The sequence below is a fragment of the Chlorobaculum thiosulfatiphilum genome (genome assembly GCF_006265165.1).
GTDB classification, from domain to species: Bacteria; Bacteroidota; Chlorobiia; order Chlorobiales; family Chlorobiaceae; genus Chlorobaculum; species Chlorobaculum thiosulfatiphilum.
In genome coordinates this window covers 1-81,206 of sequence record NZ_VDCH01000009.1, presented here as the reverse complement: position 1 = coordinate 81,206, position 81,206 = coordinate 1, and the positions used below count along the sequence as shown (strand labels likewise).

General features: G+C 56.8%; 76 protein-coding genes and 2 tRNA genes. 33 read left to right on the top strand and 45 right to left on the bottom strand.

Going from position 1 to position 81,206, the window contains the following annotated elements; all coding sequences use genetic code 11:
- The first annotated feature begins 175 nt into the window (after positions 1 to 175).
- Positions 176 to 631, top strand: coding sequence for a hypothetical protein (locus FGF66_RS06100; RefSeq protein ID WP_139456780.1), 456 nt, complete (start codon positions 176 to 178; stop codon positions 629 to 631).
- 97 nt (positions 632 to 728) lie between these two features.
- On the opposite strand, the gene rodA is transcribed toward FGF66_RS06100, so the two are convergent.
- Positions 729 to 1,958, bottom strand: coding sequence for a rod shape-determining protein RodA (gene rodA / locus FGF66_RS06095; RefSeq protein ID WP_170181243.1), 1,230 nt, complete (start codon positions 1,956 to 1,958; stop codon positions 729 to 731).
- Positions 1,959 to 2,082: 124 nt separating this feature from the next.
- Between rodA and era the strand changes: the two genes are divergently transcribed.
- Entirely contained in the window at positions 2,083 to 3,000 is a 918-nt protein-coding gene (gene era, locus FGF66_RS06090) for a GTPase Era (protein ID WP_139456789.1), read from the top strand.
- 149 nt (positions 3,001 to 3,149) lie between these two features.
- On the opposite strand, the gene rpsA is transcribed toward era, so the two are convergent.
- Together rpsA and cmk are read right to left on the bottom strand one after the other, a co-directional pair.
- Positions 3,150 to 4,901 carry a 30S ribosomal protein S1 gene (rpsA, locus tag FGF66_RS06085; protein ID WP_139456779.1) on the bottom strand — a complete coding sequence of 584 codons (1,752 nt, stop codon included), beginning with the start codon at positions 4,899 to 4,901 and terminating at the stop codon, positions 3,150 to 3,152.
- Between the two features lie 129 nt (positions 4,902 to 5,030).
- A complete protein-coding gene (gene cmk / locus FGF66_RS06075) occupies positions 5,031 to 5,735 on the bottom strand; it encodes a (d)CMP kinase (protein ID WP_246046601.1) in 705 nt (234 codons plus the stop codon).
- A 101-nt stretch (positions 5,736 to 5,836) separates the two neighbouring features.
- Between cmk and ychF the strand changes: the two genes are divergently transcribed.
- The 4 genes from ychF to FGF66_RS06055 all read left to right on the top strand — a co-directional run bounded on the left by ychF (position 5,837) and on the right by FGF66_RS06055 (position 11,021).
- Positions 5,837 to 6,928, top strand: a complete 1,092-nt coding sequence (gene ychF, locus FGF66_RS06070) for a redox-regulated ATPase YchF (protein ID WP_139456777.1) — start codon at positions 5,837 to 5,839, stop codon at positions 6,926 to 6,928.
- 112 nt (positions 6,929 to 7,040) lie between these two features.
- Positions 7,041 to 7,859, top strand: coding sequence for a glutamate racemase (murI, locus tag FGF66_RS06065; protein WP_139456776.1), 819 nt, complete (start codon positions 7,041 to 7,043; stop codon positions 7,857 to 7,859).
- A gap of 173 nt (positions 7,860 to 8,032) precedes the next feature.
- Positions 8,033 to 9,031 carry a 4-hydroxy-3-methylbut-2-enyl diphosphate reductase gene (locus tag FGF66_RS06060; protein ID WP_139456775.1) on the top strand — a complete coding sequence of 333 codons (999 nt, stop codon included), beginning with the start codon at positions 8,033 to 8,035 and terminating at the stop codon, positions 9,029 to 9,031.
- A gap of 25 nt (positions 9,032 to 9,056) precedes the next feature.
- A complete protein-coding gene (locus FGF66_RS06055; RefSeq protein WP_139456774.1) occupies positions 9,057 to 11,021 on the top strand; it encodes an FAD-dependent oxidoreductase in 1,965 nt (654 codons plus the stop codon).
- A gap of 136 nt (positions 11,022 to 11,157) precedes the next feature.
- Here the strand turns inward: FGF66_RS06055 and FGF66_RS06050 are convergent, their stop codons facing one another.
- Together FGF66_RS06050 and lpxB are read right to left on the bottom strand one after the other, a co-directional pair.
- Positions 11,158 to 11,451 carry a hypothetical protein gene (locus FGF66_RS06050; RefSeq protein ID WP_139456773.1) on the bottom strand — a complete coding sequence of 98 codons (294 nt, stop codon included), beginning with the start codon at positions 11,449 to 11,451 and terminating at the stop codon, positions 11,158 to 11,160.
- A 10-nt stretch (positions 11,452 to 11,461) separates the two neighbouring features.
- A complete protein-coding gene (gene lpxB / locus FGF66_RS06045; RefSeq protein WP_139456772.1) occupies positions 11,462 to 12,628 on the bottom strand; it encodes a lipid-A-disaccharide synthase in 1,167 nt (388 codons plus the stop codon).
- 110 nt (positions 12,629 to 12,738) lie between these two features.
- Between lpxB and FGF66_RS06040 the strand changes: the two genes are divergently transcribed.
- The 5 genes from FGF66_RS06040 (at position 12,739) to FGF66_RS06020 (ending at position 16,891) form a co-directional block, all read left to right on the top strand.
- Positions 12,739 to 14,121 carry a phosphoglucomutase/phosphomannomutase family protein gene (locus tag FGF66_RS06040; protein ID WP_139456771.1) on the top strand — a complete coding sequence of 461 codons (1,383 nt, stop codon included), beginning with the start codon at positions 12,739 to 12,741 and terminating at the stop codon, positions 14,119 to 14,121.
- 274 nt (positions 14,122 to 14,395) lie between these two features.
- Complete coding sequence (locus FGF66_RS06035) at positions 14,396 to 14,953, top strand: RNA polymerase sigma factor (RefSeq protein ID WP_281279056.1); 558 nt, start codon at positions 14,396 to 14,398, stop codon at positions 14,951 to 14,953.
- Positions 14,954 to 15,019: 66 nt separating this feature from the next.
- Complete coding sequence (locus tag FGF66_RS06030; RefSeq protein ID WP_139456769.1) at positions 15,020 to 15,373, top strand: hypothetical protein; 354 nt, start codon at positions 15,020 to 15,022, stop codon at positions 15,371 to 15,373.
- A 96-nt stretch (positions 15,374 to 15,469) separates the two neighbouring features.
- Complete coding sequence (locus tag FGF66_RS06025) at positions 15,470 to 16,033, top strand: Spy/CpxP family protein refolding chaperone (protein WP_139456768.1); 564 nt, start codon at positions 15,470 to 15,472, stop codon at positions 16,031 to 16,033.
- Positions 16,034 to 16,048: 15 nt separating this feature from the next.
- Entirely contained in the window at positions 16,049 to 16,891 is an 843-nt protein-coding gene (locus FGF66_RS06020; RefSeq protein ID WP_139456767.1) for a DUF4405 domain-containing protein, read from the top strand.
- A gap of 42 nt (positions 16,892 to 16,933) precedes the next feature.
- On the opposite strand, the gene FGF66_RS06015 is transcribed toward FGF66_RS06020, so the two are convergent.
- The 3 genes from FGF66_RS06015 to FGF66_RS06005 are packed head-to-tail and all read right to left on the bottom strand — an operon-like array spanning position 16,934 to position 19,661.
- Positions 16,934 to 17,746: a nitrilase-related carbon-nitrogen hydrolase gene (locus FGF66_RS06015; protein ID WP_139456766.1), complete on the bottom strand. Its 813-nt coding sequence runs from the start codon at positions 17,744 to 17,746 to the stop codon at positions 16,934 to 16,936.
- Positions 17,743 to 19,287 carry a lipopolysaccharide biosynthesis protein gene (locus FGF66_RS06010; RefSeq protein ID WP_139456765.1) on the bottom strand — a complete coding sequence of 515 codons (1,545 nt, stop codon included), beginning with the start codon at positions 19,285 to 19,287 and terminating at the stop codon, positions 17,743 to 17,745. The genes FGF66_RS06015 and FGF66_RS06010 overlap by 4 nt, the downstream gene beginning before the upstream one ends.
- 26 nt (positions 19,288 to 19,313) lie before the next feature.
- Positions 19,314 to 19,661, bottom strand: a complete 348-nt coding sequence (locus FGF66_RS06005) for a hypothetical protein (protein WP_170181242.1) — start codon at positions 19,659 to 19,661, stop codon at positions 19,314 to 19,316.
- A 289-nt stretch (positions 19,662 to 19,950) separates the two neighbouring features.
- Here FGF66_RS06005 and FGF66_RS05995 point away from each other — a divergent pair, with 289 nt between their 5' ends.
- Positions 19,951 to 20,850: a KpsF/GutQ family sugar-phosphate isomerase gene (locus FGF66_RS05995; protein ID WP_139456787.1), complete on the top strand. Its 900-nt coding sequence runs from the start codon at positions 19,951 to 19,953 to the stop codon at positions 20,848 to 20,850.
- A 390-nt stretch (positions 20,851 to 21,240) separates the two neighbouring features.
- On the opposite strand, the gene FGF66_RS05985 is transcribed toward FGF66_RS05995, so the two are convergent.
- The 5 genes from FGF66_RS05985 to gatA all read right to left on the bottom strand — a co-directional run bounded on the left by FGF66_RS05985 (position 21,241) and on the right by gatA (position 25,523).
- A complete protein-coding gene (locus FGF66_RS05985; protein WP_139456764.1) occupies positions 21,241 to 22,167 on the bottom strand; it encodes a TIR domain-containing protein in 927 nt (308 codons plus the stop codon).
- A 247-nt stretch (positions 22,168 to 22,414) separates the two neighbouring features.
- Positions 22,415 to 22,666 (bottom strand): DUF2442 domain-containing protein, encoded by a 252-nt coding sequence (locus FGF66_RS05975; RefSeq protein ID WP_139456786.1) that lies wholly within the window; start codon positions 22,664 to 22,666, stop codon positions 22,415 to 22,417.
- 5 nt (positions 22,667 to 22,671) lie between these two features.
- Entirely contained in the window at positions 22,672 to 22,941 is a 270-nt protein-coding gene (locus tag FGF66_RS05970; protein WP_139456762.1) for a DUF4160 domain-containing protein, read from the bottom strand.
- Between the two features lie 197 nt (positions 22,942 to 23,138).
- Positions 23,139 to 24,041, bottom strand: coding sequence for a succinate--CoA ligase subunit alpha (gene sucD, locus FGF66_RS05965; RefSeq protein WP_139456761.1), 903 nt, complete (start codon positions 24,039 to 24,041; stop codon positions 23,139 to 23,141).
- Between the two features lie 36 nt (positions 24,042 to 24,077).
- Positions 24,078 to 25,523 (bottom strand): Asp-tRNA(Asn)/Glu-tRNA(Gln) amidotransferase subunit GatA, encoded by a 1,446-nt coding sequence (gene gatA, locus FGF66_RS05960; protein ID WP_139456760.1) that lies wholly within the window; start codon positions 25,521 to 25,523, stop codon positions 24,078 to 24,080.
- A 256-nt stretch (positions 25,524 to 25,779) separates the two neighbouring features.
- On the opposite strand from gatA, the gene FGF66_RS05955 reads away from it, so the two are divergent.
- Both FGF66_RS05955 and bamA read left to right on the top strand, forming a co-directional pair.
- Positions 25,780 to 26,571, top strand: coding sequence for an isoprenyl transferase (locus FGF66_RS05955; RefSeq protein ID WP_139456759.1), 792 nt, complete (start codon positions 25,780 to 25,782; stop codon positions 26,569 to 26,571).
- Between the two features lie 43 nt (positions 26,572 to 26,614).
- Positions 26,615 to 29,119, top strand: coding sequence for an outer membrane protein assembly factor BamA (gene bamA, locus FGF66_RS05950; RefSeq protein WP_139456758.1), 2,505 nt, complete (start codon positions 26,615 to 26,617; stop codon positions 29,117 to 29,119).
- A 99-nt stretch (positions 29,120 to 29,218) separates the two neighbouring features.
- Here the strand turns inward: bamA and FGF66_RS05945 are convergent, their stop codons facing one another.
- The 7 genes from FGF66_RS05945 to rpsT form a co-directional block, all read right to left on the bottom strand.
- Positions 29,219 to 29,836, bottom strand: a complete 618-nt coding sequence (locus FGF66_RS05945) for a bifunctional nuclease family protein (protein ID WP_139456757.1) — start codon at positions 29,834 to 29,836, stop codon at positions 29,219 to 29,221.
- Positions 29,837 to 30,029: 193 nt separating this feature from the next.
- Positions 30,030 to 30,111: transfer RNA gene (locus tag FGF66_RS05940), tRNA-Leu, on the bottom strand.
- Positions 30,112 to 30,149: 38 nt separating this feature from the next.
- A tRNA-Lys gene (locus FGF66_RS05935) sits at positions 30,150 to 30,222 on the bottom strand.
- Positions 30,223 to 30,511: 289 nt separating this feature from the next.
- A complete protein-coding gene (rho, locus tag FGF66_RS05930; RefSeq protein ID WP_139456756.1) occupies positions 30,512 to 31,801 on the bottom strand; it encodes a transcription termination factor Rho in 1,290 nt (429 codons plus the stop codon).
- A gap of 292 nt (positions 31,802 to 32,093) precedes the next feature.
- A complete protein-coding gene (locus FGF66_RS05925) occupies positions 32,094 to 33,401 on the bottom strand; it encodes a bifunctional folylpolyglutamate synthase/dihydrofolate synthase (RefSeq protein WP_170181241.1) in 1,308 nt (435 codons plus the stop codon).
- A gap of 7 nt (positions 33,402 to 33,408) precedes the next feature.
- Positions 33,409 to 34,014 (bottom strand): Holliday junction branch migration protein RuvA, encoded by a 606-nt coding sequence (ruvA, locus tag FGF66_RS05920; RefSeq protein ID WP_139456755.1) that lies wholly within the window; start codon positions 34,012 to 34,014, stop codon positions 33,409 to 33,411.
- Positions 34,015 to 34,140: 126 nt separating this feature from the next.
- Positions 34,141 to 34,419, bottom strand: a complete 279-nt coding sequence (gene rpsT / locus FGF66_RS05915; protein ID WP_139456754.1) for a 30S ribosomal protein S20 — start codon at positions 34,417 to 34,419, stop codon at positions 34,141 to 34,143.
- Between the two features lie 208 nt (positions 34,420 to 34,627).
- Here rpsT and glmM point away from each other — a divergent pair, with 208 nt between their 5' ends.
- Both glmM and FGF66_RS05905 read left to right on the top strand, forming a co-directional pair.
- Positions 34,628 to 36,055 carry a phosphoglucosamine mutase gene (gene glmM / locus FGF66_RS05910; protein ID WP_139456753.1) on the top strand — a complete coding sequence of 476 codons (1,428 nt, stop codon included), beginning with the start codon at positions 34,628 to 34,630 and terminating at the stop codon, positions 36,053 to 36,055.
- A 4-nt stretch (positions 36,056 to 36,059) separates the two neighbouring features.
- Positions 36,060 to 37,889 carry an ABC transporter ATP-binding protein gene (locus tag FGF66_RS05905; protein WP_139456752.1) on the top strand — a complete coding sequence of 610 codons (1,830 nt, stop codon included), beginning with the start codon at positions 36,060 to 36,062 and terminating at the stop codon, positions 37,887 to 37,889.
- A gap of 159 nt (positions 37,890 to 38,048) precedes the next feature.
- On the opposite strand, the gene FGF66_RS05900 is transcribed toward FGF66_RS05905, so the two are convergent.
- Positions 38,049 to 39,314 (bottom strand): ABC transporter permease, encoded by a 1,266-nt coding sequence (locus FGF66_RS05900; protein ID WP_139456751.1) that lies wholly within the window; start codon positions 39,312 to 39,314, stop codon positions 38,049 to 38,051.
- A 107-nt stretch (positions 39,315 to 39,421) separates the two neighbouring features.
- Between FGF66_RS05900 and fni the strand changes: the two genes are divergently transcribed.
- The 7 genes from fni to FGF66_RS05865 all read left to right on the top strand — a co-directional run bounded on the left by fni (position 39,422) and on the right by FGF66_RS05865 (position 45,151).
- Positions 39,422 to 40,495: a type 2 isopentenyl-diphosphate Delta-isomerase gene (gene fni, locus FGF66_RS05895; protein WP_139456750.1), complete on the top strand. Its 1,074-nt coding sequence runs from the start codon at positions 39,422 to 39,424 to the stop codon at positions 40,493 to 40,495.
- A gap of 11 nt (positions 40,496 to 40,506) precedes the next feature.
- Positions 40,507 to 41,505 carry a polyprenyl synthetase family protein gene (locus tag FGF66_RS05890; protein WP_139456749.1) on the top strand — a complete coding sequence of 333 codons (999 nt, stop codon included), beginning with the start codon at positions 40,507 to 40,509 and terminating at the stop codon, positions 41,503 to 41,505.
- Between the two features lie 58 nt (positions 41,506 to 41,563).
- Positions 41,564 to 42,712 carry a DNA-processing protein DprA gene (dprA, locus tag FGF66_RS05885; protein WP_139456748.1) on the top strand — a complete coding sequence of 383 codons (1,149 nt, stop codon included), beginning with the start codon at positions 41,564 to 41,566 and terminating at the stop codon, positions 42,710 to 42,712.
- Positions 42,713 to 42,922: 210 nt separating this feature from the next.
- Positions 42,923 to 43,402 carry an OmpH family outer membrane protein gene (locus tag FGF66_RS05880; protein ID WP_246046599.1) on the top strand — a complete coding sequence of 160 codons (480 nt, stop codon included), beginning with the start codon at positions 42,923 to 42,925 and terminating at the stop codon, positions 43,400 to 43,402.
- A gap of 18 nt (positions 43,403 to 43,420) precedes the next feature.
- On the top strand, positions 43,421 to 43,966 hold the full coding sequence (lptC, locus tag FGF66_RS05875) for an LPS export ABC transporter periplasmic protein LptC (RefSeq protein WP_281279055.1): 546 nt from the start codon (positions 43,421 to 43,423) through the stop codon (positions 43,964 to 43,966).
- Positions 43,967 to 43,987: 21 nt separating this feature from the next.
- Positions 43,988 to 44,374: an aspartate 1-decarboxylase gene (panD, locus tag FGF66_RS05870; protein ID WP_139456746.1), complete on the top strand. Its 387-nt coding sequence runs from the start codon at positions 43,988 to 43,990 to the stop codon at positions 44,372 to 44,374.
- A gap of 33 nt (positions 44,375 to 44,407) precedes the next feature.
- Positions 44,408 to 45,151, top strand: a complete 744-nt coding sequence (locus FGF66_RS05865; RefSeq protein ID WP_139456745.1) for a sugar phosphate nucleotidyltransferase — start codon at positions 44,408 to 44,410, stop codon at positions 45,149 to 45,151.
- 129 nt (positions 45,152 to 45,280) lie between these two features.
- Here the strand turns inward: FGF66_RS05865 and FGF66_RS05860 are convergent, their stop codons facing one another.
- The 18 genes from FGF66_RS05860 to FGF66_RS05770 all read right to left on the bottom strand — a co-directional run bounded on the left by FGF66_RS05860 (position 45,281) and on the right by FGF66_RS05770 (position 60,977).
- Entirely contained in the window at positions 45,281 to 46,453 is a 1,173-nt protein-coding gene (locus tag FGF66_RS05860) for a 6-phosphofructokinase (RefSeq protein ID WP_139456744.1), read from the bottom strand.
- Between the two features lie 51 nt (positions 46,454 to 46,504).
- Entirely contained in the window at positions 46,505 to 46,999 is a 495-nt protein-coding gene (locus FGF66_RS05855; RefSeq protein WP_139456783.1) for a VOC family protein, read from the bottom strand.
- Entirely contained in the window at positions 46,980 to 47,333 is a 354-nt protein-coding gene (locus FGF66_RS05850; protein WP_139456743.1) for a hypothetical protein, read from the bottom strand. The genes FGF66_RS05855 and FGF66_RS05850 overlap by 20 nt, the downstream gene beginning before the upstream one ends.
- Positions 47,334 to 47,345: 12 nt before the next feature.
- The gene (gmk, locus tag FGF66_RS05845) at positions 47,346 to 47,933 is read right to left on the bottom strand and encodes a guanylate kinase (protein ID WP_139456742.1); all 588 of its coding nucleotides are present in this window, start codon (positions 47,931 to 47,933) and stop codon (positions 47,346 to 47,348) included.
- Positions 47,934 to 47,937: 4 nt separating this feature from the next.
- On the bottom strand, positions 47,938 to 48,825 hold the full coding sequence (locus FGF66_RS05840) for a YicC/YloC family endoribonuclease (RefSeq protein WP_139456741.1): 888 nt from the start codon (positions 48,823 to 48,825) through the stop codon (positions 47,938 to 47,940).
- 72 nt (positions 48,826 to 48,897) lie between these two features.
- A complete protein-coding gene (gene rpsO / locus FGF66_RS05835; protein WP_069808597.1) occupies positions 48,898 to 49,167 on the bottom strand; it encodes a 30S ribosomal protein S15 in 270 nt (89 codons plus the stop codon).
- A 60-nt stretch (positions 49,168 to 49,227) separates the two neighbouring features.
- Entirely contained in the window at positions 49,228 to 50,193 is a 966-nt protein-coding gene (locus FGF66_RS05830; protein WP_139456740.1) for a bifunctional riboflavin kinase/FAD synthetase, read from the bottom strand.
- Positions 50,194 to 50,206: 13 nt separating this feature from the next.
- The gene (truB, locus tag FGF66_RS05825) at positions 50,207 to 50,932 is read right to left on the bottom strand and encodes a tRNA pseudouridine(55) synthase TruB (RefSeq protein WP_139456739.1); all 726 of its coding nucleotides are present in this window, start codon (positions 50,930 to 50,932) and stop codon (positions 50,207 to 50,209) included.
- A 27-nt stretch (positions 50,933 to 50,959) separates the two neighbouring features.
- Positions 50,960 to 51,322, bottom strand: a complete 363-nt coding sequence (gene rbfA, locus FGF66_RS05820; RefSeq protein WP_139456738.1) for a 30S ribosome-binding factor RbfA — start codon at positions 51,320 to 51,322, stop codon at positions 50,960 to 50,962.
- A gap of 18 nt (positions 51,323 to 51,340) precedes the next feature.
- Positions 51,341 to 54,172, bottom strand: coding sequence for a translation initiation factor IF-2 (gene infB / locus FGF66_RS05815; RefSeq protein ID WP_139456737.1), 2,832 nt, complete (start codon positions 54,170 to 54,172; stop codon positions 51,341 to 51,343).
- 85 nt (positions 54,173 to 54,257) lie between these two features.
- Complete coding sequence (gene nusA, locus FGF66_RS05810) at positions 54,258 to 55,859, bottom strand: transcription termination factor NusA (protein ID WP_139456736.1); 1,602 nt, start codon at positions 55,857 to 55,859, stop codon at positions 54,258 to 54,260.
- Positions 55,860 to 55,925: 66 nt separating this feature from the next.
- On the bottom strand, positions 55,926 to 56,444 hold the full coding sequence (locus FGF66_RS05805) for an LSm family protein (RefSeq protein ID WP_246046598.1): 519 nt from the start codon (positions 56,442 to 56,444) through the stop codon (positions 55,926 to 55,928).
- Positions 56,445 to 56,596: 152 nt separating this feature from the next.
- Complete coding sequence (locus FGF66_RS05800) at positions 56,597 to 56,803, bottom strand: hypothetical protein (protein ID WP_139456735.1); 207 nt, start codon at positions 56,801 to 56,803, stop codon at positions 56,597 to 56,599.
- 104 nt (positions 56,804 to 56,907) lie between these two features.
- Complete coding sequence (locus FGF66_RS05795) at positions 56,908 to 57,150, bottom strand: glutaredoxin family protein (protein ID WP_139456734.1); 243 nt, start codon at positions 57,148 to 57,150, stop codon at positions 56,908 to 56,910.
- Positions 57,147 to 58,439: a histidine--tRNA ligase gene (gene hisS, locus FGF66_RS05790; RefSeq protein WP_139456733.1), complete on the bottom strand. Its 1,293-nt coding sequence runs from the start codon at positions 58,437 to 58,439 to the stop codon at positions 57,147 to 57,149. Before hisS ends, FGF66_RS05795 begins: the two co-directional genes overlap by 4 nt.
- A gap of 21 nt (positions 58,440 to 58,460) precedes the next feature.
- Positions 58,461 to 58,931, bottom strand: a complete 471-nt coding sequence (locus FGF66_RS05785) for a PTS sugar transporter subunit IIA (RefSeq protein ID WP_139456732.1) — start codon at positions 58,929 to 58,931, stop codon at positions 58,461 to 58,463.
- 259 nt (positions 58,932 to 59,190) lie between these two features.
- The gene (locus FGF66_RS05775; protein WP_246046597.1) at positions 59,191 to 59,991 is read right to left on the bottom strand and encodes a phosphatidate cytidylyltransferase; all 801 of its coding nucleotides are present in this window, start codon (positions 59,989 to 59,991) and stop codon (positions 59,191 to 59,193) included.
- Positions 59,992 to 60,005: 14 nt separating this feature from the next.
- Positions 60,006 to 60,977: a CPBP family intramembrane glutamic endopeptidase gene (locus FGF66_RS05770; RefSeq protein WP_139456730.1), complete on the bottom strand. Its 972-nt coding sequence runs from the start codon at positions 60,975 to 60,977 to the stop codon at positions 60,006 to 60,008.
- Between the two features lie 242 nt (positions 60,978 to 61,219).
- On the opposite strand from FGF66_RS05770, the gene FGF66_RS05765 reads away from it, so the two are divergent.
- Complete coding sequence (locus FGF66_RS05765) at positions 61,220 to 62,272, top strand: NAD-dependent epimerase (protein WP_139456729.1); 1,053 nt, start codon at positions 61,220 to 61,222, stop codon at positions 62,270 to 62,272.
- A 116-nt stretch (positions 62,273 to 62,388) separates the two neighbouring features.
- Here FGF66_RS05765 and FGF66_RS05760 read toward each other — a convergent pair whose 3' ends face one another.
- Complete coding sequence (locus FGF66_RS05760; protein WP_170181240.1) at positions 62,389 to 63,825, bottom strand: glycosyltransferase family 87 protein; 1,437 nt, start codon at positions 63,823 to 63,825, stop codon at positions 62,389 to 62,391.
- Positions 63,826 to 63,909: 84 nt separating this feature from the next.
- Positions 63,910 to 65,664 (bottom strand): hypothetical protein, encoded by a 1,755-nt coding sequence (locus FGF66_RS05755; protein ID WP_139456727.1) that lies wholly within the window; start codon positions 65,662 to 65,664, stop codon positions 63,910 to 63,912.
- Positions 65,665 to 66,247: 583 nt separating this feature from the next.
- On the opposite strand from FGF66_RS05755, the gene FGF66_RS05750 reads away from it, so the two are divergent.
- Entirely contained in the window at positions 66,248 to 67,564 is a 1,317-nt protein-coding gene (locus FGF66_RS05750) for a glycosyltransferase 87 family protein (RefSeq protein WP_139456726.1), read from the top strand.
- Between the two features lie 46 nt (positions 67,565 to 67,610).
- On the opposite strand, the gene FGF66_RS05745 is transcribed toward FGF66_RS05750, so the two are convergent.
- The 3 genes from FGF66_RS05745 to FGF66_RS05735 all read right to left on the bottom strand — a co-directional run bounded on the left by FGF66_RS05745 (position 67,611) and on the right by FGF66_RS05735 (position 71,632).
- A complete protein-coding gene (locus FGF66_RS05745; protein WP_170181239.1) occupies positions 67,611 to 69,449 on the bottom strand; it encodes a hypothetical protein in 1,839 nt (612 codons plus the stop codon).
- 384 nt (positions 69,450 to 69,833) lie between these two features.
- Positions 69,834 to 70,199, bottom strand: a complete 366-nt coding sequence (locus FGF66_RS05740; protein WP_139456724.1) for a DMT family transporter — start codon at positions 70,197 to 70,199, stop codon at positions 69,834 to 69,836.
- Positions 70,196 to 71,632: a UbiA family prenyltransferase gene (locus FGF66_RS05735; protein WP_139456723.1), complete on the bottom strand. Its 1,437-nt coding sequence runs from the start codon at positions 71,630 to 71,632 to the stop codon at positions 70,196 to 70,198. The genes FGF66_RS05740 and FGF66_RS05735 overlap by 4 nt, the downstream gene beginning before the upstream one ends.
- Positions 71,633 to 72,288: 656 nt before the next feature.
- Between FGF66_RS05735 and FGF66_RS05730 the strand changes: the two genes are divergently transcribed.
- Genes FGF66_RS05730 through FGF66_RS05720 form a run of 3 tightly spaced genes read left to right on the top strand, consistent with a single transcriptional unit; the run spans position 72,289 to position 75,594 of the window.
- Positions 72,289 to 73,356: a glycosyltransferase gene (locus tag FGF66_RS05730; RefSeq protein ID WP_139456722.1), complete on the top strand. Its 1,068-nt coding sequence runs from the start codon at positions 72,289 to 72,291 to the stop codon at positions 73,354 to 73,356.
- A 46-nt stretch (positions 73,357 to 73,402) separates the two neighbouring features.
- Positions 73,403 to 74,485: a glycosyltransferase gene (locus tag FGF66_RS05725; protein ID WP_170181238.1), complete on the top strand. Its 1,083-nt coding sequence runs from the start codon at positions 73,403 to 73,405 to the stop codon at positions 74,483 to 74,485.
- On the top strand, positions 74,482 to 75,594 hold the full coding sequence (locus FGF66_RS05720) for a glycosyltransferase (protein WP_139456721.1): 1,113 nt from the start codon (positions 74,482 to 74,484) through the stop codon (positions 75,592 to 75,594). The genes FGF66_RS05725 and FGF66_RS05720 overlap by 4 nt, the downstream gene beginning before the upstream one ends.
- A 31-nt stretch (positions 75,595 to 75,625) precedes the next feature.
- On the opposite strand, the gene FGF66_RS05715 is transcribed toward FGF66_RS05720, so the two are convergent.
- Positions 75,626 to 76,384, bottom strand: coding sequence for a hypothetical protein (locus FGF66_RS05715; protein ID WP_246046596.1), 759 nt, complete (start codon positions 76,382 to 76,384; stop codon positions 75,626 to 75,628).
- A gap of 123 nt (positions 76,385 to 76,507) precedes the next feature.
- On the opposite strand from FGF66_RS05715, the gene FGF66_RS05710 reads away from it, so the two are divergent.
- From FGF66_RS05710 to FGF66_RS05690, 5 genes are all read left to right on the top strand, one after another.
- Positions 76,508 to 77,605 carry a glycosyltransferase family 9 protein gene (locus FGF66_RS05710; RefSeq protein WP_246046595.1) on the top strand — a complete coding sequence of 366 codons (1,098 nt, stop codon included), beginning with the start codon at positions 76,508 to 76,510 and terminating at the stop codon, positions 77,603 to 77,605.
- A 52-nt stretch (positions 77,606 to 77,657) separates the two neighbouring features.
- Positions 77,658 to 78,629: a glucosamine inositolphosphorylceramide transferase family protein gene (locus tag FGF66_RS05705; RefSeq protein WP_139456719.1), complete on the top strand. Its 972-nt coding sequence runs from the start codon at positions 77,658 to 77,660 to the stop codon at positions 78,627 to 78,629.
- Positions 78,626 to 79,801, top strand: coding sequence for a glycosyltransferase family 4 protein (locus tag FGF66_RS05700; protein ID WP_139456718.1), 1,176 nt, complete (start codon positions 78,626 to 78,628; stop codon positions 79,799 to 79,801). Before FGF66_RS05705 ends, FGF66_RS05700 begins: the two co-directional genes overlap by 4 nt.
- Entirely contained in the window at positions 79,802 to 80,815 is a 1,014-nt protein-coding gene (locus FGF66_RS05695) for a glycosyltransferase family 2 protein (protein ID WP_139456717.1), read from the top strand.
- Between the two features lie 142 nt (positions 80,816 to 80,957).
- A partial coding sequence (locus tag FGF66_RS05690; RefSeq protein WP_139456716.1) for a transposase family protein occupies positions 80,958 to 81,206 on the top strand: 249 nt, incomplete at its 3' end.

The following is an 81,206-nucleotide window of genomic DNA, read 5'->3' as shown; positions in this document are numbered from 1 at the left end:
GTTTGCAGGGCAATATCGCCTTGTTTCGATGTCGCTGGTCAGAAGAATATTTCAAATCGCTCTTTTTAGAGATGCCCTTTAATAAAAACAGATATTTTTTTTAATTGCACAATTGCATACAAACCTGTTATATTTCTTTTGTTTTTAAACCGCATCTATTACACACAAGCAAATCATGAACATTATGAGAAAAGAATCTGCACCGGACAAATTTGATCTGTACATTCTGAATGTCGATGAATTCAAAGCATTGAACCAGCAGAAAAATGAACTGAAGGAAAAAATTGCTGAACTGCAACTTCAGTTCGAAGAAAGCATTCGTCCTTATGAAACCGAGCTGAATACCATTATCAAAAAGCTGGAAAGCAATCTTTCCAGAATGGAAGGCAGCCCTGTGGCGAAACCGGCAACTGCAAAGTTCGGACGCGGAAAGCTCGGCATATCGATCAAAAACCTGCTTCAGGCCAATCCCGACAAGGCGTTCAAGCCTCGCGAAATTGCGGCCGCGCTTCAGACGAAAGGCACCGCTGTCAGCCTCTGGTTCAACAAGTATGGCAATCAGGATCCGGAAATTGAACGTATTCCCGTTGGCGAAGGCGGCAAACGATTCATCTATCAGATCAAAAAATGATCGAAGAAAAAACGAAATAAACCACATTGTTTTTTCGACAAAAAAGGCTGTTCAAAATGACAGCCTTTTTTTATTTATCATAATGATCTTTTTCGCCTCAATAACCGATATGTCTCCGGTTTTTCGAAAAATTCATCGCAAGGCCGACCATCATCATATTGGCGACCAGAGACGAACCGCCATATGAAATAAAAGGAAGCGGCACACCGATAACCGGCATGACGCCGATGGTCATGCCGATATTGATAACCACATGGGTCAGAAGCAACGAGACATACCCGGCAAGCAACAGCTCGACGAAACGGTTCTTGATGGCTCCAACCATCCAGATCAGCCGAAGCACAAGCGCCAGAAATAAAAGCAGCAGTAACGTCGAACCCCAAAACCCGAGTTCTTCGGCAACCACGCAGAAAATGAAGTCCGTCCACTGCGCAGGAATATAGCGAAGCTGAGTCTGGGTGCCCTGAAGAAATCCTTTGCCGAAAATTCCGCCCGAAGCAATGGCGATCCTGGCCTGAAGCGCATTGTAACCCGCGCCCTGCGGGTCGGAGGTGGGATCAAGAAATATCTGGATTCTCTTGATCTGGTGAGGTTTGAGAATCGAGGCCGTAAACTTCCAGGTCAGCAATCCGCTCAAAAAGCCTGCTCCGGTAACCAGCAACTGGTGGAAATAAAACTTTTTCCTGAGCAGGACAAACATGACCAGTGAAACAACGGCAATGATCGCAAGAATGGTAAAATTGAAAAATCCGGAAAGCATCAGCGCAACAGGAACCACCGCAAGCATGATATAGTACAGGTCGAAACCGGCGAGAACGATCATGGGAACGATAAATGACAGGCAGGTCAGGGTCGTGCCCATGTCGGGCTGAAGCATGATAAGCCCGGCAGGAACCAGCGCCAGAGCGAGCGCTTTGCCGAGATCCATCATGTTACCGATGTCGGTCTGGTCATCGGACAAAAACCTCGCCATCGCGATGATGGTAAACATTTTGGTCAGTTCGGAGGGCTGAAAGCTGAACATACCGAAGCGCACCCAGCTCGTGGCGCCAGCCACCTTCTTTCCGAAAACGAGCACCGCGATCAAGAGAATGATACCTGCCGCATACATGATGTAGGCATTATCCTTGATGAGACGATAATCCATGAAGTATATGATCGAGGCCGCAACGGCTCCGGTAACGGCCCAGGAGAGCTGCTTGTAAAAGAGGGAAACCGATTCGGTGGAACCATTGGTTGCGCTGTACACCGCCAGAAGCCCCATGACGATCAGGCCTGCCGTCGGCACAAGAAGCCATAAAAGATCGGATTTATTGTACTTTTCCATCACTTGTCCGTAAAGAGGAGACATATCGTGTTATCTTGCCGTAAAACCGTTTCATAAACCGCCGGAACAGGTTTTCAACATCTATTTTCCGGCCTCGAAATCATACAAAAAAATTATGACCGACGTGCAGCCATCGTCATTCTCATGCGGCCATGTTGCCTTCGTCGGCGCGCCGAACGCGGGCAAATCGACCCTGCTGAACCGCCTGCTGGATCACAAGCTATCGATTGTCACCCCAAAACCGCAAACGACACGCAAAAAAATTACCGGTATCTATCACGACGACCGGAGCCAGATCATCATTCTCGACACGCCCGGCATCATGGACCCGCAGCAATCGCTGCACGAGTCGATGCTCGAAATCACCCGGCGCTCGCTCCGGGAGTCGGATGTTATCGTGGCGCTCATCCCGTTCCAGAAGGGCGACGAACCCTTCGACCGGAAATTCGCCAGCGAACTGATCGAACAGTGGGTAAAGCCCGCCGGAAAACCTTTCGTCATAGCCCTGAACAAGGCAGACCTCGTGCCGGAAGAGACCGTCAAAGAGGTGCAAACAGAGATCATGAGCACATACAAGCCCGTGGCGACGCTCGCCCTGTCAGCCCTCACCGGCGGCAACATTCCGGAGCTGGTCGAGCTGCTCAGGCCGCTGCTCCCGCTCGACGAACCGCTCTGGCCGGACGACATCCTCAGCACCGAGCCGGAGCGCTTCTTTGTCGGCGAGATCATCCGCGAAAAAATCTTCCTGCAATACGGACGAGAAATTCCCTACTCGACCGAGGTGGTCATCGATGAATTCAAGGAGCAGCACGAAAACGACCCGAGCCGCAAAGAGCTGATCCGCTGCTCGGTCATCGTCGAGCGCAACAGCCAAAAGCAGATCATCGTCGGCCAGAAAGGCGCGGCCATCAAAAAACTCGGCCAGGCCGCCCGCAAGGAGATCGAAGAACTCCTCGACCGCCCGGTGTACCTCGAAATCTTCGTGAAGATCCGCCCCGACTGGCGCAAAAAAAAGAACCTCCTCAAAAGCTACGGCTACTGAACAAGAGTGAACTGGGTGAACAAAACCTCGGAAAAACATCTTCTTCCCCTGTCCACCAAGTCCACTCTCCCCTTTCCCCACCAAACGGAAAAACCCCTTCACGAAGGAAGGGGTCTTTCCGGCTTTGGCTGTAACAACCGGTAAAAAAATCAGCGGCCTTTCGGCTGTGGCTCCAACTCAGCGGTTGCAGCCTCGATCTCTTTCTTCTCGTTTGGGTGAGCCTGAAGATAAGCCTCGATCTCCTCTTTGCTCTTGTCCTTGAAATATTCAAGCGCCGAGAGAATGATGCGTTTGTTCTCCTTGTCGAACTCGATGACGCGGAGCGGCAGCTCGTCGCCGATCTTGAAGGAGGAGTGAATGTCCTTCACGCCGCCCTGCAACAGGTGCGACACCGGCACGAAGCCATCGACCTCGCCGGGGAGAATGACGATGACGCCCTTCTCGATGATCTGCGAAATAGCGCCAGTGCATTCTGCGCCGACGGCATACTTCTGCTCGAACTCACCCCACGGATCGTTGTTGATCTGCTTGTGGCCAAGCGCGATGCGACGTGCGTTGACGTCGAATTTCAGCACCTTGACTTCAAGTTCCTGGCCCTTCTTGACCAGCTCGCTGGGATGGCGAATCTTCTTGGTCCACGACAGGTCGGAGATGTGCACCAAGCCGTCAACGCCAGGCTCCAGCTCGACGAACACACCGAAATCGGTGATGTTGCTGACCGTGCCTTTGTGCAGCGAACTCTCGATGTACTTCTCGGAGAGGGCGATCCACGGATCTTCCGACACGCGCTTCATCGACAGCGACAACTTGGTGTGCTCCTTGTCGATGTTGAGAATGACGACCTCGACATCCTGATCCAGCGAAACGAACTGGCTCGGATGCTTGATGTGCTGCGTCCAGCTCATCTCGGAGATGTGAACGAGACCCTCGATGCCCTTCTCGATCTCGACGAATGCGCCGTAATCGGTGATTGAAACCACGCGGCCCGTCGCCTTGATACCGACCGGATATTTGATTTCGATATTTTCCCACGGATGAGGTTCGAGCTGCTTCATGCCGAGCGAAACGCGCTTGGTGTTCTCGTCGAAGCCGACGACCACGACCTTGATCGGCTGGTCGAGTTCGACCACCTCGGAAGGATGGTTGATTCTGCCCCAGGTGATGTCGGTGATGTGCACCAGACCGTCCAGACCGCCGAGATCGACGAAGATACCGAAGTCGGTGATGTTCTTGACCGTGCCTTCGAGAACCATGCCGACCTTGATGTTAGCGAGCATCTCCTCGCGCTTGGCCGCATACTCCTCTTCGAGGATGACCTTGTGGCTGACAACGATGTTCTGGGTGACCGGGTTGATCTTGACGACCCTGAAGTCCATAGTCCTGCCGACCAGAGCGTCGAAGTCGCGAACCGGCTTGACGTCGATCTGCGAACCGGGCAGGAAGGCCTCGACACCAGACAGGGAGACCGTCATGCCGCCCTTGACGCGGTTGATGATCTTGCCGTTGATGATGGTGTCGTTCTCGATTGAATCGTAAATCTTGTCCCAGATGCGAAGCACGTCGGCTTTCCTCTTGGAGAGGATGAGCTGACCCATCTTGTCTTCGATGTTCTCGAGATAGACCTCGACCTCGTCGCCAACCTTGATTTCGTCATCGTCACGGAACTCGAGAAGCGAAACGATACCTTCCGATTTGAAACCGACGTCGATGGTGACATCCTTGTTGGAGATCGAAACGATCTTTCCCTTCACGATCTCCTCTTCGGTGATCTCGGAGAGGGTGCTCGTGTAGAGCGACTCCATCTGTTCGATCTCGGAGGGTTCGTAGTGAGCGAAGATCTTGATTTTCTTTCTGCCCGGCACTTTCGGCTTCGGCGTTTCCAGCGTTTTTGTTTCTGACATTAATGTTTTCCTTCCTCTCTGATGATTTGCCGTCAACCGCGAGAGATTTCGGCTGCCGGTTTTTATGGTTATGAGTTATGACACGAAAGAACACTTTTCATACTGACGAAGGCAACGGGCCATCACCGACTACGACTGCCCCACAATTTTCATGACCAGATCATGGACGACATTGACCTGCTCGTCGATGCTCATGTTCGAGGTATCGAGCAAGACCGCGTCGGGATGACGTTTGAGCGGCGCGTGGGTGCGCTCTTCATCGTCGCGATCGCGCTGTTTGATCTCGGCTTCAAGCTCTTCGAGCGAAGGAACCGCCGCGCCGCCAGCCTTGAGCGAAAGCTCGACGTGACGCCGTTTGGCGCGTTCCGCCGGATCGGCGACGAGAAAAATTTTCAGCTCGGCATCGGGAAAAATCACGGTACCGATGTCGCGCCCGTCCATGACGATGCCACGCTTGCGGCCCATCTGTTGCTGAAGCTCGCGAAGCTTGTCCCTGACCAGCTTGAGTGAACTGATGAAACTGACCTCGCGGCTGACCTGGTTTTCCCGGATCGCCTCAGTTACATCCTCTCCGTCGAGAATCACCCGGTCGCCCTGGAAGCCGATGGTGATCGTCCGGAGCAGTCTGGAAATTCCGGATTCATCCTTGCGAAGATCGTCGAGCAAGCCTTCACGGAGCGCCTTGAGCGTGACGGAGCGGTACATGGCTCCGGTATCGATGTAAATATAACCCAGCTTGTCGGCGAGAATTCTCGCCGTGGTGCTCTTGCCGGATGCAGCCGGACCGTCTATGGCGACGATGATCGGTTTCTTTTCGATAGGACTCTTCTCCAAATGCATTTTGAATTAGCCTGTAATTGTAAAAAATTAATTTGCTTTTTCCAAACGGATTGATTACATGTTAAAACCGTTTTTTTCAACCAACATCTCTGCCCATGTCACTCCGCTGCGGCATTGTCGGTCTGCCCAATGTCGGCAAATCGACGCTGTTCAATGCCATCACGGCCAAGCAGGCCGAAGCCGCCAACTACCCGTTCTGCACCATCGAACCCAACGTCGGCACCGTGCTGGTGCCCGATCCGCGCCTCGGTGAGCTCGCCCGCGTCGTCAAGACCCCGGTGATCGTGCCGGCGGTGCTCGAAATCGTCGATATTGCCGGCCTGGTCAGGGGCGCAAGCAAGGGCGAGGGACTCGGCAACCAGTTCCTGTCGCACATCCGCGAGGTTGACGCGATCATCCACGTGGTGCGCTGCTTCGAAGACCCGAACATCATCCACGTCGAGGGCAGGATCGATCCGACGGACGACATCACGACCATCGAGACCGAGCTGATGCTGGCCGATCTGGACAGCATGGAGAAGCGCATCGACAAACTGCGCAAGGGCGCTCGCAAGGAGAAGGACCAGCAGGTGCTGGCCGATCTGGCCGAGAAGATCGTGAAGGGACTCGGCGAGGGCGTACCGGTGCGCAGCATTCTCGAAAACGACGAGGAGCGCGCCATCGCGAAACAGTTTTTCCTCATCACGGCAAAGCCGGTGCTCTTTGCCGCAAACGTCGCCGAGACCGACCTGCCCGGCGGTAACGAGCACACCGCGACGGTGGCGAAGATCGCGGCGGAGAGCGGATCGAAAATGCTCGTCATCAGCGCCAAGGCTGAAGCGGACATTGCCGAGCTGCCCGAAGAGGAGCGCCCGGACTTCCTCGAAAGCCTCGGACTCCAAATGTCGGGGCTCGACCGCCTGATCATGGCCGCCTACGACCTGCTCGGTCTGCACAACTACTTCACGGCGGGCGTCAAGGAGGTTCACGCCTGGACGATCCGCAAGGGCGCTGCCGCCCCGGAAGCCGCCGCGGCGATTCACTCCGATTTCGAGAAGGGGTTCATCCGCGCCGAAGTGATGGCATACGAAGACCTGATCACCCTCGGCTCGGAGCAGAAGGTCAAAGAGGCTGGCAAAATGCGCTCCGAAGGCAAGGAGTACATCGTCAAGGACGGCGACGTGATTACGTTCAGGTTCAATGTTTGAAATTTTGGGACGATTGGGACATTTGGGACTTGTGGGACACTTGGGACTAAAACCAATTCTTCACTTCCCAAAAGTCCCAATCGTCCCAAATGTCCCATAACGAAGCAAACCCATGCCGCAGCACAAGATTTCACCTGACAGCCCGATTGGCATTTTCGACTCGGGCATCGGCGGCCTGACGGTGGTCAAGGCCGTGCAGGCCGCGCTGCCTGCGGAGCGGCTGATCTACTTCGGCGACACGGCGCGCGTTCCCTACGGCACGAAGTCGCAGGTCACGATCCGCAAGTACGCCCGCGAGGACACCGAACTCTTGATGAAGCATCAGCCGAAGCTGATCATCGTAGCCTGCAACACCGTTTCGGCGCTCGCGCTCGACGTGGTCGAGCAGACGGCTGGCGGCGTTCCGGTCATCGGCGTGCTCAGGGCGGGCGCGGAGCTGGCCGCCGAGCGGACGAGGTCGGGCCGCATCGGCGTCATCGGCACCCAGGCCACCATCGGCTCGAACGCCTACTCCTGCGCCATCCGCGAGGAAAACGACGCACTCGAAGTGTTCCCGAAAGCCTGCCCGCTTTTCGTCCCGCTCGCCGAAGAGGGCTTCATCGACCACCCCGCAACCAGGCTCGTGGCCGAAGAGTACCTGTCGGCCTTCGCGGGCAAACAGATCGACACCCTCGTGCTCGGCTGCACCCACTACCCTATTCTCCGGAAGATCATCGAGAGCATCGCTGGGCCGGAGATCACCATCATCGACTCCGCCGAAGCGGTCGCCAGCAAGGCCGGAGAGCTGCTCGCAGCCCGCAACATCCTGAACCAGAGAGCCGAAAAAGCGCTGCCGCACCTCATGGTCAGCGACCTGCCGCAAAAATTCCGCGAACTCTACCGCCTCTTCATGGGCACCGAACTGCCCGACGTTGAGCTGGTGGGAGTGTAGGGGCAATCCCTTGCGGTTGCCCTGTGCCGAAATGCCGCGACGCTCCCCACCCCCTCTTCCATTATCCATTATCAACTCCTCCCCCACCCCATTGCCTTTCCCATTTTAATCGTATCTTTTCCGGCAAAATCTGAACCTTGAAGGCGACGGCCTTACCATTCCGGAGAAGTCCAGTGAAAATCAATCTTGACAGAACATCATCCGGCTTCTGCATCGGCGTGCAGGGCACGATTCACGTTGCCGAAGAGAAGCTTGCCCAGTCCGGCGAGCTGTACTGCCTCGGCGACGTGGTGCACAACGAGGTGGAGGTCAAGCGGCTCGAAGCGCTCGGCATGGAGACCATCGACATTCCGGCGTTCGAGAAGCTCCGGAACGCCGAGGTGCTGATCCGCGCCCACGGCGAACCGCCATCGACCTACCAGACCGCCCGACGCAACAACCTCGCGATCACCGACACCACCTGCCCCGTGGTGGCCAAATTGCAGAAGACCGCCAGGATGCTGCACCAGCTCGGCTACCAGGTGGTGATCTACGGCAAGAAAGTCCACCCGGAGGTGATCGGCATCAACGGCCAGTGCGACAACGAGGGGGTCGTCATCAAGCATCCCGACCTGTCCGATCCGGCGGAAACCGAGCCGCTCGACCTCAGCCGAAAAACCGCCCTGATCTCCCAGACCACGATGGACGTGCCGGGCTTTTACGAGCTGAAGAAGAACCTCGAAAAGCTCTTCGCCGAACACGGCCACCGCAACCCCGGCACGGAAAGCGGCGAGTGGATGGCCGTGCGCGACATCGACATCACCGCCGAAAAAACCGGCGCGCGCGCAATGCCGGAGCTGGTTTTCAAGGACACCATCTGCCGACAGGTATCGAGCCGCAACGGCAAGCTGCGCGACTTCGCTCTCTCGAACGACTGCATCGTCTTCGCGGCGGGGCGCAAAAGCTCGAACGGCCAGGTGCTCTACTCGATCTGCCGCGATGCCAATCCGAAGAGCTACTTCATCGAGGATGTGGATGAAATCCAGCCGGAATGGTTCGTCGGCGAGAACGGCAAACCGGTGGAAAGCGTCGGCATCTGCGGCGCGACCTCGACCCCTATGTGGCTGCTCGAAAAGGTGGCCAACCATATCGGCAAGACCTTCGGCGCTGACTCCGGCACCCCGGACGCATGAACGCAACCATGAAACGTTACCGACCATGAAACCCGTCAACCTTATCATCGATGGCCGCAGTGTGCAGGCGGCTCCGGGACAGACCATCCTCGAAGCGGCTCGCGAGAACGACATCCGCATCCCGACGCTCTGCTTCCATAAAGAGATCGAAGCGACCGGCTCGTGCTGGATATGCATCGTGGAGATCAAGGGCAAAAACCGTTTCATCCCCTCGTGCAGCACCAAGGTGAGCGAAGGCATGGTGGTCGAAACGAGCAATGCGGAGCTGGACTCGATGCGCCGCCAGAGCCTCGAACGGCTCCTCGCCCAGCACTGCGGCGACTGCCTCGCGCCGTGCGAACTCGCCTGCCCGGCAGGTTGCGACATTCCCGGATTCGTAGCCGCGATAGCGAAAGGCGACGACCGCGAAGCGATCGAGATCATCCGCCGCACTATTCCGCTGCCGGGCATTCTCGGTCGCGTCTGCCCCGCCCCGTGCGAGGAGACGTGCCGCCGCCACGGCGTTGACGAGCCGGTCTCGATCTGCGCCCTCAAGCGCTTCGCCGCTGACCAGGGGATGGCTGACGGATCGGAACTGCCGGAGCGCAAACCGGCTTCCGGCAAGCGCGTGGCTGTCGTCGGCGCAGGCCCGGCGGGCCTCACGGCGGCATGGTTCCTCCTGCTCGGCGGGCACGAGGTAACGATTCTGGATGCGAACGAAAAAGCAGGCGGCATGATGCGCTACGGCATTCCGAAGTTCCGCCTGCCGGAAGCGGTGATCGACGCCGATGTCGAGCCGCTCGTGAAGATGGGCGCGACCTTCCGCTTCTCGACCATGTTCGGCAAGGATGCGGACTTGGCGGAGTTGCAGCAGACGCACGACGCCGTGCTGCTCACCATCGGCGCGAGCCAGGCCTCGAAGCTCGGCATTCCAGGCGAGGAGCTTGACGGCGTACAGAGCGGCATCGGCTTCCTTGCCGACGTTGCGGACGGAACTGCCGCCGCGCCCGGCAGGTCGGTGATCGTCATCGGCGGAGGCAACACGGCCATCGACGCGGCGCGAACCGCCCTGCGGCTTGGCGCGGAATCGGTGACGATTCTCTACCGCCGTGGCCGTGAGGAGATGCCCGCCAACCGGCTCGAAATCGATGAGGCGGTCGCCGAGGGCGTCGAGCTTCGCCTGCTCGCCGCGCCGGTTGCGATTGAGAAAAATGCGGATGGCCTTGCCGTCACGGCAGTGAATATGCAGCTTGGCGAACCCGACGCGAGTGGCCGCCGCCGTCCGGTTCCCGTCGCAGGATCGGAGTTTGCGCTCCGGGCCGACACGGTCATTTCGGCCACCGGCCAACAGGTCGATCTCCCGGCTGAAGCTGCGGCGGGCGTGGGCGTCGAGCGCAACGGCACGATCACGGTTCAGGGCGGCTCGATGCTCACCGACGCTGTGGGCGTCTTCGCGGCGGGCGACTGCGTCAGCGGCCCCGATCTGGCCATCGAAGCTGTCCGGCAGGGGCGCGTTGCAGCCGAGGCTATCGACCGCTTCCTCGGCGGCGGCGATCCGGCGGCGACGGAAGCGAAGCGCTTCAACTCATCGTACGGAGCGCGTGACAAGGCCCCGCGCCAGTTCTACGACCGGGCCAAACCCGCGGCGCGAGTGGCCATGCCGGAGCTGGAGGCGGAGTCGAGACGCCGGAGCTTCGATGAGGCGGTGACTGGTTACGATGCCGAACAGGCGCGAGAGGAGGCCAAACGCTGCCTGCGGTGCCGCTGCCAGGCGGTTGACGATTGCCGCCTGCGCAATCTGGCCACGGCGTTCGGCGTGGCGACTCCGGCAGTCGAGGAGACCCACGAGTACTTCAGCATCGACAGGTCGGGCAACATCCGGTTCGAGCGGGAAAAGTGCGTCGATTGCGGCGTCTGCATCCGCACGATGGAATCGGTTTCGGCAGATGCAGCCACGATCCGGGAGGAGCTGATCGAGTACTGCCCAACGGGGGCGATCAGCGGACGGTGAGGGAAGCTTGAAACAGTTGCCTCGGACTTTAGTCCGGGGTTATGGATAAGACAAAATAAATCAGGGCTTTAGCCCAATTTCTTCTTTTGGGGAAATAATGGCGAGTTGCCCCCCCCCGTTCAAGAAGAAATCCTTTTCACTCCTCTTGCTGAGGGCGGTCGTCGTGGTTAAACAACCAGTCAACCGCCTTCATCACCCCTTCGCCTTTGTGGACAGCCTCCTTGACCGACTTGCTCGCCTTTTGCGCCTTTTCGGCGGGATCGCCGCCATGCCAACTCACCCAGGCGACGTAGAGAATGCCGAGCGCGAAAAGCACGAGAGCGAAACGCAGAATCCGCCGCGCGAACGACAGCACGATCATGAGTGAGACGATCACGGCGATGCCGAGCGCAATGGGATGGGCAGTCAGGTAATTGATAATCGTAGTCATGGTTTGCAGGTCATAGATATTCAAGCAGCACGGCGGCCACGTGGCGCGAGGGCGAATCGGAAGAGAGCCGCGCACACGCCTCCTGAAGCTCACGCCGCATGGACGACGAGACAGCGTCATCACAAAGAATTTCCAGCGCCTTCCGGCTGATGGCGTCAGCGTTGGCCTCGTGCTGGATCAGCTCCGGCACCGCCTGTTTTTCCGACAGCAATCCGCAGGCGACGATGTTGGCCAGCGCGATGTTGTGCAGCTTGACCAGCCGCTTGCCGATAAAATAGTTCAGCGGTGAGGTCTTGTAGAGCACCACCATCGGCACGGCGAAGCAGAGCGATTCGAGCGTCGCCGTGCCGGAGGTGACGAGCAGCAGGTCGCTGTACTGCATCAGTTCGTACGAAGAGCAGTCGAGCGTCTCGACGCCCGCCTCGCTAAGGTGGCGATCATAGAGCGACGGCGCGAGATGCGATGAGCGGCCAAGCAGGAACACGATGTCGACCTGCTCGCGGATGCGCTTTGCCGCGCCGAGCATTTCGGGAAAAATCTTTTCGATCTCCTGACGGCGGCTGCCCGGCAAGAGGCCGACGATGCGGGCGGCGGGATCGATGCCCATCCGCGCGAGGAACTCCGGCTTCGGCGCGAATTTCAGCTCCGCCAGCTCCTCGACCACCGGGTTGCCGACGAACTCGGCCTCGATACCGTGGCGGCGGTAAAAATCGACCTCGAAGTCGAAAATCACCAGCAACCGGTCAACGCAGGCGCGAATCTTTTCGACGCGCCGCTCCTTCCACGCCCACACCTGCGGCGAGATGTAGTAGATCACCGGAATGCCCTGCTTCTTCAGGAAAGCCGCGATGTGCAGGTTCATGCCGGGGTAATCGACCAGCAGCGCGGCATCGGGCTTTTCGCGTACGATGGCCGCCTTGAGGTCGCCGATCACCTTGCGCAGGAACGGCGCCTGCCTGAGCACCTCGACGAAGCCCATGATGCTCATCTGGTCGGTCGTGTAGAGCAGCTCCGCACCAAGCTCGACGAGCTTGCGCCCACCGACGCCGAACACTCTTGTGCCGGGAGCCTGTTCGAGCAGCGAGCGCACAGGCCCGGCGGCGTGCAGGTCGCCGGAGACCTCACCGGCCAGAACGAACAGCGTCTTGCGGCGCGTCGGCTGCTGAAATTGCATCATCGCACAGGAAAGCGTATTTTAGGAACCAGTTTTCTCACCGGCCAAAAAGTGGTGAACTCACATGGCAAAACACCAGAGAGTCAGAACAATTATATCAAATCCATAACAGAATGCAAGTCAAATTCGGAACCGACGGGTGGAGGGCAATTATAGCCAAAGAATACACTTACGACAATCTCAAACTGGCGGCGCTCGCTTCCGGGAAATATTTTCTTTCCCATCCGAACAGAGCCAACGGCATCTGCGTCGGCTACGACACCCGCTTCATGTCGAAGGAGTTCGCCCGCTTCACGGCGGAGGTGCTCTCCTCGATGGGCCTCAAGGTTTTCCTCTCCAACAGCTTCGTTTCGACGCCTGCGGTCTCGCTCTATACGAGAGAGCACAAACTCGCGGGCGGCGTGATGATCACCGCCTCGCACAATCCGCCGATCTACAACGGTTTCAAGGTCAAAGCCTCCTACGGCGGCCCGGCCCACCCGGAGGTGATCGACGAAATCGAGAGCTACCTGCCCGGCCTCGATCCCTCGACGCCGGTCGAAATCACCGAGAACCTGATCGTCATGAGCGATATAAAATCGGAATACGTGGCTTACCTCGTCTCGAAGCTCGATATGAAGCTCATCCGCGAGTCCGGACTGAAGATCGCCCACAACGCCATGTACGGCGCGGGTCAGGACATCGTCACCCGGCTGCTCGACGAGTCGATGGTCAACTGCTACCACTGCTCGGTCAATCCGGGATTCGACGGCATCAATCCGGAGCCGATTCCGCAATACATCGGTGACTTCGTGGAGTTTTTCAAGGAGGTCGAGACCGACGTGGCGATCATCAACGATGGCGACGCGGACCGTATCGGGATGCTCGACGAGAAGGGCGAGTTCGTTGATTCGCACAAGCTCTTCGCCATCATCCTGAAATATCTGGTCGAACAGAAAGGCCAGCGCGGCGAGGTGGCCAAAACCTTTGCGTTGACCGATGTTATCGACAGAATCTGCTTGAAGCACGAGCTGAAAATGCACCTGTTGCCGGTCGGCTTCAAATATGTGAGCCGCCTGATGACCACCAACGACATTCTCATCGGCGGCGAAGAGTCCGGCGGCATCGGCATCACCTCGTTCCTGCCCGAGCGGGATGGCGTCTATACCGGCCTGTTGATGCTTGAAATCATGGCCCGGCGGCAGAAAACGCTGACCGGCCTGGTCGAGGAGCTGTACGACGAGTATGGCTTTTTCAGCTATAACCGCCTCGACATGCGCGTGGCCGAATCGAAAAAACAGGCCATCATCGCTGCGGCTGCAGGAGGCAAGCTGACGAGCATCGCCGGATTCCCGGTGACGGGCTTCAGCGATCTCGACGGCTTCAAATACCATTTCGCGGGCGGATGGCTGCTCATCAGAGCCTCGGGCACCGAACCGGTGTTGCGCGTCTATTGCGAAGCCGACTCCACCGAAAAGGTGGAAAAAGTGCTCGCGTTCGCCTCGAAACTCGGTTGACGGGCGCAAGAAACCCGGCTGAATGTCGTCTGATAATGACATCTCGCCCGAAATCCGGCGATTCTGGCGAGATGGGAATCAACGGTCATCGGCACAGTCGGCAATACCGTAGAGTGCGAAGCGCTTCCGGTTGTATTGAAAAACAATCCGCCTGTATGTTACATATACAATTCCGGATCGTGAAAGCTGGCGACGGCGACAGGCCATTCTGGATGTCGCCGCTTCAGGCCGGATTCACCGGAAGTTATTTTCGATTTGCCTTAATAATTGTCCATTGCAGCCACAGGCCTTAACATCAACAGACCGCTCATTCAGCGAACTTGTCGCCGAACACCAGGATATGGTGGTCAACACCTGTTACCGGTTCGTCTTCAATCGCGAAGATGCCGAGGATCTCGCTCAGGAGGTGTTCATCGAAGTCTATCGCTCGCTCGACAAATTCCGCGAAGAGTCGAAACTCTCCACCTGGATATACCGGATCGCCGTCACCAAGTCGCTCGATCACCTGCGCAAGCTGAAACGCAAGAAACGGTTCAGCTCTCTGAAACGGGTCATCGGAATCGACGATCCGGCGGACTCGATTCCCGCGCCCGATATCGACAATCCCGCCGATGCGCTGGTCGGCAAGGAGCGCGTCGCCGTACTCCAAAACGCGCTCGACGCCCTGCCCGACAACCAGAAAACAGCCTTCCTCCTCAGCAAGCAGGACGGGTACAGCAACCAGGAGATCGCCGACATTCTCCAGACCACCATCCCGGCGGTCGAGTCGCTGATTCACCGGGCGAAAAAAAATCTGCAAGCGCGTCTTGAACGTCACTACCACTCTAACTGATCGCTCCTGATCGATACAAGATTTTCAAATTTTCGACGTCACATTTTATGAAACCGAAAAAAAACCATGAACAGATCTACTGAACAACGCAACGAAGAGGTCACCAAGACCCTCGGAATGCTTGACCAGATGCCCCGGGTGGAAGTGAATCACCTGTTCAGGGTACGGCTCATGCAACGTATCGATACGATGGAGATCGGGAAAACCTCCGGGGTGGCTGTGTTTGGCGGCGCGTTCAATCCCAGGCTCGCTTTCATGGCGCTCCTGCTGGTGTTGAATATCGCTTCGGCCCTCATGCTGTACATGCATCAGGCGCCGCAAACCACCGGCTCCGCGGGGGTCATTGCCGATTCGTTCAGTGAAGCTTACGGCGGACCGGCGCTCTCCTATTACGACGATCAGTCGGCTATCGACCGCTGACGTCGGCGCATGGAACTCTGGAGGGCGCAAAAGCCCGCTACGGTGGATCGCATTGTGCAGGCACTCTCTTGTAGTACAAAACTTTAATGATTACCGATGGATTTTCTCTCTTCCAAGCGCTTCGTCACGACAGCCCTGGTGCTCCTGGCCATCCTTAACATCACCTTCATGGGAATGCTCTGGTGGCAGAACTTTGTGAACAAAAGTTACCAGACGGTTGAAGTCACCCGATTCTACAGCAGTAGCGGCCCACGCAGAGGTAATGAACTGGAGCTGACCGATCAGCAGAAAGCGGCATTCCGGAGACTTCGGCAGGAGCATTTCCGCAAAACCATGCCGTCCGTGCAGAAGATCATCGAATTCAAAAAGGAGCTAATCTCGGAATCGGTCAAGCCGGAGCCCGACAAGGCAAAACTTTTAGCCATTGCCGACAGTATCGGCAAGCGCCAGGCATTGATCGAAAAGGATCTTGCCATCCATTTCCATGAACTTTCCGCGCTCTGCACTCCAGCCCAGCGCGATTCTCTGGAAAAGTTGCTCAACAATATCTACACCGTGCGGTATCAGAAAATGAACTCGTGGAGAGGCCAGCCTCACCGGGATTATCGTGATGGAGTTCGTAACGCTCCTTTTCCACCACCACCGCCTCCGGAAAACTGACAATCTTATACGAACATGTCTGTCAAGCAATCGTTCAAGTGGCGCGTCTTCATCAGCGCCGGACTGGCACTCGCCTTTCTCGTCATGTTCGTCTCCGGCATCGTGCTCTACATCTCTCCGCCGGGCAGGGTGGCGAACTGGACTGACTGGAATATCTTTGGCCTGACCAAAAAAGGGTGGCAGAACCAGCACGTCGTCTTTGGCTTCGCCTTCATCATCCTGTCGATTTTCCACCTGTTCGTCATCAACTGGAAAGCATTTTTTTCCTACATCAAGAGCAAAGCCTCGAAGGGCGTGAACAACCCTGCCGAGCTTGCCATTTCACTCGTACTTTTTGCCGTGCTGGCTGTCGGCACCTTCTGGCATTTGCCGCCATTCGAACAGATCATCGCGCTCGGCGACCAGCTCTCAGGCTCGTGGGAGGACAAAACCGGCGGTCCGCCCGTGCCTCATGCCGAAACCCTCTCCCTCGAAGAGCTTGGGAAAATGCCCCGGGTCAACGAACCGGGCAGTGAACTGCTCAAGAAGCTTCAGGCAGCAGGCATCAAAGCGAGCAGCACCCAACAGACACTGCTTGAAATCGCCGCTGAAAATGGCACGGAGGTACAGCGACTGTACGACATCATGGTTGAGGGCAAGCGCTCTGGCGGACTTGGTGAAGGTGGCGGATGGGGGAAGAAAACGCTCGAAGAGGCTGCAAGCGCCGCCGGAGTGGCTCCGCTCGCCCTGCAACAGGCGCTGAAACAGCAAGGCATCGAGGCATCGCCCGATGACCGGCTCTCCGATATTGCATCGAAAAACGGCATGGAAACTCCCGAACTGATACGAAGAATCAACGCCATGACGGAAAAGCGGTAAAGAAGAAGCTTCGTCCGTTCTGAAAGGTATCGATAAGCGATTTCAGCGTTTACGGCAAATCGCGCCGTATAGCTCCGGGCGACGATCGGCGAAGATGTCGTTGAATTCGTTGAAGCGCTTGTCGCGGCATGGCCGGGGATCGATCTCCGCCAGCAGCACCCGGTCGCCGTCCGCCCCGGCAAGCGCGACCGGCTCGCCATAAGAATCGTACACAGCCGAACACCCCTTGAACAGCAACGTCTCCCCGCATCTCGTTTCCGTGCCGCACCGGTTGGCCACGGCGACGTACACTTTGTTCTCGATGGCGCGTGCGGGCATCACCTTCCGCCACGCATCGGTGACGAGGTTGGACGGACAGGCGATCAGCTCCGCCCCGTCGAGCGCCAGCACACGGCTCACCTCCGGAAAGCGCCAGTCGTAGCAGAGCATGATGCCGATGGAGAGGTCGAGCCGCTCGTCGCGGATCACCGGAAAAGCGGTGTCGCCCGGCTCGAAGACGAAGCGCTCCTTGTAAAAAAGGTGCGCCTTGCGATAGATGAGCGGCTCCGGGACGCCGGGACGGAACACAAACACCGAATTGTAGAAAAGCCCGTCCGCCACTTCGGGCATACCGGCGACGATGATCGCCCGTTTCGCTTCGGCGAGACGCTGGAAAAAAACGCAAGCCACGCCGCCCGGTGCTTCGGCGAGCGGCGCAAGCACTTCGCGCGTCACGAAAAAATAGCCACTCGTGCACAGCTCCGGTAAAATGACGACCTCCGCCTCGACCGGATCGAGCAGCTTCTGGATCGCTTCGAGGTTCGCCTCGCGCTCGCCGAGCCGGGGCGTGAACTGAACGGTGGCGAGGCGGATCATCGGCTGCCGGAACCTCCCGCCGGGCGCAATTTCTTCCGCGCCATTCGCACGACAGCCGACGCCTCGTTGCGGAAAATGAGCGTGCCAAGCGCGAGATAGAGCAAAACGATGAGCAGCTTCACGACGATGGCGAAGAGACCGCTGATGCCGAATCCGGCGAGCCACAGGAGCAGGTCGTCATGCCACACCGCGAATGCCAGTCCAGCGCCAAGCAACAGCGCCAGGCGGCCCCAGTCGTAGCGGATCGGGTAGAAGCGCACCGAGTACCACCCCATGCAGAGACACATCACCGCCGTACCGCAGAGAATCGCCACCGCTGCGCCATCCATGCCGCCAAGCGGAATGAGAATCCAGCAGCCGATGGTCGTCACGGCGGCTCCGGCGAAAGTCACCACCGGCAGATATTTTGTCTTGCCGGTAATCAGAATACCTGCCGACAGGTTGGTTGAAATCATGTCGAACACGTAGCTGAAAAAGATCCACGGCAGAATCGACAGGCCCATCCAGTACTTCGGCGGCAACAGATAAAGCTTGCCGCCCCAGTGGTAGCGCACCAGATCGGGCACGAAAAAGGTGCAAGCCACAGCAAGCACGATCACGGCGATACCCGAAAGATTCATCACCTGCCGGAAGAGCGGCTTGGCTTCGGGATCGTCGGCATGTTGCAGGAAAAAGGGCTGCCAGGCGAAGCGGAAAATCTGGATGAACATCTGAAGCGCCACGCCAAACGCCGCCACCCGTCCGTAGATGCCGGTGATGTCCGACGCCTGGAAACCCGCGCCATACAGGCGCTCGATGTCGTGCTGCGGAATGCGGATGAGCAGGTTCCGGTCGATCAGGTGGATCAGCAATCCGGCGATGCCGGTCGGAACGTAGGGCAGTCCGATGCGCAGCAGCTCGCGGTAGAGATTTGGCGAAAAGACAGGCCTGAAGCTTTTCAGCACCGGCAGGATGAAGAGCAGACTCACCACCGAGCCAAGCGCCTCACCGATGAAGACGCCGGAGAGACCTGCGTGAAGTCCGAGAATGAGCACGAAGGTGCTGATGACGCCGCCGACCACGCCCATCACCTTGGCGAGCGCGAACGGAATCGCCTTGCGCTTCAGCCGAAGTTCGGCGAACGGCACGACGAGCAGCGTATCGAGAAAGAGAATCGCCGCAGCGTATTGTATGTAGATGCCCGAACCGGGCGCGAGGCCGATGGCGACGGCGAGCGCCGGAGCGAACAGCAGCATCAAAACGGAAAAAAGAATCGAGGTCAGAAAGAGGCTGATGAAGGCCGTCGAAAAATAGGGGCGTTCATCCTCGTTGCGCTTGATGGCGTCGGAGGCGACCTTCAGGTACGAGGTTTCAAGGCCATAGGAAAACATGACGTTCGCCAGGGCGATGTTGGCGTAAACCACCGCCTGAATGCCGTTGTCGAAGGTGGAGAGCTGGTTGGCGTAGAGCGGAACGAGAACGTAGTTCAGGCTGCGGGCCAGAATGGTGCTCGCGCCGTAGATAACCGTATCCTTCGCGAGAAGCTTGAGCTTGGAGAACATGCGCGGGTTGGCTGGAAGTCGCGCTGTCAGCTCTTGCCGGTCGCCGGGCCGGTCGAGCCGTTGGTTTTCGCTGCGTCCGCTTTCTGCTGCCGGACGGCGTCCATATCGAGCTGGAACTTGCCATCCTTCTGGATGACGGGAATCTTGGAGATCACCTCACGCAGATGCGCCTGCGCCTCGGCCTGCTGCTGCTTCATCTTTTCAAGCTCGTCGCCCGTCAGGCCGACCGGATTGTCCTTGTCGATCAGGCTATCCTTGAACGATTCGATCTCCATGTTCTGCTCCATCTTCATGTAATTGACAAACCTGGAGAGAAAATACACGAGCAGAAAAAAGACCGACAGCGCAAATCCGAGAATTAAAATCCAGCTCATAATCCGCAGGTTGTGGTTAGCGTGAACAGTTTCCGAGAACATTGCGGAGCCGCCGCCTCATCAATCGATTGCTCGCGACAAAGAGGCGCTTCCGGCCCGGAGTTTGAAAATATCATGAATTTTCCAGATTATAGCGCTGAATATCGGATTAAAAAATGAATATTTCCTGCTTTTGGCGGCGAACCCGATTGCCGCTGCCGAAACCATACCAGCGACGATGAAAGAACACGCAACCACCATGCGGGAGGGCAAGAGCATCCTTCTGCAGGAAGCCGACGCCATTCGCCTGATGAGCGAGCGGCTGGACGAAAACTTTTCCAGAGCGGTCGAACTGATGCTCGACTGCGCGGGCAAAATCATCATCTCCGGCATGGGCAAGTCGGGCATCATCGGCCAGAAGATTGCGGCGACATTGTCCTCGACCGGCACGACGGCGATTTTCCTCCATCCGGCGGAAGCGGCGCACGGCGATCTCGGCGTGGTTTCGGAGGGCGACACGGTCATCTGCCTCTCCAAAAGCGGCATGACCGAAGAGCTGAACTTCATCCTGCCGGCGCTCCGGGAGCGGAAGGCAACCATCATTGCCTTCACCGGCAACCCGCGCTCGTACCTGGCGATGAACGCCGACGTGGTGCTCGACACCGGCATCGATCAGGAGGCGTGCCCGTACGACCTCGCGCCGACCAGCTCGACCACGGCGATGCTCGCGATGGGCGACGCGCTAGCGATTTGCCTGATGAAAAAGAAAAACTTCACCGACCAAGAGTTCGCCCTCACCCACCCGAAAGGCTCACTCGGCAAGCAACTGACGATGCGCGTCGGCGACGTCATGGCCGCCGGAGAGGCGCTTCCCATCGTCAGCGAGGATTCGACCATCTCCGACCTCATCCTCGAAATGACCTCCAAACGCTACGGCGTCAGTGGCGTGGTCGATGCAGAGGGACGCTTGACCGGCATCTTCACCGACGGCGACTTGAGACGATTGGTGCAGACCGGCGAGTCATTCCTCGACAAGAAAGCCGCAGAGGTGATGACCCCCAACCCGAAAACCGTCTCAGCCGAAATGATGGCCAAAGCCTGCCTCGAACTCCTCGAAACCTGGCGAATCACCCAACTCATGGTGTGCGACAAAGAGAAGTGCCCCGTGGGTATTGTGCATATTCACGATCTCGTGACGCTGGGGTTGTAGAATATTTGGGGAAAGGACGAGAAGGACTAAAAGGGACAAAAAGGACATTTCATAGAAATCAAGTTTTTCAGCGATTTTCACCCTGCTGTCCCTGACGTCCTTGCTGTCCTTTTCAAAACTCACGCTTCTACCAACGAGCTTTTCTCATACAAAAACTCAGGATCGAAATCCAGCTCATTTGCCCACTGGATAGAATCAAAAGAGGTTCTTACCAAATTGAATAATGAAACATCTTTCAACTCCGAGTATTTGCCGACCTTCAAAAAAGGCTATACATCAAAGACACGATTCTCATCATTCTCAAATTTCAGAAGCAACTGATAATCATCAAGTGGCTTGATCTGTATAACCGATAAATACATAATTTTTATAATCGACTTAATCTATATACTAACCATTAGGCGTTCGACCAAGTATTGCATCAAATCGCTTTTTCAAAAGCTGTTTTAGCTCCGTTATATTTTTATACTCCGGTACATTATGAACTGATAAGTCAAAATGCAGACTAGTTCCTTCCTTTCGATAGAGAATAGGACGTTTTCCTAATGCATGAGCATAACCAATTTCATAATAGACATTTGGTCGTTCTCCTGTCAAATCTGCGATTAAAAACTCCGATTGCGCTATATTAGCAAGAACTAAATCTGTTATCTTATCTTCATGTTGAATATCATCTGCTCTTAATGCCTGTATACCATAATTACTACACACCTCCTTGATTGCATTACACACATCATCTAATTCATGATGGTTGTGATCCATCCACATAAGAATAAACGCTGAATTCGGATTATAGTGCGGCACTTCAACTGATTGTCTCGATTGAATTGGTATCGCATCTTCTGGTACAGACTCAATCAATGAAATGGCTGTATCCATTGCAACAACAGCATCATTTTTTGCATCTTCCAGTGAGGAATAAACTTCAATATCACTTTTTCGATTATCCGATGAGAAAAGTCCTTGCATTTCGCTAGCTCGTATAGTAATCATTGATGGCATACTTTCCGGGTATGGCCGTTTATACGACATTTTTTTTATACACGCTTCAACACGCCTAAGGAGATAATATAAATATGTCTGATCATAGAGAAGATGGGGCAATATTTGAGACTTTAACAAGTTAAACCATTTTCTGATACTTGTAATAAGTGAATCTACTTCTATTCTCTTTTCTGTAGGCAGATCATCAAATTGATCAGCCCTATTATCTTCATTTACTGGCCATGAGTCAAGAAAAGCCTCGATTTCTGCTTTTAAAGAAATACCTTGATCATGCAATGCCCTGAGATATGGTTTTAATTCGACTGAATCCATTGCTATTATATTTTTCTTTTAGAATAATGTCAGATTACCATGACGCTACTTCCTTTTTTAATCTCTCACTCGAAATCGTTTTTCCTTCCCTGACAGCACTTTCGCCCTTCTTGACTTTATCGATCACATACAACTTGTACATAATCTCATCCAAATCCACATTTTCCGGCAATGCGGATATTACTTTGATTGCTTGCTGCTTTAGACTTTCCATAATTTCATTCTTTTTTTAAACCGAAAAAACGCCTTAGGCACTTTGTCTCGCTGATTTTACAGAATCAAGATACAAAGTATCGGGACAAATATCCTGCTCGTTGGGCCATGCGACGGTTCCGGCGATGACTGTCACTTTTTTAAAATAATCGACGTTTTTCAATTCCCGGAAGACACCAAAATCAAGCAGGTGCGTGCAATCGTATAGTCCGACTTCGCCGTTACTGAACTCAAGATGAAGCTTGTATCCATCCAGCGGAGTCACTTTTTTCACTCTCGGATTCATAGCCATTACCTCAATGGATCAATTTTATATGGTTGTTCTCCTGATATCGCCAACTCCCAGTCTGCCACCAGTTCATCCTGATGCAACTCTATCCACGCCTGCAGAAGTTTCATCTTTGATTTCGGAATGGCTCCATCGAGAATTTCTCCATCAGGAATCGAAACAATAACCTCGTCGTCCTGATACCTTACATGAATATGCGGCACATGATGCTGCCGGTTATCCTGAAAATACAGGTAAACAATCAGACCATAAAACATCGAAATCGATGGCATTGAAGTACCTCCGGGTTAAGCGTTTACACTGCTGCCTTCGCCGTGCTTTTTCGGGTTCAAAAACCACCTCAATATAGATACTTCGTCAGCAAATCTCACAATTCTCTAAAAGCGGACAATCCCCCACAACGCAAAAAAGGCTGCCCCGGATCGACACCGGAGCAGCCTCTTGCTACGATAATTTGTCAGCCCGGCTCTCAGGCTCTGCCGAGGGCTTTGAGCATGGTGATGCCGAGGTCGGCGGGGTTTTCGACGACGTGGATGCCGGCGGCTTCCATCGCCTTGATCTTCTCGTCGGCGGTGCCTTTGCCGCCCGAAACGATCGCGCCGGCGTGGCCCATGCGGCGGCCGGGAGGGGCGGTGCGGCCTGCAATGAAGCCAACGACCGGTTTCTTGAAGTACTTTTTGATGTACTCGGCAGCCTCCTCTTCGGCGGTGCCTCCGATTTCGCCGATCATGACGAGACCCTCTGTTTCGTCATCCTTGGCGAACATTTTGACCGCGTCGAGGAAGCGGGTACCGATGATCGGGTCGCCGCCGATGCCAATGCAGGTGGACTGGCCAAGGCCAACCTCGGTGAGCTGGTGCACCGCTTCGTAAGTCAATGTGCCGCTGCGCGAAACGACGCCGATGGTGCCCTTCTTGTGGATGAATCCGGGCATGATGCCAACTTTGGCTTCGCCGGGAGTGATGACGCCGGGACAGTTCGGGCCGACCAGCACCGCGCCTTTCTCCTGCACGTAGCTGTAGGCTTTCATCATGTCGTTGACCGGAATGCCTTCGGTGATGCAGATGATCACCTTCAGCCCGGCGGCGGCAGCCTCCATGATGGCGTCGGCGGCGAATGGCGCGGGCACGAAGATCACCGTCGCGTTGGCTTCGGCCTTGTCAACGGCATCCTGCACGGTGTCGAACACCGGAACGGGGCGGCAGAATTGATCTTTTTCGTTGCCGTTATAGAGAATACCGCCCTTGCCGGGAGTGACGCCAGCGACGACGTTGGTGCCGTATTCGAGAATCTGCGAGGTGTGGAAGGTTCCCTCTCCGCCGGTGATTCCCTGCACGACCAGACGGGTATCTTTATTGACCAGTACGCTCATAATCCCATAATCTTTTGAGGTGATGAAAAAAAGCCGTCAGTTCGACGGGACTGTCTGACACAAGGTCTGGAGATGGCGGGCAATGCCGAGCATCTTGCCCTCCTCGAAAAAGTTGCAGATCAGGTGGACGCCAACCGGCAGGCCGAGGCTGTCGAAGCCGACCGGCACGCTGATTGCGGGCATTCCCACGATGCTGGCCGGAACGGTAAAGACGTCGGCCAGGTACATTTCGAGCGGATTGTCCATCTTGTCGCCGATGCCGAATGGCGGGAAGGGCGAGGTCGGCCCGAAGATCACATCGACCTTCTCGAAGGCTTCGCGATATTTGTCTTGGAACACCCGGCGCACCTGTTGCGCTTTTTTGTAGTAGGTGTCGTAGTAGCCCGCCGAGAGCACGTAGGTGCCGAGCATGATGCGGCGCTTGACCTCCGCGCCGAACCCTTCGGTGCGCGAGTTGACGTACATGCTCGAAAGGTCGGGCGAGTCGGGCGAGCGATAGCCGTAGCGCGCGCCGTCGAAGCGAGCGAGGTTCGAGGAGGCTTCGGCGGTGACGAGAATGTAATACGCCGCGATGGCGTAATCGCTCTCCGGCAGATCGATCTCGACCAGCTCCGCGCCCGCCTCTTCGAGCTTTTTCAGCCCCGCCTTGACCACTCCGGCCACGTCGGCGTTCAAGCTCTCCGGGAAAAATGCGCGTGGTACTCCGATGCGCAACCCCTCGATAGAAACGTGATCCATCGTCGTATCGTACTCCGGAACATCGTGGTGTGACGAGGTCGCGTCGTGTTCGTCCTTTCCGGCGATGACGCCGAGCACGAGCGCCGCGTCGTCGCAGTTGGCGGCCAGCAGGCCGATCTGGTCAAAGGAGGAGGCGAAGGCCACCAAGCCGTAACGCGAAATGCGGCCATAGGTTGGCTTGAGGCCGACGATGTTGCAGAAGCCTGCGGGCTGGCGAACCGAGCCGCCGGTGTCGGAGCCGAGCGCCACCATCGCGAGGTCGCCAGCCACCGCCGCCGCCGAACCACCGGAGCTGCCGCCGGGAACGCGGGTTTTGTCGTAGGGATTGGGTACCGGGCCAATGGCGGAGTTCTCGTTGGAACTGCCCATCGCGAACTCGTCCATGTTGGTGCGACCGACGAAGATGGCGTCTTCGGCCAGCATACGCTCGATCACCGTGGCGTCATAGACGCTTTCGTAACCAGCGAGAATCTTCGAGGCGCAGGAGAGCGGCGCACCCTTCATCGAGATATTGTCCTTGATGGCGATCGGCATGCCGAACAGCTTGCCGGGTTCTTCGCCGCGCTGAAGCTTGTTGTCAAGCTCGCGGGCGCGAGCCATAGCCTCGTCATGAAATACGGCGGTAAAAATATTGTCGTCGCGACTGGATTCGATGCGCTGTAAATAATCTGTAATCACCTGCTCGCAGGTTAGCTCACCTGAGAGCAGTCTGGACCTGAGGTCCTGGTAACCATGAAACTGCACGTTTATTCGGCTGGATTGATGAAATTGAAGATCGTTCCTCTGCATGTTGCGGCGGGACAACAACTCCTGCGGGTAGAGGGCGCTGCCGGCCGGAAGAGTCCTGGAGGCTCTGCCGCCATTAAGTTTGTATAATAATAAATAACTGTCTATAATTCAATCTCATGGAGATTGCATGCTTCGAAGACAGCAACCTGTCCCGACCGAAAGCCGCAAGTTCCGATGGACAGCATCAACTCTTGGATTTTTCTACTCTTACATGCCTCAGTGGTTCACATCGAAATCCGATCCTGAAGATACCCGAATACAGGAAACGCTGAAATCATCCTGTGTGCTGCCCCGGCACATCGGCATCATCATGGACGGAAACGGCCGGTGGGCGAAAATGAAAGGGAAATCGCGTGTCGCAGGCCATGTGGCCGGCGTCGAATCGGTAAGAGATGTCGTCGAAGCCGCCAAGCAGCTCGGCATCGCAAATCTTACCCTGTTCACCTTTTCCATCGAGAACTGGAGAAGACCCAAGCTCGAAATCTCTGCGCTGATGAGGCTGCTCATCAAGGTGCTCCGGAAAGAGACGGCCCAGTTGCGCGACAACAATGTCCGGCTGGAGGTCATCGGCGATTTGAGCCTGGTTGGCAAGGATGTGCGTCAAACTATCGAAGAGACCAGTGCGCAGACCAGGCACAACCATCAACTGGTGCTGACCATCGCCCTGAGCTACAGCGGCAAATGGGACATCACCCATGCTTGTCAGAGCATCGCGCGTCAGGTCAGGACGGGTACGCTCGATCCCGAAACCATCGACGAAAATCTGTTCGCATCATTTCTGTCAACCGCCTCGATGCCTGACCCTGACCTGATGATACGAACCAGCGGGGAGTCCCGCATCAGCAACTTCATGCTCTGGCAAAGCGCCTATTCCGAGATCATTTTCACCGATACCCTTTGGCCCGATTTCCGCCGCAACGAACTCTATGAAGCCATCCGGGAGTTTCAGAAACGCGAACGGCGGTTTGGCCAGACAAGCGAACAATTAAAGAGCAATGAATAGATTTATCAAGCCGAACTGAACCACAGAACCTATCAGCCATTTCATGAAAACGACACCATTTCCACCAGACAGGTTATCAGCACTCCTGATCGTTCTGGCACTGGTCAATTTCCCCTCGTCTGCCGCCTCGGCAAAAGCGAAAGCAGCGCCTCAGGCTCCCGCCAGCGCAGCGTCAGCAGTCATGCCGCAAACACGCACGCTCACCGTCCGGGAAATAACCTTCCGCGGACTTCAGACCGTCAAGGAGGCTGAACTGCTCAAGAGCTTGCCTGTCAAGGTCAACGACCGGATCACCGTCCCCGGTCAGGAGATTCCCGGTGTGCTTCAATACCTGTGGAATCTGCAATATTTCAGCAATATCCAGATTGAGCAGACCGATCTGGGCAGCGGCAGCATCAAGCTGACCTTTGTCGTCACCGAGTTTCCGCTTCTCGAAAGCGTCGAGTTCCAGGGCAATCACAAGTTTAAAACGAAGGAGCTGCTGAACACGGCCAATCTGAACGTCGGACGGCGCGTCAGCAGCCAGGAGCTTTTGAACGCCGAGAACAGGATCGAAAAGCAGTACGCAGCAAAGGGCTATCTGACGGCAGGCGCGGAGTACCGCCTCCAGAGTACCGGCGACAACAGGGTCAAAGCTGTCTTTACCATTCAGGAAGGCAACAAGGTCGTCATCGAAAAGATCAGGTTCCACGGCAATGCAGCCTTCAAGGAGGGCAAACTCCGTGGCGTTCTCAAGGAGACCACGCAGAACTCGTGGTGGCGGAAGATTTTCGGACAGCCGAAACTCGACAAGGACAAGTTCGAAGAGGACAAGAACCTGCTGGTTGAATTCTATCGCGACAACGGCTATCGCGACGCACACATCGTCAAGGACACGATCACCTACACCGACGACAAGAAGGGGCTTATCCTCGATATTTACGTCGAAGAGGGGCCGAAATATCATATCAGAAATATCAGTTGGAGTGGCAACAACAAGGATTTCGCGACCACCGATATCCTCAACGCCACCTTCGGCATCAAGAACGGCGATCTGTACAGCGCCAAAAAGATCAACGAGCGCCTGAACTTTTCGCAGGATCATTCCGACGTGAGTTCCCTGTACCTCGACCGGGGATACCTCTCGTTCAGGGCGCAGCTCGAAGAACAGGTGGTGCAGCCGAACCAGGTCGATCTGGTCATCACCCTCACCGAAGGCGATCCCTACGCGCTGAACATCATCAACATCAAGGGCAATACCAAAACGAAGGATCACGTCATCCGGCGCGAACTCTATACCGTTCCGGGAGACACCTTCAGCCGGAAGAATGTCGTCAGAAGCATCAGGGAACTCTCCATGCTCAACTATTTCGACCCCGAAACCCTGACGCCGGACATCCAGCCGAACCAGAAAAACGATACGGTCGATCTGACCTACAACGTCACCGAGCGGCAGACCGATACGTTCAATGCCGCCATCGGTTACAGCGGATCGAGCGGCGGCACCGGCTCTCTTGGCCTGACCTTCAACAATTTCTCGTTCGCGGACCTCTTCAACCCGTCGGCGTACCGTCCCCTTCCACACGGCGATGGACAGCGCCTTGCCGTGCAATGGCAGTTCGGCTCGAACAACTACCGGACACTTTCGCTGTCGGCCAGCGATCCGTGGGCATTCGGCACTCATACCTCTTTAGGATTCACTGCCTTCAAAACCAAACAGAGCTACGACCTGATCGACGACGGCGTGGATGAAACCACGAAAACGATCGACCAGTACGGCGCCAACATCACCATCGGGCGAAGACTCACCTGGCCCGACGACTACTTCGCCATCAGCTGGCGCCTGGGCTACCTGCATACCAAGGGCGGTTTCGTGAGCTTCCTCAATGAAACGGGCGTACCTGAAGAGGCCGAGGAGTTCTCGATCACCCAGACCATCAGCCGGAACAGCATCGACAACCCGATCTATCCGCGTCACGGAAGCAAGAACGTCTTCACCGCGCAGATAGCCGGAGGCGTTCTGCCGGGAACGATCAACTTCTATAAACTGATCGGCACGTCAAGCTGGTTTTTCCCGGTATCGCGCGACCTGATCGTCAACGTCTCGGCGCAGCAGGGATACCTTGATACCTTCAGCGAAGACGACTACATCCCCTACACGAACTACTTCTACATGGGTGGCAGCGGCATGTCCTCCCTGCCGACCGTCCCGCTCCGGGGCTATCCCGACCACAGCCTTGGTCAGCAGTTCGATGGAGAAACCGACCTGTACGGCGGCAAAATCTACTCGAAGTTCACGACCGAGCTTCGCTACCCGCTGACGCTCAGCCCTTCGGCGAGCATCTACGCCTTGGTTTTTGCCGAAGCGGGCAACCTCTGGGCAGACGCATCGAGCTTCGACCTGACCGATCTGAAAAAATCGGCCGGCATCGGCCTGCGGCTCTATCTGCCGATCATCGGCCAGATCGGCATCGACTACGGTTATGGCTTTGACGCCATTCCATCCGAACCGGACAAAGGAGCGCAGGGCTGGAACTTCACCTTCTCGTTCGGACAGCCCAACGACTGATCCGGCCTCATCGTCAAACGGAAAAAGCCATGACTGCATCGATTACAGTCATGGCTTTTTTTATTGAGCCTGATGGATTCTTGCCGGTCGAACTTCCGATCACTCCTGGCTTTCGCCGCTCTGTTTGAGACGGGAAAGCTCATCCCTGATTCGCGCCGCTTCCTCGTAATCTTCGCGATTGATCGCCTCTTCGAGCTTCCGGTTCAGCTCCGCCGCAAGCGGCTCTCTCTTGACGGGTTCCGCTTCACCCTGATCTTCGACAAGCTCTTCGGCGGAAGCCTGCGCCTCTTCCTCCTCCTCTTTCTGCCGCTCCTCGACAATGCCCGCCTCGTTCATGATCTCTTCCGACACGAAGATAGGCGCACTGAAGCGAACCGCTATGGCGATGGCGTCGCTCGGCCTCGCGTCGATCTCATGCACCACGCCGCCCATCTCGCAGATCACTTTCGCATAAAAGGTTTCGTTATGAAGCTCATCGATAAAAACTTCATTGACATGAAGATCGAAGGCATCGGCAATCTGTTTGAACAGGTCATGAGTGAACGGACGGGGCGGTTTTATGTTCTCAAGCTTGAGGGCAATGGCCTGAGCCTCGAAACCTCCGATAATGATTGGCAGCTTGCGCTTGCCTTCGACTTCATAGAGAATTAAAGCGTAGGCGCCGTTGGTATGAGGACTCGTTGATAGTCCGAGAATATCCACCTGAAGTTTGTGCATGATTCGGGAACATTTATCGTTTCAGCGGGAGCGGAGTGATCCCTTGAGCCTTTAACGGAAAAGTACTGTTAAACATTTCTTGATCAAAGAAGTATGCTGCGACCAGCCCTCTCTGAACGTGGTTCTGTACGCTTGAGACCCGGTTCCGCCACGACAACAAAAAAGCCGCTTGATGCGGCTTTTTTGTTCTATGTGCCCGAGAGGAGATTCGAACTCCTACACCTAACGGCGCCACCCCCTCAAGATGGTGTGTCTACCAATTTCACCACTCGGGCATTTCGTCTTGTCGTTCAGGAAACAACAGTGCTTCCAGTGAGAATAGAAGGACTCGAACCTTCGACCCACTGCTTAAAAGGCAGTTGCTCTACCGACTGAGCTATATTCTCAACCAAGCTCTTGGCTCAATAAAAGCCTACTTGTTCTGGTACCTCAAACGCTTCTTGTGCCTGTTCTTACGGCGCATCTTCTTGCGTTTGTGCACGGCCATTTTATGGCGTTTTCTTTTTTTTCCGCAGGGCATGAATGTTCAATCTTTCCTGTGTTTTAGAAGGCAGGTAATATAGGGCATCGGCTCTATTTCACCAAAAAAAAAATGCGGGTGAATAATTTTTCCCCGGTAGCTGCTTTTGATCCGACAAATCGGACTGATTCGTCCGTTTTGTCGGATCACGCGAATCAGGCGTTCATGTACTTGAAGAATTCCTTGTTGTCCTTGGTTTCGACGATCTTTTCGCGCATGAACTCCATGCACTCGATCGGGTTCTTGTCGCCGAGGTACTTCCTGAGCAGCCAGGTGCGCGACAGCTCCTCCTGAGTGAACAGCAGCTCCTCCTTGCGGGTTCCCGAGCGGAGAATGTCGATGGCCGGAAAGATTCTGCGCTCCGAAAGACGGCGATCGAGCAAAAGCTCCATGTTGCCTGTGCCCTTGAACTCTTCGAAAATGACGTCGTCCATGCGGGAGCCGGTTTCGACCAGCGCCGTGGCCATGATGGTCAGGCTGCCCCCCTCTTCAATGTTTCGGGCCGCGCCGAAAAAGCGCTTCGGCTTGGTCAGGGCGTTAGCGTCGATACCGCCGGAGAGAATCTTGCCGGAGTGCGGGATGATGGTGTTGTGAGCGCGGGCCAAGCGAGTGATGGAGTCGAGCAGGATCACCACGTCGTGGCCGACCTCGACCAGCCTCTTCGCTTTTTCGAGCACCATGTCGGCCACCTGCACGTGGCGCTCCGGATCCTCGTCGAAGGTCGAACTGACCACCTCCGCCTCCACGCTGCGAGCCATGTCGGTCACCTCCTCGGGGCGCTCGTCGATAAGCAGCACGATGAGATAGACCTCCGGGTGATTCTTGATGATAGCGTTGGCGATCATCTGCAACAGAATGGTTTTACCGGTCTTCGGCTGGGCGACGATCAGGCCGCGCTGGCCCTTGCCGATGGGGGTGAAAATATCCATGATGCGCCCGGAGTACTCGTTCTGGCGGGTTTCGAGCTTGAGGCGGGAATGAGGAAAAAGCGGCGTCAGATTCTCGAAGAAAGGACGCTCGCGGGTCACTTCCGGGTCCTTGCCATTGATGGTGTTGATCTTCAGCAAAGCGAAAAAGCGCTCACCCTCCTTCGGCGCCCTGACCTGACCCGAAACGGTGTCGCCGGTGCGCATGTTGAAACGCTTGATCTGCGAGGGTGAAACGTATATGTCGTCGGGGGAGGAGAGGTAATTGTAGTTCGATGAGCGCAGGAAACCGTACCCTTCAGGAATAACCTGCAATACACCGGTATTGACCATCACCTGTCCGCTTTCGGGATCAGGGTTTTTCAGGGACTGAGCCTCGATGATCTTGTAGATCAGCTCCTCCTTCCGAAAACCGGCGGTAATCACGCCAAGCTCTTTGGCTATGGCATTGAGTTCATAAACCTTTTTCTTCTGGAGTACATTGATGTCCAGGCCTTTGGATACCGAATTGTTCGACATTGTTGATTGGTCAACGCTTAATGGTTAAGTATGCAGTAAAAGAACTGCCTCATGCGTAATCACTGAGGAGAAACAACGGAGAATCATCGTCGATGGCCGCCGGATATGGTGAGCAACACCCTCGATCCTGTAGAAAGCGACATGAAAATGAGAAAAGAAGCCGTATGAGGTAAGATGGTATGTATTGAAACCGGTATTTACCAGGAGAAGCGCCAGCGGAAGGCTCCTGCCTTGGCTGGATAATCTCAGAGGTCAACACGAATATAAAATTTTTTATGTAAAAACAGATGAATCATATCGCTCCGGCGGATGCCCGGGCCGAACGGAACCGCTCCATCGCCGCCACCGCTCCTGCCAGATAGAACGAGCCGGTCACAAGAATCATATCCTCATGCTCGGCTCTCCCGTCGAGAAACTCAAGAGCCTCGGCGACCGTGCTGCGCGAGCTGACGTGCTGCGCTCCCGCCTCCGCGCACAACCGCTCCAGCTCCGCCGCCGGAAGGCTCCGCTCCGTCGGCAGCTCCACGGCGACGATTTCGTCGGCGACCGGGGCGATGTGATGGACGATACCGGCAGCATCCTTGTCGGCTGCGACGCCGATAATTACGTAGAGAAAACGGAAGCAGTTCCGAAGCTCCAGAATCGACTGCGCGGTTTTTTGCATCCCTTCCGGATTGTGGGAGACATCGAGCATCACCACAGGCTTGTCGGCAATGCGTTCGAGCCGCGCCCGGTAGCCGAAAGCGCCGAGCCGCGGAAGTCCCGTCTCGATATGCTCCCACGAAACGCCGAGCGAGCGCGCGGCCATGATGGCGAGGCAAACGTTCGGCGCATGGAACGAGCCGGTCAGCGCAGCCCGAATCTGCCGCGGCTCGCCGCCTTCGAGCGAGATGCGCAGTGCGAGCGCGCCCAGACAAACCTCCTCCACCGACCACTCTGCCTCGCGCTCGACCTGGTGCAGCTCCGCGCCTGCCGCTTCGACGGCCTCGCGGATCGGCGCGAACGCCTCGCCCGCTTCCGGCACGGCGGTGAACACGCGCGAGCCCGGCTTGATGATCGCGGCTTTCTCGGTGGCAATCTCGCGAAGGCTCCCGCCGAGCCACTCGGTGTGATCCATGCCGATGCTCGGGATGATCACGATGTCGGACTGCACGACATTGGTCGCGTCGAGCCGTCCTCCCATGCCGGTTTCGATCACCGCGGCATCGACTCCTTCGTCGGCGAAAAAGGCGAAAGCCATCGCCGTGGTCGCCTCGAAAAAGGTCGCGCCCGTCTCGATTACCGCCGGTTGCATCTTCCCGCAATAGTCGGCGACTTGCTGCTGGCTTATCTGCTGGCCGTCGATGCGAATCCGCTCCGTGAAATCGACCAGGTGCGGCGAGGTGAACAGGCCGGTTTTGCGGCCAGACGCTTTGAAAATCGAGGCCACGCACGAAGCGACCGTGCCCTTGCCGTTGGTTCCGGCGATATGCACGATTGTGCCGAGCTTTCGCTCCGGATGGCCGAGCGCGTCGAGCAGCGCCTCGATGCGTTCGAGGCCGGGTTTGATGCCGAAGCGGTGAAGGGGGAACAGGAAATCGATAGCTTGCTGGTAATCCACGGTCGCCTCAGGAGTTGTTGTGAATGGCAGTCAGCGCGGCCCTGACCAGCTCTTCGACCGACAGCGCAGGCGATGATTCCAGAACGCCGGAAACAGCTTTCTGAGCCGTCTGCCTCGGGAAACCGAGAGTCATGAGCGCCGCCAGGGCATCTTCGTTCAACTGGATGGCGTGAGGCTCGCCTGCCGTTTTGCCGCTCGCCGCTGGCTGGATTTTGAGAATCTTGTCCCGCAGTTCGAGGATGATGCGAGCCGCGGTTTTCTTGCCCACGCCGGTGATGCCGTAGAGCGTTTCCGGACGGTTCGCGACGATCGCCTCCTGGACTTCACCCACGCTGAGGCCCGAAAGCACGGCCATCGCGAGCTTCGGCCCCACGCCACTGATGGTGAGCAGCAGCCGGAAAAGCTGAAGTTCCTCCTCGTCGAGAAAACCGAAAAGCTGCTGAAGGTCCTCGCGGACATGGTGATGGGTAAAGAGACGAACCTGGCTCCCCTCCGAAGGAAGACGGCGGCTCGTTCCGGACGAGATGTGCAGCAGGTACCCGATGCCGGATACCTCGACAACCACCTCCTCGCGGGAAGCCGTTACCAGCTCACCTCTCAAAAATGCGAACATGATGAATGGGATGGACGATACCCGGCTTGCAGCCTTTTTGCGCCATCAAGGCGCCGGTTGCTGACCGGGTATGACTGAATATGAAGCATTGCCCGCTCGCGCGGTACGCTTGCGGAAGCCCGATGATCAGCCGACCGTCGGCGTGTAGTTGTTGAGCGCCTTCGTCAACTGGGCTTTCTTGCGCGACGCCTTGTTGGCGTGAATGTAACGCTTGACGCCAAGTCTGTCGAGCTTCTGCACGGCTGCGCGGTATGCCGCCTCGACTTCGCTCTTCTGGGCGTTGGCATCGATCAGCTTCTGCATGTTCTTCAAAACGCCCTTGAGTTCTTTTTTACGGGCACGGTTCCGTTCATTCCTGCGCGCTGCCTGTCTGAGTCTTTTTTCGGCTGATTTGTGTAGAGGCATAACCTTGTGCTGTTATAATATCTTGTTAAGAGTGTGCGGTATCCGCAACAAAAGGCATGTAATATACGAACCTGCCTCGAAAATTAAAAAATATCGACACAAATTATTGACGGAATCCGCCAGACTGGTGACCGGGCTTCGGCGGTTTTTTATGTATATTCCCGCAACAAAACGGTAACTCCTTCTCAATCCTCAACATTTCCTGCCAATGAGCTTGATGATCAGCGTCTCCGGCATCCGCGGCGTGGTCGGCAAGAGCCTCACCCCGGAAAACCTCACGGCATTCACGATGGCCTTCGCCACTTGGGTCAAGCGGCGAAAACAGGCGCTGAATCCCGGATCGCAGTCCAAACCGAAAATCGTCATCGGCAGGGACAGCCGACCGACCGGCGGCGTCATCACCGGGCTGGTCTCGAATACCCTCGCGCTCTGCGGCTGTGATGTGGTCGATGTCGGCATGACCACCACGCCGACCGTCGAGATCGCCACCGCCGGCGAAGGAGCCGACGGCGGGCTGATCGTCACCGCCTCGCACAATCCCGTCGAGTGGAACGCCCTGAAAATGCTCAACGAGAAAGGGGAGTTCATGAACGCCTCCGACGTCGAGGAGCTGCTCGCTATCGTAGAAAAAGGCTCGTTCGACTCCGCCCGATGGGACGAGATCGGCTCGCTGACGGCAAACGGATCGTGGGACGCGGTGCATATCGAGCGAATCCTGAAGCTCTCCTGCCTCGACCGCGACCTGATCAAAAGCATGAACTTCCGGGTACTGATCGACGCCGTCGAGGGGGCGGGATCGTTCATCGTGCCGGAGCTGTGCCGCAAGCTCGGCATCACGGAGATCAAAACGCTCGCCTGCGAAGGCACGGGCATCTTTCCGCGCAACCCGGAACCGGTCGAGCAGAACCTGCGCCAGACGATGGAGATTCTCGCCCGCGAGAGCTGCGACCTCGGCATCATCGTCGATCCCGACGCCGATCGACTCGCGCTGGTGTGCCAAGACGGCACGCTCTTCGGCGAAGAATACACGCTGGTCGCCTGCGCCGATTTCTACCTCAAGCACCACAAAGGGCCGGTGGTCAACAACCTTTCGAGCAGCCGCGCCCTGCGGGACATCGCCCGCAAGCACGAGGTCGAGTGCTTCAGCGCCAAAGTCGGCGAGGCCAACGTGACCGAGGTAATGAAGGAGAAGGGGGCGGCGATCGGCGGCGAGGGCAACGGCGGCGTCATTTTGCCGGAGCTGCACTACGGGCGCGACGCGCTTGCCGGAATCGCGCTCTTCATCCAGGCCTTCGCCGAATGGAAATCCGAGACGGGCGGTACGCTTTCGGGATTCCGCAAAACCTTCCCCGACTACTTCATGTCAAAGAAAAAGGTCGAGCTTGAAAAATTGACGAAAGAGGCGCTCGGCACGATTTTCGACACGGTGGCCGCAAACCATCCCGAAGCGGAGTGCAACCGGCTCGACGGTCTCAAGCTCGACTTCGCGGCGGGCTGGGCGCACCTTCGCCCCTCGAACACCGAGCCGATTGTCCGTATTTACACCGAAGCCTCGACGCAAGAGGAGGCCGACGCCCTTGCCGCGAGCTTCATCGAAGAGATCGCAACCGTGGCGGCCAGTTTGACCGAGGGCTGACGGCATGAGAATGGGAGCAGGCGCGGCATCAGGATTCCACACACAGCAGGACGAAACCCTTGGCAATCGTAAAAAGGGTTCGGTTGACCGCTACATCATCAAGCGGCTTCTCGGCTACATCAAGCCCTTCAAGGGGCTAGTCGCGGGCGCGGTGGCGCTGACCGCCTTCGGCGCCATTTTGACGCCGCTGCGCCCCTGGCTGACCCGCATCGCCATCGACGACCACATCGCCACGGGAGACCACAAGGGCCTCGCCGTCGTCAGTCTCCTCATGCTGCTCGTGATCGTGCTCGACGGCGTCAAGCAGTACGCCGCCACCTGGCTGACGCAGCTCATCGGCCAGAAAGCGGTCTATGCCATCCGCCTCGACATCTTCCGCCACTTGCAGCGCCTGCCGATCCGCTACTTCGACCGCAATCCGGTTGGCCGCATCATCACCCGCACCACCAACGACGTCGAGGCGCTCAACGAAATGCTCTCCAGCGGCCTCATCACCATCATCGGCGACGTCTTACAACTGCTCTTCATCGTAGCGATGATGCTGCTGACCGACTGGCGGCTGACGCTCGTCGTGCTGAGCATTTTGCCGGTCATGATCTACTCGACCATTTTTTTCAAGGACAGGGTGCGCCAGGCGTTCCTCGATGTCCGGACGCATCTGGCGAGGCTCAACTCCTTTTTTCAGGAGCACATCACCGGCATGAAGGTGGTGCAGCTCTTCTCGCGCGAGGAGGCCGAGTTCCGGAAACACTCCGCCATCAACGCCGACCACCGCGACGCCAACATCAAGACGGTGCATTATTTTTCGATCTACTTCCCCTTGATCGAGTTTCTCAGCTCGGCGGCGGCGGGTTTGGTGGTGTGGTTCAGCGCAACGCGGATCATGCAGGCCGATCTTTCGGTGGGCGTGGTGGTGTCGTTCGTGCAGTTCATCTGGCTCTTCTTCCGCCCGTTGCAGCACCTCTCCGACCGCTTCAACATCATGCAGACCGCCGTCACCAGCTCAGACCGCATCTTCCGCCTGCTCGAAGAGCCGCTCGATCCGGAGCCGTCAGAGAATGCCAGAACGATCACCGCGTTTCGGGATCGCATCGAATTCGACAAGGTGTGGTTCTCTTACGACGAAAATCACTGGGTGCTGCGCGACATTTCGCTGGAGATCAAGGCGGGAGAAACCGTGGCCATCGTCGGCGCAACCGGCAGCGGCAAAACCACGCTCATCAACATTCTTTCGCGGTTTTACCCCTACGCGAAGGGTTCGGTGACGATTGACGGTATCGAGCTGAGAGACATTCCCGGCCACGATTTGCGCAAGCTCGTGGGCGTGGTGATGCAAGATGTGGTGCTCTTCGCCGGTTCGATCCGCGAGAATCTCAGCTTCGGCGATCCCTCGATTTCGGACGAAACGATTCGCGAGGCGGCCAGTATCGTGGGCGCGAACCGCTTCATCGAAAAGCTGCCGGGCGGCTACGACTACCGCATCCGCGAAAACGGTTCGGGACTCTCGGCGGGCCAGAAGCAGCTCCTCGCCTTCGTGCGGGCGCTGCTCTACGACCCGGACATTCTCGTGCTCGACGAAGCCACCAGCTCGGTCGATACCGAAACCGAGTCGCTCATCGAACAGGCCACCGACCGGCTGATGAAGCACCGCACCTCGATCATCATCGCCCACCGGCTCTCGACGATCCAGCATGCCGACAAGATCGTGGTGCTGCACAAAGGCACCATCCGCGAAACCGGCACCCACCAGGAACTCCTCGCCCAGCGAGGGTTGTACTACAAGCTGTATTTATTGCAGCACCCGGAGCGCAGCAGGCTGGAAGAGGCGGGGTGAAGTATAGGATAGTTGGGACTTATGGGACTTTTGGGACGAGTGGGACTTTTGGGAGGAAGAGAAAAGTGGATCGTTTTTTCTTCTTAGTTCTTGTTGTCCCAATAGTCCCATAAGCCCCACTCGTCCCACAGCACCAAACTCCGCACCAACCCCAAAGCCTCAAAGATTGCTCTCCCGCAGCACCGTCACCGGCTCCAGGCGGGCGGCGCGGAGCGAGGGGATCGCGGCGGCGATGGTGCTGATGATGACCGTCACGACGATGACGAAGAAAAAGTACCAGGGGTTCCACGACATGCTGAAGCCGCTTTTGGTCAGCGGCCCCTGCGAGCTTTCGATCTGCAAGCTGGCCAGAAACCCGATTGAGCCGGTCGCCATGAGGCCTCCGGCGAGCGCGCCGCCGAGGCCGACCAGAAACCCCTCGAAAACGAACAGCCCCACCATCTGCGCCGACGAAAAGCCGAACGACTTCATGATGGCGATGTCGCGGCTCTTCTCGAAAACCGTCGTCACGAGGATATTTGCCACGCCGAAGCCCGACACCACGCCAACGAAACCCACGAGCGACAGCACGATGGAGCCGATCCGCTTGAAGAGCACCAACACGCTCTCATTCTCCTCCTGCCAAGTCATGCAACGGTAGCCGGTTATGCGCTCAAGCTCGTCGGCCAGCGGCGCGTCGTCGAGCGGGTCGGCAACCTTCAGCGAAATGCCGGTAACCTTGTTGGGCGGCAGCCCCTCGACAATCTGGCCGAGCTTGAGCGACGAAAGGATCGTGTTATCGACGGCGTTGATGCCGGTGAAAAAAATTCCGGCAACCTTGCCCTGGCGGCTGCGGCCGTCGGACGAAATGATGGTGATCTGGTCGTTCAGCTCCACGCCAAGATCGGTGGCGACGGAACGCCCGACCAAAAGGGCATCGGGAGTTTTCCGGAACAGCACCAGATCGCCGGAAACGAGGTTGCGCCCGATGTGGCTGATGCGCTCTTCGCGGTCGATCTCCACTCCCCTGAGCAGCACCGGCTGGTTGCGGTTCCCCTTGACCGCCATGATCTGCGACTCGACGAAGGGCGAGGCGGCGGTGATCTTGCCGGAAAAGGCGGGCGAGGAAACAATTTCGAGAATTCGCCCGTAGTTGCGCACCTCATCGGATTCATCCCTGCCGATATTGTCCGCCACGAAAGCCCTCTTCGAGCCGGCAGCGTCGAACAGATTGGTCGGCACCGGATCGATCTTCTCGCCCTTGATGCGGATGTGTGGCGCGGCGTCGATGATGGTTTCGGTGAAGGAATCGAGCAGCCCCCTGGTGAGCGAGATGGTGGTGATGAGCACCATCGTGCTGACCGACACGGCAAGCATGGTGGTGAGCGTCTGGCGCTTGCGGCCGAGAATGTGCCTGACGGCTATATCGAACAGGGTTCTGAACATAAGGCGCAAACCGGACAAGCCCGAAAAAAGTTATGGGATATTTGCCATAAGTTATACTTTACAGAGCACCTCTGAAAATCGTTCAAACCAGAAGCGGCCATCCGCCCATGCAAGAAGCAAGCGCAACCATAACCGCTGAACGCAAGCACAGCCACGTCGATATCTGCCTGAACCGCGAGGTCTGTTTCGACCTTCAGGATACCGGCCTCGGCGCGTGGAGGTTCGAGCACAACGCCGCGCCGGAGATCGATTCCAAAGAGATCGACCTCTCGACGGAGTTCCTCGGCAAGAAGATCGACCTGCCGATCATGATCTCTTCGATGACCGGCGGCTACGGTGACGCCCTCGCCCTGAACCGCACCCTGGCCGAAGCTGCCGAACGCTTCCGCATCCCGCTCGGCGTGGGCAGTATGCGCCAGGCGCTCGAAGGCTCGTCGCACCGCGAGAGCTTTTCGATTGTGCGCAAATCCGCGCCGACGGCGCCCATCTACGCCAACATCGGCGCGCCCGAAGTGGCCGCCGGACTGAGCCGCGAGCAACTCTCGATATTGATCGACCTCATCGAGGCCGACGCGCTGATCGTGCATCTCAACCCGGCGCAAGAGCTGTTCCAGCCTGAAGGCAGCACCGACTTCAAGGGATTTCTCGACAAGCTGAACGACATTACCGCCACCATCGACGTGCCGGTGATCGCCAAGGAGGTGGGCTGCGGCATCTCGGCGAGCGCCGCGCGGAAGCTCGCTGACGCGGGCGTCAAGGCCATTGACGTGGCCGGAGCGGGCGGCATAAGCTGGCAGAAGGTCGAAGAGTGCCGCTATCTCGACCGCTTCGGCAATGAGGAGCGCTTCAGCCCGTCGGCGCTGGGCGAGCTGCTGAACTGGGGCATCCCGACCGCCGAGTGTCTGACCGGCATCGCGGCGCTCAAGCAGCACAACCCACAGTACGCCGCGCTTGGCGTGATCTCGTCGGGCGGCATCCGCAACGGCCTTGACGTCGCCAAGTCGATCGCCCTCGGCGCAAACATCGCCGCCTCCGCGCGGCACATGCTCGTCGCGCTCCACGCCGGAACGCTCGACGAGACCATCCGCGCATGGTCCAGCGACCTCAAGGCGGCGATGTTCCTGACCGGATCGGCCAGTATCGAAGCACTGAAACGAGCAACTATCAATCACAAACCCTGAGCACCGGAGCCATGACTTTACAGATAACCCAGGAGCAGGTTGAATCCAAGTACCGTCAATACCACTCACGAATCAACGAAGCCCTTGCCCGATGCTTCCAGAAAGAGAGTCCCGCCACGCTCTACGGCCCGGCTCGCTACATCCTCGAAGGAAAGGGCAAGCGAATCCGTCCGTTCCTGACGCTGCTCGCCTCGGAAGCGGTCAGCGGCTCCTGCGACAACGCGCTTGGCGTCGCCCTCGGCGTCGAGGTGCTGCACAACTTCACCCTGATGCACGACGACATCATGGATGCCGCCGACCTGCGCCATGGCCGTCCGACCGTGCACAAGCAGTGGAATGTCAACTCCGCGATCCTGTCGGGCGACATGATGATCGCCTACGCCTACGAGCTGGCGCTTCAGGCGCTCACGGCGCGGCACGCCGAGATGATCCACATCTTCAACGACGCCAACATCACCATCTGCGAAGGTCAGGCGCTCGACATGGAGCTGGAACAGCGCACGGATGTCTCCATCGCCGACTACCTCGACATGATCTCCAAAAAAACGGGGCGGCTCATTTCGGCGGCGCTCGAAGCGGGCGGCGTGGCTGGCGACGGCACACCGGAGCAGATTGCGGCGCTGGTCACCTTCGGCGAGAAAATTGGACGCGCCTTCCAGATCCAGGACGACTACCTCGACATCATGGCCGGAGACGGCAAGTCGGGCAAGGTGCCGGGCGGAGACGTCATCAACGGCAAGAAAACATGGCTCCTGCTCCGCTCGCTCGAACTGGCCACAGGCAGCGACCGCGAGCTGTTGCAGTCGATCTTCGACAACAAGGGCACCTCGCCCGACAACGTGCCCGCCGTCAAGGCGATCTTCGAGCGCTGCGGTGTGCTTGACGAGACCAGGGCGAAGATCAACGAGGATACCGAAGCGGCCTTCGCTGCGCTCGACGCCCTTCCTCTGGAGGAGGGACGCGGCTACCTGCGAGGGTTCGCCAACATCCTCATGAAGCGCGATTTCTGAGACTTTCCGGGGGGAAACCCCTCCCCCCGCCTCTCTTCAACTCCCCTGCCCCCGAACTATGACAACGACCCCTGAGCAAAGCATTGCGCTTTTGCTGCTCATTATCTCGCAGCTTCCCGGCATCGGCCCCTCAAGGGCGCGCGCCCTTGTCAACCGTTTCGGCCCGACCCCGGCGCTGCTCGAAGCGGACATCGACGCGCTGCGCCAGATTCCCGGCATCGGCGAGACCATCGCCCGCGAAACCGCCGAGCGGCTCGCAAGCCCGGCGTGGCGACAGAAGGCGCGCGAGGCGGCGGAAGAGCAGCTCGCGCGGGCTGAACGGCTGGGTGCCGCGGTCGTAACGATCCTCGACCCCGCCTACCCGCCGCTCCTGAAGGAGATTTACGATCCGCCGCTCCTGTTCTTCGCGCGCGGCAATACCGAGGCGCTCTCGCTGCCCTCGCTCGCCGTCGTCGGCACCCGCAAGGCCACGGCCTACGGCAAGCAGGCCACCGAGTTCATCTGCCGCGAAATGGCGGGCAACGGCTACGCCATCTTCAGCGGCCTGGCCTACGGCATCGACATGATGGCGCACCGCGCGGCCGTGGAGAGCGATGGCGTCACCGTTGCCGTGCTCGGCTGCGGCATCGACCGCATCTACACCGACCCCGCCGGGCGGCTCTGGCCGAAGATACTCGAACGCGGCGCGATCATCTCTGAGGAGTGGATCGGCGTCAAGCCCGAACCGGGCAATTTTCCGCGCCGGAACCGCCTGATCTCCGGCCTGACGCAGGGCACACTGATCGTCGAATCGGACATCAAGGGCGGCTCGATGATCACCGCCGCCTGCGCCCTCGAACAGAACCGCGAAGTGTTCGCAGTGCCGGGCAGCATCTTTTCCGCCGCCTCGCGCGGCGCGAACTTCCTCATACAGCAAAACCAGGCCAGGCCGGTGCTCTGTGCCGAAGACATTCTCGCCGAACTCGATCCGGCGCGAAACCCCGCGATGAAACAGACGGGAGCGCCCGAGCCGCTTGCTCTCGACATCGAGGAGTCGTGCATCGTCGAAGCGCTCCAGGCGGGCGCGATGCACATCGACCTCATCGCCGAAAAGACCGGTATGAAGATCGACGCCCTTCTGGTGCATCTTTTCGAACTCGAACTGAAATGGATCGTCGAGCAGGAGCCCGGCCAGATATTCAGAAAACGCACACCGCGAAGAGCGTAAATCCCGCGCCGCACGGCCTCGACAGGGCGTATTTGCCTTATCCTGTTTTTCTTTGGCGCAATAGTATTTTCAAACCGGAATTGTTACTTTTCGAAGTATCGATTCGATGAAAAGCCAAAGAACCGTACGCTTTGTATCATGAAACACCTAAACACACCGATAATGACAGACTTCAAAGGAATGAAAAAAGCAGTATCAGGTTTTCTGTTCATGTCACTCACTCTTGGCATGACCCTCTCGGCCCCACAGGCTTTTGCCGCTGATAATACACAGAAAATCGGCGTGGTCGATTACGGCAGGATTTTCCAGATGATGCCGGAAACCAAAACCGCCGACCAGTCTCTTCAGACGATGAAAAACCAGAGCGGCGCGGAGCTCGCAAAACAGCAGAACGCGCTCCAGAGCGCCATCCAGGCGTACCAGAAGTCCGGCAAGCCAAACGCCACCAAAGAGAAAGAGCTTCGCGCCCAGCAGGAGAACCTGCAGAAAAGCGCCATGGAAAAACAGCGGCTGCTCTCCCAGAAGGAGCAGGAGCTGATTGCGCCAATCCGTCAGAAAATCGATGCCACCGTCGCTTCGGTCGCGCAGAAGGATGGTTACGGCATGATTTTCGACAAGAGCGCCCGCGTGTATGGCGATGCCCAGTCGGACATCACCTTCAAGGTGCTCGACCAGCTGAAAATCAAGTAACACTCTCCAGGAAGCCCCTTGCATTCTCGCCGGACAACCTTTTTATTTCTGGCAATAGTGTTCAGCGCCGTCGGCTGTAGCGCTCCCAAAAAGGAGTCTCACATGCCGGCGGCTGCCGTTTCGACAAAAGATATGCCTGCTCAGGAGAGCTGGAATGTCACACTCGTGGTGTCGGATAATGGCAGGACCAAAACGATTGTCAGCGCCCGCCATGCGTCTGAATACCGTCAGGGAGAGAAACAGGAAATCCGTCTCGATGGTGGACTCAACGTACAACTGTTCGACCGTGATGGCAGCGCAACCCTCATTACGGCAGGCAGGGGTATCGTGCATGACAATCACGATATCGAAGCGTTCGACAACGTCGTCATCCGTTCGGCTGACGGCACGGTCATGCGCACCGAACACATCTGGCGCACCAGTCACGACCGCATGATTCGCTCGGACAAATATGTCACGATTTCCGGCCCCTCCCGCACCATACGGGGTTATGGCTTCGAAAGCGACGAAGCCATGAAACACTACAGGATTTTCCATGCCAGCGGTGAAGCCTTATCCAAATAATTCGACTCTGTTTGCGCCGTTATGAAATTACACATGCTCAAATCCAAGATCCACAACGCCATCGTCACCAGTGGAGACCTTGAATATGAAGGAAGCATCACCATCGACAAGGAGCTGCTCGAAATGGCCGACATGATCGCCAACGAGAAGGTGCTGGTGGTCAACAACAACAACGGCGAGCGATTCGAGACCTACATCATCGAAGGTACGCGCGGTCTGCGCGAAATCCAGCTCAACGGCGCGGCGGCCCGCTGCGCGCTGCCTGGCGACGAAATCATCATCATGACCTTCGCCGAAATGGAGCCGGAGGAGGCGCGGAACTGGCAACCGATGATCGTCATCGTTGACCGGATGAACAATCCGAAACGCCGCCACCGGGTGGGCGCGGACAACGAATATCTTGGCTGAAATTTCTCGTAACCCCTTACTTAATAAAATGTTATGAGCCTTTCAATCGTCATCATGGCCGCCGGTAAAGGCACACGAATGAAATCGGATCTCCCGAAGGTGCTGCACGAAGCGAACGGCAAGCCGCTGGTGGCCTATGTCATCGAAAAATCGCGGGCGCTCGATCCCGGCAAGATCGTACTCATCGTCGGTCACCAGGCCGAACTGGTTCAGGCGGCAACCGCTGACTTTCCTGTCGATTACGCCTTGCAGGAGCCGCAACTTGGCACCGGTCACGCCGTCATGCAGTCGGAACCGCTTCTGAAGGATTTTGAGGGAGAGGTCGTCATCCTGTCGGGAGATGCGCCGCTCTTCACCGAGCGTACGCTCAGGGAGCTGATCGATTTCCATCGTTCGCGGCAGGCGGTCGCGACGGTGCTGACTGCCGAAATGGCCGATCCAACGGGATACGGCAGAATCATCAGAAACGGCGGAGGCGAAGAGGTATTGAAAATCGTCGAGCAGAAGGATGCCACGGAGGCGGAGAAAGCGGTAAGTGAAATCAATTCAGGCGTTTACGTCTTCAACGCCGCCGAGCTTTTTTCAGCTCTGCACAGCATCACCAACAAGAACGCCCAAGGCGAATACTACCTCACCGACGTGTTCGGCATCTGCTTTGGCAAAGGCAAAAAGGTGTGCGCCTTCAAGGTAGCCGACCCCAACGAAATCCGCGGCATCAACACCCCCGAACAGCTCCGCGAAGCTGAACAGTTGCTGCTGGGCGAGGAGTATTTGTGAGAAATGAACGAGGTGGACAATGTGGACTTGGTGGACAAATTCTTCTCCCACAAGTCCCATCGGTCCCATAAGTCCCACAGCACCCAACCCCCGCAGAATCCCCGATTTCCCAGGCCGCCGCGAAACTTGCTAATACAAAAACATCGGCTTGCCCATGACGCTTCTCATCTTCGGGCGGTAGCAGCGCGGGTCGTAGAGTTCGCTGATATCGACCTGTTTGGTGTTCGTTGAGACCTCCGAAAGCGGCAGGCAGGTGTAGATGCCCTGCTGAAGCGCCACCATGACGCCGAAGGCGCCTTCGGCAACAAGCTCCACGGCAAGCTGCGCGAAGTTGAAGCCCACCATCAGGTCGAGCGCGTCGGGAATACCCGACCGCATCAGATAGCCTAGCGGCTGGCAGATCACCTCCTGGCCGGTCAGCATCGAGATGGTTTCGCGGGTCAGTTGCCCGATTCCGGCAGGCTCGTGGCCATCCTCGTCGTAGCGCCGTCCGCAATATTCGATCATCTTGCTCCCGATCATCCGCGCGCCCTCGCTGATGGCGATCATGGCGTAGCGGCTCGGATTGGCCGCCTTGTCCTGAATCACGAACTCGGCAAGGGTTTCGGGATCGAAGGGCGCTTCCGGAATGAGCGCCCGGTCAACGCCGGCCAGATAGGCGCTGACCAGGCAGGTCTCGCCAGTGCTGCGCCCGAACAGCTCGACGATGGTGATGCGCTCGTGCGAGCCGGAGCTGGTGCGGAGCTGGTGGATGTACTGAACACTCCGGGTCACGGCCGTACCAAAACCGATGCAGTAGTCGGAGCCGTAAACATCGTTGTCCATCGTTTTCGGCACGCCGATCACCTTGACCCCCTTGCGGTAGAGATGCTCGGCGTAGCCGATCGTATCGTCCCCGCCGATGACGATGATGACATCAAGGCCAAGCGCATCGATGCTGCGAAGCACATGATCGGTCAGATCGAAGTTTCCGGAGTGATGCAGGCCCGAGCGCAGCAGGTGCGGCGAGTTGCGAAGAAATGCGGGAATCTCTTTCTTTTTGAGATTGCCGGGGTTGATCCGGCTGGTATGGAGCAAGGTGCCGCCGGTGCGGTCGATTCGCCGGACAAGCTCCGGATCGAGATCGGCGATGTGCTCGGCGCGGGAAGCCAGATCGTCGGGATCGAAGGCAAGCAAGCCGTTCCAGCCCCGGCGAATACCGGTCACCCGGTGCCCCTTTTCGGCGCTGATCGTCACGATGGTCTTGATGCACGCGTTGATGCCGGGGGCGTCACCGCCGCCGGTGAGGACACCGATATGCATGACTGTTATCCCGTCGAAGGGTTGTGGAACAAGGAAACGGCGATTCCCGGCTTACTTGCGTGAGCGCCTCGTCTTTTTTACCTCGCCGGTATCGGCAAGCTCACGGCGGGAGTCCGAGGCGATTTCGCTGGCCGTGCGGGTATCGATCCTCTCCGTCGGAGACTCCAGGCCCGTGGCTTTCATGGAGTAAAACTCGATCAGGTTGCCGTCCGGGTCCATCACGAAAAAGGCGCGTCCCTCGCGGCGATGCGCGGGACGTGTAACAAGATGTACGCCGCGATCGTCGAGATAGACGGCCGCCTCATCGACCTCGGCGTCCGAGGCCAGCCTGAAGCCGAAATGATCCACGCGAATATCCCTCGCATCGGCCGAACCCGGCGTTTCCGCCTTGACCAGCACGAGCATGTCTGAATTGATCCGCAGGTAGGAAATGTTCGCCCCGGCGCGATGATCGACCCGAAAACCGAGAATTCCGGCGTAGAACTCCTCAGCCAGCCGGACGTCATTGACCCGGAGCGTGATCTGGTTAATCCCCGTCAGATTCATCTTCATCCTCGCCCTCCGCTACTTTCGTTTCGGTACTCTTTTCGAGAACATAATCGTACTCATGATCAAAATACTGCTCCACCGCCTGCTGGGAGGGTTTTTCGCGACACTCGAACTCGACGCTGATGGCGATCTGTTCGGGAAACACCTTTTCCGATTCGGACTCCGAAGCGGGGTTCCGGATCATCTCCTTGTACGGCAGCAAGCGCTCTTCGAGTTCGGCCCGCTCCTCTTCGTGAATCTCCCTTGCTTTCTTCGAAATGGCTACAACGGTTTCGTAGAGATTTTCATGCGTACTTCTCAGCTTGTTCAAATCAACTGGTTTGACCGACATGGCAATAGTGCGTTATGATTGTGGAAGAAACTCGGCGATCCGCGTGGCGACCGCATCGACGGTGCGCCCGAGATCGTCGTTGACCACGACAAAATCAAATTCTCCGGCATGGGACAGCTCCATCTCCGCCCGTTCGAGCCGCGTTTTGAGCGCCTCGGCGCTCTCGCTCTGGCGCACCTGCAAGCGGCGGGCAAGCTCCTCCATGCTCGGGGGTTTGAGAAAAACGAGCAGCGCCCGTTCTCCGAAAATGCTTTTGAGGTTCAGCGCCCCTTTCACATCGAGATCGAAAAGCAGATTGCGGCCCGCCTCGATCGCCTCGGCGGTCTTGTCGAGCAGCGTTCCGTAGAAGTTACCGAAAAAGAATTCATGTTCGATGAAGCCGTTTTCAGCAATCTTTTTTTCGAACGCTTCCCGGCTCAGGAAGTGGTAATCGACGCCGTCGCGCTCGCCGTCGCGCATCTGGCGCGTCGTGGCCGAGACCGAAAATTCGAGCGATCCGAGACGCTCCATCACGAGTTTGGCGACCGTCGATTTTCCGGTGCCTGACGGGGCCGAAAAGACGATCAGCCGACCCTGGCCAGAAACCTGTTCCGCGCTCATAGGCTTATTCGATGTTTTGAAGCTGCTCCCTGACCTTTTCGAGTTCCTCCTTGATGTGCACCACCTTCTGCGAAATATCGGCGTTCTGCGACTTTGACGCGATGGTGTTGGCCTCGCGGAGCTGCTCCTGCAGGAGGAAATTGAGCTTGCGGCCAGAGCCGCTTGAACTGTTGTTCAGCTCTTCGATGAAAAACTTGTTGTGGCTGTTGAAGCGGATGCACTCCTCGGTGATGTCGAGCCGCTCGGCGGCCATGACGATCTCCATTTCGAGCCGATCCTTGCTGTACTCGACGTCGCGTCCGGCAATGGCGCTGATTTTCGAGGCCAACCGTTTACGGATCGCTTCGAGATTACCGGCGGCAATCTCCTTGATCTCTTTGAGTGTGCGCTCGATTTCATCGATTCTCGCCCTGAAATCACCGGCAAGCTCCTCGCCCTCTTTCTGGCGCATCTCCTTGAGATGACCGATAGCTTCGACAACGGCTGACTGAGCGATGGGCCAGATTTCGTCCGGGTGCTCCAGAATGGTGTGGTCAGACTCGAAAATCTCGGAAAAACGCAGGACATGATCAAGCGTTACCGGCGCTTCGACTTCCGCCTCCCGGCGCACGGTTTCGAGAAGCGACTTGTAAGCCCTGACTTTGGAGGGATTCACGGTCACCGGCAACTGCTCGGCCTCGTCGAGCTGAAGCTGGACGAACGCCGATATCTTGCCGCGCTGGAAACTGGCGCGGATCAGCTCCCTGACCTCCAGCTCCCACGACAGCAACTGCCGCGGCAGCTTGACCCCGATTTCGGCGAAACGATTATTGACCGAACGCAGTTCGACAAGCACTTTCATGCCTTTTTCCGAACGCTCGGCGCTGCCGTATCCGGTCATGCTTTCCAACATACACTTCCCATCTTACATTCTTGAAGATACCTGCGAAGCAGAAACCCCGCAGGTTCCAGTGCACAATACCAATTATTTACGCAGATCGAGATCAGCGAGCACCTTGCGGTAACGCTCGATATCGACTTTCTTGAGGTAGTTCAGCACTCGCTTGCGCTTGCCGACCAGCATCAACAGGCCGCGGCGTGAGTGTTTGTCTTTGGGATGCTGCTGAAGATGACCGGTCAGATCGGTGATCCTGCGGCTGAACAGGGCAACCTGCACTTCCGCTTTTCCGGTATCCGTCGCAGAATCACCAAACTTCGTAATAATCTCGGTTTTGTGTTCTTTTGTCAGACCCATGATGTTTGCTGTATAATGTGTGAGTGAAAACGAAATAAAAAAATGGCCTGTAATGTAACATTATTTCTTGTATAATCTCGCTTCTTTTTTATCGAGTTCGAGCTGCGCCCGAAGTTCATCGATCGACGCGAAGCGCTGCTCGGCCCTGATGAAACCAAGCAACCGCACAATCAGAAAGCGTCCGTACAGATTGCCTGAAAAACCGATGATGTGGGCTTCCACCCTCACCTCGCCATTGTCGGCGACGGTCGGGCGGCGGCCAATGTTCATCATGGCCGGGTACTCCTGGCCGTCGATCTCGACGCTCGCAGCATAGACGCCGTGAGCCGGAAGCATTTTGCAGCTATCGGAAAGGGCAAGGTTCGCCGTCGGGAAGCCGATGGCGCGACCAAGTTTGTCGCCCTCGATGACCGTGCCGCTGATCGAGTAGGGCGCTCCGAGGCATTCGTTGGCCTCGCGAATCTCTGCCGCGTCGAGCAAGCGCCTGATCCGGGTGCTCGATACCGGTGAACCTCCGACGATCACCTCGCCGACCACATCGACGCTGAAACCGCACTCCGTGCCGAGCGTGAGCAGCGTCTCTTCACTGCCGCCCCGCTTGCTGCCGAAGCCGTGATCGTAGCCGACGGTGACATGACGCGCGCCGAGCCGCTGCACCAACACCTCCCGAATGAATGCTTCGGAGCTTTTCGAGGCGAACTCACGGTCGAAGCGCACCACGAACAAAAGGTCGATCGACATCGTCCTGAACTGGCTCACCTTCTCCTCGAAAGTGGAAAGCAGCCGCACCGCGCACCGGTCGCTGCCGTCGAGCACGATCCTCGGATGCGGCTCGAACGTCACCACGACGCTTCTGAGACCGAGTTCCTGGGCATGGCCGATCATGGAGCTGATGATCTTCCGGTGGCCGACATGGAGTCCATCGAACGAACCGATGGTCACGGCTGAAGGTTCAGCCGTCAGCTCGACCGGCATTCCGGTGGCGGGATCGAGAACCGTATCGCCCTGCAAAAATACGACGCGCATACTTCTGGCTGTTTTACTCTTCGATGGCCGATATGGCGACGCGGCCAATTTCGTCAACGATCTCGCCGACGCTCGCCGCATCCGAAAGCTGGTACTGCCCTATCGCCACCCGTTTCAACTCGGCGAGATAGCCGCCAACGCCAAGCAGTTCGCCCAGTTCGTGGGCGATCACCCGGATATAGGCTCCCTTGGAAACCTTGATGAAAAAGTGGACGTAAGGCAGCGACACTCCGGTAATGTCAAACTGGTGAATCTCTATCCGGCGAGCCTTGCGCTCTTTGACCTCCTGGCCCTTGCGGGCCAGCTCGTAGAGGCGCTGGCCGTTGTGCCAGACCGCCGAGTGCATCGGAGGCTGCTGCATCCGCTCGCCGAGCATCGATGCGGCGGCCTGGCGGATCGCCTCTTCGCCGAGATGCGACGCATCGCGAAGATCGTACTCTTCGCCCTCCGTGTCGTGGCTCGCCGTTTTGGCGCCAAGCTTGATGACCCCCTCGTAGGCCTTGTCGAGGATTTCAAGCGATGAGATGGTCTTGGTCTTGCGGCCCGTGGCGAGAATCAACAGGCCCGTGGCCTTCGGGTCGAGTGTACCGCAGTGGCCAACCTTGCGCTTCGCGCCGTGGCGCTTGTACGCGCCGCGAATCTTGGCCACCACGTCGAACGAAGTCCAGTCGAGCGGCTTGTCAACCAGCAGGTAATCGCCCTCCTCGCTGAGGACGGACATGCGACCTTGTTCGATCATCGCGCTCCCGGTTCCGGACAATTCGGGTTACTGCTGCGCTTCATCCCGTGCAGGCTTGACCGATTTGAGCAACTGCTCGATCCGGTTGGCCTGCTCGAAGAGGCGGTCTTCGTAGAACGCCAGCTCCGGAATCCGCCGGAACTGGTGGCGGATTTTCGAAGAGAGCGTTTTGCGGATCATCTTGTTTTCGGCGTGAAGATACTCCATCACCTCCGCGCGCTGCTCCTCGGAGCCGATCACGGAGACATAGACCCGCGCGATGCCGAGATCGGCGGTGATTCTCACCTCGGTCACGGTCACCAGCGGGCCGCTTCTCGGCAGCTCCTTCTCGAAAATCGCGCTCAACTCCCGCTGCAACAACGAGGAGACTTTATCGGTTCGTATCGACATGTCGGCTCTCCTTTAAGCTCAGAGCTTGCGTTTTTTCTCGACGATCTTGAAGGCCTCGACGACGTCGCCAACCTTGATATCGTCGTATCCCTTGAGGCTGACGCCGCACTCGTAGCCGGCATCGACCTCCTTGACGTCATCCTTGAAGCGCTTGAGCGAGTCGAGCTGGCCTTCGAAAATCTGCACACCGTCGCGCAGCAACCGGACTTTCGAGTCGCGCGGCACCTTGCCCTCCAGCACGTACGCGCCGCCGACGTTGCCCACCTTGGGTACGCGGAAGACCTGGCGGATCTCGATCGAACCGAGGCTCTCCTCGTGCAGTTCAGGCGACAACATGCCTTCGAGCGCCTTCTCCACATCTTCGAGCACGTGGTAGATAACGCTGTAGAAGCGCACGTCGAGGTCTTCCTTCTCGGCAAGCCGCTTGGCGTTGACGTTCGGGCGCACCCGGAAGCCGATGATGATCGCGTCCGAAGCGGCGGCGAGCAGCACGTCGGTTTCGGTGATCTGGCCGACACCCTGGTGGATAATCTGCACCTTGACCTCTTCGTTGTGAATCTTCATCAGGCCGTCGGCGAGCGCCTGGATCGAGCCGTCGGTATCGGCCTTGATGATGACGCTCAGCTCCTTTTTGAGGCCCTCCTTGATCTGGCGGGCGATGCTGTCGAGCTTGACGCGGGTGCTGCGACGGAACTCGTGCTCGCGCCTGATGACCTGGCGCTTCTGGGCCACATCACGAGCCTCCCTGTCGGACAACATCACCGTCAAGGCGTCGCCGGACTGCGGCAGGTCTTCGAAACCGAGTACGCGCACCGGCCTGGATGGCCCGGCCTCCGGAATGCGCTTGCCGCGCTCGTCCATGAGGGCCCTGACCTTGCCCATCGTGTTGCCGGCCACGAACGGATCGCCAACCTTCAGGAAACCGCGCTGCACGAGCACGGTCGAAACCACGCCCTTGCCCTTGTCGAGCTCCGATTCGACGATGATGCCGCTGGCGGGAACCTCTCTGGAAAAGTTGCCCTTCAGCTCGCGGATTTCCGCTTCGGTGAGCACCTTGTCCATCAGCTCCTTGATGTTCAGACCTTTTTTGGCCGAAATCTCCTGGCACTGGCACTCTCCGCCCCAGTCCTCGACCATCACGCCCGCTTCGGAAAGCTGCGTCTTGATCTTCTCGACGTTGGCCTCGGGCTTGTCGATCTTGTTGAGCGCCACGACGATGGGCACACCCGCCGCCTTGGAGTGGTTGATCGCCTCGATGGTCTGCGGCATGACGCTGTCGTCGGCAGCCACGACGAGGATGACGATGTCGGTCACCTGGGCGCCTCGGGCGCGCATGGCCGTAAAGGCTTCGTGACCGGGCGTGTCGAGGAAGGTAATGTGACGGCCTTTCTCGACCTCCACCTCGTACGCGCCGATGTGCTGGGTGATGCCGCCCGATTCGCCAGCCACCACGTTGCTGCGGCGGATGTAGTCGAGCAGCGAGGTCTTGCCGTGATCGACGTGGCCCATGATCGTCACCACCGGCGGACGAATCTGCATGTCCTCTTCATTATCGATCCGCTCCTCGATCGAAGTGGCCTCGATCTCGGAGATGAACTCAGCCTCGAAGCCGAATTCGAGACCGATCAGCTCGATGGTCTCCTTGTCGAGACGCTGGTTGATCGTGACGAACTTGCCCATCGAGAAGCACTTCTGGATGATCTCCTTGGCGGTCAGGCCCATCAGTTCGGCAAGCTCGTGCGGCGAGGCGTACTCGGTTACGCGCATGAGGGTCTTTTCGGCCTCGCGCATCGCCTCGGCCTCCTCGTATTCGCGCTCGCGCTCCATTCGGCGCATCTTGCGGAACTTCTGGCGGGAACCCGACGATCCGCTGTCTTCCATGCCACTGATGGTGCTCTTGATATTCTTGGAGATGACCTTGTCATCAACCTCGACCTTCTTTTTCTTCTTGCCCTTCTTTTTCTTGGCGGCTGCGGACTCTTCCCCGGCAGCAGTCGTGGTCGAAGCCTCGCCTGGAGCCTTTGCGGCTTTTTTCTTGGCCGCCTCGCCACCTTCGGTGCTGGGACTCACCGCATTTTCGAACTCTCCCTTGAGCTCGACGGCGTTCTCCCTGAAATTCTTCTTGCGGGACTTCTTTTTGCGATCCGCTTCGCTGATAACATCGATCGTACCGAGAACGGTCAGACCACCGATCTTCTGCGGCGCTTCGTAGGTCAGCATCGACTCGGGCAGCGTCTGAACCAGCAGCGTGATCGCCTCCGGCTCTTTGACCACCGCGACAGGCTCCGGTTCGGGAGCAGGCTCCGCGACCACCGGTTTCACTTCGACAACAGGCTCGACAGGCGGAGCAACGGGCGCAGGCTCCTTGGCAACCGGTTCAGTGACAGGTTTGGCGGCGGATGGCTGCTCGACAACCGGTTCCGGCTGAGGCGGCGCGACAGCGACCGGCGGTGCGGGGGGCGGTTCGACGGCAACAGGCTTGGCGGCTTCGGGAGGAATCTCGAATTTAAGTTCAGGCACATGCGCGACGGCGGGCGACGGCGGCGGGGTGCTGCTCAGGCTCTCCTTGAGCTGCTGCTCCTTTTCGTACGCTTTCCTCGACTGCTCTTCGAGCCTGGTGAGGCGCTTCTGCTTTTCAGCCCTGATCTTGCGGGTCTCATCGACCAGCTTCTTCTCCTGGCTGAAATTGCCGAAAATCATGTCGCGCATCTCCTCGCCAACCATTGAGGAGGTGGAAGCAACCTTGCCTCCTTCCTGCTTCACAAATTGCAGGACCTCCTGGGGACTGACTTGCAGCTCCCTGGCAATATCACTGATGCGGTACCTTATCTGCTTTTCCTCGATAGCCATTGGCCTCTCCTGGATGATTATCCTCTTACCGGAATTCCGCCACAATCCGCCGCCCTGACGCCTGTCTGAAATCCCGTGGTAATTCTCAGTTTGTTTCTTCTTCGTCGTGACGCTCTTCCGGCTCCGGACTCTCGTCCATCGTGCTGTCACCCATAGTAATGTCGCCCATCATCAACCTGTCGCGACTGTCGTCGAGCAGCGCCTTGAAATCCTCTTCATTGAACTGCTCGCGCACCGTGCGGTAAATCGTTTCGGCAATCTTCTTCCAGTAGCGCTTCTCCTCATCAGAGATCCTGCGTTCGCGCGGCTTCACCGTCTTGTTGCGCCCCTTGGGGAAAGCGAACAGCTCTTCGGTTTTCTGCGTGCCGACAAGGGCCTCCTCGATCTCGTCGACGCCAGCCTTGAGAATCTTTTTGGCCGTATCGAGACCACCATCGAGCAACTGGTAGATCATGTCGTCGCCGAACTCTTCGCGGAACTCGATGATGTCGATGTCGTTCGGATCTTCGAGCGACTTGTCGATCACGTCGCGATAGACGTCGATTTCATAACCGGTCAGCTTTTCGGCCAGATGGATATTGTTGCCGTTCTTGCCGATGGCGTACTTGATCTGGTCGGGCTTGAGCATCACCCGCGCCTTGCGGGTCTTCATGTCGGCATGAACCGTCATGGGGTCGATCTTGGCGGGCTGAAGCGCACGGGCGATGAAAACCTGCGGCTCGTCGGTGTAGTAGATGACATCGATATTCTCGTTGTTCAGCTCCTTGACGATGCTCTGGATGCGCTTGCCGCGATAGCCGACGGTTGCGCCGACAGGATCGATTCTCGAACTGGTCGATTCAACGGCCACCTTGGCCCGCTCACCGGGCACGCGGGCGATCCCCTTGATGACGATCAGGCCATCGAGAATCTCCGGCACCTCGCTTTCGAAAAGCTTGTAGAGAAAACGATCATCAACGCGGGAGACGATCACCTTCATGCCGCCATCGGGCTTTTCGCGCTCCTCGACGGAGCCGTCGTCGTTGCGCAGCTTGACCTTCTCGCGCTCGATGCGCTTGACGTAAAGCTTCATGCGCGGCGTGCGGCGCGGATTGTCCTTCTTCATCATCTCCGCCTTCGGCAGCACCAGCTCGACGCGGTGATCCTTGGAGGTGTTGTAGGTGAAAATCACCTCGTTCGGCCTGACCTGATAGACCTCGCCGGCAACCACCTCGCCGACCTTTTCGAGGCAGTCCTCGTAAACGGCCAGACGCTCCAGGTCGCGCACCTTTTTCTGCACCGACTGCTTGATGATCTGTATCGACTTGCGGGTCAGGTAATCGTCGAGCTTGATCGGCCCCTCTTCGTAATAGTCGCCAAGTTCGAGCGAATCATCGATCTTGCGAACCTCGTTGATATCGATTTCGATGGTCGGAAGATCGACGTCATCGACAATTTTTTTCAGAATATAGACCTCGAAATCGCCGCGCTCCGGATTGATGAAAATATTGGACTCCACCTCTGGATCGTAATCTTTCCTGAGCTGTTTCTGGATGATCTCCTTGAGCAGGTCGGCAATGTCCATCTTGACCGCGGCGCTTTCGGAGCGCTTGTCCAGAAAAATCTTCGACTGCTCGATTTCGCCGAAAGCGCTGGCAATCTGCGCTTTCTGATCATGAGTGTCACCCTTAAGCTGCTTTCTTGGCATCGCTGTGTGATCTTTTTTTTATAGAATAGTCTGCGATTCGTTCTTGAAACTTCTCGGAACTATGACTTACAAACCGGCCTGCACCACCGCCTTGACGACATCGGAAAGACGAATGGTCACCGGCGGTTCTCCGGCGGTTCTCTTTTTCCGGCCCTCCCTGACAGCCTCGATGGTGATCGACGGCGCCTCCTCCCCAGCCCCGACGGCGGCTTCGAGCAGGCGACCCGTAATCTCTTTGGGCTGAGCCTCCCCGTCCAGGTAATTGACCCGTATCAAACGTCCCAGATGTCGCAGGTACTGGCGCTGAACCTTGACTGGCTCGCCGATGCCGGGTGACGAGACCATGAGATCGAAATCTCCTTCCGCCAGCATGATGTTGTCTTGGCAAGCCTCCAGACGCGCCCTGATGGCGCGGCTCAACTTCGCGCACTGACCGATGCTGACGCCTTTGTCGGTATCGACGGTCAGCTCTATTTTTCTGCCGCCAGCGCGAATGGCGGCTTCGACAACGTACATCTCGTCGCCGGTTGCGGCAGCAAGGTCGGCGATCGACTCGCCAATCGCCTTGTGTATCAACTCATCCATCATCGCGTTCATCAACTCGAATTTCCGAAAACAAAAAAGTGGGGATACCCCACTTTCAGAAACTTTGCTTCTAACAGGCCAGTGCTCCAGTGAGCGACAATGTACAAAAAAAGCGCGCACATGTCAAACAGCTATCTCGCAATCGGCGCGCTTTACTCCTTTTGTTTGATCTGGCTGTCGATCACCTCGTACTCCGCCTCCTCGACCTGCTTCCGCCTGCCTGGAGAGGAGAAATTCCGGGAGCGGCTGGTGCGTCGCTCGTTCTGATTGCCGCCGATAAAGGTGGTTATGCGAACGAGCCGTCCCACGAGTCGCATGGCCAGCCACAAGGCGATCAAGAGAAGAATGAATTTCAGCATGGTGTCAATCTGTCAGCAATGAATAATTCTGTTCCGGACAAATAAACAGGGTAATGTTGATGTTCACTCATCCGGGCAGCAGCGCCAATCTGTCTGCGGGCAGTTTACCGCCCCTTGAGCAGGGCGATCAGGCGATCTTTGTCGATGCGGTGTTTGAAGGCCACCTGGCCATCGATGAGGATGACCGGAATGTCGAGGCCGTAGCGTTCGATGAGATCGGCGTCGCCGGAAATGTCCCGCTTCTCGATCTCGAACGGAGTGCGTTTCCGCACCTCTTCGAGCACTTCGAGCGCCTGGTCGCAGAGGCAGCACTCCGGATTGCCGTAAATCGTAACCCGTGGCTTCACGGCCTCAGCGACTCCCGCGCCGCCGGTTCACGCAGCACTTCGATGATGGCGTCGAGATCGAGCGAGGTCTGCTCGGAGGTGACGAGATTCTTGAGCGCATAGACGCCCGACTCGAACTCAGACTGGCCGACGAACAGCGCATAGGCCGAACCCATGCGGTTGGCGTCGCGCATCTGCGCCTTCATGCTCCGTCCGGCGAGATCGATCTCCGTCTGGATGCCCGCCTTGCGCAGCCGGAAAGCGACCTGCATGGCATGGCTGGCAAGTTCCTGCTGTTGTATGACGACAGAAACGAGCGGACCGTGCGGATTGAGCGTTGCAAACAACCCCTGCTTTTCCATGACAATCATGAGCCGCTCCATGCCAACCGCGAAGCCCACCGCCGGAAGATCGCCGGACGCGCCGAGTTCACGGGCCAGCCCGTCGTAGCGCCCGCCGCCGCCGATGGCGTCCTGCGCGCCAAGCTCGGAACTGGTCACCTCGAACGCGGTATGGCAGTAGTAGTCGAGTCCGCGCACCAGAAGGTGATCGATGTCGTAGGCAATACCGCGATCGTCGAGGTAGGCGAGCACAGCCTCGAATTCGGCCACCGACTCCGGCTTGAGCGAAGCGTAGAGCCTCGGCGCTCCGGCGATCATCTCCTTGAGCGCGGGATTTTTCGAGTCGAGAATGCGCAGCGGATTCTTTTCGAGCCGCTCTTTCGAGGGTTCGTCGAGGTCGGCTTCCCAGGGCTGAAAGTAGGCCCGGAGCGCCTCTCGATAGCGGGCGCGGTCGTCGAGGTCGCCGAGTGAGTTGATGCGGAGCCGCAAGCCGTGCAGGCCGAGGGTCTCGAACACCTGCATCATGAAGGTCAGCGCCTCGGCCACCGCCGCCGGGTTGGAGACGCCGAGCAGCTCCGCGCCGAACTGCGTGAACTGGCGCTGGCGTCCGGCCTGCGGACGCTCCTTGCGGAACAGATCGCTGATGTACCAGAGCTTGTGCACCGGCGACTGCGAGAGCAGGTTTTTCTGCAAGCAGGCGCGCATCACCCCGGCGGTCATCTCCGGGCGGAGCGTCAGGGAGCGGCCATTGGGATCGGGCTGGAAGGTGAACATCTCCTTGCCGACAATGTCGGTGGTCGCGCCGATGCCGCGCTGGAACAGCTCGGTGTACTCGAAAACGGGCGTGCGGATTTCGCTGAATCCGAAGAGCGCCGCCACCGAGTGGACGACCCCCTCGACATGGCGCCACCGCGCGATTTCATCCGGAAAAATATCCCGCGTACCCTTCACTGCCTGCAACTGCGCCATAACTCTTTTTTCTCTCGACAATTAAATCTGGGGTAAATCCTTCTCCTCTTCGCGAAAAAGCGCGAGCACCTCGCCGGGCGTCGCCGCGTCCAGAAGCTTGCGGCGCACATCGTCGCGGCCCGCGATTCTGGTGATGCGCCCGAGCAGCTTGAGATGCTCGGCGAGCATGGTCTCCGGCGTGGCGAGCAGAAAGACGATTTTGACCGGCTGGTTGTCGATCGACTCGAAATCGACCTCTCCAGCGAGCGTGACGAGCGCCAGTACCGGTTCGGTCACGGCGGAGGTCTTGGCGTGTGGCAAGCCGATGTTCTTGCCGATGCCCGTGGACATCTCGCGCTCCCGCTTTCGCACATCCTCGGCGAGCTGCTTTGTATCTCTGACCTTTGCATGGCTGGACACCATGGCGAGCAGCGTATCGATCACCTCATCCTTGGAGCCGGATTCGAGATTCAGGTTGATGTGCTTTTCTGTGAGAAGGGCTTCGATTTTCATGATCGATCAGCATTGCAGAGTGTGGAAGCAAGATCGTGAACCGCATTCTCCGGAGCGTGTTGCCGACTGCCGCCGAACCGGAAAACCGGACTGGCCGGAAACAGTAAAAACCCGCGAACAGTCTGGCTGCCGCAGGCGATCCGCTCAGGATTCCGGCAAACCGGAGATCACGATACCATCAACAGAGGAGTACCTCTAAAAACAGAACCGGAATATAAGAAAAACATTCTTTTCCGTACCGGATTCGAGCGGCGAAAGATCACCAGTGATGCGCGAGAAAATAGAGTAGCGGCGCGACGAACATCACCGTATCGAAGCGGTCGAGCACGCCGCCGTGCCCCGGAATGACGCCCGACGAGTCCTTGACCCCGGCATCGCGCTTGAACATCGATTCGAGCAGGTCACCGGCAGGCGCGACCGCGCCGATGAAGAGGCCCGCCGGAATTGCCCGTCCGTCGGGACAACCGGAGATGTACGCCGAACAGGCCCATGCCGCCAAGGCGCTTCCGGCAATTCCGGCAAGGTAGCCCTCCCAGGTCTTCTTCGGGCTGATGCGGGGAAAGAGCTTCTTTTTGATGAACTTGCCCCCAAAGCCGCGTCCGCCGAAATAGGCGAAAATATCCGCCGCCCAGACGCATAGAAACAAAAGCAGCACCAGCGCCTCGCCGGAACCCGCGCCGGTGTTTTCCGAAAGGCGGAGCCTGAGCAACGCGCCAAAGCTCAGGTTCACGTAGAGCAAGCCGACCAGCGTCGCGCCGAGGTTCATGAACTGGGAACCCTGATTCCGCCAGATTTCAAGCACGTACAGAAACATCACCACGGCGAGAATCGCCTCCCAGTAGCCGATGAATCCGTAATAGAAATCGAGCTGGATGAAAGCGGTCAGCGGCAAGAGAATGGCGATCGATGGCGGATGCGCCCGGTGCGCAGCCAAGCGCCAGAACTCCCAGGTAGCCATGAGACCGAGCAGGAGCACGAGCGCCAGGAAGTACAGGCCGCCTTGCATATTGAGCCAGAGAAAAAGCGGAATACCCACAATGGCTACCGCAACTCTCTGCATGAGATTGCTTTGCATCAGGAGTGAGATTTCAGCGATGCCTCCCGAGGCATCGGGTTATCGGCATCCTGCAATGCCGGCCTCACCGGAAATGACCGGATCAGCAAAAAAAAGAGAAACAACGAAACCGCCACCAGAACCCACCACGGCCAGTAACCAATGACTCCTGATGCCGCATCAGTCGCGCCGCCGCCTGAATCAACGCCGGTTTTCAGCAGGACGAGGGCGGCCAGATTGTTGGTTCCGTGCGCGATGGCTGGAACGAGAAGGTTATCGGATTTCAGGTAAATATAGCCAATATACCACCCGAGCAACGTCAAAGGCGCAAAATTGAACCACTCCATGTGGAACAGGGCGAACACCACTCCGGTAAAGAGCACCGCCCTTCGGGGATTGAGGTTCACGGCGAGGCTTTTCTGGATATACCCGCGGAAAAACAGCTCTTCGCAGAACGCCGGAGTCAGCACGAGCACCAGAGCCGAGAGGATCGATCCCCCGATTGACGCATCGCCCGCAAGTATTCTGAGGAACTGGTCGAGCATGGCCTGCTCACTCGCGAGCGTCTTTCCGAGCATTCCGAGATACGGCAGCAAAAGAGTCTGCAACTCGACGATGCTGTACAAAGCAGGTTGCAGCAGCAGCATTCCGGCCCCGGCCATCAGAGCCAATCGAACGCCACCCTGCTTGCCGATGCCGAGCCAGCCGAGCGTCGCCCTGCCAAACAGGCCGCCGCCGCTGAAACGGCTGACAAGCCAGAACACCGGCAGTGCGAGCACCGCGATCTGCCCGAGAGCCTGAGCCGCGAGCAGCTTCGACACGACCGGCCCGGTCAAACCCCGGAACCCTTCACCCAGAGAGACGCCGCCGGTCACCAGCACGGTGAGCAGCGAACCGGCAATCGGATAGACGGCGAGAACGGAGAGCAGCACCAGCGCCGTATCGAAAAGACCCGGATGCCGGCGCTGTTTCGAGTCGTCAGTGAAATTCATGAAGCGCGGTTCCGCGATTGATGGTTGATTTTGTCAATAGAAGGCGGAAAGATACCCTATTTCCCGTATTGCCGACAATAAACAAACATGGCCTGGTTTTCATCCTGAATGAAACGCTTTTTTTGGAAAAAGCTGATTATCTTTAGGTTTACCTATAAGATTTTCGGCGCTACTCTACTTCCAGATTACGCACCAGTTCCCGATAACCGCCCCGACAGAAGGGCATCAATCGTACACCCCGCATGAAAATTCTCATTACCGGCGCTGCCGGATTCATCGGTTTCCATCTTATCGAACGCCTTGCGTCGAGAGGCGATGAAGTGGTCGGCATTGACAATATCAACGATTATTACGACCAGCGGGTCAAGTATGGACGCCTCGCCTGGTCGGGCATCGATGAAGCGGCCATCGAATACGGCAAGCCGGTACAGTCATCAAAGTTTCCAAACTACCGCTTCGTCAAGCTCAACCTCGAAGACAAGGAGGGCATCGACCAGCTTTTCAAAACGGAGAAATTCGACGCGCTCTGCAACCTGGCCGCCCAGGCCGGCGTGCGCTACTCGCTCACCAATCCCGGCTCCTACGTCAGCTCGAACATCGTCGGCTTCGTGAACCTTCTGGAAGCGGCGCGGCACAACAGCCTCGGCAACTTCTGCTATGCGTCGAGCTCGTCGGTTTACGGCCTGAACGAACGCCAGCCATTCTCGGTGCACCACAACGTCGATCACCCGGTCAGCCTCTACGCGGCGAGCAAGAAATCCAACGAGCTGATGGCGCACACCTACAGCCATCTGTTCGGCATTCCGACCACCGGCCTGCGCTTCTTCACGGTTTACGGCCCCTGGGGACGGCCCGACATGGCGCTCTTCCTCTTCACCAAAGCCGCGCTCGAAGGCCGCCCGATCGATGTGTTCAACTACGGCAACATGCAGCGTGACTTCACCTACATCGACGACATCGTCGAGGGCGTCGTGCGAGTGCTCGACCATCCCGCCCAGCCGAACCCGAACTGGAGCGGCGCGACCCCCGATCCCGGCTCGTCGTCCGCGCCGTACCGCGTTTACAACATCGGCAACAACCAGCCGGTCAGCCTGATGGATTACATCGGAGCCATCGAAAACGCGCTCGGCAAGAGCATCGAAAAGAACCTGCTGCCCATCCAGCCGGGCGACGTTCCCTCCACCTACGCCGACGTCAGCGATCTGGTGAATGATCTCGGCTACAAACCGGAAACCTCGGTGCAGGAGGGCGTCGATCGCTTCATCGCCTGGTACCGCGAATTCTTCAAGGTCTGAGCGATTGCCCGACGGCCTGTAGCCGGATATGAATAAAGCCGAGGCCGGAGCAGTTGAAACTCCGGCCTCGGCTTTACCCTTTTCCCCCTCAGCGAAAATGCTGAAGCCCCGCTCGTTTATGCGGAAGTCTTCGCAATCCTCGGCTCGACCGACAGCAGCCGGTATAGCAGCACCAGCACCATGACGGCTCCAAAAAACAGGTAGGACTGCACGAAATTCAGGTGGGTATTGGCGAACTGGTCGGTAATGAGTTCAAACTTCTGGCTGACGAGAAACCAGGCGGTCAGCAGATACGCCTCGGTCCAAGCTCCAAATGGCCTGCGCGCAATAGCCGCCGGAAACAGCACGGCGAATATCGGCAGCAAGATTCCGTAATGATGCTCCCAGGCAACAGGAGAGGCCAAGGTGACGCTGAGGAAAATCAGCGCCATATCCAGAAGCTGCGGCTTTTGCCGCACCCGCCAGAACAAGGCCGCCCCCAGAATGGCCGCCGAACTAACGACCGTCGAGTAATAGACAACCGGATGGTATGGGGGAAAACTGTTTTTCAGCCACACGAGATTGTTTCCGTTAAACAACAAACGGTTCATCAGTCCATTGAGCGACTGGTTTGCAAAAAAGCTCTCGCCGTTCCGGCTGATGAATCGCAAAACATCGATATACCCGATAACATTACTGAATCCATACTCCAACACTGAAACAACCTGCAATATACCCGCCGTGACCAGCAGAGAAACGGAAAACTTCCACTCTTTGCGGAATGCCGCCCATAGCAGCAGCACCGCATATTGTGGCTTGATCGAGCAGCAGAGGCCAACCAGCAAACCGGCAAGGCCTTTGCGATCTTTGCTCCAGGCAATCAGGGCGGCGGCCGTCAAGCAACTGATCAGCGTCTGTATCTGCCCAAGATAAAATGATCTGCTCAGAGGATAAAACAGATAAACCGATGCCAGACTTATCATAAAAAACAATATTCGAGACTGCTTCTTGCTATCCAAGCTGATCCCCGCTTGATACTTATCATAGCGATTTGCCGAATCAGAAAACAGGTAATAGATCATGAAACCCATACCAATCAGACTGAACCAGCAAAGAATGTTCATTGCAAACGAAATCGCATGCCCGTCTGCTGAAGTCATCTGCTTGAGATAATCCAGAAAAAGCAAAGAACTCAACGGATACTGAAATTTGACCTTGCTGACAAAAAAAATGCGTTCGTACAAAGAGAGCGGATTTTGCGGGTTTGCGTTCAGCTCTTTCAGAGCCCATAACATGGGTTTCCATGAATCGGCTAAATGCGTCATCTTCCAGACATTGAGTGTCTTGAGCATATAGCCTGCCGTCGTGTCCTCCGGCTTATGAAACGATGCAGCAAGAATTGCGCTGACCAGCAGAGCGCTGGTCAGCAGTGTCAGCAAGAGCAGATAACTCCGGTTAAGCAGAGGATATTTCTGATACTTTTTCAGATTGAAAAAATCAGAACCCCTGTCCGAAAATAGATAGAGTAATGAAACCGCTGACAGCACGGTCATCAGTAAAATAAGCGCAATCATATATAGTGTAATTGATATCACCATATTACTTATATAAAGATTTAATTATAGTCGCATAAAATATAATTTTTTCTTATAAAACCTCTAATCCGGTGATTTGAATTTATAAATATAGGTCTTTGCTTCACCAATCTTATGCCAATCAGGACTTAGCCTCTTGACATCCTGATCAGAAACCCAGCGCGGTAATGAAGGTATAATAATGGCATCCACTCCGGCATTTTTCAATACATTCAACGCAATAGCCTGCCGCCTCCTATTGGATGAATAGAAGTCATAACTCATTGCTGAAACTATCTTTACTTTAGCCAATCGAGCCCAGTACAGCTCTTCGTCCTCCAATCCCACCACAGCAACTTTATCCCCCGCCTTAATCCCCATCCTTCCAAGATTATCAGCAACCTGCCAATGATAATGGCTTATACCATCGACAGGATGTTTTACTGTTCTTCTTTTGAATGAAGATTGAAATAAAAGAGAGATATTTACAAGAATCACTATTATAATAACCATACCTTTCAATACCCTCTTTGAAAGTGAACCCTTTACATCCACGCTAAAAAAAACAAACAAAAACAGCATTAAAACAAATGGCGCTATATATCTTGTCTGAAATGCTACCCAAGGATCAATAATTACCGTCAGATCGGTAAATAAGATAAAACTGATAAGGCCAGCTACAGGAACCAGAAAAAGTCTCCAATTGTAAATAATATTCTTCAAAAACCCTATAGTGCACTCCTTGTTTATGCTTGCCAACACAAAGAAAAAAAGAAGGAAAAAAGTTATAAATAATTTTATTAAATATTTAAGATTGCGCTTAATTATATCAATTTGTTTTTTCAAATCAAATTTTGCATGTATCCCATCACTCCAATATGAAGGATCATACCAAACAGGGTAAGAGCCTGATACTGGCGTTGCGAATTCTATAATCTCAGGCTCTTTATTAATTTTTCTTGTAGAATGCGCTGGAGTTCCGGTTTCCGGAGAACCTTGCCAATAATGATCGTCTGTTATGGGACTTACATACCAAGCATAATTCAATTTTCCTGCATCACCTATGGTGATACGATGTTTCTGCATGGATATTGCCGTAATAAATGGCAATATAAGCAGCATCATAAACAATAGAGAAATTGATACTCTCGACAAGCTGCTCTTTAAGCTTATGCGATCGCTGATATGAATAATTGATATAATATATACAAAACCTAAAGGCAACATAAACGATTTCGCCAAGTAACTTAGCCCAAGAATAACACCAAGAATAACATAATTATTCCAACTCAATGGATTCATAGCAATTCTCAGAACAAAAGCAGTCGAAAGATATACAAATGCTGCAACCATCATATCAGGGCTATCTCGATGCACAAGAATCCATACGATCGAAGACCAGATAAAAATGGTATATCCAAGCGCTATCCAGACCCAATCCGGCTTTTTCAGGATATTATTTATCCCCTCTTTTCTATTCTCTGTATTTTTAGAATAAGCAATTATATGATTCAAGAAAAAATCAAACGAAACCAGAGCAAATAAATAGAGCGCAAAGTTTACAGTCTTGACCAGAAAAATTTCCCAATAAGGAGCAGGCTTAAAAATAAACAAAACTGTTCCCAGCACCCATGAATAAAGAGGACTCCAGCAAGCATTGATGGCATCACTCCAGTTACCTTTCAGATAATTATCTGCAATATCCAAATAGGATGGGCCATCATACCACATGAGATAGCGACCACTTCTCGTCTGAATAGCACCAAGAATAATCGCCAAACTCCAAAACAGACACTTTAACGCCAGATTCAGACGCTTATTATCAATCTCCCTATGCATGTATTAATAAATTTATGCGTAATGAATATATACACAACAAACACTTTTTTCTACAAATAAAGCGGATATTCTCGATCGTCTTTTTATCACATGCGTTCTTACGCGTGACTCATTTGGATTTATTATCTTGCTGTGGACATTTGCTGATCAGTTTGAAGGTTTAAAGTAATAAAGTAGTGACGGAAATACAACACCGGAAGAGCGCTCGTTCATCGTACTGACACTGAAAAGCATTGACGCGAAGTGGCGCTATCTGCTTGCCGCAACGGCGCGGCGATCATGGCATGGAAGATCAACAGATTCAAGCGCTTTCGGGAACAGCGGCGGAAAGGCGGAAAACGGAGTCTTGACAAGCAGGAATGAAAATGCAGAGCGCCGCAACACACAGCCATTGGGTTGCGCAACAAGCCTTCAGATATACGCTTCGGTTACTTTTCTATATCAGGCCATATTTGCCTGAAGGCAATAACCCGGATATTGACTGAGGTTGTTGACCAATAACTCAACGCTTCTGACACGGCGCATTATTTTGAAAAAGCAACCACCTGTTTGCATTATATTATCTGCACATAGATAAAGTCTTATGATGGGAAACAATAAATTATCCGCTACCTCAAAAGGATTAGCGCTTGACAATAATTTTCGCGGCGCTGTGCGCAAATTCGTTTTGCTTTTGATTCTTGTAGCGCTTGGCTGGTACCTGTCCGGCGCTTACGCTCCGCGCATCAACGATTTCCCCGCTTATTACGAAGCAGGGCGGGTGGTGCTGGAGGGCCGGCCCGGCGATCTGTACTCGAAATTATCCGTTGTCTTCACCAATCTTCCGGCGCTCAGTCTGCTGTTCACGCCGCTTGCCCTGTTTGAATACGATACTGCCTGGCATATCCTGTGGTGGAGTTCCATCGCTTCATTCGTCGCTACCTTGCTGCTGCTTGCCGTTTCAGTCCGGACGAGGAAGCCATCGGACGGAGCTTCGGCATTCCTGCCAGCGCTGATTTTTCTTGCTTATGCTCCGATAATGCACCGCTGCCTTGTTCTTGGCCAGACCACTCCGCTGGCCGTCATGCTTCTTGCCATCTGCGTTTTTTTGCTGCTGCGGGGACACAATATTGGCGCGGGGCTGGCGCTCGGAGCTTTGTGCGCTCTCAAGATCCCGCCACTGCTGCTGCTTGGGGTGTTTGCCGCGCGGCGGCGCTGGGCTACTGTTGCTACTGCGGTTGCCGTGCTGATCCTCACGGTATCGGCATCATGGCTCTGGCTCGGCACGGAGGGCATGAGCCAATATGCAGAACGGGTTTTCGGTGCAAACACCCGTGGAGGGCTGGCTGCCTTCAATAACCAAAGCCTCGACGGCCTTTGGATGCGTACATTCAGCGACGCTGGCCTGACCAACTGGACTCCTTCCCCGCGCCCTTATGCCACGACCATTGCCACTTCACTATCGTTACTGGTCATCGCGATTGGAGTATTGCTGACCGGATGGAAATTCTTCTTCTCAGCCCCCGCCATCGGCAGAAGCGCCAGCGATACGAATACCGTCGAACTTGAAGTGGGCCTCGGAGCCGCACTCATGGTTCTTGTTCTGCCTGTGACCTGGACGCACTACTTCATGCTCCTGTCGGTACCGTTTGCTCTGCTCCCGATCTGGTGGCAACGCAATAATCTGCCCGGCATTCGGATGGCCACGGGTGTGCTGCTGACTGGCGTCTTGCTGACCACGTGGCCGCATGTGCATGAAAACTCCTACTATGCCGCCCGGGAAACGCTCGGATCGCTGCGGCTCATCCTCGCTGGGCGCACCGTGGGCGCGCTTCTGCTTCTCGGACTATGCATGGCCGGTATGATACTGTGGAACAAAACCGGAACGGCGAAGCCATCGGATCGAGCGTCCGCCGACTGAAAGACGCCGCCCTCCTGACGACTGACCGGCATTTCAATGCCTCGGCTTACAGCACTTCGTACAGAACGTAATTCGGCGTCCGTTTCAGCAACCGGCAGGAGGCGGGCACTCCTGCCACGGAAGCATGGAGAACAACGTAACGGATTCCGCGCGCCCGGGCGTATGAGACCATCTCCCCGGGCGTACGAAGAGCGGAAACCTCTCGAAGTCTCGTTGACCACTGCCAGTAAAAGGCGGGAGACCACATGACCGCTGCCCCCTGTTTCCAGTCCACCCAAACCTTCCGGCGCGACTGCAACTGAAAATAATCGACATGGTCATGGTCATCCATCGGCAGCAAAAACGGACCATGCAAGCGGCTGCTCCGGATCCATGAAGTCAATTCCGCCCAGCTCTGGTTCACGGGAAGCGTACGTTGGAAACGTTGATTTTCCTCGATACTTCTGACCTGATGCCAGCAAAAAGCGGCCGTATAACAAAAGAGCAGGAACGCCAGCGACCAGCCCACCGCTGTGCGCCGATACTGGCCAAAAGCCAGAAGAGCGAACACCCCAAGCGACACCGTCAGCTTTAAACCCTGAATCGAAGCGAGTCGATGCTGCCAGAAAAAATCCGTCAGCGCGAGCGCGAAGAGCAGTACGCAGAGACCGGCGAGCAGCTTCCGAGGCGCCTCGATCCACCGGAAAATTCCCCACCGGTCGAAGCGGGCAGCAAACCCGCCGCCGGGCAGTGCCGCGAGCATCGACGTCAGAAGCACCGCCATGCCGATAATCCTGATCTCCAGGATGGCCAGCGAGAGCAACACGACCGCGCCGATGACTCGCATCGCCAGCGCCTCCCGGTTCAGCAGCAGCCTCACTCCCGCCAAAGCGATCAGAACCGTCGCGAGCGCCTGCCCGATACCGGCGGCGCGAATCAGGTGCAGATTGAAAATGAACCGGTTGTCAAACAGATAGGGCAACGGTACGCCCACAATCACAAGCAGCAACGCGCTGAGTTGAAGAGCGACCCAGAAGCGGCTCTGCGGCAGATGCCGCGCGGCAAGCAATCCCGCAGAGACCAGCAGCAGATGCTTCAGCATCGATTTCCACTCGATTGCCTCGATCAGAAAATGCTTCGGATAATATGAGCGGACATAGTCGATGTAGCTGAAATCGACCGCTTCGTGCTTGCCGCTGACGGCGAAGAAGATCCAGAGCGCTGCAGGCAACGCGAAAAGCGCGAACCCGGCCAAAGCTTTCAGGAACGTCGCCACGGAAAAGGGCCGCTTCACCGCGAAGAGCACCAGCGTATTCATCCCGAAAAGCCAGATGCCAATGAACGCGTTGACAGAAAACGCGATGCCCATCATCATGTAGGCCAGAACGATCCTGTCGGCATAGAGAAACCCGACGGATAAAAACACGAACACCCAGGTCACCTCGCTGTGCGTGAAGTAATGGATGAACATTCCGTGACCGCCGACAATGGAGAACATTTGCAACAACGGGGTCAGCGTCAGCACCATCATCGCCAGCAGCACTTCGAGCGGCCTGTCCAGTCCGGCACTCCTCGCCAGAGAGGCCAATCCCGCGAATGCCGCGATTCTGCTGGCGAGATTCGCGACAGAAAAAACCTGCTCGACATTGGCTTCGGTAGTCACAGCCCTGAGGATCGGCCAGACGATCGAGGTAAAATTGTTCAGCGTCGCGTAAAACGCATCGTCGCGAAACTCGGGCAGCCGGATCAGATTCAGCACATACGGCAGATGAAAAACGTTGTTGATCAACCCGAATGAAAACCCCGTGAGCAGCAACGACACATAGCCAAATACCACCGGTATAAGCACATAGCTGACGAGATTCCATAGCTGCCGGGACATCCGATGGTTCAAGGCATCTTTCATGCTGTCGGTAACAAAAATTCCGGCAATCTCCCGAAAAGCGTCGGAACGCCTTCCGGCTCATGCCGGGAGTTCGTAATTGAAGAGGTCACTTCGGTAACGCATGGTATAACGCGCAAAAGCAGAACGGCGACGAATGCGATCCGTTCGCGAGTAAAAACCACGGTGTAAAATAACGGTCAGAGGCCAGCATCCGTCAAAAAAATCAGCGAACGAAATGAGGCGATTGAACAGGAAAGCTCTTCAGGGGGGGGATTCAAACCGTCACGAACGGGTTCGAGGAGGACGGCAAACTCAATGGCGACGCTAAAAGACGGAATGATGAATGGTTACCGATCCCGGCGGCTGAAGCAGAACGCCCAGCCCGCCGATGCGTCAGGGTCCGAATCAGGAGTTCGAGATAAACCAGATGCCAATGCAGATCATGACGATCCCCGCTCCCCTCGACAACGAGATGTGCTCGCCGATCATCGCGCCGACCACCGCCGTGACCAGAAAACCGATTCCCACCATCGGATAGGCCTTGCTCACCTCCCACTTCGACAGCACCCACAGCCAGACGACCGCGCCGAATCCATAAAGCAGGAAGCCGCCAAGAACAAACTTGTCAGTCAGGATAACCAGAAGCGTCTTGATCGAAAAGGGTTGCTGCATCGCCGTCTTGACGGCATCGGCTGACATGCCCGCTTTCAGCGAAAACTGCGCCGCCGCTGAAATCAGGATACTGCAAAAGGCAACGACAAAAGTATTCATGGCATCAATTTGATCGAGATAAAACGGGCCGTGATCGTCATAATAACCATAAACAGCACAATGATCTGGCTTCCTTTGTCTGTGATAGCGAAAATAACCGGATCGTCGTGCATTTGTCCGCGAGACGTCATGACCCACAACCGTGACTGCCAGTAGATGAGCGCAATCGCTACCAGCCACAACATGTCGGGCGTTGCATAGCCGATCCTGGTTTCCGGGGCGCTGATGAACAGCCCGAACATGACCACCGCGGCAAGCGCCGCGCCGACACCCAGCGGCCACAAGACTCTCAAATCTTCGACCCAGTAATCACGGCCATAGGTGCCCATCTTCCCTTTCTCATCCATCGCCACCAGCTCCGCGCATCGCTTGACCAGCGCCAGGCTGAAAAAGATAAACACCGAGAAGGCCATCAGCCAGAAGCTCGTTGCCACGGGAGTGGCGATCGAACCGGCCAGAATGCGCCAGGTATAAAGCAGGGAAAGCATCAGCACGTCTATCAGAACGATCTCCTTGAGCACCAGCGTATAGAAGACCGTCATCATGACGTAGAGCAGCAGCATGAAAAAAAATCCCTGCGAGAGCGACAACGCCATCGTAACAGCGACCACCATGAGCACGACGCTCATGATCACCCCTGCCGTAATCGAAAGTTGTCCGCTTGCAAACGGCCGATTGCACTTTCGGGGATGAGCGCGATCGTTCTCGATATCAAGAAGATCGTTGAAAATATAGGTGGACGAGGCCGCCAGCGAAAAAGCGACAAACGCAACCATGACGTGCAACAGGCGGCTAAAACTCGACAGATTGATTGCGGTCAGCAATGGCACGAAGAGCAGAAGATTCTTGAGCCACTGATGCACGCGCAACGCTTTCATCAAGACCTTGAGGTCCGGCGCGGGCCACTTGAACTCACGCTCAACGGCTACCTGCCGCTTTATTGACCTCGCCACCTGTGAGGGAACCCCCACCAGAATGGCGTGCTTGCACTCCTTCCAGATAGGAATATCCGCCCGGCTGTTGCCGGCATAGACAAAATGCTCTCCCAGACTTTCATGAATCGCCGCCAGCTTCTCTTTGCCTTTCAGATTGTGCGTGCCATCCGTTGCCAGCACATCGTCGAATATATCGAGATGAGACGACACCGCTTCGGCAATCGACCGGTGAGCCGCGGTGGCAAGAACAATACGGCGACCTTTGGCCTTTTCTTCCTTCAGGTACTTGAGAAACGGCTCGTTATAAGGCAGCAATTCCCCCGATATACTGGTGTGATCCGCAATATGGCTCTTGAAGACTGCCCGCTCCTGCCTTCCCAAACCGACGACTCTGAACAGGTTGAGAGGCGATTTCCGCATATACTTCAAAAGTGACTCGACAAGCGTATCGGTAGGAGTAAGCGTACCGTCGAGGTCAACAACTATAGGAAGATTCATGTTATTGACGTTACAAGTTAGATATTGACCGGGCTGACCTTTTTATTTAAAAGCACGAAGCCAAGCGTTGAAGTATCCCGGATAGTCCCGCGACGCGTTTGAGAAAATGCATTGGAAAAAATACGACAACCTCCATATCTATAATCACTTATAGTCTCTACCAATACTCAGGATTTCAACAGGAGCGAAACCCGGATTGAGGTCAGGGATTTGTCTGGAAACAGCAAATAGTTCGTATTTTAATTGGCAATATACTTTATTTTTTAAAACTACAAATATATTTTTCTTCTATAACGCCGCGATGCGCCGGAGATGAATTACGGTTATTTCACAGTATTCATTTACAGCACAACTACGAACAGGCAGACAGATCAGCTAAAAATCACGACGATTTCTTATATTGATCGGCAGTACACTACAGGTTATCCGATTTCCCGGCAGGAGCTTAACCCACATGGTACGAGCGACTGCCTTGCCTGCCCGTGGGGGAAAACCGGAAGCACCGCAGCAAGATGCCTGAGCGAAACTCTCTCTGATCAAACGGAAACAATGGACAAAACATGAACATCCGCTCGCTCTGCTCCTGCCAGAACGCCGTGGCCTACGATGTGAAAGGGGTGCTGCCTATTGACGTAATCGATGGCAGACTCTGATCCATGAACATCCTCTTCATCAACTCGGCAAGAACCTGGGGCGGAACGGAGAAATGGACTTTCATGGCGGCTCACGCGCTGGCGACAGAGCACCGGACGCATCTTGTTTACCGTCGCGCTGTCGTCGGCGAGCGTTTCACGATTCCAAAATACCGGCTCCCGTGCCTGAGCCACCTCGATCTGTACACGATCTTTCAGGTGGTCAGGCTCATCCGAAAGCATCGCATCGAAGTCCTCATCCCGACCAAACGCAAAGACTACCTGATAGCCGGTATTGCCGCGAAAATCTGCGGCGTCACCAATATTCTCCGCCTCGGCATCGACCGCACCCCCTCTGGATTCTGGTTCCACAGACTCATGTACGGCTCGCTGGCCGACGGCATTATCGTCAATGCCCGAAGGAGCAGGGAGAGCCTTCTGCGCGCCACCTGGATCAGGGAGGAGAACATTCGCGTCATTTACAACGGTATCGACACGGAGAGCATCGACCGGCGGTTTCCGGAGGTCATCTCCGGCAAGCCCGAAGGATTTACCATCAGCTCGATGGGCATACTGACCCGGCGCAAGGGATTCGATTTCCTGATGCGCGGCTTTGCGCGGTTTCTCGAACTTTCCGAAGCGCCAGACGCGCAACTGGTCATTATCGGCAGCGGCCCTGAACGCTCGGCGCTCGAATCGCTTGCCGCTGAACTCGGCATCGATGGGCGGCTCAGGTTCACCGGCTTTCTGAACGACCCGTTGCCTGAACTTGCCCGAAGCCATCTGTTTGCCATGGTATCGAAAAACGAGGGTATCGCCAACGCCCTGCTCGAAGCGATGTACCTCGGCAACGCGCCCGTCAGCACGAGAGCAGGCGGAGCCGAAGAGGTGATCGACGACGGCCGGAACGGCCTCCTGCTCGATTACGGAGAGACTGACGCGCTGGCCAAAGCGCTGCTCTCGCTCTATCGATCCCCGGAACTGCGTGACAGTTTCGCGAAAAAGGCGAGAAGCAGGGTTCTGGAGCAATTTTCGATAGAGCGGATGGCAGGCGAAATCGCCGCTTTCTGCCGGGAGGTGGCGGGGAAATGATACGAGGAGAACGCATCGATAAAAATGAAGACAAAGCCGTGAGCCGATGAATTTTCTCTTCCTGAACTCCGCAAGCCGCGGATGGGGCGGCAACGAAAAATGGACCAAAATGGCCGCCGAAGCCCTCGACGGCGAGCGCTTGGTGATGCTCGCGTACCGCGACCCGGCAATAGGCGACCTTATCAACGTCGAGAAAGTCCGCCTGCCATTCCGCTGGGAATTCGATCTGCCCACCATCTTCAGCCTGGTCAGACTCGTCCGGCGCAAAAAAATCGATATTCTGATTCCCACGAAACGAAAGGATTACGTGCTTGCCGGTCTTGTTTGCCGCCTCACCGGAGCGGCAAACATCCTCCGTCTCGGCATCGACCGCCCGCTGAAGAACACGCCGGTTCAGCGACTGATCTACGGCTGGCTGACGGATGGCATTATCGTCAATGCCGACAAAATTCGCCAGACACTTGACCTGACCTCATGGCTCGACATCGGCAAGGTCGGGGTGATCTACAATGGCATCGACCGGGACAAACTGGAATCGGACTCCAGTCTGCCCTGTGAAAAACCCTTTCTGTTCACCGTCGGCGCTGCCGGAGCGCTCATTCCGCGCAAAGGATTCGACTACCTGATTCGCTCGTTCGCCCGCTTTTGCGCAGACGGCGACGAGTTCGCGGATTCCGGACTCCTCATCGCTGGAACGGGGCCTGAGCAAAAGTCGCTCGAACAGCTTGCCGCTGATCTCGGCATCGCCGGTCGGGTGCGTTTTACCGGCCATCTGGCCAACCCCTACCCCGTGATGCGCGCCTGCGACCTGTTTGTCTCGGCATCGACATCCGAAGGTCTGGCCAACGTGCTTCTTGAAAGCATGGCGCTCCATTGCGTACCCGTCAGCACCTTGTCGGGTGGAGCCGACGAACTGATCGATGATGGCAGGAATGGCTTTCTTGTCCGGTACGGTGACGAAAAACGGCTTGCAGAGATATTCGGCGAGCTTTACAAAAACCCCGGCAAAGTCGCCTCAGTCGCGGCAAACGCGCACGAGACGATCATGCAGAGATTCTCGATCGAGCGGATGCGAAACGACCTGCTCGAGTTCTGTTCAGCAATCCTCGATCGCAAAAAAGGCAAATGAACATACTCTTCATCAACTCCATCAGCCGCACCAAATTCGGCGGCGGCGAAAAGTGGATGGTCAACGCCGCCAGGGGGCTGACCGATCGCGGCCATAACGTGGTGCTCGCCAGCAAGCGCAACTCCCGGCTGCTGGAGTACGCCTCGAAGCGCGGCGTCCGCACCGAAGTGATGGAGATTGGCAGCGACTTCAGCCCGCTGGCGACGCTGAAAATCGCCGCGTGGATGAAGCGCCACCAGACCGACGTCTTGATCTGCAACCTCAACAAGGATGTGCGCGTCGCCGGACTCGCCGCGCGGCTCGTCGGCCACCCCGTGGTGCTGGCGCGGCACGGCATGTTGCTTTGCAGCAGAAAGTGGAAACACAAGCTCACGCTCACCCGCCTGACGGACGGCATCATCACCAACAGCCACACCATCCGGGCGGCGTACGCCGGATACGGCTGGTTCGATGCCGATTTCGTCAAGGTGATCTACAACGGCCTGACGATTCCGGCGCAGGTCGTTCCGTTCGATTTCGCCGCGCGCTACCCCGGCAAAAAAATCATCTACAGCGCCGGACGCCTCTCGAAACAGAAAGGCTTCGAGTACCTCATCGACGCCGCCGCCATGCTGCAACGCAAGCGCAGCGACCTCATCTTCGCCATTTCGGGCGAAGGCAAGCTCGAAATCGAGCTGAAGAGCAAGGTCAAGGCGCTCGGCCTCGAAGCCTCGTTCATCTTTCTCGGCTTCACGCCCGACATCTACCCGTGCCTCAAAGGGTGCGATCTGTTCGTGCTGGCGTCGCTTTTCGAGGGGATGCCCAACGTGGTCATGGAGGCGATGGCCATGCAGAAGCCAGTCGTCGCGACCGACGTGAACGGCGCGCGCGAGCTGATGGGAGCGAGCGAAGAGAGCCTCGCTTGCGACACCGGCCTCATCATCCCGCCGAAAGATCCGGCGGCCATCGCCGAGGCGATCGAAAAGATCATCGACAACCCCGCGCTTCTCGCCGCATACGGCAAAGCCGGGCATGAGCGCGTCGAAACGCACTTCACCGTACCGATCATGGTGAACAACCTCGAAAAGCACCTGAAACAGAAAATCGCCGAAAAAACCGGACGGAGCTGAGCGGCAGAAACAGAGAAAACGCGGCAAGCGGTCAACCGGGGCGATAACGAGGAACGAGGTGCTCCAGCTCCGGCTCGGTGGTGAAGAGATTGTAGCGGCGGGCAAGCTTGCGGAGCACCTTGACGTCGGCGAAGACATGCTGCGGAAGATCACGCCCTTTTAGCTGCTTGCCATTGAGGTATTCGTCCCTTTTTCGGACGCCGATACCGCAAATGACGTAATCAGCATCCCGCCCATGCTCGGCGATAGCCAGCACGAGCGCGAGAATGCCCGTCGAAGGCCTGAACGCCGACCCGCAAGCCTTGCGTTTATTGAGCAGCCTCTTCAGAAAGGTGCTTGCCAGCGAACCGGTGTAGCGGATTTTCTTGTCCAGCGGCAAGCGGAAAAAATCGCTCGTGACAATCGGATCGTAACAGCCGCTGAATTTGCCGACCAGCGCCCGCCGTTCTTGCGCCGAAACAGCCTCCACGGGAGATGTGAACCCGGCCCCGGCAAGCGTCTCCTTCAGAAATTCAAAATGACCGGTTCTTGTCAGAATCATTTTGTCGGGCCGTGAGGCGATGACCATCTGAAACTGCCGCTGATTCAACTCTCTGTCTGGCGCCCCTTCCCTGAACCCTTTAGGATGGATCACATCCGGATTCATAACACTCACCACGCGCGGAAACCGGCTGACCATCTCCGCGTAGTAACCGATGGCGCCGTTGGCGCAATACACCGCGTCGCCCAGAGGAATATCCGCGCCCGGCTTGGAGCCAAGCACCACGACCAGCTTTTTCTTCACGCTCATGGTTGAACTGATTACTGCATAACAGATGACTGCCGGGAAAATCGATGAACCTGCATAAAGATAAAAAATGGCGTACATTGATTGCTCGATAACGAAGTCGATGACGAAAAATCCCGAAAATCAATGACGACGGATGCCGCCCGGAAAACCAGCCCGGAGATGAAGCCCCGAAAAAAGAAGAAGCGGCAGTTCCGCCAGCTTTTCGCTCGCTCGCTGCAACGCCTCGCGCCCGCCCGAAGCGGCAGCGCCGAATTCAGCGGCCCGCTGCGCTCCGTCGCCATCCTCGCGCAGGAGAAGCTCGGCGACTGCGTTTTGCTCACGCCGCTCGTCCGGAATCTGCGCCGCGCCTTTCCCGATCTCGAAATTCACCTCATCGCCTTCAGCCGCGCCTCGGCAAACTTCTTCATGAACGACCCGGCGGTGACGGCGGTGCATCTCGTCAAGAAACAGCCCCGGCGCTATTTCCGGGAGGTGCTTTCGCGGAAGTTCGACCTCCTCTTCAACACCAAGGATCACCCTTCGACCCACTTCCTGCTCCAGTCGGCGCTCATCCGCGCCCGCTTCAAGGTGGGGCACAAAAACCCGTTCCACGAGGGCCTTTACGACCGGCTCCTCGACCTTGAGTTCCACAGCCACATGGCGGCGAAAAACTGCGCCCTCCTGCCGCTGCTCGGCGTCACGGCGGAGACGGAGGCGTGTCGTCCGTCGCTCTGCGCCATGCCGGTTTCGGAGGAGCTGACGGCGTTTCTCGGCGAAATCGAAGCGCTCGCGCCCATCGGCGTCAACCTCAGCGCGGGCCAGCCGAACCGACTCTGGACGGAGGCAAAGTGGCAGGCGCTGCTCGAACGCTTTCCCGACGAGCGCTTCGTGGTGCTCTCCGGCCCGGAAGATGTGGACGCCAAGCGCCGCCTCGAAGAGCGCTGCCTGAACGTCATCGCCTCGCCGCCGACGCGGAACCTCTACGAAGCGAGCTGCATCGTCTCGAAGCTGCGTCTGCTGGTGACGCCCGACACCTCGATGGTGCACGTCGCCTCGGCAACCGGCACGCCCGTCGCCGGGCTGTATCGCGAAGCGCCGCAGGACATTTCGCGCTTCGGCCCCTACGCCATTCCGTTCGAGATCGTCATCTCGCCGACCGGCGAAGTGAGCGGCATCGAGCCGGACGAAGTCGCCAGCGCCGTGCGGCGGCTCATGGGCTGCGCCATTGGGAAAGAAGCGTGAAATCGCCTAAATTGACGGGCACTGTTTCTCCGATCAAGCATCGCCCCGACACATGACCCTCGTTCTCGGCATCATCGCCATTTCGCTCCTCGTTGGACTCGGTTTGCTCGTCAGACACCGGCTCAAGTGCTGGCGGCAAAAACAGCAGCGGCAGCAGGACGACATCTGGTCGATCGGCCTGTACGAAGGGCCGGATCCCGTCACGCTCGCGCCCGCGCCGGGAATCAGCAACCCGATCCTGACGGCGCAGGATGTTACCGATGCGCACGCGCGATTCGTGGCTGATCCATTCATGATAGAGCGGGACGGACAGTTCCACCTTTTCTTCGAGCTGCTCAACACGAAGCGGAAGATGAGCGAAATCGGCCATGCCGTCAGCGACGATCTCAAAACATGGCGCTACAGCCGCGTCGTGCTCCGGGAGCGGTTCCATCTCTCCTCTCCCTATGTTTTTGAACACGATGGCGAGATTTATATGATTCCCGAATGCGCCAAATCGAAATCGATCCGCCTCTACCAGGCGGCATCGTTTCCCGATGACTGGCGGCCAATCGTGACGCTCCTGAGCGAAGACAAACGCGAGGTGCCGCTACTCGACCCGTCGGTCGTCTTTCACGACGGCCACTGGTACCTCTTCAGCTACATGCGTAACGTGAACAATCTCCACCTCCATATCGCCGACTCGCTGACCGGCCCGTGGCGTGAGCACCCGGCAAGCCCCGTCGTCAGAAACAGCGACCAATTCGCGCGCCCCGGCGGTCGGGTCGTCAAGAGCGGCGCGGTGCTCTACCGATTCGCGCAGGACGATCGGCCCCGTTACGGCAGCAAGGCGTGGGGCTTCCGCATCACCGAGCTGACGCCGACCAGCTACCGCGAAGAGGCGGTTTCCGACATGCCGGTGGTACAGGAAGGGAGCGAAGTCTGGAACGGCAGGGGAATGCACACCGTCGATCCGCACCGGATGCCCGATGGCCGCTGGATTGCGCTTGTTGACGGACTCAGAAACGGCAACATGGCCAAATGAAAAAGAGAACCTTCGTCATACTTTGCTCGGAATATCCGCCATTCATGGGCGGCATCGCGCTCTGGGCGGAGAATCTGCTGAAAACGCTGACCGCGAACGGCTACGAGGCCGTCGTGCTGACGCATCTGACCCGGAGCCACAAGAAAAAGGGCGTCCGCTCGACGCGTGAGGTGCGCTACCTCGCCGGGCACGACTGGCAGAAGCTCCACTGGCTCTACCGGCTGCCGACGCTGCTCAAATACATGGCAACGCGCAGGGAGCTGATTCTCATCGCGGCGACTTGGGACGACCTGCAAGTCATCCACCGCCTCAAGCCGCTCTTCCGCTTCAAGATTTATTGCGCCTCGCACGGCACGGACGTCACCAAGCACGTCTTTCCGAGAAAGCGCAAGGTGATCGAAAAAATCAACAGAATTTACCGCTCCGTCGATCTCTTCATGCCGGTCAGCCGGTCGCTCGACACCATCGCCCGCTCGATGTACCCGGCGCTCCGCTGCCCAACCCTCGTGCTCGGCTGCAATGTGCTGACGGACGTGTTCACGCCGGAGCACGACCCGGAAAAGAAAAACGCGCTACGCAAGCAGTTCGGCATCGCGCCGGAGTGCAAGCTGCTCGTCACTGTGGGCCGGATGATGGCCGTCAAAGGGTTCCGCCACGTCATCATGGCCGTGGCAGCCCTGCGCGAGCGCTATCCCGATCTCGCCTACATGATCGTCGCCAGGCGTGATGAACCGGAATCCCTGCTGCTCGACGCGCTCGTCAAAGAGCTGCACGTCGAAGATCGCATCCTCTTTCAACCACCGGTCGATAACCGCGAACTGCCGAAAATCCTGCAAGCTTCGGACATCTTCGTGCTCACCTCCGAGCCGGTTTACTGTCCGTTCTATCAGGAGGAGGGGTTGCCGAGGGTGATTCCCGAGGCGAGCGCCTGCGAAATTCCCGTCATTGCCAGCACCACGGGCGGCCTGCCGGAAGGGGTGCGTGACGGGGAAACGGGATTCGTCGTGCCGAACGGCGACCAGGAGGCGTTGAAGCGAAGCATCTGCGCCTTGCTCGACGATCCGCAGAAGTCGCGCGAAATGGGCAGGAAAGGCCGCAAGTTCGTGCTCGAACAGTTCTCCGACACGAGCATGACCGCCCGGATTCTCAGCATGGCCGCAGAGGAGCGGTGAATGCCACAGCCCCCCGTCACCGTTCTCATGCCCGTGCACAACGGGGAGCGCTACCTGAAGGAGGCGATCGAGAGCATCCTCGCGCAGAGCTTCGCGGATTTCGAGTTTCTCGTCATCGACGACGGCTCGACCGACCGGAGCCGCCAGATCGCTGAATCGTACGGCGGCGATCCGCGGATTGTGCTCGTGGCCAACGCGGAGAACAGAGGCACCGTGCATGTGCTCAACCAGGGCATCGCGATGGCCAGTGGCCGGTACATCGCCCGCATGGACGCCGACGATATCAGCCTGCCGGAGCGGCTCGAACGGCAGGTGCGGTTCATGGACGAGCACCCCGACGTCGGCGTTTCGGGCACGGGGATGCGCCTCATCAAAAACGACAAACTCAGGAACACGCGAACGCACACGGCGAGTGACCCGGAGCTGAAAATCCAGCTCCTCTTCAGCCCCTGCTTTTTCCACCCGACGGTCATCATCCGCGCGGAGCTGGCCAAAGCTCACCCCTATCCAGACAACCTCGTCTATACGCAGGACTACAACTACTGGACGAAACTCGCCCCTCTGACCAGCTTCGCCAATCTGAGCGAAGTGTTGCTCCATTTCCGCGAGCACGAAGGGCAGATCAGCACCAGAAAAGCGGACTTGCAGATCACCAACGCCAGAGCCTTGCGAGCGGAATATCTGAAGCGACTGGCGGGCGCGGCCTCTGACGAACAGCTTGCGATTCACCACGCCATCGCGGAAAACCGGAACGACATCGACCTCGAAAAAGCGAAAGCGTGGCTTGAAAAACTGGTCGGGATGAACGACACGGCGAAGCTGTTCGATGCGGAGATATTCAGAAGAGAGATGGCCAGAAGATGGTGGCTTGTCTGCCGGAAAAACACCCGGCACGGCAGATATGCGCTGCAAACGTACCGCTCGTCATTCCTGCAACCGCTGTACCGGCCCGACGCGATAAAATACCTGAAATTCTGGTTGCGTTGCTTGGCGACGAGTGAAAAAATCAGCTAATGAGAACCCACTCTGAAATGGAGTAGAATTCAGGACAATTTTTTCAAAAAAAGGCTTTTCGCAGAATATCGTGGGAAGAAGGGTGTGTATGAGGTAACATAGAGTAATTTTGAGCTTTACCCAACCGCACCTTGATACTCCCATGCAGAGCCTGACGAGCCATTACCACCAACTTTTAGGTCTTTCCTCAAACTGGAAGGTCGAGAACGTTCATCTGTCGATGAGCGGCAAGCGGGTCGAGATCAGACTGGTCTGTACCGGCAAGCAGGTCGCGTGTCCGGTATGCGGTGCATCATGCAGCATTTATGACCATACCACTGAGCAACGATGGCGTCATCTGGATACCATGCAGTTCGAGACCATTCTGGTGGCCTGTTTGCCACGTTGTCAA

Coding starts and splice junctions, on each gene's coding strand:
- FGF66_RS06100 (WP_139456780.1), top strand. CDS start 176: ATGAACATTATGAGAAAAGAATCTGCACCGGACAAATTTGATCTGTAC.
- rodA (WP_170181243.1), bottom strand. CDS start 1,958: ATGGAAAAGTACAATAAATCCGATCTTTTATGGCTTCTTGTGCCGACG.
- rpsA (WP_139456779.1), bottom strand. CDS start 4,901: ATGTCAGAAACAAAAACGCTGGAAACGCCGAAGCCGAAAGTGCCGGGC.
- ychF (WP_139456777.1), top strand. CDS start 5,837: ATGTCACTCCGCTGCGGCATTGTCGGTCTGCCCAATGTCGGCAAATCG.
- murI (WP_139456776.1), top strand. CDS start 7,041: ATGCCGCAGCACAAGATTTCACCTGACAGCCCGATTGGCATTTTCGAC.
- FGF66_RS06055 (WP_139456774.1), top strand. CDS start 9,057: ATGAAACCCGTCAACCTTATCATCGATGGCCGCAGTGTGCAGGCGGCT.
- FGF66_RS06050 (WP_139456773.1), bottom strand. CDS start 11,451: ATGACTACGATTATCAATTACCTGACTGCCCATCCCATTGCGCTCGGC.
- lpxB (WP_139456772.1), bottom strand. CDS start 12,628: ATGATGCAATTTCAGCAGCCGACGCGCCGCAAGACGCTGTTCGTTCTG.
- FGF66_RS06040 (WP_139456771.1), top strand. CDS start 12,739: ATGCAAGTCAAATTCGGAACCGACGGGTGGAGGGCAATTATAGCCAAA.
- FGF66_RS06030 (WP_139456769.1), top strand. CDS start 15,020: ATGAACAGATCTACTGAACAACGCAACGAAGAGGTCACCAAGACCCTC.
- FGF66_RS06025 (WP_139456768.1), top strand. CDS start 15,470: ATGGATTTTCTCTCTTCCAAGCGCTTCGTCACGACAGCCCTGGTGCTC.
- FGF66_RS06020 (WP_139456767.1), top strand. CDS start 16,049: ATGTCTGTCAAGCAATCGTTCAAGTGGCGCGTCTTCATCAGCGCCGGA.
- FGF66_RS06015 (WP_139456766.1), bottom strand. CDS start 17,746: ATGATCCGCCTCGCCACCGTTCAGTTCACGCCCCGGCTCGGCGAGCGC.
- FGF66_RS06010 (WP_139456765.1), bottom strand. CDS start 19,287: ATGTTCTCCAAGCTCAAGCTTCTCGCGAAGGATACGGTTATCTACGGC.
- FGF66_RS06005 (WP_170181242.1), bottom strand. CDS start 19,661: ATGAGCTGGATTTTAATTCTCGGATTTGCGCTGTCGGTCTTTTTTCTG.
- FGF66_RS05995 (WP_139456787.1), top strand. CDS start 19,951: ATGAGCGAGCGGCTGGACGAAAACTTTTCCAGAGCGGTCGAACTGATG.
- FGF66_RS05985 (WP_139456764.1), bottom strand. CDS start 22,167: ATGGATTCAGTCGAATTAAAACCATATCTCAGGGCATTGCATGATCAA.
- FGF66_RS05975 (WP_139456786.1), bottom strand. CDS start 22,666: ATGAATCCGAGAGTGAAAAAAGTGACTCCGCTGGATGGATACAAGCTT.
- FGF66_RS05970 (WP_139456762.1), bottom strand. CDS start 22,941: ATGCCATCGATTTCGATGTTTTATGGTCTGATTGTTTACCTGTATTTT.
- sucD (WP_139456761.1), bottom strand. CDS start 24,041: ATGAGCGTACTGGTCAATAAAGATACCCGTCTGGTCGTGCAGGGAATC.
- FGF66_RS05955 (WP_139456759.1), top strand. CDS start 25,780: ATGCCTCAGTGGTTCACATCGAAATCCGATCCTGAAGATACCCGAATA.
- bamA (WP_139456758.1), top strand. CDS start 26,615: ATGAAAACGACACCATTTCCACCAGACAGGTTATCAGCACTCCTGATC.
- FGF66_RS05945 (WP_139456757.1), bottom strand. CDS start 29,836: ATGCACAAACTTCAGGTGGATATTCTCGGACTATCAACGAGTCCTCAT.
- rho (WP_139456756.1), bottom strand. CDS start 31,801: ATGTCGAACAATTCGGTATCCAAAGGCCTGGACATCAATGTACTCCAG.
- ruvA (WP_139456755.1), bottom strand. CDS start 34,014: ATGTTCGCATTTTTGAGAGGTGAGCTGGTAACGGCTTCCCGCGAGGAG.
- rpsT (WP_139456754.1), bottom strand. CDS start 34,419: ATGCCTCTACACAAATCAGCCGAAAAAAGACTCAGACAGGCAGCGCGC.
- glmM (WP_139456753.1), top strand. CDS start 34,628: ATGAGCTTGATGATCAGCGTCTCCGGCATCCGCGGCGTGGTCGGCAAG.
- FGF66_RS05905 (WP_139456752.1), top strand. CDS start 36,060: ATGAGAATGGGAGCAGGCGCGGCATCAGGATTCCACACACAGCAGGAC.
- FGF66_RS05900 (WP_139456751.1), bottom strand. CDS start 39,314: ATGTTCAGAACCCTGTTCGATATAGCCGTCAGGCACATTCTCGGCCGC.
- fni (WP_139456750.1), top strand. CDS start 39,422: ATGCAAGAAGCAAGCGCAACCATAACCGCTGAACGCAAGCACAGCCAC.
- FGF66_RS05890 (WP_139456749.1), top strand. CDS start 40,507: ATGACTTTACAGATAACCCAGGAGCAGGTTGAATCCAAGTACCGTCAA.
- dprA (WP_139456748.1), top strand. CDS start 41,564: ATGACAACGACCCCTGAGCAAAGCATTGCGCTTTTGCTGCTCATTATC.
- FGF66_RS05880 (WP_246046599.1), top strand. CDS start 42,923: ATGTCACTCACTCTTGGCATGACCCTCTCGGCCCCACAGGCTTTTGCC.
- panD (WP_139456746.1), top strand. CDS start 43,988: ATGAAATTACACATGCTCAAATCCAAGATCCACAACGCCATCGTCACC.
- FGF66_RS05865 (WP_139456745.1), top strand. CDS start 44,408: ATGAGCCTTTCAATCGTCATCATGGCCGCCGGTAAAGGCACACGAATG.
- FGF66_RS05860 (WP_139456744.1), bottom strand. CDS start 46,453: ATGCATATCGGTGTCCTCACCGGCGGCGGTGACGCCCCCGGCATCAAC.
- FGF66_RS05855 (WP_139456783.1), bottom strand. CDS start 46,999: ATGAATCTGACGGGGATTAACCAGATCACGCTCCGGGTCAATGACGTC.
- FGF66_RS05850 (WP_139456743.1), bottom strand. CDS start 47,333: ATGTCGGTCAAACCAGTTGATTTGAACAAGCTGAGAAGTACGCATGAA.
- gmk (WP_139456742.1), bottom strand. CDS start 47,933: ATGAGCGCGGAACAGGTTTCTGGCCAGGGTCGGCTGATCGTCTTTTCG.
- FGF66_RS05840 (WP_139456741.1), bottom strand. CDS start 48,825: ATGTTGGAAAGCATGACCGGATACGGCAGCGCCGAGCGTTCGGAAAAA.
- rpsO (WP_069808597.1), bottom strand. CDS start 49,167: ATGGGTCTGACAAAAGAACACAAAACCGAGATTATTACGAAGTTTGGT.
- FGF66_RS05830 (WP_139456740.1), bottom strand. CDS start 50,193: ATGCGCGTCGTATTTTTGCAGGGCGATACGGTTCTCGATCCCGCCACC.
- truB (WP_139456739.1), bottom strand. CDS start 50,932: ATGATCGAACAAGGTCGCATGTCCGTCCTCAGCGAGGAGGGCGATTAC.
- rbfA (WP_139456738.1), bottom strand. CDS start 51,322: ATGTCGATACGAACCGATAAAGTCTCCTCGTTGTTGCAGCGGGAGTTG.
- infB (WP_139456737.1), bottom strand. CDS start 54,172: ATGGCTATCGAGGAAAAGCAGATAAGGTACCGCATCAGTGATATTGCC.
- nusA (WP_139456736.1), bottom strand. CDS start 55,859: ATGCCAAGAAAGCAGCTTAAGGGTGACACTCATGATCAGAAAGCGCAG.
- FGF66_RS05805 (WP_246046598.1), bottom strand. CDS start 56,444: ATGGATGAGTTGATACACAAGGCGATTGGCGAGTCGATCGCCGACCTT.
- FGF66_RS05800 (WP_139456735.1), bottom strand. CDS start 56,803: ATGCTGAAATTCATTCTTCTCTTGATCGCCTTGTGGCTGGCCATGCGA.
- hisS (WP_139456733.1), bottom strand. CDS start 58,439: ATGGCGCAGTTGCAGGCAGTGAAGGGTACGCGGGATATTTTTCCGGAT.
- FGF66_RS05785 (WP_139456732.1), bottom strand. CDS start 58,931: ATGAAAATCGAAGCCCTTCTCACAGAAAAGCACATCAACCTGAATCTC.
- FGF66_RS05775 (WP_246046597.1), bottom strand. CDS start 59,991: ATGCAGAGAGTTGCGGTAGCCATTGTGGGTATTCCGCTTTTTCTCTGG.
- FGF66_RS05770 (WP_139456730.1), bottom strand. CDS start 60,977: ATGAATTTCACTGACGACTCGAAACAGCGCCGGCATCCGGGTCTTTTC.
- FGF66_RS05765 (WP_139456729.1), top strand. CDS start 61,220: ATGAAAATTCTCATTACCGGCGCTGCCGGATTCATCGGTTTCCATCTT.
- FGF66_RS05760 (WP_170181240.1), bottom strand. CDS start 63,825: ATGATTGCGCTTATTTTACTGATGACCGTGCTGTCAGCGGTTTCATTA.
- FGF66_RS05755 (WP_139456727.1), bottom strand. CDS start 65,664: ATGCATAGGGAGATTGATAATAAGCGTCTGAATCTGGCGTTAAAGTGT.
- FGF66_RS05750 (WP_139456726.1), top strand. CDS start 66,248: ATGATGGGAAACAATAAATTATCCGCTACCTCAAAAGGATTAGCGCTT.
- FGF66_RS05745 (WP_170181239.1), bottom strand. CDS start 69,449: ATGAAAGATGCCTTGAACCATCGGATGTCCCGGCAGCTATGGAATCTC.
- FGF66_RS05740 (WP_139456724.1), bottom strand. CDS start 70,199: ATGAATACTTTTGTCGTTGCCTTTTGCAGTATCCTGATTTCAGCGGCG.
- FGF66_RS05735 (WP_139456723.1), bottom strand. CDS start 71,632: ATGAATCTTCCTATAGTTGTTGACCTCGACGGTACGCTTACTCCTACC.
- FGF66_RS05730 (WP_139456722.1), top strand. CDS start 72,289: ATGAACATCCTCTTCATCAACTCGGCAAGAACCTGGGGCGGAACGGAG.
- FGF66_RS05725 (WP_170181238.1), top strand. CDS start 73,403: ATGAATTTTCTCTTCCTGAACTCCGCAAGCCGCGGATGGGGCGGCAAC.
- FGF66_RS05720 (WP_139456721.1), top strand. CDS start 74,482: ATGAACATACTCTTCATCAACTCCATCAGCCGCACCAAATTCGGCGGC.
- FGF66_RS05715 (WP_246046596.1), bottom strand. CDS start 76,384: ATGAGCGTGAAGAAAAAGCTGGTCGTGGTGCTTGGCTCCAAGCCGGGC.
- FGF66_RS05710 (WP_246046595.1), top strand. CDS start 76,508: ATGACGACGGATGCCGCCCGGAAAACCAGCCCGGAGATGAAGCCCCGA.
- FGF66_RS05705 (WP_139456719.1), top strand. CDS start 77,658: ATGACCCTCGTTCTCGGCATCATCGCCATTTCGCTCCTCGTTGGACTC.
- FGF66_RS05700 (WP_139456718.1), top strand. CDS start 78,626: ATGAAAAAGAGAACCTTCGTCATACTTTGCTCGGAATATCCGCCATTC.
- FGF66_RS05695 (WP_139456717.1), top strand. CDS start 79,802: ATGCCACAGCCCCCCGTCACCGTTCTCATGCCCGTGCACAACGGGGAG.